The organism is Streptomyces sp. NPDC088252, from assembly GCF_044740965.1.
GTDB lineage: Bacteria > Actinomycetota > Actinomycetes > Streptomycetales > Streptomycetaceae > Streptomyces.
Window position 1 is genome coordinate 1 of sequence record NZ_JBIURS010000023.1, and the last position, 115343, is coordinate 115343.

General features: G+C 70.5%; 94 protein-coding genes, 1 tRNA gene and 5 pseudogenes (1 of these 100 running past the window's edge). 57 read left to right on the forward strand and 43 right to left on the reverse strand.

All coding sequences use genetic code 11. The features are described 5' to 3' along the window. Positions 1-131: 131 nt before the first annotated feature. Positions 132-3281: an isoleucine--tRNA ligase gene (gene ileS, locus ACIOHC_RS33800; protein WP_401845298.1), complete on the reverse strand. Its 3150-nt coding sequence runs from the start codon at positions 3279-3281 to the stop codon at positions 132-134. 540 nt (positions 3282-3821) lie between these two features. On the opposite strand from ileS, the gene ACIOHC_RS33805 reads away from it, so the two are divergent. Genes ACIOHC_RS33805 through ACIOHC_RS33820 form a run of 4 tightly spaced genes read left to right on the forward strand, consistent with a single transcriptional unit; the run spans position 3822 to position 6711 of the window. Further along, complete coding sequence (locus ACIOHC_RS33805) at positions 3822-4616, forward strand: TraR/DksA C4-type zinc finger protein (protein WP_365690236.1); 795 nt, start codon at positions 3822-3824, stop codon at positions 4614-4616. A gap of 59 nt (positions 4617-4675) precedes the next feature. Continuing rightward, positions 4676-5266: a signal peptidase II gene (gene lspA / locus ACIOHC_RS33810; RefSeq protein ID WP_351085392.1), complete on the forward strand. Its 591-nt coding sequence runs from the start codon at positions 4676-4678 to the stop codon at positions 5264-5266. A gap of 24 nt (positions 5267-5290) precedes the next feature. Continuing rightward, positions 5291-6232 (forward strand): RluA family pseudouridine synthase, encoded by a 942-nt coding sequence (locus tag ACIOHC_RS33815; protein WP_351085394.1) that lies wholly within the window; start codon positions 5291-5293, stop codon positions 6230-6232. Beyond that, positions 6229-6711: a GNAT family N-acetyltransferase gene (locus ACIOHC_RS33820; RefSeq protein ID WP_365690235.1), complete on the forward strand. Its 483-nt coding sequence runs from the start codon at positions 6229-6231 to the stop codon at positions 6709-6711. The genes ACIOHC_RS33815 and ACIOHC_RS33820 overlap by 4 nt, the downstream gene beginning before the upstream one ends. 344 nt (positions 6712-7055) lie before the next feature. On the opposite strand, the pseudogene ACIOHC_RS33825 reads toward ACIOHC_RS33820, so the two are convergent. The 3 genes and pseudogenes from ACIOHC_RS33825 to ACIOHC_RS33835 form a co-directional block, all read right to left on the reverse strand. Then, positions 7056-7911, reverse strand: a pseudogene (locus ACIOHC_RS33825) (IS5 family transposase). A 44-nt stretch (positions 7912-7955) separates the two neighbouring features. After that, positions 7956-8597 (reverse strand): hypothetical protein, encoded by a 642-nt coding sequence (locus tag ACIOHC_RS33830; RefSeq protein WP_365690233.1) that lies wholly within the window; start codon positions 8595-8597, stop codon positions 7956-7958. Positions 8598-8929: 332 nt separating this feature from the next. Next, entirely contained in the window at positions 8930-11251 is a 2322-nt protein-coding gene (locus tag ACIOHC_RS33835) for a glycosyl hydrolase family 95 catalytic domain-containing protein (RefSeq protein ID WP_401845301.1), read from the reverse strand. A 239-nt stretch (positions 11252-11490) separates the two neighbouring features. Between ACIOHC_RS33835 and ACIOHC_RS33840 the strand changes: the two genes are divergently transcribed. After that, positions 11491-13077 carry a Na+/H+ antiporter gene (locus ACIOHC_RS33840; RefSeq protein WP_351085402.1) on the forward strand — a complete coding sequence of 529 codons (1587 nt, stop codon included), beginning with the start codon at positions 11491-11493 and terminating at the stop codon, positions 13075-13077. Between the two features lie 48 nt (positions 13078-13125). Here the strand turns inward: ACIOHC_RS33840 and ACIOHC_RS33845 are convergent, their stop codons facing one another. Then, positions 13126-14250, reverse strand: a complete 1125-nt coding sequence (locus tag ACIOHC_RS33845) for a mechanosensitive ion channel domain-containing protein (protein ID WP_351085420.1) — start codon at positions 14248-14250, stop codon at positions 13126-13128. Between the two features lie 37 nt (positions 14251-14287). Here ACIOHC_RS33845 and ACIOHC_RS33850 point away from each other — a divergent pair, with 37 nt between their 5' ends. Next, positions 14288-14866, forward strand: a complete 579-nt coding sequence (locus ACIOHC_RS33850; RefSeq protein WP_401845359.1) for a dienelactone hydrolase family protein — start codon at positions 14288-14290, stop codon at positions 14864-14866. A gap of 49 nt (positions 14867-14915) precedes the next feature. Here ACIOHC_RS33850 and ACIOHC_RS33855 read toward each other — a convergent pair whose 3' ends face one another. The 5 genes and pseudogenes from ACIOHC_RS33855 to ACIOHC_RS33875 all read right to left on the reverse strand — a co-directional run bounded on the left by ACIOHC_RS33855 (position 14916) and on the right by ACIOHC_RS33875 (position 20985). Next, positions 14916-15884: a zinc metalloprotease gene (locus ACIOHC_RS33855; protein WP_351085405.1), complete on the reverse strand. Its 969-nt coding sequence runs from the start codon at positions 15882-15884 to the stop codon at positions 14916-14918. Between the two features lie 315 nt (positions 15885-16199). Beyond that, positions 16200-17871, reverse strand: a pseudogene (locus ACIOHC_RS33860) (alkaline phosphatase D family protein). A gap of 130 nt (positions 17872-18001) precedes the next feature. Continuing rightward, positions 18002-18817, reverse strand: a complete 816-nt coding sequence (locus ACIOHC_RS33865; RefSeq protein WP_351085409.1) for a DsbA family protein — start codon at positions 18815-18817, stop codon at positions 18002-18004. A gap of 49 nt (positions 18818-18866) precedes the next feature. Next, entirely contained in the window at positions 18867-19589 is a 723-nt protein-coding gene (locus ACIOHC_RS33870; protein WP_365690229.1) for a hypothetical protein, read from the reverse strand. 70 nt (positions 19590-19659) lie between these two features. Further along, positions 19660-20985, reverse strand: a complete 1326-nt coding sequence (locus ACIOHC_RS33875; protein WP_351085413.1) for a DUF2252 domain-containing protein — start codon at positions 20983-20985, stop codon at positions 19660-19662. 220 nt (positions 20986-21205) lie between these two features. Here ACIOHC_RS33875 and dnaE point away from each other — a divergent pair, with 220 nt between their 5' ends. Next, positions 21206-24745, forward strand: coding sequence for a DNA polymerase III subunit alpha (gene dnaE / locus ACIOHC_RS33880; protein ID WP_351085414.1), 3540 nt, complete (start codon positions 21206-21208; stop codon positions 24743-24745). 101 nt (positions 24746-24846) lie between these two features. On the opposite strand, the gene ACIOHC_RS33885 is transcribed toward dnaE, so the two are convergent. Then, complete coding sequence (locus ACIOHC_RS33885) at positions 24847-25026, reverse strand: hypothetical protein (protein WP_351085416.1); 180 nt, start codon at positions 25024-25026, stop codon at positions 24847-24849. 224 nt (positions 25027-25250) lie between these two features. On the opposite strand from ACIOHC_RS33885, the gene ACIOHC_RS33890 reads away from it, so the two are divergent. From ACIOHC_RS33890 to ACIOHC_RS33905, 4 genes are all read left to right on the forward strand, one after another. Continuing rightward, on the forward strand, positions 25251-26534 hold the full coding sequence (locus ACIOHC_RS33890; protein ID WP_401845302.1) for an NYN domain-containing protein: 1284 nt from the start codon (positions 25251-25253) through the stop codon (positions 26532-26534). Positions 26535-26691: 157 nt separating this feature from the next. Further along, positions 26692-27666, forward strand: a complete 975-nt coding sequence (locus ACIOHC_RS33895) for an ABC transporter ATP-binding protein (protein ID WP_351086623.1) — start codon at positions 26692-26694, stop codon at positions 27664-27666. Between the two features lie 250 nt (positions 27667-27916). Beyond that, on the forward strand, positions 27917-28645 hold the full coding sequence (locus ACIOHC_RS33900) for an ABC transporter permease (protein ID WP_351086625.1): 729 nt from the start codon (positions 27917-27919) through the stop codon (positions 28643-28645). A 34-nt stretch (positions 28646-28679) separates the two neighbouring features. Continuing rightward, complete coding sequence (locus ACIOHC_RS33905; RefSeq protein ID WP_401845303.1) at positions 28680-29408, forward strand: ABC transporter permease; 729 nt, start codon at positions 28680-28682, stop codon at positions 29406-29408. A gap of 43 nt (positions 29409-29451) precedes the next feature. Here the strand turns inward: ACIOHC_RS33905 and ybaK are convergent, their stop codons facing one another. The 4 genes from ybaK to ACIOHC_RS33925 all read right to left on the reverse strand — a co-directional run bounded on the left by ybaK (position 29452) and on the right by ACIOHC_RS33925 (position 33650). After that, entirely contained in the window at positions 29452-29955 is a 504-nt protein-coding gene (gene ybaK / locus ACIOHC_RS33910; RefSeq protein ID WP_351086601.1) for a Cys-tRNA(Pro) deacylase, read from the reverse strand. Positions 29956-29983: 28 nt separating this feature from the next. Beyond that, positions 29984-30727 (reverse strand): LON peptidase substrate-binding domain-containing protein, encoded by a 744-nt coding sequence (locus ACIOHC_RS33915; RefSeq protein WP_351086603.1) that lies wholly within the window; start codon positions 30725-30727, stop codon positions 29984-29986. Between the two features lie 5 nt (positions 30728-30732). Further along, entirely contained in the window at positions 30733-31770 is a 1038-nt protein-coding gene (locus ACIOHC_RS33920) for a hypothetical protein (protein WP_351086627.1), read from the reverse strand. A 278-nt stretch (positions 31771-32048) separates the two neighbouring features. Next, positions 32049-33650, reverse strand: coding sequence for an oxidoreductase (locus ACIOHC_RS33925; protein ID WP_351086605.1), 1602 nt, complete (start codon positions 33648-33650; stop codon positions 32049-32051). A gap of 150 nt (positions 33651-33800) precedes the next feature. Here ACIOHC_RS33925 and hisD point away from each other — a divergent pair, with 150 nt between their 5' ends. From hisD to ACIOHC_RS33975, 10 genes and pseudogenes are all read left to right on the forward strand, one after another. Beyond that, complete coding sequence (hisD, locus tag ACIOHC_RS33930) at positions 33801-35123, forward strand: histidinol dehydrogenase (RefSeq protein ID WP_365690217.1); 1323 nt, start codon at positions 33801-33803, stop codon at positions 35121-35123. Continuing rightward, a complete protein-coding gene (locus tag ACIOHC_RS33935; protein ID WP_376218527.1) occupies positions 35120-36268 on the forward strand; it encodes a histidinol-phosphate transaminase in 1149 nt (382 codons plus the stop codon). The genes hisD and ACIOHC_RS33935 overlap by 4 nt, the downstream gene beginning before the upstream one ends. After that, positions 36265-36867: an imidazoleglycerol-phosphate dehydratase HisB gene (gene hisB / locus ACIOHC_RS33940; RefSeq protein ID WP_351086611.1), complete on the forward strand. Its 603-nt coding sequence runs from the start codon at positions 36265-36267 to the stop codon at positions 36865-36867. Before ACIOHC_RS33935 ends, hisB begins: the two co-directional genes overlap by 4 nt. Further along, positions 36864-37031, forward strand: a complete 168-nt coding sequence (locus tag ACIOHC_RS33945) for a hypothetical protein (RefSeq protein WP_351086613.1) — start codon at positions 36864-36866, stop codon at positions 37029-37031. The genes hisB and ACIOHC_RS33945 overlap by 4 nt, the downstream gene beginning before the upstream one ends. 10 nt (positions 37032-37041) lie before the next feature. Then, on the forward strand, positions 37042-37683 hold the full coding sequence (gene hisH, locus ACIOHC_RS33950; RefSeq protein WP_401845307.1) for an imidazole glycerol phosphate synthase subunit HisH: 642 nt from the start codon (positions 37042-37044) through the stop codon (positions 37681-37683). Then, positions 37683-38408, forward strand: coding sequence for a bifunctional 1-(5-phosphoribosyl)-5-((5-phosphoribosylamino)methylideneamino)imidazole-4-carboxamide isomerase/phosphoribosylanthranilate isomerase PriA (gene priA, locus ACIOHC_RS33955; protein WP_351086617.1), 726 nt, complete (start codon positions 37683-37685; stop codon positions 38406-38408). The genes hisH and priA overlap by 1 nt, the downstream gene beginning before the upstream one ends. Beyond that, positions 38405-38803 (forward strand): RidA family protein, encoded by a 399-nt coding sequence (locus tag ACIOHC_RS33960; RefSeq protein ID WP_351086619.1) that lies wholly within the window; start codon positions 38405-38407, stop codon positions 38801-38803. The genes priA and ACIOHC_RS33960 overlap by 4 nt, the downstream gene beginning before the upstream one ends. Then, positions 38800-39555 (forward strand): imidazole glycerol phosphate synthase subunit HisF, encoded by a 756-nt coding sequence (gene hisF / locus ACIOHC_RS33965; RefSeq protein WP_351086621.1) that lies wholly within the window; start codon positions 38800-38802, stop codon positions 39553-39555. The genes ACIOHC_RS33960 and hisF overlap by 4 nt, the downstream gene beginning before the upstream one ends. A 176-nt stretch (positions 39556-39731) precedes the next feature. Beyond that, positions 39732-40319 (forward strand): ArsR/SmtB family transcription factor, encoded by a 588-nt coding sequence (locus ACIOHC_RS33970; RefSeq protein WP_389637263.1) that lies wholly within the window; start codon positions 39732-39734, stop codon positions 40317-40319. 26 nt (positions 40320-40345) lie between these two features. Further along, positions 40346-41584 (forward strand): annotated as a pseudogene (locus tag ACIOHC_RS33975) (MFS transporter); the annotation flags it as partial. A gap of 22 nt (positions 41585-41606) precedes the next feature. Here ACIOHC_RS33975 and ACIOHC_RS33980 read toward each other — a convergent pair. Further along, complete coding sequence (locus ACIOHC_RS33980) at positions 41607-42239, reverse strand: TIGR03085 family metal-binding protein (protein WP_351086859.1); 633 nt, start codon at positions 42237-42239, stop codon at positions 41607-41609. A gap of 84 nt (positions 42240-42323) precedes the next feature. Between ACIOHC_RS33980 and hisI the strand changes: the two genes are divergently transcribed. The 11 genes from hisI (at position 42324) to lgt (ending at position 51274) form a co-directional block, all read left to right on the forward strand. Beyond that, on the forward strand, positions 42324-42707 hold the full coding sequence (gene hisI, locus ACIOHC_RS33985; protein WP_342286399.1) for a phosphoribosyl-AMP cyclohydrolase: 384 nt from the start codon (positions 42324-42326) through the stop codon (positions 42705-42707). Positions 42708-42718: 11 nt separating this feature from the next. Further along, a complete protein-coding gene (locus ACIOHC_RS33990) occupies positions 42719-44209 on the forward strand; it encodes an anthranilate synthase component I (RefSeq protein WP_351086861.1) in 1491 nt (496 codons plus the stop codon). A gap of 17 nt (positions 44210-44226) precedes the next feature. Next, positions 44227-44883, forward strand: coding sequence for a TIGR02234 family membrane protein (locus ACIOHC_RS33995; RefSeq protein ID WP_351086863.1), 657 nt, complete (start codon positions 44227-44229; stop codon positions 44881-44883). A gap of 127 nt (positions 44884-45010) precedes the next feature. Further along, a complete protein-coding gene (locus ACIOHC_RS34000) occupies positions 45011-45259 on the forward strand; it encodes an HGxxPAAW family protein (RefSeq protein ID WP_351086865.1) in 249 nt (82 codons plus the stop codon). An 87-nt stretch (positions 45260-45346) separates the two neighbouring features. Beyond that, the gene (locus ACIOHC_RS34005; protein ID WP_389637258.1) at positions 45347-45883 is read left to right on the forward strand and encodes a DUF2752 domain-containing protein; all 537 of its coding nucleotides are present in this window, start codon (positions 45347-45349) and stop codon (positions 45881-45883) included. A 115-nt stretch (positions 45884-45998) separates the two neighbouring features. After that, positions 45999-46808: an indole-3-glycerol phosphate synthase TrpC gene (trpC, locus tag ACIOHC_RS34010; RefSeq protein ID WP_351086867.1), complete on the forward strand. Its 810-nt coding sequence runs from the start codon at positions 45999-46001 to the stop codon at positions 46806-46808. A gap of 8 nt (positions 46809-46816) precedes the next feature. After that, positions 46817-47035, forward strand: a complete 219-nt coding sequence (trpM, locus tag ACIOHC_RS34015; protein ID WP_351086869.1) for a tryptophan biosynthesis modulator TrpM — start codon at positions 46817-46819, stop codon at positions 47033-47035. A 136-nt stretch (positions 47036-47171) separates the two neighbouring features. Then, on the forward strand, positions 47172-48443 hold the full coding sequence (gene trpB / locus ACIOHC_RS34020) for a tryptophan synthase subunit beta (RefSeq protein WP_401845312.1): 1272 nt from the start codon (positions 47172-47174) through the stop codon (positions 48441-48443). After that, the gene (trpA, locus tag ACIOHC_RS34025) at positions 48440-49252 is read left to right on the forward strand and encodes a tryptophan synthase subunit alpha (RefSeq protein ID WP_351086873.1); all 813 of its coding nucleotides are present in this window, start codon (positions 48440-48442) and stop codon (positions 49250-49252) included. Before trpB ends, trpA begins: the two co-directional genes overlap by 4 nt. Positions 49253-49326: 74 nt before the next feature. After that, positions 49327-50148: a thioredoxin domain-containing protein gene (locus tag ACIOHC_RS34030; RefSeq protein WP_351086875.1), complete on the forward strand. Its 822-nt coding sequence runs from the start codon at positions 49327-49329 to the stop codon at positions 50146-50148. 100 nt (positions 50149-50248) lie between these two features. Beyond that, positions 50249-51274 (forward strand): prolipoprotein diacylglyceryl transferase, encoded by a 1026-nt coding sequence (lgt, locus tag ACIOHC_RS34035; protein ID WP_351086877.1) that lies wholly within the window; start codon positions 50249-50251, stop codon positions 51272-51274. Positions 51275-51376: 102 nt separating this feature from the next. Here lgt and ACIOHC_RS34040 read toward each other — a convergent pair whose 3' ends face one another. The 7 genes and pseudogenes from ACIOHC_RS34040 to ACIOHC_RS34070 all read right to left on the reverse strand — a co-directional run. Continuing rightward, positions 51377-52180, reverse strand: a complete 804-nt coding sequence (locus tag ACIOHC_RS34040; protein WP_365690298.1) for a CoA ester lyase — start codon at positions 52178-52180, stop codon at positions 51377-51379. A 5-nt stretch (positions 52181-52185) separates the two neighbouring features. After that, positions 52186-53385, reverse strand: coding sequence for a CoA transferase (locus ACIOHC_RS34045; RefSeq protein WP_351086414.1), 1200 nt, complete (start codon positions 53383-53385; stop codon positions 52186-52188). Continuing rightward, positions 53382-54266 carry a ribokinase gene (rbsK, locus tag ACIOHC_RS34050; RefSeq protein WP_351086416.1) on the reverse strand — a complete coding sequence of 295 codons (885 nt, stop codon included), beginning with the start codon at positions 54264-54266 and terminating at the stop codon, positions 53382-53384. Before rbsK ends, ACIOHC_RS34045 begins: the two co-directional genes overlap by 4 nt. Continuing rightward, the gene (locus tag ACIOHC_RS34055; protein ID WP_365690209.1) at positions 54263-55636 is read right to left on the reverse strand and encodes an ADP-ribosylglycohydrolase family protein; all 1374 of its coding nucleotides are present in this window, start codon (positions 55634-55636) and stop codon (positions 54263-54265) included. Before ACIOHC_RS34055 ends, rbsK begins: the two co-directional genes overlap by 4 nt. After that, positions 55633-56820 (reverse strand): ADP-ribosylglycohydrolase family protein, encoded by a 1188-nt coding sequence (locus ACIOHC_RS34060; RefSeq protein ID WP_351086420.1) that lies wholly within the window; start codon positions 56818-56820, stop codon positions 55633-55635. Before ACIOHC_RS34060 ends, ACIOHC_RS34055 begins: the two co-directional genes overlap by 4 nt. Next, positions 56762-57940, reverse strand: a complete 1179-nt coding sequence (locus ACIOHC_RS34065; RefSeq protein ID WP_351086430.1) for an ADP-ribosylglycohydrolase family protein — start codon at positions 57938-57940, stop codon at positions 56762-56764. The genes ACIOHC_RS34060 and ACIOHC_RS34065 overlap by 59 nt, the downstream gene beginning before the upstream one ends. A gap of 285 nt (positions 57941-58225) precedes the next feature. Next, a pseudogene (locus ACIOHC_RS34070) lies at positions 58226-59296 on the reverse strand (ADP-ribosylglycohydrolase family protein); the annotation flags it as partial. Between the two features lie 262 nt (positions 59297-59558). On the opposite strand from ACIOHC_RS34070, the gene ACIOHC_RS34075 reads away from it, so the two are divergent. The 3 genes from ACIOHC_RS34075 (at position 59559) to ACIOHC_RS34085 (ending at position 66762) form a co-directional block, all read left to right on the forward strand. Continuing rightward, positions 59559-60293, forward strand: a complete 735-nt coding sequence (locus tag ACIOHC_RS34075) for a VIT1/CCC1 transporter family protein (protein WP_351086422.1) — start codon at positions 59559-59561, stop codon at positions 60291-60293. 438 nt (positions 60294-60731) lie between these two features. Next, the gene (gltB, locus tag ACIOHC_RS34080; protein ID WP_351086424.1) at positions 60732-65309 is read left to right on the forward strand and encodes a glutamate synthase large subunit; all 4578 of its coding nucleotides are present in this window, start codon (positions 60732-60734) and stop codon (positions 65307-65309) included. After that, positions 65302-66762: a glutamate synthase subunit beta gene (locus ACIOHC_RS34085; protein WP_351086426.1), complete on the forward strand. Its 1461-nt coding sequence runs from the start codon at positions 65302-65304 to the stop codon at positions 66760-66762. Before gltB ends, ACIOHC_RS34085 begins: the two co-directional genes overlap by 8 nt. Positions 66763-66931: 169 nt before the next feature. On the opposite strand, the gene ACIOHC_RS34090 is transcribed toward ACIOHC_RS34085, so the two are convergent. Then, a complete protein-coding gene (locus ACIOHC_RS34090) occupies positions 66932-67855 on the reverse strand; it encodes a rhomboid family intramembrane serine protease (protein WP_401845319.1) in 924 nt (307 codons plus the stop codon). 249 nt (positions 67856-68104) lie between these two features. On the opposite strand from ACIOHC_RS34090, the gene ACIOHC_RS34095 reads away from it, so the two are divergent. From ACIOHC_RS34095 to ACIOHC_RS34105, 3 genes are all read left to right on the forward strand, one after another. Beyond that, positions 68105-68848, forward strand: coding sequence for a VWA domain-containing protein (locus ACIOHC_RS34095; RefSeq protein ID WP_351084880.1), 744 nt, complete (start codon positions 68105-68107; stop codon positions 68846-68848). Then, positions 68845-69408, forward strand: coding sequence for a HutD family protein (locus ACIOHC_RS34100; RefSeq protein ID WP_365692193.1), 564 nt, complete (start codon positions 68845-68847; stop codon positions 69406-69408). The genes ACIOHC_RS34095 and ACIOHC_RS34100 overlap by 4 nt, the downstream gene beginning before the upstream one ends. A gap of 61 nt (positions 69409-69469) precedes the next feature. Next, complete coding sequence (locus tag ACIOHC_RS34105) at positions 69470-69970, forward strand: pyridoxamine 5'-phosphate oxidase family protein (RefSeq protein WP_401845322.1); 501 nt, start codon at positions 69470-69472, stop codon at positions 69968-69970. Positions 69971-69982: 12 nt separating this feature from the next. Here the strand turns inward: ACIOHC_RS34105 and ACIOHC_RS34110 are convergent, their stop codons facing one another. Genes ACIOHC_RS34110 through ACIOHC_RS34120 form a run of 3 tightly spaced genes read right to left on the reverse strand, consistent with a single transcriptional unit; the run spans position 69983 to position 73004 of the window. Next, positions 69983-70987, reverse strand: a complete 1005-nt coding sequence (locus tag ACIOHC_RS34110; protein ID WP_351084886.1) for an acyl-CoA dehydrogenase family protein — start codon at positions 70985-70987, stop codon at positions 69983-69985. Beyond that, positions 70987-72132 (reverse strand): acyl-CoA dehydrogenase family protein, encoded by a 1146-nt coding sequence (locus ACIOHC_RS34115; protein WP_389637285.1) that lies wholly within the window; start codon positions 72130-72132, stop codon positions 70987-70989. Before ACIOHC_RS34115 ends, ACIOHC_RS34110 begins: the two co-directional genes overlap by 1 nt. Further along, entirely contained in the window at positions 72132-73004 is an 873-nt protein-coding gene (locus ACIOHC_RS34120; protein WP_351084888.1) for an enoyl-CoA hydratase, read from the reverse strand. Before ACIOHC_RS34120 ends, ACIOHC_RS34115 begins: the two co-directional genes overlap by 1 nt. A gap of 94 nt (positions 73005-73098) precedes the next feature. Here ACIOHC_RS34120 and ACIOHC_RS34125 point away from each other — a divergent pair, with 94 nt between their 5' ends. The 6 genes from ACIOHC_RS34125 (at position 73099) to ACIOHC_RS34150 (ending at position 79656) form a co-directional block, all read left to right on the forward strand. Then, entirely contained in the window at positions 73099-73881 is a 783-nt protein-coding gene (locus ACIOHC_RS34125) for an SDR family oxidoreductase (protein WP_351084890.1), read from the forward strand. A gap of 54 nt (positions 73882-73935) precedes the next feature. Continuing rightward, complete coding sequence (locus ACIOHC_RS34130) at positions 73936-74547, forward strand: TetR/AcrR family transcriptional regulator (RefSeq protein ID WP_351084892.1); 612 nt, start codon at positions 73936-73938, stop codon at positions 74545-74547. Between the two features lie 22 nt (positions 74548-74569). Continuing rightward, positions 74570-75727, forward strand: coding sequence for an acetyl-CoA C-acetyltransferase (locus tag ACIOHC_RS34135; RefSeq protein ID WP_351084894.1), 1158 nt, complete (start codon positions 74570-74572; stop codon positions 75725-75727). Positions 75728-76072: 345 nt separating this feature from the next. After that, complete coding sequence (locus ACIOHC_RS34140; protein WP_003969786.1) at positions 76073-76276, forward strand: cold-shock protein; 204 nt, start codon at positions 76073-76075, stop codon at positions 76274-76276. 199 nt (positions 76277-76475) lie between these two features. After that, a complete protein-coding gene (locus ACIOHC_RS34145) occupies positions 76476-78152 on the forward strand; it encodes a DEAD/DEAH box helicase (protein WP_351084896.1) in 1677 nt (558 codons plus the stop codon). A gap of 250 nt (positions 78153-78402) precedes the next feature. After that, complete coding sequence (locus ACIOHC_RS34150) at positions 78403-79656, forward strand: NADH:flavin oxidoreductase (protein WP_351084898.1); 1254 nt, start codon at positions 78403-78405, stop codon at positions 79654-79656. Positions 79657-79708: 52 nt separating this feature from the next. Here ACIOHC_RS34150 and ACIOHC_RS34155 read toward each other — a convergent pair whose 3' ends face one another. Next, the gene (locus ACIOHC_RS34155) at positions 79709-80635 is read right to left on the reverse strand and encodes a hypothetical protein (protein ID WP_351084900.1); all 927 of its coding nucleotides are present in this window, start codon (positions 80633-80635) and stop codon (positions 79709-79711) included. A 225-nt stretch (positions 80636-80860) separates the two neighbouring features. On the opposite strand from ACIOHC_RS34155, the gene ACIOHC_RS34160 reads away from it, so the two are divergent. Further along, positions 80861-81637 (forward strand): serine protease, encoded by a 777-nt coding sequence (locus ACIOHC_RS34160; protein WP_351084903.1) that lies wholly within the window; start codon positions 80861-80863, stop codon positions 81635-81637. 45 nt (positions 81638-81682) lie between these two features. On the opposite strand, the gene ACIOHC_RS34165 is transcribed toward ACIOHC_RS34160, so the two are convergent. Next, entirely contained in the window at positions 81683-83497 is a 1815-nt protein-coding gene (locus ACIOHC_RS34165) for a beta-galactosidase (RefSeq protein ID WP_351084905.1), read from the reverse strand. Positions 83498-83705: 208 nt separating this feature from the next. On the opposite strand from ACIOHC_RS34165, the gene ACIOHC_RS34170 reads away from it, so the two are divergent. Both ACIOHC_RS34170 and ACIOHC_RS34175 read left to right on the forward strand, forming a co-directional pair. Then, complete coding sequence (locus ACIOHC_RS34170) at positions 83706-84602, forward strand: AraC family transcriptional regulator (protein WP_351084907.1); 897 nt, start codon at positions 83706-83708, stop codon at positions 84600-84602. A gap of 76 nt (positions 84603-84678) precedes the next feature. Beyond that, positions 84679-85008 (forward strand): chorismate mutase, encoded by a 330-nt coding sequence (locus ACIOHC_RS34175; RefSeq protein WP_351084909.1) that lies wholly within the window; start codon positions 84679-84681, stop codon positions 85006-85008. A gap of 101 nt (positions 85009-85109) precedes the next feature. Here ACIOHC_RS34175 and ACIOHC_RS34180 read toward each other — a convergent pair whose 3' ends face one another. Then, a complete protein-coding gene (locus ACIOHC_RS34180) occupies positions 85110-85664 on the reverse strand; it encodes a WHG domain-containing protein (RefSeq protein ID WP_351084911.1) in 555 nt (184 codons plus the stop codon). Further along, positions 85657-86493 (reverse strand): alpha/beta hydrolase, encoded by an 837-nt coding sequence (locus ACIOHC_RS34185; RefSeq protein ID WP_351084913.1) that lies wholly within the window; start codon positions 86491-86493, stop codon positions 85657-85659. Before ACIOHC_RS34185 ends, ACIOHC_RS34180 begins: the two co-directional genes overlap by 8 nt. Before the next feature lie 178 nt (positions 86494-86671). Between ACIOHC_RS34185 and pepN the strand changes: the two genes are divergently transcribed. The 3 genes from pepN (at position 86672) to ACIOHC_RS34200 (ending at position 92263) form a co-directional block, all read left to right on the forward strand. Next, positions 86672-89176, forward strand: coding sequence for an aminopeptidase N (pepN, locus tag ACIOHC_RS34190; protein ID WP_351084915.1), 2505 nt, complete (start codon positions 86672-86674; stop codon positions 89174-89176). Positions 89177-89447: 271 nt separating this feature from the next. Then, positions 89448-90845, forward strand: a complete 1398-nt coding sequence (locus ACIOHC_RS34195) for an aminotransferase class V-fold PLP-dependent enzyme (RefSeq protein ID WP_351084916.1) — start codon at positions 89448-89450, stop codon at positions 90843-90845. Continuing rightward, on the forward strand, positions 90842-92263 hold the full coding sequence (locus ACIOHC_RS34200) for a SidA/IucD/PvdA family monooxygenase (protein WP_351084917.1): 1422 nt from the start codon (positions 90842-90844) through the stop codon (positions 92261-92263). Before ACIOHC_RS34195 ends, ACIOHC_RS34200 begins: the two co-directional genes overlap by 4 nt. A gap of 128 nt (positions 92264-92391) precedes the next feature. Here the strand turns inward: ACIOHC_RS34200 and ACIOHC_RS34205 are convergent, their stop codons facing one another. After that, positions 92392-94203, reverse strand: a complete 1812-nt coding sequence (locus ACIOHC_RS34205) for a 5'-nucleotidase C-terminal domain-containing protein (protein WP_351084919.1) — start codon at positions 94201-94203, stop codon at positions 92392-92394. Positions 94204-94338: 135 nt separating this feature from the next. Between ACIOHC_RS34205 and ACIOHC_RS34210 the strand changes: the two genes are divergently transcribed. Together ACIOHC_RS34210 and pyk are read left to right on the forward strand one after the other, a co-directional pair. Continuing rightward, positions 94339-95046: an SIMPL domain-containing protein gene (locus ACIOHC_RS34210; RefSeq protein WP_401845332.1), complete on the forward strand. Its 708-nt coding sequence runs from the start codon at positions 94339-94341 to the stop codon at positions 95044-95046. 125 nt (positions 95047-95171) lie between these two features. Further along, on the forward strand, positions 95172-96620 hold the full coding sequence (gene pyk, locus ACIOHC_RS34215; RefSeq protein WP_351084924.1) for a pyruvate kinase: 1449 nt from the start codon (positions 95172-95174) through the stop codon (positions 96618-96620). Position 96621: 1 nt separating this feature from the next. Here the strand turns inward: pyk and ACIOHC_RS34220 are convergent. Both ACIOHC_RS34220 and ACIOHC_RS34225 read right to left on the reverse strand, forming a co-directional pair. Next, positions 96622-97408 (reverse strand): annotated as a pseudogene (locus ACIOHC_RS34220) (helix-turn-helix domain-containing protein). 86 nt (positions 97409-97494) lie between these two features. Next, positions 97495-97577: transfer RNA gene (locus tag ACIOHC_RS34225), tRNA-Leu, on the reverse strand. Between the two features lie 95 nt (positions 97578-97672). On the opposite strand from ACIOHC_RS34225, the gene ACIOHC_RS34230 reads away from it, so the two are divergent. Continuing rightward, positions 97673-98335 carry an ANTAR domain-containing response regulator gene (locus ACIOHC_RS34230; protein WP_189277062.1) on the forward strand — a complete coding sequence of 221 codons (663 nt, stop codon included), beginning with the start codon at positions 97673-97675 and terminating at the stop codon, positions 98333-98335. 71 nt (positions 98336-98406) lie between these two features. Here ACIOHC_RS34230 and ACIOHC_RS34235 read toward each other — a convergent pair whose 3' ends face one another. The 7 genes from ACIOHC_RS34235 to ACIOHC_RS34265 form a co-directional block, all read right to left on the reverse strand. Next, positions 98407-99123, reverse strand: coding sequence for an ABC transporter ATP-binding protein (locus ACIOHC_RS34235; protein WP_351081537.1), 717 nt, complete (start codon positions 99121-99123; stop codon positions 98407-98409). After that, the gene (locus ACIOHC_RS34240; RefSeq protein WP_401845363.1) at positions 99120-100040 is read right to left on the reverse strand and encodes an ABC transporter ATP-binding protein; all 921 of its coding nucleotides are present in this window, start codon (positions 100038-100040) and stop codon (positions 99120-99122) included. Before ACIOHC_RS34240 ends, ACIOHC_RS34235 begins: the two co-directional genes overlap by 4 nt. A 5-nt stretch (positions 100041-100045) precedes the next feature. Continuing rightward, entirely contained in the window at positions 100046-101845 is a 1800-nt protein-coding gene (locus tag ACIOHC_RS34245; protein WP_365692206.1) for a branched-chain amino acid ABC transporter permease, read from the reverse strand. A gap of 5 nt (positions 101846-101850) precedes the next feature. After that, positions 101851-102780: a branched-chain amino acid ABC transporter permease gene (locus tag ACIOHC_RS34250; protein ID WP_351081541.1), complete on the reverse strand. Its 930-nt coding sequence runs from the start codon at positions 102778-102780 to the stop codon at positions 101851-101853. A 102-nt stretch (positions 102781-102882) separates the two neighbouring features. Beyond that, the gene (locus ACIOHC_RS34255; protein WP_351081618.1) at positions 102883-104091 is read right to left on the reverse strand and encodes a branched-chain amino acid ABC transporter substrate-binding protein; all 1209 of its coding nucleotides are present in this window, start codon (positions 104089-104091) and stop codon (positions 102883-102885) included. Positions 104092-104759: 668 nt separating this feature from the next. Further along, the gene (locus tag ACIOHC_RS34260) at positions 104760-105230 is read right to left on the reverse strand and encodes a PaaI family thioesterase (protein WP_401845335.1); all 471 of its coding nucleotides are present in this window, start codon (positions 105228-105230) and stop codon (positions 104760-104762) included. 124 nt (positions 105231-105354) lie between these two features. Further along, on the reverse strand, positions 105355-107676 hold the full coding sequence (locus ACIOHC_RS34265; protein WP_401845365.1) for an FdhF/YdeP family oxidoreductase: 2322 nt from the start codon (positions 107674-107676) through the stop codon (positions 105355-105357). A gap of 158 nt (positions 107677-107834) precedes the next feature. Here ACIOHC_RS34265 and polA point away from each other — a divergent pair, with 158 nt between their 5' ends. Then, a complete protein-coding gene (gene polA / locus ACIOHC_RS34270; protein ID WP_389637242.1) occupies positions 107835-110546 on the forward strand; it encodes a DNA polymerase I in 2712 nt (903 codons plus the stop codon). A gap of 37 nt (positions 110547-110583) precedes the next feature. Here polA and ACIOHC_RS34275 read toward each other — a convergent pair whose 3' ends face one another. Further along, a complete protein-coding gene (locus tag ACIOHC_RS34275; RefSeq protein WP_401845338.1) occupies positions 110584-111411 on the reverse strand; it encodes a DUF4184 family protein in 828 nt (275 codons plus the stop codon). Between the two features lie 186 nt (positions 111412-111597). Here ACIOHC_RS34275 and ACIOHC_RS34280 point away from each other — a divergent pair, with 186 nt between their 5' ends. From ACIOHC_RS34280 to ACIOHC_RS34290, 3 genes are all read left to right on the forward strand, one after another. Continuing rightward, a complete protein-coding gene (locus ACIOHC_RS34280) occupies positions 111598-113280 on the forward strand; it encodes a lytic transglycosylase domain-containing protein (protein WP_401845339.1) in 1683 nt (560 codons plus the stop codon). A gap of 141 nt (positions 113281-113421) precedes the next feature. Next, positions 113422-113559, forward strand: a complete 138-nt coding sequence (locus tag ACIOHC_RS34285) for an SPW_0924 family protein (RefSeq protein ID WP_351081551.1) — start codon at positions 113422-113424, stop codon at positions 113557-113559. A gap of 40 nt (positions 113560-113599) precedes the next feature. Beyond that, entirely contained in the window at positions 113600-114610 is a 1011-nt protein-coding gene (locus tag ACIOHC_RS34290; RefSeq protein ID WP_401845341.1) for a DUF3068 domain-containing protein, read from the forward strand. A 48-nt stretch (positions 114611-114658) separates the two neighbouring features. On the opposite strand, the gene hrpB is transcribed toward ACIOHC_RS34290, so the two are convergent. Then, positions 114659-115343, reverse strand: the 3' end of a protein-coding gene (gene hrpB / locus ACIOHC_RS34295) for an ATP-dependent helicase HrpB (protein WP_401845344.1). 1808 nt of this gene lie beyond the right edge of the window; only the last 685 of its 2493 coding nucleotides appear in the window; the start codon falls outside the window, past its right edge — the gene reads right to left on this strand; it ends in the stop codon at positions 114659-114661.

Sequence of the window (115343 nt, forward strand, 5' to 3'; positions counted from 1 at the left end):
CTCCCTCAACCCCGCAAGATCAACCCGCTCAACGCCCACGGTCCTCGCAACTCCCACAGATCGCGGGTGTTGCGAGGACCGTTAGAACCCAAGGGAACACCTGTTCCGGGCGGGCCCTCGATGCGTCCGGGCTACTGCTCCGTCTTGCGGAGACGGAACGTCAGGGACAGGCCCTCGTCCTCGAACGGCCGACCGTACTCCGGGTCCGCCTCGCCCTGTGCGTAGTCCAGGGCCAGGACCTCGTCCGCGATCAGGGCCGCGTGCTCGGTCAGGGCCTCCACGGTGGCGGGGGAGGCCGACGTCCAGCGGACGGCGATGCGGTCCGCGACGTCCAGACCGCTGTTCTTGCGGGCCTCCTGGATGAGGCGGATCGCGTCACGGGCCAGGCCCGCGCGGCGCAGCTCCGGGGTGATCTCCAGGTCCAGGGCGACCGTCGCGCCCGAGTCGGACGCCACCGACCAGCCCTCGCGCGGGGTCTCGGTGATGATCACCTCGTCGGGGGCGAGGCTCACCGTCTCGCCGTCCACCTCGACCGATGCCGTGCCCTCGCGCAGGGCCAGCGACAGGGCCGCCGCGTCGGCGTTCGCGACCGCCTTGGCCACCGCCTGGACGCCCTTGCCGAACCGCTTGCCGAGCGCGCGGAAGTTGGCCTTCGCGGTCGTGTCGACCAACGAGCCTCCGACTTCGGAGAGCGAGGCCAGCGAGGAGACGTTCAGCTCCTCCGTGATCTGCGCGTGCAGTTCGGGGGAGAGGGACTCGAAGCCCGAGGCCGCGACCAGGGCCCGGGACAGCGGCTGGCGGGTCTTGACGCCCGACTCGGCACGGGTGGCCCGGCCCAGCTCGACCAGGCGGCGCACCAGCGCCATCCGAGTGGAGAGGGTCGGGTCGATGGCCGCGAAGTCCGCCTTGGGCCAGGCGGAGAGATGGACCGACTCGGGGGCGTCCGGGGTGACCGGAACGACCAGGTCCTGCCAGACCCGCTCGGTGATGAACGGGGTGAGCGGGGCCATCAGCCGGGTCACCGTCTCGACGACCTCGTGCAGCGTGCGCAGCGCCGCCTTGTCGCCCTGCCAGAAGCGGCGGCGCGAGCGGCGTACGTACCAGTTGGACAGGTCGTCGACGAACGCGGACAGGAGCTTACCGGCGCGCTGGGTGTCGTAACCGTCCAGAGCCTGCGTGACCTGGTCCACCAGTGCGTTCAGCTCGCTCAGCAGCCAGCGGTCCAGGACCGTGCGGTCCGCCGGGGCCGGGTCGGCGGCGGAGGGCGCCCAGTCCGACGTACGGGCGTACAGGGCCTGGAAGGCGACCGTGTTCCAGTACGTCAGGAGGGTCTTGCGGACGACTTCCTGGATCGTGTTGTGGCCGACGCGGCGCGCCGCCCACGGGGAGCCGCCCGCCGCCATGAACCAGCGCACCGCGTCCGCGCCGTGCTGGTCCATGAGGGGGATCGGCTGAAGGATGTTCCCGAGGTGCTTGGACATCTTGCGGCCGTCCTCGGCGAGGATGTGGCCCAGACAGACCACGTTCTCGTAGGACGACTTGTCGAAGACCAGCGTGCCGACCGCCATCAGCGTGTAGAACCAGCCGCGGGTCTGGTCGATGGCCTCCGAGATGAACTGCGCCGGGTAGCGGCTCTCGAAGATCTCCTTGTTCTTGTACGGGTAGCCCCACTGCGCGAAGGGCATCGAGCCCGAGTCGTACCAGGCGTCGATGACCTCGGGGACGCGGTACGCCTCCAGCTGGCAGTTCTCGTGCGAGCAGGTGAACGTGATCTCGTCGATGAACGGGCGGTGCGGGTCGAGGCCGGAGAGGTCGGTGCCGGCCAGCTCGCTCAGCTCGGTGCGTGAACCGACGCAGGTGAGGTGACCGTCCTCGCAGCGCCAGATCGGCAGCGGGGTGCCCCAGTAGCGGTTGCGGGACAGCGCCCAGTCGACGTTGTTGTTCAGCCAGTCGCCGAAGCGGCCGTGCTTGACCGAGTCCGGGAACCAGTTGGTCTTCTCGTTCTCTTCGAGCAGCCGGTCCTTGAGGGCGGTCGTACGGATGTACCAGGACGGCTGCGCGTAGTAGAGCAGCGCGGTGTGGCAGCGCCAGCAGTGCGGGTAGCTGTGCTCGTACGGGACGTGCCGGAAGAGCTTGCCGCGGGCGTCCAGGTCCTCGGTGAGCGCCTCGTCGGCCTTCTTGAAGAAGATGCCGCCGACCAGCGGCAGGTCCTCTTCGAAGGTGCCGTCGGGGCGGACCGGGTTCACGACCGGGAGGCCGTACGCCTTGCAGACGACGAGGTCGTCGGCGCCGAACGCGGGGGACTGGTGGACCAGACCCGTGCCGTCCTCGGTCGTCACGTACTCGGCGTTGACGATGTAGTGGGCCTCGGCGGGGAAGTCGACCAGGGTGAAGGGGCGCTCGTACGTCCAGCGCTCCATCTCGCGGCCGGTGAAGGTCTGGCCGGTGGTCTCCCAGCCCTCGCCCAGCGCCTTCTCGACGAGCGGCTGCGCGACGACGAGCTTCTCCTCGCCGTCGGTCGCGACGACATAGGTGACATCGGGGTGCGCGGCGACGGCGGTGTTGGAGACCAGGGTCCAGGGAGTGGTCGTCCAGACGAGGAGGGAGGCGTCGCCGGCCAGGGGGCCGGAGGTGAGGGGGAAGCGTACGAAGACCGAAGGGTCGACGACCGTCTCGTACCCCTGGGCCAGCTCGTGGTCGGAGAGGCCCGTGCCGCAGCGGGGGCACCAGGGGGCGACGCGGTGGTCCTGGACCAGCAGGCCCTTGTTGAAGATCTCCTTCAGCGACCACCACACCGACTCGACGTACTCGGGGTCCATCGTGCGGTATGCGTCGTCGAGGTCGACCCAGTAGCCCATCCGGGTCGTGAGCTCGGTGAACGCGTCGGTGTGGCGGGTCACGGACTCGCGGCACCTGGCGTTGAACTCGGCGATGCCGTACGCCTCGATGTCCTTCTTGCCGTTGAAGCCCAGCTCCTTCTCGACCGCGAGCTCGACCGGCAGTCCGTGGCAGTCCCAGCCGGCCTTGCGGCCGACGTGGTAGCCCTGCATGGTGCGGAAGCGGGGGAAGACGTCCTTGAAGACGCGGGCCTCGATGTGATGGGCGCCGGGCATGCCGTTGGCGGTCGGCGGGCCCTCGTAGAAGACCCACTCGGGGCGGCCCTCGGACTGTTCGAGGCTCTTGGCGAAGATCTTGCTCTCGCGCCAGAAATCGAGCACGGCGTGCTCCAGCGCGGGCAGGTCGACCTGGGCGGGCACCTGGTGGTACTGCGGCGATGTCATGGGCGGACTTCCTCCGGCGGACGTTTTCCACTTCCGTCGGAGGGACGAGGGCCTCATCGGCTCCCGCGGTACCACCCTCCTTGGCCCCGGGCGTGTGCCCGTGGCCCCCTCATTGGGGTCGCGATGCCGGTTCTACTTGCCTCGCGGCGTTCTTCCGACGGCTCCGGGTGATCTTCACGACGCGCTCGCCCCCGGGCTCCCACCGTCCCCGGGTCGCTCCTGGCTGCGTACGACGCTACTCGTCCCATCCACGCCTCTCGCTGAGGCCAGTGTACGGGCCCGTCCGGGCGACGGCCGACCGGTTAACCCGTGGGTCGGGGCGTGACCCGAATGGGCAGACACGGGCTCATGGAGTCCCGGCGGGGGCCCGGGAGGCGGATTACCCGGCGGGGAGCTGGGCACAACGGATTCAGACGCGTCGGTATCCGGACACGGGGAGGGGCGATTCGGCGGCGTGCCCCGTTGCCGCAGGGCTGGGGTCGTTTTATCGTCCCAGCACGATTCGCGTGCAAGATCACAATATGTGAAGGGGCCGCGGCCATGGTGGCGAAGAAGACCGCCGCGAAGAAGCCGGCGTCAGCGAGATCCACGGGTGCGACGGCCGGGAGGACGAGCGGAGAGGCTGCCGAGAAGACCGCGACGAAGAAGGCCGCGGACAAGAAGACCGCCGCGAAGAAGACCGCGGCCCGGAAGAGGACGGCGCCCGCCCGGCACGCGGATGCCCAGCACGCGGCCTCGGCCGAGAAGGCGCCTGCGAAGAAGAGCGGGGCCAAGAAGGCTTCGAAGAAGGCCGCTGCGGCGGCCACGGTGGCGGCCGAGGCCGCCGAGCAGACGGGAGCCCACACGGTGGTAGCGAAGAAGAGCGCGGCCCGGACCCGCGCGCCCGGCAAGGGCTCCGCGCCCGTGCCCCCGGCCCGTGGAATCGCCACGGCAGACCCCGGCGAGCTGGCGGTCCGGCCGGGTGAGGACCCCTGGACGCCGGAAGAGGTCGAAGCGGCGCGGTCCGTGCTGAGCAGCGAGATCGATCGCCTGCGCAGTGAGCTGGAGGCGGCGAGCGCGGCGCTCGCCGGGCTGATGCGCGACTCCGGCGACGGGGCGGGTGACGACGAGGCGGACACCGGCACCAAGAACATCACCCGCGAGCACGAGATGTCGCTCGCCGCCAACGCCCAGGAGATGCTGGACCAGACCGAGCGGGCGCTGGCCCGGCTCGACGCCGGGACGTACGGGCTGTGCGAGGTCTGCGGCAATCCGATCGGCAAGGCACGGATGCAGGCGTTCCCCCGCGCCACGCTCTGCGTCGAGGACAAACAGAAACAGGAGCGACGCGGTTGATCCGTGGCGGTGTGTCGTACCCTCGTGCTCAGTCAGGAACCTAGGGTTGAGGGACTCACGTGGCAGAGGCGGAGCGCATCATCGGTACGCCGGACATCCCCGATGCTGAGGGGACTGAAGGGGATGAGGCCGGGGGCCGGGTCGAGGAGGCTGCCCCGAGCAGGGGCAAGCGGAAGATCGCGGTGCTCTTCGTCATGGCCGCCTTCGCCTTCCTGCTCGACCTGATCAGCAAGATGGTCGTGGTCGCCAAGCTGGAGCATCACCCTCCGGTCGAGGTCCTCGGCAACTGGCTGAGGTTCGAGGTGATCCGCAACTCGGGCGCCGCGTTCAGTTTCGGCGAGGCGTTCACGGTCATCTTCACCGTCATCGCTGCCACCGTGATCGTCGTGATCGCGCGGATCGCCCGCAAGCTCTACAGCCTGCCGTGGGCCATAGCGCTCGGTCTGCTGCTCGGCGGAGCGCTCGGCAACCTCACCGACCGCCTCTTCCGCGCTCCCGGCGTCTTCGAGGGCGCGGTGGTGGACTTCATCTCCGTCGAACACTTCGCCGTCTTCAACCTCGCGGACTCCGCGATCGTCTGCGGCGGCATCCTGATCGTGCTCCTCTCCTTCCGGGGCCTGGACCCCGACGGGACCGTGCACAAGGACTAGCGGGCGCAAGGCATACTCGATCAGGTGAGTACGTATCCCGAGGTCCGCACCCTGCCCGTACCCGACGGTCTGGAGGGCGAGCGCATCGACGCCGCCATTTCCCGGATGTTCGGTTTCTCCCGCACCAAGGCCGCCGAGCTGGCCGCTGCCGGGAAGGTGCAGGTGGACGGTTCGGTGGTCGGGAAGTCCGAGCGGGTGCGGGGCGGTGCCTGGCTGGAAGTGGAGATGCCGCAGGCACCCGCTCCGGTGCAGATCGTCGCCGAGCCCGTCGAGGGCATGGAGATCGTGCACGACGACGACGACATCGTCGTGATCGTGAAGCCGGTCGGGGTCGCCGCCCACCCGAGCCCCGGCTGGACCGGTACGACCGTCATCGGTGGTCTCGCCGCGGCCGGGTACCGGATCTCCACGTCCGGAGCGGCCGAGCGCCAGGGCATCGTCCACCGTCTCGACGTGGGCACCTCCGGCCTGATGGTCGTGGCCAAGTCCGAGCGCGCCTACACCCTGCTGAAGGCGCAGTTCCGCGACCGGGTCGTCGAGAAGAAGTACCACGCGCTGGTGCAGGGTCACCCGGACCCGATGAGCGGCACCATCGACGCCCCCATCGGGCGCCACCCCAGCCTCGACTACAAGTGGGCCGTCACCGCCGACGGCAAGCCCTCCGTGACGCACTACGACCTCATCGAGGCCTACCGCGCCGCCAGCCTTCTGGACATCAAGCTGGAGACGGGCCGCACCCATCAGATCCGGGTGCACATGTCCGCCCATCGCCACCCCTGCGTCGGCGACCTGACCTACGGCGCCGACCCGACGATGGCCAAGCGCCTCGGCCTGACGAGGCAGTGGCTGCACGCCGTCCGGCTGGGCTTCGAGCACCCCGCGGACGGCAGCTGGGTGGAGTTCTCCAGCAACTACCCCGACGACCTCCAGCATGCCCTGGACAAGATCACCGCGGAGAGCGAGTGAGCGGCACGCCTGCCCCGTACATCACCCGTACGGTCATCGACGAGCGGGACCGCGCCGCCTGTTTCCAGGTCCGCAAGGACGTCTTCGTCGGCGAGCAGAACGTGCCCGAGGAGATCGAGTACGACGCCTACGACGCGGACGCGGTGCATGTGATCGCCGTCGCGGCGGACGGTTCGGCGCTCGGTACCGGGCGGCTGCTGCACGGCCCGGCCGCGGTGGCCAGGACCGGCACGGACCTCGCCGTCGGCTCGCTCGGCCGGCTGGCGGTGATCAAGCGGGCGCGCGGCCTCGGCGTCGGCGTGGCGCTGGTGAGGGCCATCGAGGACGCGGCCCGTGAGCTGGGTCTGGCCGCCGTCGACCTGCATGCCCAGACCCATGCGCTCGGCTTCTACGAGCGGCTCGGGTACGCGGCGTACGGTCCCGAATTCCCGGACGCGGGGATCCCGCACCGGGCGATGCGACGCTCTCTGCAGGACTGAGGGCCGTCCCGATCACGCCGGGCTCGATCCGAACGAAAGACCCCGGCGCCGGGCGACCGCTGTTGACGGGCCGCTCCGTACGCCACCTGTACGACGAGAGGGTGTGCCGCTGGGCAACCGACAGCTCTAGGGGGTCGGCATCCCGAACAGGAGGACGGTCACCAGTATGAGCATCGGAATGGCCAGGGCCACGGCCAGCCCGGCAAGGCAGCCCCAGACAGTCAGTCGAGCACTGGTTCTCGTGCAGTCGTCGCTCTTCGCCACGCCCATATCCAACAGTGAGAAACGCCGACTCTCTACCTTCAGAGGCACCTAGCCCTAGGACTTCCATGTGAAAGTGCAGGTCACAGCCACTCATTGAGGGCTGCGATCAGCACGGTCGCTTCGTAGCGAACGGCGAGCTTGCCGTACCTGGTGGCCACGGCCCGGTGGCGCTTGAGGATTGATGCCGCACTCAACCGCGTGCCGCTGCTTGTGGTCGTCGTGGTCGAACTTCGGCGGACGGCCGCCGCGGGACCCGCGCTTCTGCCGGTTGCGGACGCGGTCTGCGGGTACCGGGATGGTTGCCTTGATCCCGCGTCTACGCAGGAAGGACCGGTTGCGGCGGGAGTCGTACGCGGCCCGCACCCGGTCCGGCCATTTGCGGGGCCGTCCACGTCCGGGCCGGGACACCCTGGTTGCTTCCGAGACCGGCTCGAACTGCGGGGAATCACCTCGCTGCCCTGCCGTAATCACGACGGTCAGGGGCTTCTGGCCCTGCTCGACCGCAAGGTGGATCTTGCCGGCCAGGCCGCCTCGGGAGCGTCCGAGTCCATGGTCGGTCGGCTCGGCAAAGATCCCACCGGGCGGCTCCTTCTGGAGGTCCCCCTTTTCGCCGCCCCGGCTGCATGCCGGTGAGCCCGGCAGACGGTGGAGTCGACGTTCACGTCCCAGGTGATCAGCCCTTTCGCGTCCGCCTCGGTCTGAAGCTGGATGAGAATCCTCGCCCAGGTCCCGTCCCGCTGCCAGCGCCGGAGTGATCGTAGACCCGGTCCCATGGCCCATACCGCTCGGGCACGTCTCGTCAGGGGCGCCCGTACGGGGTATGCCGTCTATCGGCTGCCGCCGGGGCCACACCTGCGGTCGACCCGGCTTGGTGCCCTTCGGCAGCAGCGGCTCCAGCCGGGCCCACTGGCCATTCGTCAGATCACCACGTCCCACGGCACGTGATCACCAACGAACAAGATCCACTTTCGCAACAGGACCTAGTCGGAAACCTCAGACCACACAGTCACCTGTGCCGTGTCACCGGTGTCGGAGTCATCGCTCGTCGACGTGACCGTCAGCACGGCGATCCGCCCGGCATCAGTCCGGACGCAGACCACCGTCCCCTTCTTCACCTCTACTCTTGTCCCCCCCTGGGTGGAGAGCAGGTCGGAACAGTCCTGCCTGTTGGGCATTGTCGAGCCTGTCCAGAGTGCCAATCGGGGCTCGTTCACCACGCTGTAAGCGTCTATATGTGACGGGTCAAACGGGGCGATGACAACGTCCGGGTCAGGGTCGACGATGGTGAATTTCGGAGGGACGACGTCGAGATCCGGCCCTGCGTTGGCGATACGCACAGGCCCTGTGTACTGGATCGCTTTCGAGTCGGAGCTCGAACTTACGCTCGGTGAAGGGGTGTCCGACGAACCAGACTCAGTGGGCTGATCGGTCGGCGAAGTAGCAGTCGCTGGTGGCACGGTTCTGCCTGGCGTCCTGGAGGCCTGCACCGATGGCTTGTCGTCCTTGTCGGCGCTGGTCAGGACAACAGGGGCGACAGCGGTGATCAAGCCGAAGATGCCACCGCCAAGAGTCGTGATCACAGCTCCGACGAGGGCGACCTTGCCGCCTTCGCTCAGCCCCACGAACCAATCCCGGGCGCGGCGCAGGACTGACCGTCGAGACGGTGGGGGTGGTGGCTGTGGGCCGGAGCCCGGGTCGGGCGTCGGGCTCGGATTGTTGTTGTGAGAAGGCGACGCCGAAGACACCCCAACTCCCTGACTAAGACTGTTGATTGAGATCCAAGAGAGTAAAGCATTCGAGCGTCCGTCCTCACCAAGATGGCGGTTACACGGGCGGTCCTCCGGAACCTCGACGCGAGGTGCCGTCGCCTCCGCCACGACCGTCCGGTTCCGTCGTTTGCGGCTGGCGACACGGTTCTTACCAGCACCCCGACACGGCGGTGCCCCGGCGGGCGTCAGGGGCGCTCCGGCAGGCCCCAGCACGTCCACGTCCCGTTCGACGGCACGTCGCGCGGTCCCGTCCCTGACGGGCGCGCGCCGTGCGGAGTCACCACCGCCGTGCCTCCGCGCGGCAGGCTCAGGGCGATCCGTCCCGGTCCGGTCTCCCGCCAGCGCAGCGGTCGCCCGTGTGCGTCGCGTACGTCGATCCGGCCCGGGATCGAGTGGTCCAGGGTCAGCGGGGCGGCCGCTTCGCTGTGCACCCGTACCCAGCGCGTGGCACCTCCGGAGCGGTCCGCGTCCACGAGGAACGCGCCCTGGGTGCGCAGTGAGGCGATCGACGCGTCCGCCCAGCGGTCCGAGACGGAGGGGAAGACCTTCACGACTCCCTCGTGGCCCTGCACCACCATGTCGAGCATCGACTGGGCTGCGGACAGCGGACTCTCCAGGGCGAGGTTCTTGCCCTCCCTGTACATGGTGTTGACCGTCATCTGACAGTCCGCGACCACCTTCAGATCGGTGAAGAAGGTCAGGAAGTCGAGAGCCTTCTCCGCCTCGTCCATCACCGAGTACATGGACGAGGCGGTGGCGTAGCTGTAACCGTGCCACAGTTGCTGCATGGAGACCCAGTGGTCCATGGAGCGCCGCATCACATCGCGGTCCCCGGCCCGGTCCCAGTTCCGCTCGCGCAGCGGGTGGAGCCAGAGCAGATGCGAGTGGTGGCGGTGCGAGTCGGCGAGCGGGACGTCCTTGCCGATCATGACGCCGGCCACCGGGTCCTCGGCGTACGGGGTGAGCCTGCGGTCGATGTCCTGCCAGCGCTTCAGCCGGGGGTCGTCGTTGCGCAGCAGCTTCGCGGAGGCGATGAGGGTGCGCACGCCCCAGCGGACGAGCGAGAGGTCGTAGGTGCAGTCCGCGGCGTTGGCGTACTCGGGGGAGCGGGTCTCCAGCAGATGCAGCCTGCCGTCGGGGCCCTCGTGCAGGAAGTGCGCGTAGAAGTTGATGGCCTTCGCCAGGATCGGGTACACCACGTCGCGCAGGACGGACAGGTCCATCGAGTGCCGGTAGGACTGCCAGACGTTGTGCAGGGCCCAGGTGAGGTTGCCGAAGTTGTCGGAGACGTGGTCCGAGCCCGGGGCGCCGACGTCGTACGTGTCCCCCGCGCGCAGCTGCCAGTCGGAGGGATGGCCCAGCGCATAGCTCTCGCCGTCGCGGTAGTCGACGGGGACGGAGGCCGGGAGGTTGTGCTCGAAGCGGCGGAAGGCGCCCGTCACCGAGTCGAGTTCGGGGTGGTTGGAGCCGTGGACGGGTGCCATGCCGATCTGGACGTTGAGGTTCCACCAGACCGCGGTCCAGTTGTTGCCGACCTCGGGGAACCACGGGCCCCATTCGGAGATCGTCGGGCCCTCGGCCCTGGTCGACGCGGCGAGCTTGTAGAGCTGGATGAGGTAGAAGCTCTGCAGCCGCTTGTCCGGCACGGACAGGAAGCTGCGCCGGTAGTACGCGTGCCACCAGCCGCGGTGTCGCTCCACCAGTCGGTCGAGGTCGGTGGCGAGGGTGCGGTCCACGGCCCGGAGCGCGGCGGTCGTCGCCTGCGACACCCGGCCGGGAAAGCGGTACACGAGGTGTGCGGCGAGCAGTCGGCCGGCGCCCTCGCGGCGTTCGCGCCAGGCGGTGGTCCAGCCGCCGCCCGCGAGCAGCGGCTGCTCGACGAAGCCGTCGCCGACGCGCGGGTCCGGGTTGGGCGTGTAGTCCTCCGGCTTGCCGCTGTTGCGGGTGGTGGCGGCCTGCAGCCACTGGAAGGACCAGGCGGCGGACTCCTCGCCGGGGGAGGGCCGGGTGGAGATCAGCAGGGCGCCGGTGTCGTTCTGGACGAGGGCGGAGAAGGCCAGCGAGCCGCGGCTGGTGGTGACCGTGCCGCGCAGCTCGGCGTCGTACGGATCCAGGGTCCAGTCGACGCCGGTGATCTCCCCGGCGAGGGTCAGGGTGAAGTACCCGATGGGGAGGCGGGAGAAGCCTATGCCGCCGCGCCACCGGCCGCGCTGGTCCTGCACCTGGCTGTGACCGAGCATCAGCTTCAGCGTGTCGGCGGTCTTTCCCGCGTACAGCTGGGCGCCGAGGTAGCCGTTGGCGAGGAACGGGGCCTGCTGCCAGCCGGTGGGGAGGGTGCGCCAGGTCATGGCGGCGTCGCGGACGGTCCGTTCGTGGACGTCCGCCCCCGGGCGGCCCGCCGGGGCGGGAGCGGATGCGGCCCATGCGGTAGGTGAGCCGGCGAGCCAGAGCGCGGATGTTCCGGCAGCGGCGGCGCCGACGAAATGCCTTCGGGAGAACGCGGTCACGTGGTTTCTCCTGCCAGTCATGTATGTGGTGAGGGTTCTTGTCCCTGAATCACGCACGCCGCATACTGCCCGCCCTGAAGGGGGAGCGGAAGAGGGGTGACCGTATAAACATCGGAGGAATGGTTGATCGATGGGGGCCGTGAAGGGGTGTTGTCCGGATTGCGGGCCTTGCGTGGCAGGCTTGAAGTCCATGTCGGCCGATCACGGTCGCCGGCTCACCGCGCTCCGGAAGGCACCCCGTGGACCAAATGGCACTGCTCCTCATGCTGTTGCTCGGAGCTGTGGTCACGGTGCCACTGGGGGAGCGTCTGGGGCTGCCCGCGCCGGTGCTGATGACGCTCGCCGGAGTCGGCATGGCGTTCCTCAGCTTCGTACCCAATGTGGACATCCCGCCCGAGATCATTCTTCCCGCGCTGCTGCCGCCGCTGCTCTACGCCTCCGTGCAGCGCACGTCCTGGCGGCAGTTCGCCGCCAATAAACGACCGATCTTTCTGCTGGCCGTGGCGCTGGTCTTCATCACGACGGCCGCCGTCGCCGCGGTGGCCAACGCGATCGTCCCGGGGCTGCCCATCGCCGCCGCAGTGGCGCTCGGAGCGCTCGTCGCCCCGCCCGACCCCGTCGCGGCGACGGCCGTCGCGGGCTCGGTCGGGCTGCCGCGCAGGCTCGTCTCCATCCTGGAGGGCGAGGGGCTGTTCAACGACGTGACCGCGATCGTGCTCTACCACGTGGCGATCGCCGCCGCGGTGAGCGGCACGTTCTCGCTGCCGGAGGCCTTCGGGCTGCTGATACTCTCCGCGGTCGTCGCCGTGGTCGTGGGCCTCGCGCTCGGCTGGATCACCATCAAGCTCATGGGCCTGCTCGGCGACGCCACGCTCCAGGTCGGCCTCACCCTGCTGGTGCCGTTCGTGAGCTACGTGCTCGCGGAGGAGCTGATGGGATCGGGTGTCCTCGCCGTCCTCACCACCGCGCTCTTCCTCGCCGAGCACACCGCCGACGCCGACGACGTCCTCGGGCGGCTCACCGGCCGCAGCTTCTGGGAGATCGTCGACACCCTCGTCACCGGAGTCGCCTTCGGACTGATCGGCCTCGAACTGCACAACGTCTTCGGGACGGCCGACGGCCGCGAGCTCCGGATGCTCGGCTGGGGTCTGGCCGTCGTCGCGGTCGTCGTCGGCGTACGGCTGCTGTATCTGTTGCCGGCGACCTGGCTCGCCAAGCGGCTGCACACCCGGCGCGACGTCAGCGAGGAGATCCCCACCAGTTGGCGGGAGACCGTCGTCATGTGGTGGTCCGGGATGCGCGGCGTCGCCTCGGTCGCGCTGGCGCTCGCGATCCCGCTGCAGACGGACGACGGGAAGCCGTTCCCGGGACGCGACGAGATCGTCTTCATCGCCTTCGCCGTGATCATGGCCACGCTCGTCGTCCAGGGACTCAGCCTGCCGTGGCTGGTGCGCAAGCTCCGGGTCCGGGCGGACACGGACGCCGAGGAGGCGCTGGAGAAGGACCTCGCGATCCGCGCCGCGAAGGCCGCGAAGCAACGGCTCAAGGAGATCCAGGAGGTCGAGGATTTCCCGGAAGAAGTCGCGGAGCGGCTGCAGCGGCTGGCGTACGACGTGGGGGCGCGGATCAGTCCCGACATGGTCGACGAGGAGCGCCGCGAGGCCTACGCGAAGCGTGCCGAGCGCTTCAAGGCGGTCAACCGCATCCAGCGCGAAATGATGTCGGCCGCCCGGCACGCGGTGCTGTCGGCCCGCAACGAGGCGGGTACGGATCCGGAGGTCGTCGACCGGGTGCTGCGACAGCTGGACGTACGCAGCCTGCGGTGAGGCGGCGGGCCGGCCCGCACGCCGGCGCCTGCGGGAACCCGGATCGGATCAGCCGCGTCCCGTGCGGGGCGACTTGTCGCGGTCGGCCGGTTTCTCGTCCGTCGGGTGGGACGGGTGCGGCCACGCGTCCTCGGGCGGAAGGGTGGCGGGCGTCGTCGCGATCCGTGGCAGCGCGTACGGATGGTGGTCGCGCAGCCAGCCGATGAGCTGCTCCCGGACGGCGCAGCGCACCGTCCAGATGTCGTCCGCGTCCTTCGCCGTGACCACCGCGCGGACCTGGATCGTCGACGGTGTGGTGTCCGTGACAGCCAGGGACCAGTTGCGTCCGTCCCAGGCGGCGCACTCGCCCAGGATGTCCCGCAGTTGCTCGCGCATCGCGGCGACCGGGGCCGAGTGGTCGAGGTGGAAGAAGACCGAGCCGGTCATCTGGGCACCGCCGCGCGACCAGTTCTCGAACGGTTTGCTGGTGAAGTACGAAACCGGCATCGTGATCCGCCGCTCGTCCCAGGTCCGTACCGCGAGAAAGGTCAGCGTGATCTCCTCGATCGTGCCCCACTCGCCGTCCACCACCACCGTGTCACCGATGCGCACCATGTCGCCGAAGGCGATCTGCAGCCCCGCGAAGAGGTTGCCGAGCGTCGACTGGGCCGCGATGCCCGCGACGATGCCGAGGACACCGGCCGAGGCCAGCATCGAGGTGCCGAACGTCCGCATCGCCGGGAACGTCAGCAGCATCGCGCCGACCGCGACGGTCGCCACGATCGCCGTGACCACCCGCTGGATCAGCGTCACCTGCGTGCGGACCCGCCGCACCCGCGCCGGGTCGCGGGTGCTCGCCGCGTACCGGGCGTAGACGGAATCGACCACGGCCACCGCGATCCGCACCACCAGCCAGGCCGAAGCGCCGATCAGCACCAGCGTCAGCACCTGGCCGGTCCCCGCCTGATGGTCGTCGACCGGTTCGAGCCGGGTGTGGGTGTACGTGCCCCTCAGCAGCGCCGTGCACAGGGTCAGCTGGAGCGGGATCCGGCAGCGCCGCAGCAGACCCCACAGCGGTGTCTCCCGGTGGCGGTCGTCGGACCGTCTGAGCAGCAGATCGACCAGCCAGCCGACCAGCAGCGTGATCACGACCGCGCCACCGATCACGATCAGCGGACGCAGCACGCTCTCCATCCCGTCGCTCCCCATGCTCTCGACCGTAGCTGGCACCATGGGCCTCATGAACATCATGCTTTTCCACTCGACGTACGGTCTGCGCCCCGCGGTGCACGCTGCCGCCGACCGGCTGCGCGCCGCCGGGCACGAAGTGCACGTGCCCGATCTCTTCGAGGGGCACACCTTCGAAACCGTCGAGGAGGGCCTGGCCTTCAAGGAAGAGGTGGGCAAGGACGAACTGCTCAGGAGGGCCGTGCTGGCCGCCGCGCCCTACTCCGACCGGGGCCTGGTGTACGCCGGGTTCTCCTTCGGCGCGTCCACCGCGCAGACCCTGGCGCTCGGCGACGAGAAGGCGCTTGGTCTGCTGCTGTTCCACGGCACCTCGGACATCGCCGAGAACGCCTCGGTGGACGAGCTGCCCGTACAGCTGCACGTCGCGGACCCCGACCCGTTCGAGACGCACGACTGGCTGAACTCCTGGTATCTGCAGATGCAGCGGACCGGTGCCGATGTCGAGATCTACCGCTACCCGGGGGCGGGGCATCTCTTCACGGACCCCGAACTGTCCGACTTCGACCGGGCGTCGGCCGAGCTGGCCTGGAAGGTCTCGCTCGGTTTCCTCGCCACGCTGTGACCGCGCGAAGGGCCCCGCACGCCGCGGGGCCCTTCGTACGAACGGTGGATCAGCCCCGGTAGGCGGTCCAGCTGTCGCTCATCCGCTGCACCTGGCCCGGTGTGAACTGGTACATGCACGAGTCGTACGTGTAGTCCATGAAGTTGTGGATCGGGTCGACACCGGCCTTGCTGGTGCAGGTGTCGCGTCCGGTCGGGCAGGCGTACGCCGCGCTCGCCTCGGCCGGGGTATCGGCGACGTAGTCGCCGTTGCCGTTACAACCGCCCTGGAAGGTGTGGTACAGCCCCATCCAGTGGCCGACCTCGTGGGTGGCGGTGTCGCCCTCGTTGTAGTTGGTGGCCGACCCGCCGGGCAGCGAGGCGTCCAGGATGACGACGCCGTCCATGCTCGGGCTGGACGTGTACGAGCTGGGGAAGGTGGCCCAGCCCAGCAGGCCGCCGCCGAGGTTGGCGGTGTAGATGTTGAGTGCGTTCTTGCCGCCCTTGCGCAGCGTCGACTTCATCGACTTCTCCGCGGCGGAGCCCGAGGAGAGGTTGTACCAGGAGGCGTTGTCCGTGTAGTCGGTGCCGGCCAGCGAGAACTGGAAGCCGGAGTTGGTGTTGCCGGTGCCCTGGCCGCTGTAGGCCGCGTTCAGCACGTTCATCTGGCCGCTGATGTCGCTCGCGGTGAGCTTGCCGGTGGTGCCGGAGTGGATGACGTGGAAGTAGACCGGGATGGTCGCTCCGGCGGCGAGCGTGGGGCCGCTCACCCGGCGGTCCGCGAGTCTCTCCTTCAGCTGCGTGTCGATGGCCTTGGCCTGGGCCGCGGTCAGCTCATTGGGGTCCGCGACGTGCTTGGTGCCCGAGGGGCGGGCCGCGCGTGCGGTGGCGTCGGCGCTCGTGCCGCTCGCGCACTTCTCTGCGGACGCGGCGGACGCGGAGGTCGACGTCTTCGCGGCGGCTGTGCCGACGGTGGCTGAGAGCGGTGCTATGGCCAGGGTTCCGGCCAGGACGGCGGTGCCGATCGCACGGTTACGCATACGCGGCGATATACGGGCAAGAGTGCGCACAGGGACTCCTCGTGGACGTGTGGGGGAGGGATTTCCTCACCCGCCGCCGGGAGATTACGTGCGCATGTCAGATCTTGAAGAGAATCGATCAAGCCCAATGAATCATGGGGCAAAATGGGAAAACTGGGAGAAATAATTCTGTGTGTTCCAGAGTTTGAGACGCCGACGTAACGTCCCGCGTCACCTCGGCGGGCGGTGTGTCCCCATTGGGGTCGGGAGTCACGCCACCCGCCGTAGTGATGTAATACGCCGTCAACATGGCGTGGAGTGGCCGAAAATGAACCCTCAGCGCACCGGCTGGTTCACCCGCTCGACCTTCTGGGTTCCGTTGAGCGTCCGGTAGGAACGTGTCCAGGCGGCGGTCGCGTCCCGCTTCGTCCTGTCGGAGACCATGTAGTAGTCCATCTGCGAGCGCTCGGCGGTGACGTCGAGGACGCCGTAGCCGTGCGAGTCCATGTCCACCCACTTCACATGGCGGTTGGCCGCCTTGACCGCCGCGCTCGCGACGACCGAGACGGTCCCCGGTGCGACATGCAGGATGTCGTCCAGATTGTCCGAGGTCACCGATGTCATCACGAACTCGGTGGCGGCCGAGGCCGAGAGCGGATATGTCGCCGCCTTCACCGGTACGTCATTGGCCCACGCCATGTGGATGTCGCCGGTCAGGAAGACCGTGTTGGTGATCGACCGGTCCCGCAGGTGCGTGATCAGTTCCTTGCGGTCGTCCGTGTAGCCGTCCCACTGGTCGACGTTGACGGCGAGCCCTTCCTCGGGCAGACCCAGCAACTCGGCCAGTGGCCCCAGCAGATGCGCGGGTACGGAACCGAACGCGACCGGCGAGATCATCACCGATGTGCCGACCAGCTTCCAGGTGGCGTCCGAGCCGGCCAGGCCCGACTTCAGCCAGTCCAGCTGGGCCCGGCCGGTGATCGTGCGATCCGGGTCGTCGACCGAGCCGTTGCCGATCGTCGACTGCTGGGAGCGGAAGCTGCGCAGGTCGAGGAGGTGGAGATCGGCCAGGTTGCCGAAGCGCAGCCGTCGGTAGACGGTGCCCTCGGTGGAGGCGCGGACCGGCATCCACTCGAAGTACGCCTGCTTGGCGCCCGCGACCCGGTCGGCCCAGGCGCCCTCCGTGCCCGGCGTGTGGTTCTCGGCCCCGCCCGACCAGGCGTCGTTGGCGAACTCGTGGTCGTCCCAGATCGCGATCACCGGGTGGGCGGCGTGCAGCGCCTGGAGGTCGGTGTCCGTCTTGTAGTTGCCGTGCCGGGTGCGGTAGTCGGCGAGAGTGAGGATCTCGTGCCTCGGCTCGTGCGGCCGTACGACGTACTTCGCGGCCGGGTAACTGCCCGAGGCGTACTCGTAGATGTAGTCGCCGAGGTGCAGCACCGCGTCGAGGTCGGCGCGGGCGGCGAGATGCCGGTACGGGGAGAAGAACCCGGCCTCCCAGTTGGCGCACGAGACCACCCCGAAGCGCACACCGGGCGTGGCCGCCCCGGCCGCGGGCGCGGTGCGGGTGCGGCCCGTCGGCGACCAGGTCCGCGTACCGTCGTCGCCCGCCCAGAAGCGGAACCAGTACGCGGTGGCCGGGACCAGCCCCCGTACATCGGCCTTGACGGTGTGGTCGGACGCGGCACTCGCGACGGTGGAACCCCGCGCGACGACCCGGGCGAACTCCTTGTCCTCGGCGACCTCCCAGCGCACCGCCGTATCGGCGCCACGGCCGGAGCCGGGCACGGCGTCGGGGGTCGGGGGTCGGGGTGATCCGGGTCCACAGGAGTATGCCGTCGGGCAGAGGGTCGCCGGAGGCGACACCGTGCAGGAAGGCGGGTCCGTCCGCGGCACGCGCGGTGGTGGCGGCACCCAGCACGGGGGCCATGACGGCGCCGGCGGCAGCGGCCTTGACGACCGTGCGGCGGCTGGGGGCGGAGAGCGGCGAAGAATCGTGTCGACTGGTCACGCAGCAGAACCCTACTGACCGGTATGGTGAACGGGCAGGCGAACGAAGGAAGTTCGCCTGCCCGCCGGAGAGCCGCAGCCGGAGGTTCGCCGCTCGGACGGGGCCCGTCCGGCCCTGTCCGTCGGGGGCCCTAGCCCTTCAGCGCCTTGTCGATCGCGGTGTTGAAGTCGGCCACCGTCATCGGTGCGTTCTCGCTCTTGCCGTCGGTGAGCGTCTTGCCGTCCATCTTCAGCGTCGGGGTGCCCCTCACACCGCTCTTGTCGAACGCCGCGGACATCTTCATCGCCCAGCTGTCGTACGTTCCGTCCTCGACGTCCTTCTGGAAGTCCTTGTTGCCCTTCAGCGCGTCCACCGTGTCGGCGATCTTGATCAGATAAGCGTCGTCCTTGAACTTGTCGTCGGTCTCCTCCGGGTGGTACTTCGCGGAGTAGAGCGCGTACTTGTAGTCGAGGAAGGCCTCCGGGCTGACGTTGAGCGCCGCGCCGAGCGCGCTCAGCGCGTTCTTCGAGCCCTCGCCGTTGGAGGCGTTGTCGATGAACGTGGCGCCGATGTACTTGACCTTGTACTTCCCGGCGTCGACGTCCTTGTGCACCGTCTCGCCGATGGTCTGCTCGAACGTGGCGCAGATCGGGCAGCGCGAGTCCTCGTACAGCTCCAGGGTCTTCTTGGCGGTCGACTTGCCGATGACGACGGTCGTGCCGTTCTCGCCCGAGGTGTTCTTGGGCGCCGTCACGTTCTTCGCGTCCTTGGCCGCCTCCCAGTGGGACGGCTTGTTCAGCTGCATGACACCCCAGGTGCCCGCGCCCACGATCGCCAGCACACCGACGACCGAGACGCCGACGATGATCTGCCTGCGGGCCTTGTCCTTCTTGGCCTGGCGCTCGCGCTCGGCGCGCAGACGCTCGCGGGCCGCCGCCTTGTTGGCCTGGCTGTTGCGCTTGCTCATGTTCGTTTCTCCATGGGTGTGGGTGGTACGTCGTCGGGGACGTGCGTGCTCAGGCGATGGCGCAGGCCGAGCGCGGCGGTCCCCTCCGTCCCACGGAGTGCACGAGCAGACGGGCGGGTGCGAGCGGGTGCGGGCCACGTCCGGCGGGGCGCGCCTCGCGTCGCGGGGAGCGGCGGGCCGTACCCACCACGGCGACCGCGATCAGCAGCGGCCGGAACGCCAGGACCGCCGCCGCGCGCAGCAGGCCGGCGAGCGCCGACTCGCCGCGCCGCAGCCAGGCCGCGGCGAGCAGCCCGACCGTCACATGGGCGGCGAGCAGCAGCCACGGCACCGCGGGACCTGGGGAGGCCAGCAGCGCGGCCGTCGTGTGTCCGGCGCCGGTCACCGAGGCGAGCGGGGTGCCGACGTCACCGACCCGGGTCGCACCGGCGCCGATGGCACCGCCGCCGCACAGCACATCGACGCCGACCGAGCGCAGCGGGCCCGCGATCGGGCCGCCCGCCGCGCCGTAACAGAGGTGCTGGCCGGTGGTGAAGACGGTGTCGGCGGCCAGCTCCAGCGGGATCAGCAGCCCGGCGATCGACCCGAAGCCGCGCTCCCGGCCGGCCAGCGCGTACGCCACGGCGAAGACCGCAACGGCCAGCAGCGCGACGACGTTCAGCGGCAGTGCGACCCGGGAGAGCAGCACATGGGACGCGGAGGAGAGCGTCACGACGAGCGCCGTGAAAAGCGCCGCGCGAACGACTCTGAGCTGCGTCCCGGATATGTCCATCGTCGAGGAGTGTCGCATGCGAACCTGTAGGCGTTCCCCGAAGGGGCGCGATCGGTTGCGCGCGAGGGTCCTACAGCCCCGGAATCCGGCCGTTGCGGAAGAGATCGACGAAGATCTGGTGGTCGGCGCGGGCCCTGGCGCCGTAGCCGTGGGCGAAGTCCACCAGCAGGTCGGCGAAGCCCTCCTCGTCCGCCGCGATCGCCGCGTCGATCGCCCGCTCCGTGGAGAACGGCACCAGCGAGTGGCCGCTCTCGTCGTCCGCCGCGGAGTGCATCGTCGCCGTCGCCCGGCCGAGGTCGGCGACGACCGCGGCGATCTCCTCCGGCTCGTCGATGTCGGACCAGTCCAGGTCGACCGCGTACGGGGACACCTCGGCGACCAGCTGTCCGGCCCCGTCCAGCTCGGTCCAGCCCAGCCACGGGTCGGCGTGCGCCTGCAGGGCGCGCTGCGAGATGACCGTGCGGTGACCCTCGTGCCGGAAGTAGTCGCGCACGGCCGCGTCGGTGATGTGCCGGGAGACGGCCGGGGTCTGCGCCTGCTTGAGATAGATCACCACATCGTTCTCCAGGGCGTCGCTGTTGCCCTCCAGGAGGATGTTGTAGGAGGGCAGCCCGGCCGAACCGATGCCGATGCCGCGACGGCCGACGACATCCTTCACCCGGTAGGAGTCGGGGCGGGTCAGGCTCGACTCCGGCAGCGTCTCCAGATAGCCGTCGAAGGCGGCCAGCACCTTGTAGCGCGCCGCCGCGTCCAGATCGATCGAGCCGCCGCCGGCCGCGAACCGGCGCTCGAAGTCCCGGATCTCCGTCATCGAGTCCAGCAGCGAGAACCGGGTCAGCGACCGGGCGTCGCGCAGCGCGTCCAGCAGCGGGCCCTCGGCCGTGTCCAGGGTGAAGGGGGGTACCTCGTCGTTCTTGGCGCCCGTCGCCAGTGCGTGGATCCGCTCGCGGTAGGCCGCCGCGTAGATCCGGACCAGCTCGCTGATCTGGTCGTCGCCCAGCGCCTTCGCGTACCCCATCAGCGCGACGGAGGCGGCGAACCGCTTGAGGTCCCAGGTGAACGGGCCGACGTACGCCTCGTCGAAGTCGTTCACATTGAAGATCAGCCGGCCGTTGGCGTCCATGTACGTGCCGAAGTTCTCCGCGTGGAGATCGCCGTGGATCCACACCCGGCCGGTCCGCTCGTCCAGATACGGGCCGCCGTGCCGCTCCCGCTCCAGGTCGTCGTAGAACAGGCACGCCGTGCCCCGGTAGAAGGCGAACGCCGAGCCCGCCATCTTGCGGAACTTGACCCGGAAGGCAGCCGGATCGGCGGCCAGCAGATCCCCGAACGCCGTGTCGAAGACCTCAAGAATCTGCTCCCCGCGCTGCGCCGCGCCGGTCTGCGCTTCCGACATCTGTAGGTGCCTCCTGCTGCCTGACGTGCATGAACAAAGGGGACGGGCTTCTCAGCCCCTCCAACGCGCGACCGCACCCGGGAGTGCCCCGTCGATCACCGGCTCGGAGACGTAGACTTCCACGCTGTCCCCCCAGTCAGTCCACGCCCCACCCGTCGCCCGACCACCACCCCTCGACGAGGCGCTTCGCGCCGCACTTGCCCATCGGAGGCCCGACGCCGTGACCAAGCCGCCCTTCACGCACCTTCACGTCCACACCCAGTACTCGCTGCTGGACGGTGCCGCGCGGCTCAAGGACATGTTCAACGCGTGCAATGAAATGGGCATGTCGCATATCGCGATGACGGACCACGGCAATCTGCACGGTGCGTACGACTTCTTCCATTCGGCGCAGAAGGCGGGGGTGACGCCGATCATCGGGATCGAGGCGTATGTCGCGCCGGAGTCGCGCAAGCACAAGAGGAAGATCCAGTGGGGGCAGCCGCACCAGAAGCGCGACGACGTCTCGGGTTCGGGCGGTTACACCCACAAGACGATCTGGGCGGCGAACTCGACGGGGCTGCACAACCTCTTCCGGCTGTCGTCGGACGCGTACGCGGAGGGCTGGCTGCAGAAGTGGCCGCGTATGGACAAGGAGACCATCGCCCAGTGGTCCGAGGGGCTGATCGCCTCGACCGGCTGTCCCTCGGGCGAGCTGCAGACACGGCTGCGGCTCGGTCAGTTCGACGAGGCGGTCCAGGCGGCCTCGGACTACAAGGACATCTTCGGAGAGGGCAAGTACTTCCTGGAGCTGATGGACCACGGCATCGAGATCGAGCGACGGGTCCGTGACGGGCTCCTCGAAATCGGCAAGAAGCTGAACATCCCGCCGCTGGTGACCAACGACTCGCACTACACCTACGCCCACGAGGCGGCCGCGCACGACGCGCTGCTCTGCATCCAGACCGGCAAGAACCTCTCCGACCCGGACCGCTTCCGCTTCGACGGCACCGGCTACTACCTCAAGACCACCGACGAGATGTACGCCGTCGACTCCTCCGACGCCTGGCAGGAGGGCTGCGCCAACACGCTGCTGGTCGCGCAGCAGATCGACACCGCCGGGATGTTCGAGAAGCGCGACCTGATGCCGAAGTTCGACATCCCGGACGGCTACACGGAGATCACCTGGTTCCAGGAGGAAGTCCGGGTCGGCATGAACCGGCGCTTCCCGGGCGGAGTCCCCGAGGACCGGCAGAAGCAGGCCGAGTACGAGATGGACGTCATCATCCAGATGGGGTTCCCGGGGTACTTCCTGGTGGTCGCGGACTTCATCATGTGGGCGAAGAACAACGGCATCGCGGTCGGCCCCGGCCGCGGCTCGGCGGCCGGTTCGATCGTCGCGTACGCGATGGGGATCACCGACCTCGATCCCATCGAGCACGGGCTGATCTTCGAGCGGTTCCTCAACCCCGAGCGCGTCTCCATGCCCGATGTCGACATCGACTTCGACGAGCGTCGGCGCGTCGAAGTGATCAGGTACGTGACGGAGAAGTACGGCGCCGACAAGGTCGCCATGATCGGCACGTACGGCAAGATCAAGGCCAAGAACGCCATCAAGGACTCCGCCCGCGTCCTCGGCTACCCGTACGCGATGGGGGACCGGCTCACCAAGGCCATGCCCGCCGACGTCCTCGGCAAGGGCATCGACCTCAACGGCATCACCGACCCCAAGCACCCGCGCTACAGCGAGGCGGGCGAGATCCGGGGGATGTACGAGAACGAGCCGGACGTGAAGAAGGTCATCGACACGGCGAAGGGTGTCGAGGGCCTGGTGAGGCAGATGGGTGTGCACGCCGCGGGCGTGATCATGTCCAGCGAGCCGATCGTCGACCATGCCCCGGTCTGGGTGCGGCACACCGACGGCGTCACCATCACGCAGTGGGACTACCCGCAGTGCGAGTCGCTCGGCCTGCTGAAGATGGACTTCCTCGGCCTGCGCAACCTCACCATCATGGACGACGCCGTCAAGATGGTGGAGTCCAACAAGGGCGTCAAGCTGGACCTGCTCAGCCTCCCGCTGGACGACCCGAAGACGTACGAACTGCTCTGCCGCGGCGACACGCTCGGCGTGTTCCAGTTCGACGGCGGCCCGATGCGTTCGCTGCTGCGCCAGATGCAGCCCGACAACTTCGAGGACATCTCCGCCGTCTCGGCCCTGTACCGGCCGGGCCCGATGGGCATGAACTCGCACACGAACTACGCCGAGCGCAAGAACGCCCGGCAGGAGATCACGCCGATCCACCCGGAGCTGGAGGAGCCGCTCAAGGAGACGCTCGGCCTGACCTACGGATTGATCGTCTACCAGGAGCAGGTGCAGAAGGCCGCCCAGATCATCGCGGGCTACTCGCTCGGCGAGGCCGACATCCTGCGCCGCGTGATGGGCAAGAAGAAGCCCGAGGAACTGGCGAAGAACTTCGTCCTCTTCCAGGAGGGCGCCAAGAAGAACGGCTACTCGGACGCGGCGATCCAGGCGCTCTGGGACGTCCTGGTGCCGTTCGCCGGATACGCGTTCAACAAGGCCCACTCCTCCGCGTACGGCCTGGTCACCTACTGGACCGCGTATCTGAAGGCGAACTACCCGGCCGAGTACATGGCGGCTCTGCTGACCTCGGTCAAGGACGACAAGGACAAGTCGGCGGTCTATCTCAACGAGTGCCGTCGCATGGGCATCAAGGTGCTGCCGCCCAATGTCAACGAGTCCCTGTCGAACTTCGCCGCACAGGGCGACGACGTGATCCTCTTCGGCCTCACGGCCGTCCGCAACGTGGGCCAGAACGTCGTCGACTCGATCATCAGGTGCCGCAAGGCGAAGGGGAAGTACAGCAGCTTCCCCGACTTCCTGGACAAGGTCGAGGCGGTCGTCTGCAACAAGCGCACCGTCGAATCACTGATCAAGGCCGGCGCCTTCGACGAGATGGGTCACACCCGCAAGGGGCTGGTCGCCCACCACGAGCCGATGATCGACAACGTGGTGCAGGTCAAGCGCAAGGAGGCCGAGGGGCAGTTCGACCTCTTCGGCGGGATGGGCGAGGAGGAGAGCGACGAGCCGGGCTTCGGGCTCGACGTGGAGTTCTCCGACATCGAGTGGGAGAAGTCCTACCTGCTGGCGCAGGAGCGCGAGATGCTCGGCCTGTACGTCTCCGACCATCCGCTCTTCGGCCTGGAGCACGTGCTGTCCGACAAGGCCGACTCCTCGATCTCCCAGCTGACCGGCGGGGAGCACGCCGACGGTGCGATCGTCACCGTGGGCGGCATCATCTCGGGTCTCCAGCGGAAGATGACCAAGCAGGGCAATGCCTGGGCCATCGCCACGGTCGAGGACCTGGCCGGTTCCATCGAGTGCATGTTCTTCCCCGCCACGTACCAACTGGTCTCCACCCAGCTCGTCGAGGACACCGTCGTCTTCGTCAAGGGACGCCTCGACAAGCGCGAGGACGTGCCCCGCCTCGTCGCCATGGAGATGCAGGTCCCCGACATCTCGTCGGCCGGCACCAACGCCCCCGTGGTCCTGACCATCCCCACGGTCAAGATCACCCCGCCCATGGTCAGCCGCCTCGGCGAGGTCCTCAGCAACCACCGGGGAGACACCGAGGTGCGGATCAAGCTCCAGGGCCCCCGCAAGACCACGGTGCTCCGGCTCGACCGGCACCGGGTGAAGCCCGATCCGGCGCTCTTCGGCGACCTGAAGGTGCTGCTCGGTCCGTCCTGCCTGGCCGGCTGAGCCGGTTCACCGCTGACATACGAGAGGGGCGCCTCGCGAAAGCGGGAGCGCCCCTCTCGGGCATCCGGCCGCTGTCCGGCCGGGGCCGGCGATGCCCCCGGTCAGTTGTGGCCGAAGCGCCGCTGGTGCTTACGGGCAACATCAGCAGGGCTGCCCTGGGCCTGCGACTGAGGCTGTATCTGCGACTCGTACGCGGTCGACTTGTTCTCTTCCGCACCGTGCTCCGGATTGGTCGCACGGTTCTGCCGGCTGCCCTGCTTGCGGTTCTTGTTCTTGGCCATGGTGTTCCTCCTGTGGGGACTCTCGGGGCCAGGACCGCGTTCAGATTCACATAAGGGTGTAAAGCATGCATGTTGGATCATTACCGTGCGTAGTGATCGGGTATCATGCGCCGTTTTCCGGATCCGCCACGCCGATGATCGAGTTCCGGCCGTCAACCTCTGCGTGGTCGGGCAGACTCGAAGGAAACCCTTGGCAAAGACCACACCCGAACTTCTGGAAGAGGGTGGAACGCGTGGACCGTTGCGTCGTCCTGGTGGACGCCGGCTACTTGCTGGGCGCGGCCGCGAGCCTGCTGGCCGGAGAGCCCGCCCGTTCCCGCATCACCGTCGACCACGCGGCCCTCATCCGGGGCCTGCGCGAGCTGGCCGAGGCCGACACGCAGCAGCCGCTGCTGCGGATCTACTGGTTCGACGGCGCCCCCGACCGGGTACCGCAGCCCGAGCATCGCAGGCTGCGTGTGATGCCCCGGGTGACCGTCCGGCTCGGCGCTCTCACCCGTAGCGACGGGCGCTGGGCGCAGAAGGGCGTCGACGCCGCGATGCACGCCGAACTCACCGAACTGGCCAGGAACCGGGCCTGCTCCGACGTGGTGCTGGTGACCGGGGACGGTGATCTGCTGCCCGGCCTGATGTCCGCCAAGGAACACGGCGTCGCCGTCCATCTGTGGGCCGTCCAGGCCGCCGACGGCGACTACAACCAGTCCGAGGACCTGGTCGCCGAGGCCGACGAACGCAGGGTGCTCGACCGGGCCTGGATCACCCAGGCCGTACAGGCCAAGGACATCGGCGGCGTCTGCGCCCCGCCGCCCGCGCCCCGCCCGGAGATCGCCGCGATCCTCTCCGCACCACTGCCCGAGGCGGCCCTCGCAGCCTCCGCCGAGCGGGCCTCGGAGGCCCGGGCGGCGGACGCCGCCGACAGCGCCGCCCCACCGCCCGAGGAGAGCCCCGCCGCCGACCGGCCGGGCCCCGGCGGAAGGGTTGTCCCCACCCCCAAGGACCTGGCAGGCACCCTGCGCGGCCCCGGCACCCAGCCGGCCCAGCAGTCCCCTCAGCCCTCGCCCGCCAACGCGACCCTGCGCTGGTCCTCCGACAAGGGCTGGACGGAGCGCGGCGGACCGCTGGGCGAACCCGCCGAGACCGCGTCCCTCCCGACGCTGGCTCAGGTCACCAGCGCCGAGCAGCGCTGGGCGGACCGCGAGGAGGACATCACCACCGTCGGCGGCGACCCCTTCGAGGTGGGTCAGGTCTTCGCCCGCCGCTGGATGGAGCGGCTGCCGGACAACACCCATCTGCAGAAGCTGTCGACCATGTATCCGCGCATCCCGCACCGCATCGACGGCGAACTGCTGCGGTACGCGGCACGGTTCGGCCTGCTCGCCCACAAGGACGACCAGATCGACGAGCACGACCGCTATGCGATCCGCGCGGGGTTCTGGCGGGAGATCGATGTACGGGCCGCGGCGGTACACGCTCCGTCGGCGGAGCGGACGAGTCCGTCCGGCGACTGACGGGGCGGCCGGCCCGCCGGTCGGGCATCCCCGTCCGGCGAAATGCGGCGTCGATGCCCGACCGGCACGGCCCCGAGCGCGATCCGGGGCATCCGACCCCGTACTCTCGTACCTCGTGAGTACGGGCACAGCACAGGCGCAGACGGCGACGGGGACCGTGTGCGTGGTGCGGGATCTGGTCAAGACCTATCCCGCCGCCCGCAGTCGCCGCGGGGCACCCGCCACCCCCGAGGTGCGCGCCACCGACGGGATCAGCCTGGAAGTGCGGCGCGGCGAGATCTTCGGGCTCCTCGGACCCAACGGCGCGGGGAAGTCCACCCTGGTACGACAGCTCACCGGGCTGATGCGGCCCGACTCCGGCAGCGTCGACGTGCTGGGCCACGATCTCGTCCGCCATCCCGAACGCGCCTCCCGGCTGATCGGGTACCTCGGGCAGGAGTCCACCGCCCTCGACGAACTGACCGTGTCGCTCGCCGCCGAGACCACCGGACGCCTGCGCGGCCTCGCGGCACGGGAGGCCCGCGCCGAACGCGACGCCGTACTCGACGAACTCGGCCTCGCCGAGATCGCGGGGCGCCCCCTGAAGAAGCTTTCCGGCGGGCAGCGGCGGCTGGCCTGCTTCGCCGCCGTGCTGGTCGGCGAGCGGTCGGTGCTGGTGCTGGACGAGCCGACGACCGGGATGGACCCCGTCGCGCGGCGCGCCGTCTGGGCCGCCGTGGACCGCCGCCGGGCCGAGCGCGGCACCACGGTGCTGCTCGTCACCCACAACGTCATCGAGGCCGAGACGGTCCTCGACCGGGTCGCCGTGATCGAACGCGGCAGGGTCATCGCCTGCGACACGCCGACCGGACTCAAGGAACGGGTCGCCGGCGACGTCCGGGTCGAGCTGGTGTGGCGCGAAGGCGCGCCCCTGGAGGTGCCCGAGGTGGCCGCGCTGCGTGGCTCGGCCCAGGAGTCCGGGCGGCGCTGGGTGCTGCGGCTCGGCCCCGACGAGGCAAGGGCGGCGGTCGCCGCGGTGACCGGCGGCGCGGCCTTCGCCGCACTCGACGACTTCACGCTGGCGACACCCAGTCTGGAGGACGTCTATCTCGCGCTCGGCGGGGACGCGACCATGGGGCTGGTGAAGTCATGAGCGGGACGCGCGGGGCGACCGGGACGCCTGGGAGGCGCGGGGCGGCCGGGTGCCTGGCCGGGACGGGAGCGGCGGCCGGGTGCGTGTGCGTGGCCGGGCAGGGAGCGAAGAGGAGCAGCGCCAGGTGACGAGCATCGTTCCCGCGCAGGCGGTGACCGGACCCGTCCGGACCGCCGAGGACGGCCGTGCCGTCGGCGACGGTCCCGGACACGACGGGGCGGCCCCCGCACCGCTCGCTCCGCGGGCCCGGCTGTTCCCGTCGCTCGCGGCCGTCTACCGTGCCCAGCTGTCCAGGGCCAGGGTCGCCCGTATCCCGCTGCTCTTCGTCGCGACCTTCCAGTCCGTGGGGATCATGGTGCTGATGCGCGGGGTCGTCGACGGCGGCTCCGAGGCGCGGGCCGTCGTCGCGGGATCCAGCGTCCTCGTGGTGGCCTTCGTCGCGCTCAACCTGCTAGCCCAGTACTTCGGGCAGCTCCGTGCGGGCGGTGGGCTCGACCACTACGCCACGCTGCCCGTGCCGCCCGCCGCGGTGGTGCTCGGTGCGGCCGGGGCGTACGCCTCCTTCACCGTGCCCGGCACGATCGTCACGGCCGTGGCGGGGAGCGTGCTGTTCGGGCTGCCGCTGACGCATCTGTGGGTGCTCGTCGCCGTCATCCCGCTCTCCGGGGCGGCGCTCTCCGGGCTCGGCGCGGCGTTGGGGCTGCTCGCGCCCCGACAGGAGCTGGCCACGCTGCTCGGGCAGCTGGGCATGTCGGCGGCGCTGCTGCTCGGCGTCCTGCCGGCCGACCGGCTGCCCGCGCCGATCGGCTGGGCCCGTGATCTGCTTCCCTCGACCTACGGTGTGGAGGCGCTCTCCCGGTCCTTCGACGTCCACCCGGACTGGGCGGTCGTCGCACTGGACCTCGCAGTCTGCGCCGTCGTCGGTGTCCTGTCGCTGGCCGCGGCCGCCTGGGCGTACCGCAGGGCAGCGGTCCGGTGAGGCGCGGCACAGGTACGCCTGGCACGATGGCACGGTGACCGCACCTCTGACACCGCCCCACCAGCCCTCGTCCAACGACCCCTGGCAGACCCCGCCGAAATGGGGTGGGTCCGGTGGTCCCGGCGGCCCCGGCGTCCTGGCGGAGTCCGAGGGGGAGAACGACCGCCGGTCGGATCTGCGGCGGGCCGCTGCCATCACCCTGCTCGTGACCGTCTCGGGTGTCGTGCTCGGACTCCTCTGGGCGTGGCTGGCTCCGAAGGTCCCGCTGATCTCCGACGGCACGGCCGTCTACCTGAGTGACAGCGAGGGCGAGGAGGCGATCGGTGCCGACGGCACGTTCGTGCTCCTCGCGCTGGCATGCGGTGCGGTCTCCGCGGCGCTGGTCTTCTGGTTCCAGCGGCGTGGCGGGATCGCCCTGGTGGTGGGGCTGGCGCTGGGCGGACTGCTCGGTTCGCTGGTCGCCTGGCGGCTGGGCGTATGGCTCGGGCCGAACCAGGACGTGGTCGCGCACGCGCGGGCGGTCGGCAAGGGCGTGGTCTTCGACGCACCGCTTCGGCTGCGGGCGAAGGGGGCCGCGTTGCTCGTGTGGTCGCTGGGGGCGATGGCGGTTCATCTCGGGTTGACGGCGCTGTTCGGGCCGCGGGATCCGGAACCGGAGTGGGGCGCGTTTCCGGGGTGGTCCGCGGGTGGGCCCGTGCCGGGCGCGGGGCCCGCTGCGGGCCCCGCCGCTCCGGGTGCGGGCGTGCCGCCGGACGGGTCCTAGCCGGTCCGGGGAGGGCGGCCGCGGAGGCCGTCCCACCCGCCCCCTACTCCCGGCCGATCTCCGCGAACAAAGCTCCCGTGAGCGCGGCCAGATCCGTGGGGGCCAGCTCGACCTCCAGGCCGCGGCGGCCCGCCGAGACGCAGATGGTCGGATGGGACCGCGCCGAGGCGTCCAGCACCGTACGCAGCCGCTTGCGCTGACCCAGGGGGGAGATGCCGCCCCGCACGTACCCGGTGGTGCGTTCCGCCGCTGCCGGGTCGGCCATCGTGGCCCGCTTGCCGCCGACCGCCGACGCCAGTGCCTTGAGATCCAGAGAACCGGCCACCGGGACGACCGCGACGGTGAGGGTGCCGTCGACATCCGCGACCAGGGTCTTGAAGACCCGGTCGGGGGAGACGCCCAGTGCCTCGGCGGCCTCCTCGCCGTAGGAGGCCGAGGCCGGGTCGTGCTCGTAGGCGTGGACGGTGAACGCCGTGCCGGCCGCGGTCAGTGCGACCGTCGCCGGGGTGCCGCCGGATTGTTGCTGCTTCTTCGGCTTCTTCGCCACGGGGAAGGATCCTCGGGTCGGTCGTCAGTCAGTTGGGGTGGGTCGGGGCACGGGTCAGGTCCACCGCCGGCAGGGACGGCAGATGCCGGATGACGGCGGTCTCGGAGCGCAGCAGCGTCAGTTCCTCGCGCAGCCGGGTCGCGGTGTCGGGTGCCTGGAGCAGCCGCTGCTTCGACGGAATGTCGAGCACGGCCGCCGCCGCGACCAGGTAGGAGACGACGGACGGGTCGTCGGGAAGGTCCGCTCCCGTCGTCAGCGACCGTTCGCTCGCCCCGGCCAGCCGCTTCTGGTAGGCGCGGAAGGCCCGCAGGACACCCTCCGCGAGCGCGCCGGCCTCCTCGCCGGGCTTCTCGTCCAGCTCTTCGAGCTCGGCCGTCAGATAGGGGCCGCTCGCGTCGACGGAGAGCAGCTTGACCCGGGTGGTGCCGGTCGCGAGGACCTCGAAGCTGCCGTCCGGCCGTTCCCGGATCTTCGCCGCGTCGGCGATGCAGCCGACCCGGTGGAAGGTCTGGACCGGATCCGGGCCGAAGCCGTCGGCGGGACCGCGCTCGGCGCGGGTGTGCGTCACGGCCGGCATCCCGGTGTCCGTCGGGGCGGTCTCACGGCCGTCGCGGATCGCGACCACGGCGAAGCGGCGGGGCTCGTCGTCGGCGGTCTTCAGCAGCTCGCGCATCATGGCGCGATAACGCTCCTCGAAGACGTTCAGCGGCAGCACGAGGCCAGGGAACAGCACCGCGTTCAGCGGAAACAGAGGCAGGCGAGCGGTGGTCACAACGGTCAAGCGTAATGGCCGTGTGGTCCGCTGTGGTCGGCCCGGCCCGACGAGGGCGTCGCACAGGCCGCCCGGCGCCGCGCGTCGTCCCTCGTGTCGAGGAACCGGCCGAGCGGGTCGTCGGAGACCGACGACCACGGGAACGAGGCCGCATGCGGTCCGATCTGCCGGAACTGTTCCAGCGCCTCGTCCCAGCGGCCCCTGGCGACCAGCACGAACGCCAGCAGGTTGCGGGTCTCGGCCGGCCAGGGATCGCCCGGTGCGAACGAGGCGGACAGGGTGATCGCCAGGTCCGCCGCGGCGTCGATCCGTTCCTCCTGCACCGAGCTGGTCCGTACGGCCGGTCCCTCGACCAGCACGGCGAATGCGGCCCGCAGTGGCAGCGCCTGGACCAGCGAGCCGGGCAACGAGTCCTCGGCGGCCCGCTCGGCGAAGTCGAAGCACTCGCGGTGCGAGCCGTACCAGGCGGCGGAGAGGTACCGCAGGGCCGCGACATGGCAGCCGTAGTGGTGCGAGGAGCGCTGGATCGCCTGCTCCCACAGCGCCTCGAAGGTGGTGTGCGTGGCGTGGGTGCCGCGCGCGTGGTCGAGCGCGAGCCGCCAGGGCACCGGATCGCGCGGATCGGCGTCGGCCGCCGCGGTGATCAGCGGTCCCAGCTCGCGCAGCTGCTCGGCCCGCACCGGTGACTCCCAGGCCCGGCGGACCGCCAGTTCGGCCTTGACGAGCAGCGCGTCCGGGTCGTGCGGCGCGGCGGCGAGCCAGTCGGTCAGCCAGGCGTCGCGGTTGCGGGCGAAGGTCACGAGCCGGCTGAGGTAGCGGTCCCGGTTCTCCCACTCGGCGCCGTCCCGGGTGGTGGCGAGGAGTTTCGCGGCCGGTTCGTACTCGCCGAGGGCGGCGGCGACGAGCGCCGGGGAGAGTCGCTCGTCGGGGGCGTCGAGCAGCACCGCGTCGTCCGGCGGCAGCCCGGCGAACCCCTGGGGGGAGCGCCGGATCGTGCGCGCGGTACGGAGCAGAACACGAAGGAAAGGCATGGTGCAGACCATTGAAAAGCGCTGGTCGGGGCGGCGCCAGAGGGGCACTGTGAAGAGTTGGTGCCGAGTGAATGGGTTGTACCGGGCCTGGTCAATAAAAAGTAAAGGAAAGTGCGGAATCTGGCTTGTTCTTGATGCTCCGGCGTGGGCTGCCCGCACATGGGACCGGGCTGATCCGAACGAGAGGCCCTGGGCACCCGGCCGTCGTGACGGTGCCCGCGCAAGGGCGACGGTCCGCTCGGACGGTCGCCCTGTGCTCGTCGGTCCGCCCCTTCGTGGCCGGATTCCGCTCAGCCGCGGCGCAGCAGCCGTGAAGCGCCGGCCGCGACCGTCGTGGCCAGTATCCAGCCCAGCACGACGAGCACCGCCGCCACCCACTGCCAGCCGCCCTCCATCCGCCAGTAACCGTCCTGGCCGAGGTTGATCACCGGCACCAGCAGGTCGAGGGCGTACAGCGCCGGGTTCCACTCCGGATGCTCATCCTGTTTGATCGCCGCCGGGACGTGCCGGGAGAAGGCCAGCGTGCCCGCCGCCCACAGCACCGCCATCCACACCGCGGCCCGCCCCGGCCGGTAGCCGTACGCCACCGTCCAGTCCTGCAGGAAGCCCCAGAGCTTCGCGGCGGGCGGCAGCGTCTCGCGCCGCCGCCGCTGCTTGGCCAGCAGCACCTCGCGGGCGTCCGCGTCCTCACCACAGCTGCGCAGCACCGTCGCGAGGCGTTCGTACGGCTCGGGTACGTACTCCGGGGTCGCCGCCGCCACCCACTCCAGGCGCCGGGAGAGCGGGAAGTGCCCGTACGGGACGAGGCTCTCGTACACGAAACCGCCCATCGCCAGCCCGCCGGGCCCCGGCCAGCTCGTCGACACGTCGATCAGCGTGACGACCCTCGCGCCGTTCAGGACGACCCGGCCCTCCTCCGGCCGCTCCGCGTTGAAGCGCAGCTCCGGAGTGACGATCCGGCGCAGCGACAGCTCCTCGTGCCGGGCCAGTACGAACCGTGCCTTGTGCAGATCGACCGCATCGCCGAACCGGCCGTCGTCCAGACGCACCCCGCCGCGGCACTCGAAGAACTGCGAACGCGTACCGCGCGCCGGGGTCGGGGCCATGACGATCCCGTACGGGGGAGTGGTGCCCTGGTTCCCGGTGTCGATGCTCACCCACGCCTCGCTCATGTACAGCGTGCGCTCCACCGTCAGCTGCGGGGCGTTCAGCGCGCGCCGCCCCTCCCTGCCGCGCAGCCGGCTGCCGCGCAGACTCAGCGAACCGCCGACCTTCGCCCCGCGCAGACTCAGCTCGCCGCGCGCCTCGACCAGTTCCGCCTGCAGGTCCTGGGCGACCGCCAGCCCGTCGGCGGCCAGGGCGCGCCCGTTGCGGTCGGGGCCGATCTCGATCTGGTTGATCAGCAGATCGGTGCCGATCTGGGCGTCGGTGAGCCGGATGCCGTGAGCGACGCGGCAGCGCGGCAGATGCAGATCTCCCTCGGTGCGCAGCCGCGCCGCCTCCAGCCGCGGCATCGCGCAGCCGACGATCCGCAACGTCGTGAAGTGGCATTCGGGCAGCACCACCTCGCTCTCGAAGCGGCAGCCGGTCAGCTCGACGTACGGCGCGACGCGCCCGCCCGCCAGATCCAGTGTTCCCGTGATCCGCACGCCCCGGAGCTTCAGCGCGGCGACCCGGCCGGGCCGCGGCGGAGGACCGGACAGCAGCAGCCGGGCGACGACGCGCCCGTCCACACTGCGTTCGGGTCCCCAGACACGCGGGGCGAACGGATCGTCCTGCGCCGGGTCGCGGGCGCGCAGATCGTAGGTGCTGCCGTTCCTGAAGGCCTGCCACATGCCCAGCTCGGCCGCGCTGAGACCGTCCGGAAAATCGCCGTCGTACGGTTCGGTCACGGGTGCCCCTTCCGCTCGGAGCCTTTCTTCCCTCTGGTGTTCCCTCTGGGTGACGAAGTGAACGCTATTGGTCAGGAGTGACGCCCGGGGCACGTATCAGCCAGTGATACGGGCGACCGGACGCCGTAGGCGGTCTGCGAGAATTGCGGTGTGATCTCTCGAATCGATCTGCGCGGCAACGCCCTCCCCGAGGGTGGAGCCCTGCGCGACCTGCTGCCCCGTGCCGAGTTCGACGTGGAAGCCGCCCTGGAGACGGTGCGGCCCATCTGCGAGGACGTACGCCATCGTGGCTCGGCGGCAGTGATCGAGTGGGGGGAGAAGCTCGACGGCGTACGGATCGAATCGGTCCGTGTTCCGGCCGCGGCGCTCACCGAGGCGCTGGAGCGGCTCGATCCCGCCGTGCGGGCCGCGCTGGAGGAGTCGATCCGCCGCGCCCGCCTCGTCCACGGCGAGCAGCGCCGCACCACGCACACCACCCAGGTCGTCCCCGGCGGCACCGTCACCGAGAAGTGGGTGCCGGTCGAGCGCGTCGGGCTGTACGTGCCGGGCGGGCGCTCCGTCTACCCGTCGTCCGTCGTCATGAACGTCGTTCCGGCCCAGGAGGCGGGCGTCGAGGGCATCGCCGTGGCCTCGCCGCCGCAGAAGGACTTCGGCGGTCTGCCGCACCCCACCATCCTCGCCGCCTGCGCCCTGCTCGGCGTCGACGAGGTGTACGCGGCCGGCGGCGCCCAGGCCGTCGCGATGTTCGCGTACGGAACGGCCGAATGTCTTCCGGTGAACCTCGTCACCGGCCCCGGCAACATCTATGTCGCCGCCGCCAAGCGTCTCCTCAAGGGCCGGATCGGCATCGACGCCGAGGCGGGCCCCACCGAGATCGCGATCCTCGCCGACTCCACCGCCGACCCGGTGCACGTCGCCGCCGACCTGATCAGCCAGGCCGAGCACGACCCGATGGCCGCCGCCGTCCTGGTCACCGACTCCGAGGAACTGGCCGCCGCCACCGAGGCCGAGCTGAAGCCCCAGGTCGCCGCGACCAAGCACGTCACCGACCGGATCGAGCCCGCACTGGCCGGCCGCCAGTCCGCGATCGTCCTGGTCAACGACCTGGAGGACGGCCTCAAGGTCGTCGACGCGTACGCCGCCGAGCACCTGGAGATCCAGACCGCCGACGCCGCCGCGCTCGCCGACCGGGTGCGCAACGCCGGGGCGGTCTTCGTCGGCCCGTGGGCCCCCGTCTCGCTCGGCGACTACTGCGCCGGCTCCAACCACGTCCTGCCCACCGGCGGCTGCGCCTGCCACTCCTCGGGCCTGTCGGTGCAGTCCTTCCTGCGCGGCATCCACATCGTCGACTACACGCGTGACGCGCTCGCCGAGGTCACCCACCATGTCGTGACCCTCGCCGAGGCGGAGGACCTCCCCGCCCACGGCGCCGCGCTCAAGGCCAGGTTCGGCGGAGAGGTTCCGCAGCAGTGACGCACAGCAACACCCCTCGCACGACCACGCGCATCGACGATCTCCCGATCCGCGACGAACTGCGCGGCAAGTCCCCGTACGGGGCGCCGCAGCTCGACGTACCCGTGCGACTGAACACCAACGAGAACCCGTACCCGCTGCCCGAGGCGCTCGTCGAGCGGATCGCCGAGCGCGTCCGCGAGGCCGCCCGTGACCTCAACCGCTACCCCGACCGGGACGCCGTCGAGCTCCGCACGGAACTGGCCCGCTACCTCAGCCGCACCGCCGGGTACGAGGTCGCTCTCGCCAACGTCTGGGCGGCCAACGGCTCCAACGAGGTGCTCCAGCAGCTGCTGCAGACCTTCGGCGGCCCCGGCCGCACCGCGATCGGCTTCGAGCCCTCGTACTCCATGCACGCCCTCATCGCCCGGGGCACCGGCACCGGCTGGATCTCCGGGCCGCGCAACGAGGACTTCACCATCGACGTCGACGCGGCCCGGAAGGTCATCGCCGAGCACCGGCCCGATGTCGTCTTCATCACCTCGCCCAACAACCCCACCGGCACCGCCGTCGACGCCGAGACCGTTCTCGCGCTGTACGACGCGGCCCAGGCGGCCGGACCGTCGATGGTCGTCGTCGACGAGGCGTACGGCGAGTTCAGCCACCACGCCTCGCTGCTCCCGCTGATCGAGGGCCGGCCGACCATGGTGCTCTCGCGGACCATGTCGAAGGCGTTCGGCGCCGCCGGACTGCGCCTCGGCTACCTCGCCGCCGACCCGGCCGTCGTCGACGCGGTCCAGCTGGTGCGGCTGCCGTACCACCTGTCCTCGGTCACCCAGGCCACCGCGCTCGCCGCCCTGGAGCACACCGATACGCTGCTCGGATACGTCGCCCAGCTGAAGCGCGAGCGCGACCGGATCGTCACGGAGCTGCGCGCGCTCGGGTACGACGTCACCGACTCGGACGCCAACTTCGTCCAGTTCGGCCGCTTCGCCGACAGCCACGCCGCCTGGCAGCGGATCCTCGACCAGGGCGTCCTGGTCCGGGACAACGGCGTACCGGGATGGCTGCGGGTCTCCGCGGGCACCCCGGCAGAGAACGACGCGTTCCTCGATGCGGCACGCACGCTTGTAAATGAGATCGCCAAGAAGGAGCACGACGCATGACTCGCGCGGCCCGCGTAGGAAGAGTCGAACGCACCACCAAGGAAACCTCGGTGCTCGTCGAGATGAACCTCGACGGCACCGGCAAGGTGGATGTGTCGACCGGGGTCGGTTTCTACGACCACATGCTCGACCAGCTCGGCCGGCACGGGCTCTTCGACCTCACGGTCAAGACCGACGGCGACCTGCACATCGACTCGCACCACACCATCGAGGACACCGCCCTCGCGCTCGGAGCCGCGTTCAAGCAGGCCCTCGGCGACAAGGTCGGCATCTACCGCTTCGGCAACTGCACCGTCCCGCTGGACGAGTCGCTCGCCCAGGTCACCGTCGACCTCTCCGGCCGCCCGTACCTGGTGCACACCGAGCCCGAGAACATGGCGCCCATGATCGGCGCGTACGACACGACGATGACCCGGCACATCCTGGAGTCCTTCGTCGCCCAGGCCCAGATCGCCCTGCACGTCCACGTGCCGTACGGGCGCAACGCCCACCACATCGTGGAGTGCCAGTTCAAGGCGCTCGCCCGCGCCCTGCGCTACGCCAGCGAGCACGATCCGCGCGCCGCCGGGATACTCCCCTCCACGAAGGGCGCGCTGTGACCGGCCTCAACACCATCCTGATCGTCGTCGGCCTCTTCCTGGCCGGCGGCGTCTACTCCTTCGCGAAGCAGGGCATGCCCAAGGGCGTCGTCGTCCTGCTCTCCATCGCCTCCGTGATGTGCCTGGTGGCAGGCATTCTGCGGATCCAGGGACTCTGGGACTGAGGAACGAGCTGTGAGCGACAACAAGAAGGTCGTCGTCTTCGACTACGGCTTCGGCAACGTCCGCTCCGCCGAGCGGGCCCTCGCCCACGTCGGCGCGGACGTCGAGATCACCCGCGACTACGAGAAGGCGATGAACGCCGACGGGCTGCTGGTGCCCGGCGTCGGCGCGTTCTCCGCCTGTATGGGCGGGCTGAAGAAGGCCCGCGGCGAATGGATCATCGGCCGCAGGCTCTCCGGCGGTCGCCCCGTCATGGGCATCTGTGTCGGTATGCAGATCCTCTTCGAGCGGGGCATCGAGCACGGCGTGGAGACGGCGGGGCTGGACGAATGGCCCGGCACCGTCGCCCCGCTGAAGGCCCCGATCGTCCCGCACATGGGCTGGAACACCGTGCGGTCCCCCGAGGACTCCCAGCTCTTCGCGGGTCTCGACCTCGAGGCCCGGTTCTACTTCGTGCACTCCTACGCCGTGCACGACTGGAGCCTGGAGGTCACCAACGCCAAGATCCGTGCGCCCCGGGTCACCTGGGCCACCCACGGCGAGCCGTTCGTCGCCGCCGTGGAGAACGGCGCCCTGTGGGCCACCCAGTTCCACCCCGAGAAGTCCGGCGATGCCGGCGCCCAGCTGCTGACCAACTGGATCGAGACGCTGTAATGCCGAAGCTTGAACTGCTCCCCGCCGTCGACGTCCGCGACGGCCAGGCCGTCCGCCTCGTCCACGGCGAGTCCGGCTCCGAGACCTCCTACGGTTCCCCGCTGGAGGCCGCCCTCGCCTGGCAGCGTGCCGGGGCCGAGTGGCTGCACCTCGTCGACCTGGACGCCGCCTTCGGCACCGGGGACAACCGTGCGCTGATCGCCGAGGTGGCCGGCGCCATGGACATCAAGGTCGAGCTCTCCGGCGGCATCCGCGACGACGCCTCGCTCGCCGCCGCCCTCGCCACCGGCTGCCGCCGGGTCAATCTCGGCACCGCCGCCCTGGAGGCCCCGGAGTGGGTCGCCGAGGTCATCGCCGAGCACGGTGACAAGATCGCCGTCGGCCTCGACGTCCGCGGCACGACGCTGCGCGGCCGCGGCTGGACCCGCGACGGCGGCGACCTCTACGAGACACTCGCCCGCCTCGACTCCGAGGGCTGCGCCCGCTACGTCGTCACCGACATCGCCAAGGACGGCACGCTCCAGGGGCCCAACCTGGAACTCCTGAAGAACGTCTGCGCCGCCACCGACAAGCCCGTCGTCGCCTCCGGCGGCGTCTCCTCGCTGGACGACCTGCGGGCCATCTCCTCGCTCGTCCCGGACGGCGTCGAGGGCGCGATCGTCGGCAAGGCGCTGTACGCCAAGGCGTTCACCCTCGAAGAAGCGCTGCAGGTGGTCTCCGGATGAGCGACTCCGTCAACCGCATCTCCTCCGGCGCCCCCTGGGAGGAGAGGTTCGGCTACTCCCGCGCGGTCGAGCTGCCGAACGGCCTCGTCCTGGTGGCCGGCTGCACGGCGGTGGAGAACGGGCAGATCTCCGCGGGCGGCCCGTACGAGCAGACCGTCACCTCCTTCAAGGTCGCCTTCGACGCGCTGAAGCAGCTCGGTCTGGGCCGGGAGGACGTCGTCCGCACCCGGATGTACGTCACGCACGCCCGGGACGTGGACGAGGTCGGCCGTGCCCACAAGGAGCTCTTCGACGACGTCCGCCCCGCCGCGTCGATGATCATCGTGTCCGGTCTGGTGGACCCGAGCCTGGTCGTCGAGGTCGAGGTCGAGGCGTACCGGGGAGGTGCGCGGTGAGCCTCGCGGTGCGCGTCATCCCGTGCCTGGACGTCGACAACGGCCGGGTCGTCAAGGGCGTCAACTTCCAGAACCTGCGCGACGCGGGCGATCCCGTCGAGATGGCGAAGCTGTACGACGCCGAGGGCGCCGACGAGCTGACCTTCCTCGACATCACCGCGTCCAGCGGTGACCGGGAGACCACCTACGACGTGGTGCGCCGCACCGCCGAGCAGGTCTTCATCCCGCTCACGGTCGGCGGCGGCGTCCGGACCGCCGACGACGTCGACACGTTGCTGCGGGCCGGTGCGGACAAGGTCGGTGTCAACACCGCGGCCATCGCCCGCCCGGACCTGATCCGGGAGATCGCCGAGCGCTTCGGCCGCCAGGTCCTGGTGCTCTCGGTGGACGCCCGGCGCACGCCGACGGGCACCTTCGAGGTCACCACGCACGGTGGCCGCAGGGGCACCGGCATCGACGCCGTCGAATGGGCGCACCGGGCCGCCGAGCTGGGCGCGGGCGAGATCCTGCTCAACTCGATGGACGCCGACGGCACCAAGGACGGCTACGACACCGAGATGATCGCGGCGGTCCGGGAGCACGTGACCGTCCCCGTCATCGCCTCCGGCGGCGCGGGCCGGCTCGCGGACTTCGCGCCGGCCATCGCGGCGGGGGCCGACGCGGTACTCGCCGCGTCCGTCTTCCACTTCGGCGATCTGCGGATCTCCGAGGTCAAGGGCGCGCTCAGGGAGGCCGGACACCCGGTCCGCTGACCGCCGCACCCGTCGATCGCCGGACGGAGCCGAGAAATCGGCTCCGTCCGGCGATCGTCGTTCCGGGACCGTCTGCTCGCCGATCGAGGCACCACCACCGCCACCCCCGGAATCCCACAACATTTATTGTGCAATAAAGATTGCGCAAGTTTTCTTTTCTATCTAGCGTGTGCGGCATGGCAAGCAATGAATCGCGCCGGATCTCGGATCTGGAGACCTTGAAGGCGTTCGGGCACCCCCTGCGGATGAAGCTGTACCGGGCGCTCTACATCTCCCGTAAGGCCACCGCCTCCCAGCTCGCCGAGCAGGTCGACGAGGCCGTCTCGCTGGTCAGCTACCACCTGCGCAAACTCGCCGACCACGGCCTGATCGAGGAGGCCGAGCAGCAGGGCAGGGACGGCCGGGAGCGCTGGTGGCAGCCCGCTTCCAAGGGACTGTCCTTCCACGAGGAGGACTTCAGCGACGCACCCGAGAAGGCCGCCACGCACGCCGCGGTCGGCCGGCTCTCCTTCGACCAGCGCAGCGAGCTGTACCGCCGCTACCTCGACTCGGCCCAGAGCTGGCCGCAGGAGTGGCGCGGCGCCGCCTCCGGCTCCGAGTACCTGGCCCGGCTCACCGCCGAGGAGCTCACCGCGCTCAGCCGCGAGGTGCACGAACTGATCGACCGGTACGAACAACTCGGCCGTGCCCGCGACGAGGCCGGAGACACGGAAGGCCGCGAGAACGTCGCCGTGCACCTGTACACCTTCCCGTTCCGCACCTGACCCGCCGTCCCGGGAGGACGACCTTCATGACCGTCACCGGCACGACCGCGCAAGCCCCCGAACGCCCCGCCCACCGCGACGGCAACGTCCTGCGCTGGCTCGGCGCCTACGCCGCCTCGATGATCGGCGACAGCGTCTACTACATGGCCCTCGCCTGGGCCGCCGCCCGCAGCGGCAGCGCCACCCAGGCCGGACTCGTCCTCGCCGTCGGCTCCATACCCAGGGCCCTGCTGATGCTCGGCGGGGGAGTGCTCGCCGACCGGATCGGCCCGCGCCGCGTCGTCATCGGCAGTGACGCCGCCCGCTGCCTGGTCGTGCTGGGTCTGGCGGGCACTCTGCTGCTCACCTCGCCCGCCGTGTGGATGCTGATCGCCGTCGCGCTCGTCTTCGGTGTGGTGGACGCCCTCTTCCTGCCCGCCGTCGGCGCCCTGCCACCCCGGATCACCGCCGCCGGACAGCTCGCCCGCGTCCAGGGGCTGCGCGGACTCGCCTCCCGGGCCGCCAACGTCGTCGGAGCCCCGCTCGGCGGGGTCGCGGTGGCCGGCGGCGGCCCGACCCTCGCGTTCGCCGCGGCCGGCATGCTCTTCGCGTTGTCCCTGCCGCTGCTCCTGTCCCTGCGGGTCGGCCCACTGCCCGCCCGGGAGACCGCCGAACCGTCCGGCACCGCCTGGCACGAACTGGTGGACGGGCTGCGCCACATCCGCCGTCACCCGGTGCTCGGACCGCTGATGCTCGCCGTCGCCCTCAGCGAACTGGGCTTCGCGGGGCCGCTCAACCTCGGGCTGATCCTGCTCGCCCGCGAGCGCGGCTGGGGCGCCTCCGGCATGGGCTGGATCGTCGCCGCGTTCGGGATCGGCGCCGGTGCGTCGGCCCTGGTGCTCGCGGTGCGCGGCCGGGTCCCGCGGGCCGGGCTCGTGATGTGCCTGATGGTGCTGATCGGCGCGGTCGCCATAGCGGCCCTGGCCTACACGCCCTCGCTGGGCCCCGCCGTCGCCGTCGCCGTCGGCATCGGGCTCTTCGCCGGCCTCGGGGGCTCCCTGTGCGGCGCCCTGATCCAGACGGTCACCGAACCCGCCTATCTGGGCCGGGTCACCTCGGTGTCGACGCTCTTCACCCACGCGATCGCACCGCTCGGCTACCCGGTCACGGGAGCCGCTGTCGCCGCCTGGGGGACGGGCCCGGTCTTCGTCGCCAGCGCCGCGGTGTGCGCGGCGGGGGCGGTGGCCGCTCTGACCTTCACCCGGTTGCGCCGCGCGGAACTCCCGGGCCGACCCGTCCCCGTACGCGCTACATGCCCAGTTCGGCCGTGTGCAGCCGGGCCACCGCCTCCGTGTCGCCCTCCAGCCCCACCGTCGCCGCGTCCTGCCGGCCGAACACGAAGAGCAGCAGCTCGCCCGGCTCGCCGGTGACCGTCACGACCGGGGTGCCCTTGTGCGCCACCGCCGTCTGGCCGTCCGGGCGGCGCAGCACCAGCCCCACCGGGGACTTGCGGCCCAGCAGCCGGGCCGTCCGCTCCGCGCGGGACCACAGCACATCGGCGAAGACCGGGTCCAGCTCCCGCCGCGACCAGTCCGGCTGTGCCCGGCGCACATCTTCCGCGTGGACGTAGAACTCGACGGTGTTGGCGGCCTCGTCGATCTGCTTCAGACCGAACGGGGACATCCGCGGCGGACCGGTACGGATCAGCTGGATCAGCTCCTCGTACGGCTTCGCCGTGTACTCCGCCTGCACCCGTTCGAGGCGGTTCTTCAGCACGCCCAGCAGCGCGCCTCCCGCCGCGTCCGGCCGGCGCTCGCGGACCACCACATGGGCGGCGAGGTCCCTGGTCGTCCAGCCCCGGCACAGAGTCGGGGCCTCCGGTCCCGCCGCCTCCAACAGGTCGGCGAGCAGAAGTCGTTCGCGCTTCGCATGGGTCGACATGCTCGCCAGCGTACGACCGTCGCACGCGGTCCGCCCAGTGGACGCCGCACGGAACCGCTCCCGCGACCACGGCACAATGGGCGCATGACCAGCGCGCCCACGCCCAGCACCCCGCCGCCGTCCGGCAACCTCGACCCGGCCATCGCCGCCCGCCTCAAGCGCGGCGCCGACGGGCTCGTCCCGGCCATCGCCCAGCAGTACGACACCGGCGAGGTGCTGATGCTCGGCTGGATGGACGACGAGGCGCTGCACCGCACCCTCACCACCGGCCGCTGCACCTACTGGTCCCGCAGCCGTCAGGAGTACTGGGTCAAGGGCGACACCTCGGGCCACGTCCAGCAGGTCAAGTCCGTCGCCCTCGACTGCGACGCCGACACCGTCCTCGTCAGGGTCGACCAGACGGGTGCCGCCTGCCACACCGGCGACCGCACCTGCTTCGACGCCGACGTCCTCCCGCTCGCCCAGTAGGGTCGGCCGCCATGGATCTCGATACCTTCCGCAAGCTGGCCGTCGAACGGCGCGTCATCCCTGTCAGCCGCCGGCTCCTCGCGGACGGCGACACCCCCGTCGGCCTCTACCGCAAACTCGCGGGCGAGCGCACCGGCACCTTCCTCCTGGAATCCGCGGAGAACGGCCGCAGCTGGTCGCGCTACTCCTTCATCGGGGTACGCAGCGCCGCGACCCTCACCGCGCGCGACGGGCAGGCCCACTGGCTGGGCACCCCGCCCGTCGGGGTCCCCGTCGACGGTGACCCGCTGCAGGCCCTGCGCGCCACCATCGAGACCCTGCACACCCCGCACGACCTGGTCGTCGACGACGGGCTGCCCCCGTTCACCGGCGGCATGGTCGGCTATCTGGGCTACGACATCGTGCGCCGCCTGGAGAAGATCGGCGACAGCGCGGAGGACGACCTGCACCTCCCCGAGCTGACGATGCTCCTCACCTCGGACCTGGCCGTGCTCGACCACTGGGACGGCAGCGTCCTCCTGATCGCCAACGCGATCAACCACAACGACCTCGCGACCGGCGTCGACGAGGCGTACGCGGACGCCGTCGCCCGTCTCGACGCCATGGAGCGGGACCTCTCGCGGCCTGTCGAGAACAGCCCCGCCGCCCTGCCGCCGTCCGAGCTCCCCCCGTACACCGCTCTGTGGGGCGGCACGGCGTACCAGGACGCCGTCGAGGACGTGAAGGAGCGCATCAGGGCCGGCGAGGCCTTCCAGGTCGTTCCCTCCCAGCGCTTCGAAACCCCCTGCACGGCAAGCGCGTTGGACGTCTACCGGGTGCTGCGCGCCACCAACCCGTCGCCGTACATGTACCTCTTCCGCTTCGACGGCTTCGACGTCGCGGGCTCCAGCCCGGAAGCCCTCGTCAAGGTCGAGGACGGACGTGCGATGGTCCACCCGATCGCCGGAACCAGGCACCGCGGCGCCACCCCGCAGGAGGACCAGGCCCTCGCCGACGAACTCCTCGCCGACCCGAAGGAGCGCGCCGAGCACCTGATGCTCGTCGACCTCGGCCGCAACGACCTCGGGCGGGTCTGCGAACCCGGCAGCGTCGAGGTGGTCGACTTCATGTCGATCGAGCGGTACTCGCACGTGATGCACATCGTCTCCACCGTCACCGGCCGGGTCGCCGAGGGCCGCACCGCCTTCGACGTCCTCACCGCCTGCTTCCCCGCGGGCACCCTCTCCGGCGCCCCCAAACCCCGTGCGATGCAGATCATCGAGGAGCTCGAACCGACCCGCCGCGGACTGTACGGAGGCTGCGTCGGCTACCTCGACTTCGCCGGGGACTCCGACACCGCCATCGCGATCAGGACCGCCCTGCTCCGCGACGGCACGGCGTACGTCCAGGCCGGAGCGGGGGTCGTCGCCGACTCCGACCCGGTCGCCGAGGACACCGAGTGCCGCAACAAGGCCGCCGCGGTGCTCCGCGCGGTGCATACGGCCAACCGGCTCCACGGCTGACGAGGCGGTAGGGGATAGTGGGGTATGTGAGTGCTGTTCCCGTACCCCAGCCCCGTGCCCGAGCGGCCACCGCCGACGCCACGGGAAGCCGCCGCAGCCTGGCCGCCGGACTGCTCCTCGGCGCGGCCGGTGCCACCGTCGTCCTGCTCGCCTCCGGCCAGACCTGGGCCGAGGGCCGGGCGGCCGTCGGCGGCGGCTCCCTGCCGCTGGCCGCCGACGGTCAGGACGTCACCGGTCTTCCGGCGGCCCTGGCCATCGTCGGCCTGGCCGCCCTCGTCGCCGTCTTCGCCGTCCGCAACAGCGGGCGGCTGATCGTCGCGGGGCTCCTCGCCCTCAGCGGCCTCGGTGCCGGACTGAGCGCCTGCCTCGGCGCCTCCGACAGCTCGGCGCTCGACGAGAAGGCCGCGCAGACCACCGGCGACACCGCGGCGACCATCGGTGCCCTCAGCTACACCGCGTGGCCCTACGTCACCGCGGCCGGCGGCCTGCTGATCCTCCTCGCCGGACTGCTCGCCCTGCGGTACGGGAAGCTCTGGCCCACCATGTCGGGACGGTACGAACGGGACGGCACCCCCCGCCCCCGCAAGGCCGCCCGCACCGCCCCGGACCCGGACCGGCCCGAGGACCTGTGGAAGGCCCTGGACCGCGGTGAGGACCCGACGCACGAGGCATGACCCCCGGCTCACGCCGTACCCGCGCGTACGGGACAATGAAGCCGAGCTTTCTGCACAGCGGCACCAACAGCGGCACCAGCTTTGCGTACAGCGATACCAACAGTGCATCACCAACAAGGAGCAACTCATGGCGGGCAGCAGCCACGGACACACCCCGGCCGCCTGGACCGGTGTCATCATCTCCTTCATCGGCTTCTGCGTCGCGGGCGTCTTCCTGGTCGCGGCCAACCCGATCGGCTTCTGGGCCGGTATCGCCGTCGTCTTCCTCGGCGGGATCGTCGGCATGGCGATGAAGGCGGCGGGCCTCGGCATGCCGAAGGAGTCCGAGGAGATGGCCCGGGCCAGGGCTCGCGCCGCGCAGGCCCAGATCTCCTGACGCACGCGGCAACGCGACACCCCCTGCGTGTGCGAGGCGCAGCCCGACCGGGCTGCGCCTCTACGCGTCAGCGGGGACAATCACCGAGTGGACGCATCGCCTACCCCAGCCGCAGCGCCGTCGGCGCCGGGCCCCCGGCCCGCCTCCGGCCCCCCGCCGATGTCCGGACAGCCGCCGACGTCCGGCCGGCCGTCCCCGCCCGTCTTCCCTCCGGCCCCGGTGCCCGCCTCACGGATCCGGCGGCTCGCCGTCCCGGCGGGGGTCATGGCCGCGGTCATCGGCGCCTTCGGGTACGTCGGCGCCGTCGACCCCAATCAGCCGGGCCACTACCCGGTCTGCCCGCTGCTGCGGTTCACCGGTCTGTACTGCCCGGGGTGCGGCGGGCTGCGCAGTGCCCACGCCGTCGCTCACGGCGACATCGCCGCCGCCCTCGGCTCCAACGCGCTCGCCGTCGTCGGCTACGGGGTCTTCGCCGTCCTCTGGGCGGTCTGGACGGCCCGCGCCGCCCGGGGAAGGCCCATGACCATCGCCGCGAAACCCGTCGTCTGGTGGGGGATCGGGGCCGTGCTGCTGATCTTCTCAGTCGTCCGGAATCTTCCGTTCGGATCGGCGCTGGCGCCTTGAATGCCCAGGTAGTGGGACATTCGCCGACTGGATTCGAGCCCTTCGCCCTCCTGCGGATAGCATTGACATGGCTGATCCTGTTCCCTCATCACCGTCCCGGAAGGGGGCCGCTCGCGTGAGTGTGCTCGACGAGATCATCGACGGCGTACGCGCCGACCTCGCAGAGCGGCAGGCGCGTGTCAGCCTCGACGAGCTGAAGGAACGCGCGGCGCGCGCTCCCGCGGCCAAGGACGGAGCCGCCGCCCTGCGTGGCGAGGGCGTGACCGTCATCTGCGAGGTCAAGCGCTCCAGCCCCTCCAAGGGGGCTCTCGCCGCCATCGCCGACCCGGCCGCGCTCGCCGCGGACTACGAGGCGGGCGGCGCGTCCGTCATTTCGGTGCTCACGGAGGGGCGCCGCTTCGGCGGTTCGCTCGCCGACCTGGAGGCCGTCCGCGCCAAGGTCGACATCCCGGTCCTGCGCAAGGACTTCATCGTCACCTCCTACCAGCTCTGGGAGGCCCGCGCCCACGGTGCCGACCTCGCCCTGCTGATCGTCGCCGCCCTCGACCAGGAGGCCCTGGTCTCCCTGATCGAGCGCGCCGAGTCCATCGGTCTGACGCCGCTGGTCGAGGTGCACGACGAGGAGGAGGCGGAGCGCGCCGTGGACGCCGGGGCGAAGGTCATCGGTGTCAACGCCCGCAATCTGAAGGACCTCAAGGTCGACCGCTCCACCTTCGAGCGCGTCGCCCCCGAGATCCCCGACCACATCGTCAAGGTCGCGGAGTCCGGCGTCCGCGGTCCGCACGACCTGATCGCGTACGCCAACGCGGGCGCCGACGCGGTGCTCGTGGGCGAGTCCCTGGTCACCGGCCGCGACCCGAGGGCCGCCGTCGCCGACCTGGTCGCCGCGGGCGCCCACCCGGCGCTCCGCCACGGGCGGGGCTGACCCGCACCATGTCCGCCGATCGTCCCGTGCTCCGCACCCCGCCGCGCCTGCGCCTGGCCGTGGTGACGGCTGCCCGGGACCCGCACGCGCCGCTGGCGCGCGGCTGCCGCCCCCGCGGCTGCCGCGCCCCCGCGCGCCGGGTGCACGGCCGGCGCGTGCGGTACGTGATCGGCGACGAGCCCGGCCAGGTCAACGGCATGCGATGGCGCACGGGGTCCGCGCTGTAGCGAGCCCCGGCCGACGTACCCGCACCACTCCTGTCGTACGTACGACCGCACCGCCCGACCGTTTCCGGTCGCGGTGGCGCTTCGCTCACGGCGCATACGGTGAACCCACCCATTGCGATGTCGAGGAGCACGTCGGATGTCATCTGACTTCTTCATCCCGGACCCGGAGGGTCTGATCCCCAGCGCCGAAGGCTACTTCGGAGCGTTCGGCGGCAAGTTCATCCCGGAGGCGCTCGTCGCCGCCGTGGACGAGGTCGCCGTCGAGTACGACAAGGCGAAGGCCGACCCGGCCTTCGCCGCCGAGCTCAACGAGCTCATGATCAACTACACCGGCCGCCCCAGCGCGCTGACCGAGGTCCCGCGCTTCGCCGAGCACGCGGGCGGTGCCCGGATCTTCCTCAAGCGCGAGGACCTGAACCACACCGGCTCGCACAAGATCAACAACGTGCTGGGCCAGGCGCTGCTCACCAGGCGCATGGGCAAGACCCGGGTCATCGCCGAGACCGGTGCCGGACAGCACGGTGTCGCCACCGCGACCGCCTGTGCGCTCTTCGGCCTCGAATGCACCATCTACATGGGTGAGATCGACACGGAGCGGCAGGCGCTGAACGTGGCGCGCATGCGGATGCTGGGCGCCGAGGTCATCGCCGTGAAGTCCGGCTCCAGGACGCTGAAGGACGCCATCAACGAGGCGTTCCGCGACTGGGTCGCCAATGTGGACCACACGCACTACCTCTTCGGCACCGTCGCGGGACCGCACCCCTTCCCCGCCATGGTCCGCGACTTCCACCGCGTCATCGGAGTCGAGGCCCGCCGCCAGATCCTGGAGCGGACCGGTCGGCTGCCGGACGCCGCCATCGCCTGCGTCGGCGGCGGCTCCAACGCCATCGGACTCTTCCACGCCTTCATCCCGGACGCCCATGTCCGGCTGATCGGCTGCGAGCCCGCCGGGCACGGGGTGGAGACCGGCGAGCACGCGGCCACCCTGACGGCGGGCGAGCCCGGCATCCTGCACGGCTCGCGCAGCTACGTCCTCCAGGACGACGAGGGCCAGATCACCGAGCCGTACTCCATCTCGGCCGGTCTCGACTACCCGGGCATCGGCCCGGAGCACGCGTACCTCAAGGACATCGGCCGCGGCGAGTACCGTGCGGTCACCGACGACGCCGCCATGCAGTCGCTGCGCCTCCTCTCCCGTACCGAGGGGATCATCCCGGCCATCGAGAGCGCCCACGCGCTGGCCGGGGCCCTGGAGGTCGGGAAGGAGCTCGGCAAGGACGGACTGCTCGTGGTCAATCTGTCCGGCCGCGGCGACAAGGACATGGACACGGCGGCCCGCTACTTCGGGCTGTACGACGGGGTCGTCGAGGCCGATGTGGCCGATGGGGAAGAGGAGGTCACCAAGTGAGCGGCAATGTGGAACTGCTGAGTTCCTCCCTGGCGCGGGCCAAGGCGGAGAACAGGGCCGCGCTCATCGCGTACCTGCCGGCCGGCTTCCCGACCGTCGACGGCGCGATCGCCGCCGTGAAGGCGGTCGTGGCGGGCGGCGCGGACGTCGTCGAGGTGGGGCTGCCGCACAGCGACCCGGTGCTCGACGGACCGGTCATCCAGACCGCCGACGACATCGCCCTGCGGGGCGGCGTGAAGATCGCCGACGTGATGCGCACGGTCCGCGAGGCGTACGAGGCGACGGGCGTCCCGATCCTCGTCATGACGTACTGGAACCCGATCGACCGGTACGGCGTCGAGCGCTTCACCGCCGAACTCGCCGAGGCGGGTGGTGCCGGATGCATCCTGCCCGACCTGCCGGTCCAGGAGTCCGAGCTGTGGCGCGAGCACGCCGACAAGCACGGTCTCGCGACCGTCTTCGTCGTCGCGCCGAGCAGCAGGGACGAGCGCCTCGCCACCATCACCGCGGCCGGCTCCGGCTTCGTCTACGCGGCCTCGCTGATGGGGGTCACCGGCACCCGTGAGTCGGTCGGCGAGCAGGCCCAGGAGCTGGTCGGGCGCACCCGGGCCACCACGTCCCTCCCGGTCTGCGTCGGCCTCGGCGTCTCCAATGCCCGGCAGGCCGCCGAGGTCGCCGGTTTCGCCGACGGGGTGATCGTCGGCTCCGCCTTCGTCAAGAGCATGCTGGACGCTCCCGACGAGGAGAGCGGCCTGGCCGCGGTCCGCTCCCTGGCGGGCGAACTCGCCGAAGGCGTTCGAAAGCGCTGAATCGGGTGTAATCCAAACGGGTGGACCTGGACCGGGGAGGCACGCGCGTGCCTCCCCGGTTCGTTGCTGCGGGTGTGAGCGAGAAGAACGAACAGGGAAAAAGGGCCGCGCGAGACCGGCTCGTCCAGAAGCGTGAGCGCGAGAAGGCGCACGAGCGCCGCAGGCGCGCGCTGATCGTCGGCGGCGCCGTGGTGGGTGTGCTGGCGCTGGCCGCCGTCGTCGGCGTGATCGCCGCGAACACGGGCGGCAAAAAGAGCAGCACGGCGGGCCCCGTCGTCGCACCGTCCGGTGCGACCGGCAAGGACGGCCTGGCCATCCAGGTCGGCTCGGACGACGCCCCGTCCACGCTCACCGTCTGGGAGGACTTCCGCTGTCCGGTCTGCGCCCAGTTCGAGAACGTGTTCCGGGACACCATCCATCAGCTGGAGAGCACCGGACAGATCAAGGTCGAGTACCACCTCGCCACGCTCATCGACGGCAATCTCGGCGGCAGCGGCTCGCTGCGGGCGGCCAACGCGGCGGCCTGCGCGCAGGGCGCGGGCAAGTTCTCCGCCTACCACGACGTCCTCTACCGCAACCAGCCGCAGGAGACCGACGACGCCTTCGGCGACAACGCCAAGCTGATCGAGCTCTCCGGGAAGGTCCCCGGACTCGACACCCCCGCCTTCCGCAGCTGCGTGGACGACGGCAAGCACGACGGCTGGGTCCGGAAATCCAACACGGCGTTCCAGAACGGCGGATTCCAGGGCACGCCGGCCGCGCTGCTCAACGGTGAATCGATCTTCCCGAAGAAGGGGAACGAACCGCTCACCGCGGCGAACCTGAAGAAGTGGGTCGCCGAGGCCAACAAGGGCAAGAAGCCGGGCGCGGTCACACCGGCGCCGTCGCACTCCTGAGCGTTGGTCCGGCAGGGTGAATCCATGACCGGCCTGTTACCCATACGTTGTCGGGTGGGTTGCCGTGGGCCCCACCCGGCAAGGTAGCGTCGACCCTGCCATGGACCTTGCCTACATTCCCAGTCCGTCGACCGGCGTGATCGATCTCGGCCCGATCCCGCTCCGCGGCTACGCGTTCTGCATCATCATCGGCGTCTTCGTCGCCGTCTGGTTCGGCAACAAGCGCTGGATCGCCCGGGGCGGCAGAGCCGGCACCGTCGCCGACATCGCCGTCTGGGCGGTGCCCTTCGGCCTCGTCGGCGGACGGCTCTACCACGTCATCACCGACTACCAGCTGTACTTCAGCGACGGTGAGAACTGGGTCGACGCCTTCAAGATCTGGCAGGGCGGCCTCGGCATCTGGGGCGCGATCGCGCTCGGCGCCGTCGGTGCCTGGATCGGCTGCCGCCGCCGCGGGATCCCGCTGCCGGCCTGGGCCGACGCGCTCGCCCCCGGTATCGCGCTGGCCCAGGCCTGCGGCCGCTGGGGCAACTGGTTCAACCAGGAGCTGTACGGCAAGCCGACCGATGTGCCGTGGGCGCTGAAGATCAGCGAGGGCCCCAACAGGGTCGCGGGTACGTACCACCCGACGTTCCTGTACGAGTCGCTGTGGTGCATCGGCGTCGCCCTGCTGGTGATCTGGGCGGACCGCCGCTTCAAGCTCGGTCACGGCCGGGCGTTCGCGCTGTACGTCGCCGCGTACTGCGCGGGACGCGGCTGGATCGAGTACATGCGGGTCGACGAGGCCCACCACATCCTGGGCGTACGCCTCAATGTGTGGACCGCGGGGATCGTGTTCCTGCTGGCGGTCGTGTACATGGTGATCTCGGCGAAGGTGCGTCCGGGGCGCGAGGAGGTCGTGGAGCCGGACGCGGTGGACGCCGAGGACGGCGAAGCCACGAAGGACGGCGAGGGCGCCGATGCCATGAAGGACGGCGACGCCCCGGGTCACGCGGACGGAGCGGTCGCGTCCGACACGGACACGGGTCCTGGGACGAACACTGCCGAGCGTGCCGACGATCCCGATGACAGTGCCGCGAAGGCGCCGGAGAAGAACGGCGCCGCGGAGGCGGCGAAGAACGGCTGAGCCGTACGTTCGTCACGTGTGGGGCCCCGAACCGCCTGGTTCGGGGCCCCACACGTGTCCTCGCCGCCGGACGGGCGGGCCCGCAGCGGATCCCCCGGCCCGTCACCCCGGCCGCACGGCCAGCGCCAGCGTGCGGCGGGCCGAGGCCACCACCGCCGCGTCGACGAACCGGCCGTCCGGCAGGGCCAGCGCGCCCTCGTCCGTCACGGCCGCCTCCACGATCTCGACCGCCGCCTCGACCTCCCGCGCCGTCGGGCGGAACGCGCGCTCGATGACCGGGAGCTGGCGGGGATGGATCGCCGCCCGGCCCAGGAAGCCCAGCGCCCGGCCGCGCGTGCAGGACGCCCACAGGCCGTCCAGGTCCCGCACGTCCGTGAACACCGACTGGGCGGGTGGCACGAGTCCGGCCGCGCGGGCGGCGACGACGACCCGGCTGCGCGACCAGTCGAGCCCGGCATCGTCCCGTACCCCCAGATCGGCCCGGAGGTCGGCCTCGCCCAGGGCGATGGAGCGCACCTGGGGATGGGCGGAGGCGACCGTGTAGGCGTGCTCGATGCCGAGCGCCGATTCCAGCAGCGGACAGAGCGCGACCCCCGGCGCCACGGCCGCGATGTGGTGGACTGTGGCCGCGTGCGTGATCTTCGGCAGCCGGAATTCGGCGAGCCCCGGCAATCCGGTCAGGGCGACGACATCCGCCTCGGTGTGGACCCGGACATGGATCGGCACGGCGGTGTCCGACACCGGCTCGGACAGCAGCTCGGCGGTGGCCGACCGCGCGTACTCCTTGCGGTCCGGTGCGACCGCGTCCTCCAGATCGACGATCACCACGTCCGCGCCCGCGTCGCGTGCCTTGCGCACCACTTCGGGCCGGTCCCCGGGCACGTACAGGAAGGTGAGGGGGACCATCGCCGTCACAGGACGCGCTCCGCCCGCAGCGCCGCGATCTCCTGGCCCGACAGACCCAGGGCGGTGAGGATCTCGTCGGTGTCCGCACCGTGAGGCCGGCCCGCCCAGCGGATCGCGCCCGGTGTCGCCGAGAGGCGGAACAGTACGTTCTGCATCCGCAGCGGTCCCAGCTCCGGGTCGTCCACCTCGGTGACGGAGTCCAGGGCCCGGTACTGCGGGTCCTCCATCACGTCCTGGATGCCGTGGACGGGTGCGATGGCCGCCTCCGCCTTCTCGAACGCGCAGACGGCCTCCTCGCGGGTGTGCCGGGCGACCCAGTCGCCGACCGCCTCGTCGAGTTCGTCGGAGTGCTCGGCGCGGGTGGTGCCGGAGCCGAACCAGGGCTCGTCGATCAGTTCGGGCCGGCCGACCAGACGCATGACCCGTTCGGCGATCGACTGCGCGGAGGTGGAGACGGCGACCCAGTGCCCGTCCGAGGTGCGGTAGGTGTTGCGCGGGGCATTGTTCCGGGAGCGGTTGCCGGTGCGCGGCTGTACGTATCCGAGCTGGTCGTACCAGACCGGCTGCGGGCCGAGCACGGTCAGGATCGGCTCGATGATCGCCATGTCGACGACCTGTCCCTCCCCGGTCCTGTCGCGTCCGGCGAGCGCGGCCATCACGGCGTACGCGGTGGCCAGCGCCGCGATCGAGTCGGCGAGCCCGAACGGCGGCAGCGTGGGCGGTCCGTCCGGTTCCCCGGTGATCGCGGCGAACCCGCTCATCGCCTCGGCCAGGGTGCCGAAGCCGGGACGGTGCGCGTACGGACCGAACTGACCGAAGCCGGTGACCCTGGCCAGCACCAGCCGCGGATTGACGGCGTGCAGCTCCGCCCAGCCGAGGCCCCAGCGCTCCAGGGTTCCGGGCCGGAAGTTCTCGATGATCACATCGGTTCCGGCGGCCAGCCGGAGCAGGATGTCGCGCCCGCCGGGGCTGGACAGGTCGAGGGTCAGATTGCGCTTGTTGCGGCCGAGGAGTTTCCACCACAGGCCGACGCCGTCCTTCGCGGGCCCGTGCCCACGCGACGGATCGGGCTTGCGCGGATGCTCGACCTTGATCACCTCGGCACCGAAGTCACCGAGCATGGTGGCGGAGAGAGGGCCCGCGAAGAGCGTGGCGAGGTCGATGACCCGCAGCCCGGTCAGCGGCGCCTGCGCGGTCGTGTTCATGCGGCGTCGATCTCACTGCGGTACGGCATGGAGGTCGAGGCGCCCGGCCGCTGTACGCACAGCGCGGCGGCGGACGACGCCCAGGCCAGCGACTCGGGTACGGGCCGTCGCTCGCCGAGCGCCACGGCGAGCGTCCCGACGAAGGTGTCCCCGGCCCCGGTGGAGTCGACCGCGGTGACCTCTGGGGCGGGGAAGAGGACGGGCTCGCCGCCCCGGGCCGCGTACAGGCAGCCCTTCGAGCCGAGTGTGACCACCACCGCGGGGACCTGGCCGAGCAGCAGCTGTGCCGCCGCACGGGGGTCGGCGGCGCCGGTGAGCGCGGCCGCCTCGTGCTCGTTGGGGATCAGCAGGTCGACACAGTCGAGGAGTTCGGCGGGCAGGGACTGTACGGGGGAGGGGGTGAGGATGGTCCGTACGCCCTGGGCGTGGGCCACGCGCGCACCCTCCAGCACGGCGGACAGCGGCAGCTCCAGCTGGAGCAGCAGCAGATCGGCCCCGGCGATGGCGGCCATCTCGCCAGGGCCGAGAGCGGTGACGGTGCCGTTGGCGCCGGGGATCACCACGATGGAGTTGGAGCCCAGGTCGTCGACGACGATGTGCGCGGTGCCGCTGGGGCCCTCGGCCGTCTGCAGCAGATCGGTGCCGACGCCCGCGTGCTCCAGGTTGGAGCGCAGCACGGCGCCGTACTCGTCGTCGCCGACCGCGCCGATCATCGTCACGTCGCCGCCCGCGCGGGCGGCGGCGACGGCCTGGTTGGCGCCCTTGCCGCCGGGAACGGTACGGAACTCCCGTCCGGTGACGGTCTCTCCTCGCTCCGGAGCCCGTGCGACGTACGCGACGAGATCCATATTGGTGCTGCCGAGCACCGCGATGCCGGTCATGGGCGGAGTGCCTCCTTGAGGGTGAGCCGGTGGGTCTGTTCGGCGAGGGCGTCGAAGCCGATGGAGTCGAATCCGGCGACCGACGTGGCGAGACGGTTCTTCAGCGGGGCGGTCCAGCGGTCGGGCAGCGCGCCGGGGCTCCCGGCCAGCAGTCCGGCCAGTGAACCGGCGGTCGCGCCGTTGGAGTCGGTGTCCCAGCCGCCCGACACCGCACGGCAGATGGAGTCGGAGTAGTCGCCGTCGGCGTGGGTGAGGGCCGCGGCCAGCAGGGCGGCGTTGGGCAGCACATGGACCCAGTGGTACGCGCCGTACTCGGCGTGCAGCCGGTCGGCCACCGCGTCGAAGCCGCTTTCGCCGCGGGCCGCCGCGATGCCGAAACGCACCGCGTGCGCGAACCGCGAACGAGGCGGCACGACGCGTAGCCCGGCGGCCAGACAGCCGTGCACATCGTGCGCGCCGCCGGCCGCTTCGGCGAGTGCGGCGGCGGCGAACATCGCCCCGTACACCCCGTTGGCGGTGTGGGTGAGGACCGCGTCCCGGTGGGCCTGCTCCGCCGCGGCCGACGGGTCGCCCGGATGCGTCCAGCCGTGCACATCGGCCCGGATCTGCGCACCGATCCACTCCCGGAACGGATTGCGGAACCGGGCGGTGCGCGGGGGCTCGATCCCGTCCAGCAGATTGCGGTACGCGACCCGCTCGGCGGTGAACGTGCGGCCGGCCGGGAGTTCGTCGAGCCAGAGCCGGGCGAGATCACAGGTGGTGAAGGACGGACCGTACCGCTGGAGCAGCAGCAGGCTGAGCAGGGGGTGGTCGAGGTCGTCGTCCTCCGGCATGCCGTCGATGTTCTCGGCCAGGGAGGTGGACGCGGAGCGGCGGTTCCAGGGGTAGGTGGCGGCCAGCTCGGCGGGCAGCCCCTTGGCGGTGAACCACGTGGTCAGCGGCCAGTTGCCGGTGGCGCGGGCCAGTGCGCGGATACCGGCGAGCGGCAGCTTCTCGACGGGTTTGCCGAGCAGACAGCCGGCGGCCCGGCCCAGCCAGGCGGCGTGCAGCCGCTCGTGGCTCACCGGTGTCGGGTCCGTGCGGGGGGCCGGCCAGTCCGGACAGGCGGCCCGGACCGCGGCCAGGTCTGTCGGTTCGTCCGTCTCCAACGGCGATTCCAGCAGGGCGAGTTCGTCGAGCAGCCGCTCGGCGAGCGCGCGCAGCTCCGGTGCCGGAGGGGTCGACGCGCCGGCCCGTTCCGGCGCGGGGGCGCCGCCCGCCTCGTACCACCGGCGGGCGACGGCCCTTGCGTCCCGCCCGTCCTCGGCGGCCTGGCGCAGCTCGTGCCCGACCAGGTCCTCGGGCTGCACCCACGTCACCCGGAGGGTCATGGCGTACCCGCCAGCGCGGCGAACGCCGACTCGTGGGCGCGGCGCCGGGCCGTGTCCCGTACGAACACCTCGCGGGCGACGCCCGCCAGGGCCCCTGCGGGGGCGTGCAGATCGAGCCGGCTGGCCTCGGCGACCGTTCTCACCCAGTCGGCGGGGATCGCCGGTTCGCCGTGGAGCGCGCCCGCGACGGCACCGCTCATGGTGGCGATCGAGTCGCAGTCCCGGCCGTAGTTCACCGAGCCGAGGACCGCGTGCCGGTAGTCGCCGTCCGCGACGAGCAGCATGCCGAGCGCGATGGGGAGTTCCTCGATGGCGTGCAGCCGGGACGGCCGACGGGCGCCGAGGGAGGGGGCGCGGTAGTCGGGGCCCACGGTGTCGAAGGGCGCGACGGCGGCGCGCAGGGGAGCGAGGGCGGTCTCGAAGTCGCGGTGACGGACGGCCGCTTCGCACACCGCCTCGATGGCGGACCGGGTGCCGTCCTTGGCGAGCGACAGACAGGTCTCGACGACGCCGGCGGGCGTCGCGTCCGGGGCGCACGCGGCCGCGACGGCCGCGGCGAAGACTCCGGCCGCTTCCCTGCCGTAGGAGGACTGATGGGCGCCGGCGACATCCAGCGCCTCGGCGTACGCGGCCTCCGGGTGGGCGGCGTTGACCAGGCCGACCGGTGCCATGTACATCGCCGCACCGCAGTTGACGATGTTTCCGGAACCCGCCTCGCGCGGATCGACATGGCCGTAGTGCAGCCGCGCGACGATCCACTTCTCGGCGAGGAAGATCCGCTGGAGCGGCAGTGCGTCGGCCTCCAGCTCCGGAATCCAGCGGGGGGTCGAGATCAGCTCCGGTACGAGGTGGTCGGCGACCGCGTACGCGTCGAGGTGGTCGCGCACGGCGTCGTACACCCGTACCAGCGCATGGGTCATCAAGGTGTCGTCGGTGACGTGTCCGTCGCCCTTGTGGTACGGGGCGATGGGGCGGGCCGTACGCCAGTCGTCGCCGTCCCACGGGCCGACGATGCCGCTGATCCGCCCGCCGTGGCGGGCCACGATCTGCTCGGGGGGCCGGCCCTCGACGGGACCGCCGAGCGCGTCGCCGACCGCGGCGCCGACGAGCGCTCCCGTGATCCGCTCATCGAGTGTGAGTACCGTGGTTCTCGCCCCGGACCGCACGGGCGTCATGGATGTCATGTCCGAATTGTCCACCCGTGGGCTTCGGTTCCGTGGCTGCCAGCAGCCCGGCGAGTTCGATCAGATCGGTCCCCGCGAGACGGGGCAGCGCACACCCCGCCAAGGTGCGGCAGGCGTCGCGCCAGCCGTCCGGGACGGCGTCGATGCCGCAGAGCGCGCCGGTCAGCGCGCCGGCCAGTGCGGGCGCGGAGTCGGCCACCCGTGACAGGCACGCCGCCGCGGGAACGGCCTGGGCGATCCGGCCGCGGGCCGCGGTGGCCAGGGCGAGCGCGACCGGGACGGTCTCGGCGGCGGCGATCCCGTAGCTGTAGACGTGGTCGACGATCTGATGCTCCAGCACCGGTACCAGGGCGAACGCACCCGCCGCCTCGCCGACGAAGTCACGGGCGATCCGGACGGCATGGGCGGCGTTGCGGGCGATCTCCGTGCCGTCGGGGAGCTGCGCGAGCGCGGCGTTCACCGCCGTGTCCACATCCGCGCCGCCCAGTGCCTCGGCGATCGCTGCCGCCATCGCGCGGGCGCCGTGCACCCCGTCGCCGTCCTGGGTGTAGCGGGCGTCGAACTCGGCGAGGTCGGCGGCGGCCGCCGGGTCGCCGGGGTGGGCGACGGCGAGCACGGCGGCCCGTACGCAGGCCGCGTCGTCGAAGTAGTGCGGGTTGTCGTGACCGGTGGCGGGCGGGCGCAACCCGGCGGCGAGATTCCCGAGTCCGGCCCGTACCGAGATCCGGGCGCGCAGCGGGAGCACCGCGGACTCGACCTCGGGGGCGCGGGCGGCAGCCGCGGCGACCTCGGCCGCCAGCGCGTTCCAGGCGACGTCGACGGCGGCCCGCATCCGGTGTTCGGGGGACAACCCGTGCAGCGGACCGGCTGTCGAGGCGAGCACGGTCCCGGCGGCGAACGCCGCCCATTCGGCGTCGTCGGACGGCCCGAGCCGCAGGGGTTCGGGCGGCTGGTTGAGGGCGATGGGGACGGGCAGCGTGGTCGTGGCGTTCTGCTCGGCGAAGGTGTCGAGCTCCCGGGTGAGGCGCCGGGTCCATTCGGGCATCCGGGCGGCCCGGTGCCGCGCGGCGGGCCACCCGGCGGCGTCCCCGGCGGCGAGCCCGAGCAGCAGCCCCTCGATCCGGGCCCGATGACCGGGGGAGGGGCGGGTGCGGAACCGGGCGGGCGCGGAAGCAGGGGCGCGGGGGGTGTCGCGGTGGATGTCGTGCGGGGCGTCCCGGTCCGCTTCGTCCGCGGTGGCGGGTGCGACGGGGACGTTGTGCGCTGGTCCGGCCGCGGACGTGCGAGGCGTGCCGCCCGCGTCCGCACGCGGGCGGTCCCGTGCCAGGCCCTCCTGGCTGGTGGCGGACGGGGTGTGCTCGGCGGCGTGCGCCCGTCCGCCCTCGGGCGTACGGGCTTCACCCCGCCCGTCCCCGTACGCCTCGTCCGTGTCGTCCGGGGTGAGCAACTCCGCGATGTCCAGGACGTGATAGCCACGCATCGACGGCAGACAGCTGCCCCGGACCGGGCCGATCGCCTCCCCCCAGTGCCGCGGGATCGCCGACGCCCCGTGCAGGGCGCCGGCCAGGGCCCCCGCCACCGCGGCCGTCGTGTCCGCGTCGCGGCCCATGTTGACCGCGGTCAGCACCGCCGTGCGGAAGTCGCCGCGCGCCGCCGCGAACGCTCCGAAGGCCAGTCCGACCGCCTCGGGGGCCAGGTCCGTCCACGGATAGCCGCCGACGACCACCGCGGAGCGCACCGCGCGTTCCCCGGTGAGCCGGTCGGGGTACGTGCGCTGCGCGGCGGCCACGGCGCGCCGCAGCGAACGCGCCGTCCAGGAGTCCATGGGGACGACGGACAGCGCGGCGGCGATCACCGAGGCGACCGAGGCCCCCGCCATCGCGGCGGCCACCCCGGCCGCCACCGCCTGGCCGCCGTAGATGCCCTCCCCGTCATGACTGACCCGCCCGTCGACCGCGACCAGGCGTGCCGCCTCGTCCGGCCGGCCCGCCGCGAAGACACCGAACGGCGCCGCCCGCATCGCCAGGCCGTCGCTCCAGGCGTGCCGGTGCTGGGCGGAGATCGGCGCGGCCAGACCCCGGCGCAGATTCTCCAGCGTGCCCCGCTCGCTGAATCCGGCACCGCGGAAGGGCCCTTCGTCCAGGTCGGCGATCCACAGGTGCCACGCCCGCTCCACATGGGTGACCGTCAGCGCCGAACCGTGCCGCGCGAGGAGCAGCCCGGAGAAGATCGCGTACTCCGTGTCGTCCGTGCCCGCGGGGTCGTCGCTCACGAAGCCCTCGATCCGGCCCCAGCGACGGCGGATCTCGGACGGCCGCAGGTTCTCCGCCGGTGCGCCCAGCGCATCACCGACCGCGAGGCCGAGCAGCGCGCCCCGGGCCCGGTCGCCCAGGTCCTCCCGGGGCGCGCAGCCCCGTACCGCCGCCCGGGCGCCGTGCGTCCGAGGTTCCGCCGGATTTCCTGCAATCGACTCCATCGTGTCGACCCTTCGCTCGCACCGGGCCCGTTCTCGTGCCTCCTCGATATGTGCCACGCGGAGCCTCGGCGGAGGCCGAAATCGCAACAAAAGGGCCAGTCGGATGATGGCCCGGAAGTGGCAAGGCAGGCCGTACTTACCTGGTCAGAGGGCAGGTAAGTACGGCCTGCCTTGCTGGCGGGAGCTCATTTTCGTGCGTACTTTCGATGGTGTTGAGCGGGGGCGGAGCGCGTGGAACCCGCTGCCGGAGAAGGGGAGAGCCGTGTCCATCATCGAGACCGACGCCGTACTGCACGAGGCGCACCGGGACAACCACACCCACCGTGATGTGAACGGCGGCTGGCTGCGCCCGGCGGTGTTCGGTGCCATGGACGGGCTCGTCTCCAACCTCGCGCTGATGACCGGCGTCGCGGGCGGCGCCGTCTCGCAGCAGACGATCGTGATCACCGGTCTGGCGGGCCTGGCCGCCGGTGCCTTCTCCATGGCGGCCGGCGAATACACCTCCGTCGCCTCGCAGCGTGAGCTCGTCGAGGCCGAACTCGACGTCGAGCGGCGCGAGTTGCGCAAGCATCCCAAGGACGAGGAGCGGGAGCTCGCCGCGCTCTACGAGTCCCGCGGCGTCGAGCCCCGTCTCGCCCGCGAGGTCGCGCGCCAGCTGTCGCGCGATCCGGAGCAGGCCCTGGAGATCCACGCCCGCGAGGAGCTCGGCATCGATCCGGGTGATCTGCCCTCGCCGCTCGTCGCCGCGGTGTCGTCGTTCGGCGCGTTCGCGCTGGGGGCCCTGTTGCCCGTGCTGCCGTATCTGCTCGGCGCGAGCGCGTTGTGGCCGGCCGTGCTGCTGGCCCTGGTCGGACTGTTCGCCTGCGGGGCGGTGGTGGCCAGGGTGACGGCGCGCAGCTGGCTGTACAGCGGGCTGCGGCAGCTGGCGCTCGGCGGGGCCGCCGCGGCGATCACCTACGGTCTGGGCACGCTGTTCGGTGTGGCCGTCGGAGGCTGACCGTGGGGCATGACATGGAGCCCGTCCGGCCGGAGGCGTCGTCCTCGCGTGCCGGGCGGGCTCCGTTCCGTGACGTGTCCGCCATCGGTGTGACGTACGTCTTGGGGTCCACCTCTGGGCGGACCGGTTGCGCCCGACGTAAAATGAGTCTCTATGCGGCGCTACACATAAGTAGCCGTTACCCGGCGGTTTCATTTCCTCTGCCGCCGGGCATGAGCCGTAGACACCGCGGGCAACGACGCCTGCTCTCTGCGGTCCCCCCGGGCGCCGATCCTCCGACTGCGGCCCACCCCCACCGCCTCAGGCGGTGTCCGGATGTTGGAACGGACTATCCGCTTCTTGAGAAGCGCCCCATCATGTAGAACCTGCACGAAATTTCGCAGAGGGCCAACGTCGTCCCTCGGCACTGCACATGCCACGACGACGACGGGAGAGCCCATGCGTACCGACGCCTGGTCGCCCATGGACGGTCGCCCCGCCCAGCAGGGGCTGTACGACCCCCGTGACGAGCACGACGCCTGCGGTGTCGGGTTCGTGGCCACCCTGACCGGTGTGGCCAGCCATGAGCTGGTCGAGCAGGCGCTGACCGTACTGCGCAACCTCGAACACCGCGGAGCCACCGGATCCGAGCCCGACTCCGGCGACGGAGCCGGAATCCTCCTCCAGGTGCCGGACGCCTTCCTCCGCGACGAGGTCGCCTTCGACCTCCCCGAGGCCGGTGCCTACGGTGTCGGAATCGCCTTCCTGCCCGCGGACGACTCCACCGAGGCCGTCCGGAAGCTGGAGAAGATCTCCGCCGAGGAGGGCCTCAGGGTCCTCGGCTGGCGTCAGGTCCCGGTCACCCCGGACATCCTCGGCAAGGGCGCCCGCGCCACCATGCCGGAATTCCGTCAGCTCTTCGTCACGGACGGCGAGAGCACCGGCATCGCGCTCGACCGCAAGGCCTTCGTGCTGCGCAAGCGCGCCGAGCGGGAGGCCGGGGTGTACTTCCCCTCGCTCTCCGCCCGCACGATCGTCTACAAGGGCATGCTCACCACCGGGCAGCTGGAACCGTTCTTCCCGGACCTCTCCGACCGCCGCTTCGCCACCGCCGTGGCGCTGGTGCACTCGCGGTTCTCCACGAACACCTTCCCGAGCTGGCCGCTCGCCCACCCGTACCGCTTCGTCGCGCACAACGGCGAGATCAACACGGTCAAGGGCAACCGCAACTGGATGAAGGCCCGCGAGTCCCAGCTCGCCACCAGCCTCTTCGGGGCTGCGCAGCTGGACCGGATCTTTCCGGTCTGCACCCCGGACGCCTCCGACTCCGCCTCCTTCGACGAGGTCCTGGAGCTGCTCCACCTCGGCGGCCGGTCGCTGCCGCACTCGGTGCTGATGATGGTCCCCGAGGCGTGGGAGAGCCCCGAATCCCAGAAGGCCATGGATCCGGCCCGCCGCGCCTTCTACCAGTACCACTCCACGATGATGGAGCCCTGGGACGGCCCGGCCTGCGTCACCTTCACGGACGGTACCCAGGTCGGTGCGGTGCTGGACCGCAACGGTCTGCGCCCCGGCCGCTACTGGGTCACCGACGACGGCCTCGTCGTGCTCTCCTCCGAGGTCGGTGTCCTGGACATCGACCCCGCGAAGGTGGTCCGCAAGGGACGCCTCCAGCCCGGCAGGATGTTCCTCGTGGACACGGCCGAGGGCCGCATCATCGAGGACGACGAGATCAAGGCGGCCCTCGCCGCCGAGCAGCCGTACCAGGACTGGCTGGAGGCCGGCGAGATCGAGCTGGAGGACCTCCCCGAGCGGGAGCACATCGTGCACACGCACGCCTCCGTCACCCGCCGCCAGCAGACCTTCGGCTACACCGAGGAGGAGCTGCGCGTCATCCTCGCGCCGATGGCCCGCACCGCCGGCGAACCGCTCGGCTCCATGGGTACGGACTCGCCGATCGCCGCCCTGTCCGAGCGCCCCCGGCTGCTCTTCGACTACTTCACCCAGCTGTTCGCGCAGGTCACCAACCCCCCGCTGGACGCCATCCGCGAGGAGCTCGTCACCTCCCTGCGCTCCACGCTCGGCCCGCAGGGCAACCTGCTGGAGCCGATCGCCGCGTCCTGCCGCAGCGTCACGCTGCCGTTCCCGGTGATCGACAACGACGAGCTGGCCAAGCTGATACACATCAACGCCGACGGCGACATGCCGGGGATGAAGGCCGCCACGCTCTCCGGTCTCTACCGGGTCGGCGGCGGCGGCGAGGCCCTCGCCGCGCGGATCGAGCAGATCTGCGCCGAGGTCGACGCCGCCATAGAGGACGGCGCCCGCCTGATCGTCCTGTCCGACCGGCACTCCGACGCCGAGCACGCGCCGATCCCCTCGCTGCTGCTCACCTCCGCCGTCCACCACCACCTCATCCGCACCAAGCAGCGCACCCAGGTCGGTCTGCTGGTCGAGGCCGGGGACGTCCGCGAGGTCCACCACGTCGCGCTGCTCATCGGTTACGGTGCCGCCGCGGTCAACCCGTACCTGGCGATGGAGTCCGTCGAGGACCTGGTCCGCGCCGGTACGTTCATCGAGGGCATCGAGCCCGAGAAGGCCATCCGGAACCTGATCCACGCGCTCGGCAAGGGCGTCCTGAAGGTCATGTCCAAGATGGGCATCTCGACGGTCGCCTCCTACCGCGGCGCCCAGGTCTTCGAGGCCGTCGGCCTGAACGAGGACTTCGTCGCGAAGTACTTCAACGGCACCGCAACCAAGATCGGCGGCGCCGGACTCGATGTCATCGCCAAGGAGGTCGCCGCCCGCCACGCCAAGGCGTACCCGGCCTCCGGCATCTCCGCCTCGCACCGTGCGCTGGAGATCGGTGGCGAGTACCAGTGGCGCCGCGAGGGCGAGCCGCACCTGTTCGACCCGGAGACGGTCTTCCGCCTCCAGCACGCCACGCGCACCAAGCGTTACGACATCTTCAAGAAGTACACGGACCGGGTGAACGAGCAGTCCGAGCGCCTGATGACGCTGCGCGGTCTGTTCCGCTTCAAGAGCGACCGCGAGGCGATCCCGGTCGACGAGGTCGAGTCCGTCTCCGACATCGTCAAGCGCTTCTCCACCGGCGCCATGTCGTACGGCTCGATCTCCCGCGAGGCGCACGAGACCCTCGCCATCGCCATGAACCAGCTGGGCGGCAAGTCCAACACCGGTGAGGGCGGCGAGGACGCCGACCGGCTCCACGACCCGGCGCGCCGCTCGTCGATCAAGCAGGTCGCCTCCGGCCGCTTCGGTGTGACCAGCGAGTACCTGGTCAACGCGGACGACATCCAGATCAAGATGGCGCAGGGTGCCAAGCCCGGCGAGGGCGGCCAGCTGCCCGGCCACAAGGTCTACCCGTGGGTCGCGAAGACCCGGCACTCCACCCCGGGTGTCGGCCTGATCTCCCCGCCGCCGCACCACGACATCTACTCCATCGAGGACCTGGCCCAGCTGATCCACGACCTCAAGAACGCCAACCCGGCGGCCCGCATCCACGTGAAGCTGGTCTCCGAGGTCGGCGTCGGCACGGTCGCCGCGGGTGTCTCCAAGGCGCACGCGGACGTCGTCCTGATCTCCGGCCACGACGGCGGAACGGGCGCCTCCCCGCTCACCTCGCTGAAGCACGCGGGCGGTCCCTGGGAGCTGGGCCTCGCCGAGACCCAGCAGACCCTGCTGCTCAACGGCCTGCGCGACCGCATCGTCGTGCAGACCGACGGCCAGCTCAAGACCGGCCGCGACGTCGTGATCGCCGCGCTGCTGGGCGCCGAGGAGTTCGGTTTCGCGACCGCGCCGCTCGTCGTCTCCGGCTGCGTCATGATGCGCGTCTGTCACCTGGACACCTGCCCGGTCGGCATCGCCACCCAGAACCCGGTCCTGCGGAGCCGGTTCTCCGGCAAGGCCGAGCACGTCGTCAACTTCTTCGAGTTCATCGCCCAGGAGGTCCGTGAGCTCCTCGCCGAGCTGGGCTTCCGCGCCATCGAAGAGGCCGTCGGCCACGCCGAGCTGCTCGACACCGACCGTGCGATCACGCACTGGAAGGCGCAGGGCCTCGACCTGGAGCCCCTGTTCCACGTTCCCGAGCTGCCCGAAGGTGCCGTCCGGCACCAGCTGGTCGAGCAGGACCACGGTCTCGCCAAGGCCCTCGACAACGAGCTGATCAGGCTCGCCGCCGACGCCCTGAACGCGGAGAGCGCCGAGGCCGCCCAGCCGGTCCGGGCCCAGATCGCGATCCGGAACATCAACCGGACCGTCGGCACCATGCTCGGCCACGAGGTGACGAAGAAGTTCGGCGGTGCCGGCCTGCCGCAGGACACCATCGACATCACGTTCACCGGCTCCGCCGGCCAGTCCTTCGGCGCCTTCCTGCCGAGCGGAGTGACCCTGCGCCTGGAGGGCGACGCCAACGACTACGTCGGCAAGGGCCTCTCCGGTGGCCGCGTCGTCGTCCGCCCGGACCGCGGCGCCGACCACCTCGCCGAGTACTCCACCATCGCGGGCAACACGATCGCCTACGGCGCCACCGGCGGCGAGCTGTTCCTGCGCGGCCGGACCGGTGAGCGCTTCTGCGTCCGCAACTCCGGCGCGACGGTCGTCTCGGAAGGCGTGGGCGACCACGGCTGCGAGTACATGACCGGCGGCCGCGCCGTCGTGCTCGGGGAGACCGGACGCAACTTCGCCGCGGGCATGTCGGGCGGCATCGCGTACGTCATCGACCTGGACCGCGACAACGTCAACTCCGGCAACCTCGGCGCGATCGAGGCCCTCTCCGACACCGACGAGCAGTGGCTGCACGACGTGGTGCGCCGCCACCAGGAGGAGACCGGGTCCACGGTCGCCGAGAAGCTGCTCGCCGAGTGGGACGGCGCCGAGGGCGGCGCCTCCCGCTTCAGCAAGATCATCCCGTCCACGTACAAGGCAGTGCTCGCCGCCAAGGACGCCGCTGAGCTCGCCGGTCTCTCCGAACAGGAGACCACCGAGAAGATGATGGAGGCGGCGACCAATGGCTGACCCCAAGGGCTTCCTGACCACCGGGCGCGCGGTCGCCGAGACCCGCCCCGTGGGCGAGCGTGTCAAGGACTGGAACGAGGTCTACGTTCCGGGCTCGCTGCTCCCGATCATCAGCAAGCAGGCCGGCCGCTGCATGGACTGCGGCATCCCGTTCTGCCACAACGGCTGTCCGCTCGGAAACCTCGTCCCCGAGTGGAACGACTACGCCTACCGCGAGGACTGGACGGCCGCGTCCGAGCGCCTGCACGCCACGAACAACTTCCCGGAGTTCACCGGGCGGCTCTGCCCGGCCCCGTGCGAGTCGGCGTGTGTGCTCGGCATCAACCAGCCGGCCGTCACCATCAAGAACGTCGAAGTCTCCATCATCGACAAGGCGTGGGACAGCGGCGACGTCACCCCGCAGCCGCCCGAGCGGCTCTCCGGCAAGACCGTCGCCGTCATCGGCTCGGGCCCGGCGGGCCTCGCCGCCGCCCAGCAGCTGACCCGGGCCGGCCACACGGTCGCCGTCTACGAGCGCGCGGACCGCATCGGCGGCCTTCTCCGTTACGGCATCCCCGAGTTCAAGATGGAGAAGTCGCACATCAACCGCCGCATCGAGCAGATGCGCGCGGAAGGCACCAAGTTCCGCACGGAGACGGAGATCGGCAGGGACATCGACGCCGCCAAGCTCCGCCGCCGGTACGACGCGGTCGTCATCGCCGCCGGTGCCACCGTCTCCCGCGACCTGCCCGTCCCGGGCCGTGAGCTGAACGGCGTGCACTTCGCCATGGAGTACCTGCCGCTCGCCAACAAGGTGCGGGAGGGCGACCTGACGGTCTCCCCGATCACCGCCGAGGGCAAGCACGTCGTCGTCATCGGCGGCGGCGACACCGGTGCCGACTGCGTCGGCACCGCCCACCGCCAGGGCGCGCTCTCCGTCACCCAGTTGGAGATCATGCCCCGGCCGGGCGAGGACCGTAACGCCAACCAGCCCTGGCCGACCTTCCCGATGCTCTACAAGGTCACCTCCGCGCACGAGGAGGGCGGCGAGCGCGTGTACTCCGTCTCCACCACCCACTTCGAGGGCGACGAGGACGGCAACGTCCAGGCCCTGCACCTGGTCGAGGTGGAGTTCAAGGACGGCAGGCTGGAACAGAAGCCCGGCACCGAGCGGAAGATCCCCGCACAGCTGGTCACCCTGGCCATGGGCTTCACCGGCACCGACCAGTCCAACGGCCTGGTCCAGCAGTTCGGCCTGGAGCTCGACGAGCGCGGCAATGTCGCGCGAGACGAGGACTACGCCACCAACGTCGGCGGCGTGTTCGTCGCCGGTGACGCCGGCCGCGGCCAGTCCCTCATCGTGTGGGCCATCGCCGAGGGCCGCTCCGCGGCGCGCGGCGTGGACCGCTTCCTGACCGGAGCCAGCGCCCTGCCGGCCCCGATCCGCCCCACGGACCGTGCCCTGACGGTCTGAATCACGGCACACAAGGACGTCCCGTACAAAGGCGTACGGAACTGAACGCGGCGCCTGCCCGTCCCCGACCGGACGATCTCGGCAGGCGCCGTGGCGCGTTCCGGGACGGGCGGACCGCTCAGAGCCTGTCGGGCGACCTCTGATCGGGCGGACGTCACGCGACAGGCTCTCAGCCCGTCAGCGCGGAGGTCTTCAGGACCACCAGCAGCACCAGCACGGCGAGGAGCACCACCCCCGAGGCCGCCTGGATCGTCGTCCGCCGCTTCGCCGGGGCGTACGCGTACGCGAGCGTGACGATGCCGCCCGTCAGGAGCCCGCCCAAGTGGCCCTGCCACGACGTGAATCCGGCCGAGATCAGCATCCAGATCAGGAAGCCGGCCATGAACCGGTTCACCGCCTGCATGTCGCGGCCCAGGCGCCGGTTGACGACGTAGAACGCCGCACCGAGACCGAAGACCGCACCCGAGGCACCCACGGTGGCATCGAACGGGGCGATCAGATACACCAGGACCGAACCGCCCAGCGCGGACAGCAGATACAGCGTGAGGTAGCGGGCCCGGCCCAACTGCTCCTCGACGACCCGGCCCAGATTCCACAGCGCGTACATGTTGAAGAGGATGTGCAGCACCCCGAACGGCAGCGAGCCGAAGGACGATCCGTCCGGCGGGAGATGCAGGAAGGCCCCGGTCAGCAGCCGGTACCACTCGCCGTCCACCACACCGGTCACGTCGAAGCCGGGGAAGTGCCCGGCCTCGTAGACGTACCGGCCTCCGTCCGGGCCGTTCAGTCCGGCACCGAGCATCGAGAACCGGTCGACGATCCCCGGACGGACCAGCTCGCCCAGATACGCCAGGATGTTGAGGCCCATCAGTACGTACGTGACGAGCGGCACCGCGGCCCGGGACACCACGCCGCCGAACACCGTGCGTGCCTGCCGGACCGAACGCTGCCCCTCCTTCACGCACTCCACGCAGTGGTGGCCGACGGCGGCCTCCCGCATGCAGTCGGGACAGATGAAGCGTTCGCAGCGGGTGCAGCTCACATACGTCTCGTACGACGGATGGCGATAACAGGTGGTGACCGCGGCCTCCACGGCAGGCTCCTTCACGGTGGGCGGACACGAGCGGCCGGTGGGGACGGCGGCGATCAAGATAGCGAACACCGTGGCCCCCGGCATATCCGGGTGCCTTACGGCCTCGCCCACGATGGGCAGCGGCGTCGCGGTGTCCGGGGCCTCCGCCTTGGATTCGAAGGCCCCGGACGCCGCTCCTTCTCCCCCTGCCCATCGTGGGCGAGGCCGTTACGCTCGGGGTCCCGAGACGTCGAGGAACGGAGCATCCGCATGGTCGGCTCGTCCGCCGCAACAGGTCCGGCCATCAGCCTCCGCAAGATCGAGGAGACCGCTCCCGCGCTGGTCGACCTCTACAAGAGCGCGTCGGTGTCGCTGACGAAGAGCGGCATGAGCGGCGAGCGGGCCGCGGTCTACCTGGTGCTCGACCACTCCGGCTCCATGAGGGAGTACTACAAGGACGGCAGCGTCCAGGCCCTGGCGGACCGGGTGCTGGGCCTCTCGGCCCATCTGGACGACGACGGCCGCGTACCCGTCGTCTTCTTCTCCACGGACATCGACGCCGTCACCGACGTGGCCCTGGACAACCACCACGGCCGGATCGACGCGATCGTGGCGGGCCTCGGACACATGGGGAAGACCAGCTACCACCTGGCCATGGACGCCGTCATCGACCACTACCTCGACAGCGGCTCGACCGCCCCCGCGCTCGTCGTCTTCCAGACCGACGGCGGCCCGATCAGCAAGCACGCGGCGGAGCGTTACCTCTGCAAGGCGGCCAAGCTGCCGCTGTTCTGGCAGTTCATCGGCTTCGGCAACAAGCGCAGTACGCAGTTCGACTTCCTGCGCAGGCTCGACGATCTGGCCGTGCCCGCCAAGCGCCCCGTCGACAACGCCGGATTCTTCCACGCCGGCTCCGACCCGCGCCGGGTCCCGGACGCCGAGCTGTACGACCGGCTGGTCGCCGAGTTCCCGCAGTGGCTGGCCGCGGCCCGCGCCCAGGGGATCGTCGGATGACGGCCCGGGTACTGCGGGCGGCCGACCGTACGGCCACGCCCTGGAAGAACGGCGGGGGAGTCACCCGGGAGATCGCGGCGTCCCCCGAGGGCGCGCCGCTGGACGCCTTCGACTGGCGGGTCAGCCTCGCCGATGTGTCCAGGGACGGACCGTTCTCCTCCTTCCCCGGCGTCGACCGCACGCTGACCGTGGTCGAGGGCGCCGGGATGGACCTCGTGGTGGGCGGTGAGCACCACATCGTCGACGAGCCGTACTGGCCGCACGACTTCCCCGGTGATCCCGAGACGGACGGCCGGCTGCTCGGCGGCCCGGTCGTGAACGTCAATGTCATGTACCGCCGGGGGCGTACGGCGGCGGAGGTCGCGGTGGTACGCGGCACCCTGAGGCTGTCGGCGCCGGCGGGCGGGGCGGTTCTGGCCCTCGCGCTGGAGGACGGTGCGGTGCTCGACGGCCAGGGCATCGAGCTCGGCCGTTACGACGCGTTGTTGGTACAGGGCGACTCGTCGGGGGTGCTCCGGACCCAGGGGTGGGCACTGCTGGTGACCCTGTCGCACGGATGAGCCGGTGCGCGCCGGGAAATACAGGACAGGAGATGTCGGGTTTCCAGGTTTTCATGGCCGCATGACATCGAGTTCCTGGCAAGCGTTCCACTCGACGGAACCGGCCTTCGCCGACACCGTCCGGGCCCGTTTCGGGCAGTACAAGCACCACGTCCTGGCGACCCTGCGGAGGGACGGGTCGCCGCGGGTGACCGGCCTGGAGGTGGATTTCGGTTTCGGTGAGCTGTGGCTCGGCATGATGCCGAACTCGCGCAAGGCGCTCGACCTGCTGCGCGACCCACGGTTCGCGGTGCAGGCCAATCCCGGACCGGACGCCGAGATGGCGGACGGCGACGTCCGGGTCTCCGGACGGGCCGTGGAGGTGACCGACCCCGCGTTCCTGGCCCGTTTCGTCGAGGAGATGAAGCCGCCGGAGCCGTTCCACCTCTTCCGTGCGGAACTCCAGGAGGTGGTCCGAACGTCCCTGGATTCCGGGGAGTTGGTGGTGCAGGTGTGGCGGCCCGGCAAGCCGTTGCGCACGATCCGCCGGGCCGCGGACGACAGCGCCCCGTACGAGACCTGACCCCTCTCCTCCTCACCCGCCGGACGGGTCTGTCCGCGCCAGCACCCGCGCGCGGCAGGCCCCCGGTGTCCCCCACGCGTCCCGCAGCGGTCGTGCCCTGCGCAGCCACAGCGACAGATCCAGCTCCTCGGTGTACCCCACCGCACCGTGCAACTGCAGCGCCGTCCGCGCCGCCGCGTATCCCGCCTCGCCCGCCGTCACCTTGGCCGCCGCCACCTCCGCACCGGCGTTCGGCGCCCCCTCGGCGAGCGCGAGCGCCGCCCCGTACAGCAGCGGACGGGCGAACTCCAGCCCGATCAGTGTGTCGGCGAGCCGGTGCTTGACCGCCTGGAAGGACCCGATGGCCGTGCCGAACTGGGTGCGCTGCTTCACGTGTCCGACCGTGGCCCGCAGCAGCGCCTCGCCGGTGCCGAGCGCCTGGGCGGCCGTCGCGAACGCCGCCCATCGGGCGGCCCTCGCCGCCGCCTTCGCCACCCGGGGGCCGGATGCCAGCAACTCCCCACCCGCCTCGGGACGCCACAGCCGACGGGCCGGGTCGGACGACACGCCGAGCGCCCCGGACCCGGGCGCGAGCCGCAGCTCGTCGTCGGTCACCGTGAACACGGCGTCCACGGCATCCGCGTCCAGCGCGTACGGCCCGTGGCCGTCCATCCGTAGCGTCGCCGATGCGGCACCGGACGCCAGCCGCGGCAGCCACTCCTTGGCCACCGCGCCGCCCACACCTTCCAGCAGCACCCCGGCCGCGACGGTCTCCACGACCGGCCCCGGTACCGCATGCCGCCCCAACTCGGTGAAGGCGACGGCGAGTTCGACCGGCAACGGCCCGACCCCCTCGTACGCCTCCGGAATCGCCAGGGCGAACACCCCCGCCTGCGCCAGTCGCTCCCACAGGGCCCGGCCCGGCCCGTGCTCCCCGGCGGCCCAGGCGCGTATCGCCGCGGGGGTGTCCGAGGCGGTCAGCATCGCGTCCAGCGAACGGGCGAACCCCCGCTGCTCGTCGTCGAGGAGGAATCGCATCAGCGCCGTCCCTTCGGCAGGCCGAGCAGCCGCTCGGCGATGATGTCGCGCTGGATCTCGTTCGTACCGGCGTAGATGGGGCCGGCGAGGGAGAAGACGTACCCCTCGGCCCACTCCCCTTCGGCGAGTTCGCCGTCCGTGCCCAGCAGGTCGAGCGCGGTCTCGTGCAGCGCGATGTCGTACTCGGACCAGAACACCTTGTTCAGGCTGGACTCCGCGCCGATGGTCGCACCGGCCGCGAAGCGCGACGCGTTCGCGCCGGTGAAGAGCTGATACGCGCGTGCCCCGATCACCGCGTCCGCCACCCGGTTCCGCAGCGCCGTGTCCGACGGGTCGCCGTGGCTGCGCCACAACGCGGCCAGCCGGTCGGCCGAGGCCAGGAAGCGGCCGGGGGAGCGGAGCGTCAGCCCGCGCTCGTTGCCCGTTGTCGACATGGCGATGCGCCAGCCCTGCCCGGGTTCCCCGATGACGTCCGCGTCCGGTACGAACACCTCGTCCAGGAACAGCTCGGCGAAGGCGGGCTTGCCGTCGAGCCGCCCGATCGGCCGGACGGACACCCCCGGCGCCGACAGGTCGAACATCAGATACGTCAGCCCGTGATGCGGCTTCGCGGCCTGTGGATCCGTACGGAAGATGCCGAACGCCCGGTCCGCGAACGCGGCCCGCGAGGACCAGGTCTTCTGCCCCGAGAGGAGCCAGCCGCCCTCCGTGCGCACCGCCCGTGAGCGCAGCGACGCCAGGTCCGAGCCCGACTCGGGCTCGGACCAGGCCTGGGCCCAGATCACCTCGCCGCTCGCCATCGACGGCAGGACCCGGGCCCGTTGCTCGTCCGTGGCGTGGTCGAAGAGCGTCGGAGCGAGGAGGTTGATGCCGTTCTGCGAGACCCGGCCGGGTCCGCCCGCCGCGTAGTACTCCTCCTCGAAGACCAGCCACCGGAAGATGTCGGCACCCCGCCCGCCGTACTCGGGCGGCCAGGAGACGACCGACCAGCGGTCCGCGTGGAGCCGTGCCTCCCACTCCCGGTGCGCGGCGAAGCCCTCGGCGGTCTCCAGGGACGGCAGCGGCTCCACGGGGACGTTGGCCCGCAGCCACTGACGCGCCTCGGCCCGGAACTCCTCCTCCTCGGCCGTGTACGACAGGTCCATCACGTGTCCGCCTTCTTCATCGAGGCGATGTCCATGCCGCCCAGCGGGTCCGCCGCCGTCTCCGCGTTGTGCGCGTGGGCGAGGTGGTGCAGTCCGAAGACCGAGTCCAGGCCGGTGTGCAGCCCCTGAAGGTCCTCGGCCTGGTTGACCGCGCGCTTGGTCAGGGCCAGTCCCAGCCGTGGCATCTGCGCTATCCGCAGCGCCAGTTCACGGGTGCGGTCGGCGAGTTCGCCGCGCTCCACCACCTTGTTCACCATGCCGACCTCGTACGCCCTGCGGGCGCTCATCCGGTCGCCGGTGTACAGGAACTCCTTCGCTATCCGGGGCGGCATCACCCATGGGTGTGCGAAGTACTCGACACCGGGGATGCCCATCCGGACCACCGGATCGGCGAAGAAGGCGTCCTCGCTCGCCACGATCAGGTCGCAGATCCAGGCGAGCATCAGCCCGCCGGCCACACACGCCCCCTGCACCGAGGCGACGACCGGCTTCGGCAGCTCGCGCCAGCGCCTGCACATGCCGAGATAGACCTCCGACTCACGGGCGAAACGGCTCTCCGCCCCGGTCTTGTCGGAGTGGTCCCACCACAGACCGGCCCTGCGCTCGAAGGGCAGATGCGCGTCGCGGCCGGGCGTGCCGATGTCGTGGCCCGCCGAGAAGTGCTCCCCGGCGCCGGCCAGCACGACCACCTTGACCTCGGAGTCCTCGGTGGCCCGGTAGAACGCGGCGTCCAGGGCGTAGGTCATCGCCGAGTTCTGCGCGTTGCGGTAGCGCGGGCGGTTCAGCGTGATGTACGCGACCGGACCCCGGCGCTCGTACAGCACGGGATCGGCCTGGGACCGGTCGGCGGGTGTGTCGTGGGCAGCGGGCATCGGCTCCATCCTTCCCTAACAAGTGTTTGGTAGGTTAACGTACCGGCACGACCACCGTCGAGGATCCGTGGGCCGGGATCGAGGAGGCACAGGCATGAGCGCACCGCAGTACGTACCCGGACACGGGCTGCTGGCCGGCCGCGGCGCCGTCGTCACCGCGGCCGCGGGCGCCGGGATCGGCGGCGCCACCGCCCGCAAGTTCCTCGAGGAGGGCGCGCGCGTCGTCATCGGCGACGCGCACGCCCGGCGGCTGAAGGAGACCGAGCAGGCGTTCGCCGAGGAGTTCGGCGCCGACCGCGTCGCCGCACTGCCCTGTGACGTCACCGACGAGACCCAGGTCCAGGCGCTCTTCGCGCTCGCCGAAGAGACCCACGGCGGCCTCGACATCGTCGTCAACAACGCGGGCCTGGGCGGCACCGCCGAGCTGACCGAGATGACCGACGAACAGTGGACCAAGGTCCTCGACGTCACCCTGAACGGCACCTTCCGCTGCACCCGGGCCGCCCTGCGCTCGCTCAAGGCGGCCGGCCGCGGCGGCATCGTCGTCAACAACGCCTCCGTCGTCGGCTGGCGCGCCCAGAGCGGCCAGGCCCATTACGCCGCCGCCAAGGCGGGTGTCATGGCCCTCACCCGGTGCGCCGCCGTCGAGGCCGCCGAGTACGGGGTGCGCGTCAACGCCGTCGCCCCCAGCCTCGCCATGCACCCGCACCTGGTGAAGGTCACCTCCGCGGAACTCCTCGACGAACTGATCGCGAAGGAAGCCTTCGGCCGCTACGCCGAGCCGTGGGAGATCGCCAACGTCATCGTCTTCCTCGCCAGCGGCTACTCCTCGTACATGACGGGCGAAGTCGTCTCCGTCAGCAGCCGGCATGCCTGAGCGGGCGCTCCCCGCGGCGTCCGCGGGGCCGTCCGGCGGGCGGAGAATGGTCGGGTGCCTACCAAGAAGAAGCCCCAGGTGACCCCCTCGCCCGAGCGCCGCCGCGAACTGCTCGACACCGCCGCCGAAGTGTTCGCCGCGCAGGGATACAACGCCACCACCGTCCGCAGGATCGCGGACGCGGCCGGGATGCTCGCGGGCAGTCTCTACTACCACTTCGATTCCAAGGAGTCGATGATCGACGAGATCCTCTCGACCTTCCTCACCGAACTCTGGGAGGGGTACGACGCGGTGCTCGCCGCCGGACTCGGACCCCGGGAGACCATCGAGGCCCTCGTCACCGAGTCCTTCCGGGAGATCGACCGGCACCGCGCCGCCGTCGCCATCTACCAGAAGGAGTCCAAGCACCTGGCCACCCAGCCGCGCTTCCAGTACCTCGTCGACTCCCAGCAGAAGTTCGAGGAGGCCTGGCTCGGCACGCTGGAACGCGGCGTCACCGACAAGACCTTCCGCGCCGACCTCGACATCCGCCTCACCTACCGCTTCGTCCGCGACACCGTCTGGGTCGCGGCGTCCTGGTACCGGCCCGGCGGACAGCACAGCCCCGAGGAGATCGCCCGCCAGTACCTCTCGATGGTCCTGGACGGCATCGCCCTGGACACCTGAACCCACTCAAGGAGCAGCAGTCATGGCCGAGGCATACATAGTCGAAGCGGTACGCACCCCGGTCGGCCGGCGCAAAGGGGGACTCGGCGCGGTCCACCCCGCCGACCTCGGCGCCCACGTCATCAAGGCCCTCGTCGAGCGGACGGGGATCGACCCGGCGGCCGTCGAGGACGTGGTCTTCGGCTGCCTCGACACCGTCGGACCGCAGGCCGGTGACATCGCCCGCACCTGCTGGCTGGCGGCCGGACTGCCCGAGGAGGTCCCCGGCGTCACCGTCGACCGCCAGTGCGGCTCCTCCCAGCAGGCCGTGCACTTCGCCGCCCAGGGCGTCCTCTCCGGCACGCAGGACCTGGTCGTCGCGGGCGGGACCCAGAACATGACGCAGATCCCGATCGCCTTCGCCTCCCGTCAGGCCGCTGAGCCCCTCGGTCTGACGGACGGCCCGTACGCCGGCAGCGAGGGCTGGCGCGCCCGGTACGGCGACGCGCCGGTCAATCAGTTCCACGGTGCCCAGCTGATCGCCGAGAAATGGGGCATCGGCCGTCGGGACATGGAGGAGTTCGCCCTGCGCTCCCATCGGCGCGCCATCCGCGCCATCGACGAGGGCCGCTTCGCGCGCGAGACCGTCGCCTACGGTGACGTCACCACCGACGAGGGGCCGCGCCGCGACACCACCCTGGAGAAGATGGCGGGGCTGAAACCGGTCCTTGAGGGCGGCACGATCACCGCCGCCTGTTCCTCGCAGGTCTCCGACGGGGCCGCCGCCATGCTCATCGCCTCCGAGCGCGCCGTGGCCGAGCACGGCCTCACCCCGCGCGCCCGGATCCATCACCTCTCGGTGCGCGCCGAGGACCCGATCCGCATGCTGTCGGCGCCGATCCCGGCCACCGCGTACGCGCTCAAAAAGGCCGGAATGACCATCGAAGACATCGACCTGGTCGAAATCAACGAGGCATTCGCGCCGGTCGTCCTGGCCTGGCTGAAAGAAACCGGAGCCGACCCGGACAAGGTCAATGTCAACGGCGGCGCCATCGCCCTGGGTCACCCGCTCGGTGCAACCGGTACGAAATTGATGACGACATTGCTGCACGAACTTGAGCGCACCGGAGGCCGCTACGGCCTGCAGACCATGTGCGAGGGCGGCGGTCAGGCGAACGTGACGATCATCGAACGGCTCTGAACTCCTCCTCGGCCGCGACGCGGCCCGGTACCGGCGACGAGCGGCCACGACACGGCTCGCAGAACGATTTCGACGGCGTTTTGAGTGCGCTCCGGGCCAGTCACCCCAAGGGCCCGGCAGGGAATCCGCCGACCGGCGCGCGGCGTGTTCCCACCGAGGGACGGCAGGACGTGCTACGGTTGCCGTGTTGCAGTTTTGGTACCCATGAACTTTATGTGCGCCTGACGGGAATGCTTCCTCAGGCGCATTATTGTTTTCCGGCTTTCTCCGGATGGGGCTCAATGCGGCGACTTGAAATTCGTAAAGTGCGGATTTCCGGCACTGCACCTCTTTTAGGAGAATGACATGGCTACTGGAACCGTGAAGTGGTTCAACTCGGAAAAGGGCTTCGGCTTCATCGAGCAGGACGGCGGCGGCGCCGACGTCTTCGCCCACTACTCCAACATCGCCACCTCGGGCTTCCGTGAGCTCCAGGAGGGCCAGAAGGTCTCCTTCGACGTCACGCAGGGCCAGAAGGGCCCGCAGGCGGAGAACATCGTCCCGGCCTAATCGCCAGGACGCGTACCTCGCAGCCGGGGCCCGCACCGTGAAGGTGCGGGTCCCGGCTTGTGCTGTCCCCGGGACATGGCGCAGAAGAGCGCCGTCCCGCAGAGGTCCCCAAGCAGTTCCCAAGCAGTCCCAAGCAGTCCCAAGCAGTTCCCAGGAATCCCCAGGACTCCTCAGGAATCCCCCAGGAGGGCAATTCCGTATGACCCGCTCCGAACGCCAGGACCGACCCGCCCGCAACCGCCCGTCGAGGGGGCGCGGCACGGCCCCGGCAAAGGCAAACGCCAAGGGTTCCGGCAAGGGATCCGGCAAGGCGTCGCCCCGTCGCAGGGCCACGCCGCCGCAGGGTGAATTCGCCCTGCCGGAAACCATGACCCCCGCACTGCCCGCCGTCGAGGCGTTCGCCGAGCTGGACATGCCCGCAGCCCTGCTGAAGACCCTTGCCGCGCAGGGCGTCACCGACCCGTTCCCGATCCAGGGCGCCACCCTGCCGAACTCGCTCGCCGGCCGGGACATCCTCGGCCGCGGCCGTACCGGCTCCGGCAAGACCCTCGCCTTCGGCCTCGCGCTGCTGGCCCGAACCGGCGGACGGCGCGCCGAGCCGCGCGCCCCGCTCGCGCTGGTCCTCGTCCCGACCCGCGAGCTCGCCCAGCAGGTCACCGACGCGCTGACGCCGTACGCGACGGCGGTGAACCTGCGCCTGGCCACCGTCGTCGGCGGCATGTCGATCAGCAAGCAGTCCGGCACGCTGCGCCGAGGCGCCGAGGTGCTCGTCGCCACGCCGGGCCGGCTGAAGGACCTCATCGAGCGCGGCGACTGCCGCCTCGACCAGGTCGCCGTCACCGTCCTCGACGAGGCCGACCAGATGGCGGACATGGGCTTCATGCCGCAGGTCGTCGCCCTGCTCAAGCAGGTCGAGCCGGACGGCCAGCGGATGCTGTTCTCCGCGACGCTCGACAAGAACATCGACCGGCTGGTCAAGATGTTCCTGACCGACCCCGTCGTGCATTCGGTCGACCCGTCCGCGGGCGCCGTCACGACCATGGAGCACCATGTGCTGCATGTGGCCGACGAGACCGACAAGAAGGCCGTCGCCACCCGGATCGCGGCCCGTGACGGCCGGGTCATCATGTTCGTGGACACCAAGCGTGCCGCCGACCGCTTCGCCAAGCGGCTGCTGGCCAGCGGTGTACGGGCCGCCGCCCTGCACGGCGGGCGCTCGCAGCCGCAGCGCAACCGGACGCTGGACCAGTTCAAGACCGGCCAGGTCACCGCGCTCGTCGCGACGAACGTGGCGGCACGCGGCATCCATGTGGACGACCTCGACCTGGTCGTGAACGTGGACCCGCCGACGGACCACAAGGACTACCTCCACCGCGGCGGGCGCACGGCGCGTGCCGGGGAGTCCGGCAGCGTCGTCACTCTGGTGCTGCCCGAGGAGAAGCGGGAGATGACCCGGCTGATGGCCGACGCGGGCATCGCCCCGCGGACCACCCGGATCACGTCCAGCGACGAGGAACTCACCCGGATCACCGGGGCCCGTGAGCCCTCCGGCGTCGCGGTCGTCATCGAGGTCCCGCAGCCGACCCCGCCGAAGCAGCGCACGAGGCCGGGCGGGGCCGCGGCGGGTGGCCCCGGCCTCCGCTCGGGCAGCCGCGGCCGTGGTCGCCGCGGTGGTGCCGGACAGGGCGGTGGCGAGGGCCGCGGGGCGGGTGGTTCCGCGCGGGGCGCGGCTGCCGGAGCGGGCAGGGGCGGTTCCGTGCGAGGCGCCGGTACGGGCGCTTCGGGTGGTTCGGCGCGCGGTGCGGCCGCCGGTGGCGGCCGTGGCAGCGGTGCCGGGCGCGGTGGTGCGGCGGGGCGTGGCCGCAGGGCCGCCTGACAGCAGGGACGACGCGTGGTGACGTGGTGACCGGATCCGTTCGGTCACCACTGCGCCCTCTCGCCCGACCGTGCGGCAGGGGGCGCCGTTCGGGGCGATGACCTCGCGGATCGGGCCCGATCCATGGGTGTGCGGTCGGCGGTGGTGCGCGAGGGGGAGACACTCATGGGTGAATCGGCTACCTTTCCGCCAAACATTTGTTAGGTGGGAGGCTGCGGCCTGCCCCGCATCGCCGACAGGGAGATGTGTGATGACCGTCCCCGGCTCCGCCCCCACCCCACCCGACCCCTTCGCTCCCGCACGGCTGGGCCCCCTCACCCTCCGCAACCGCGTCATCAAGTCCGCCACCTTCGAAGGCGTGACCCCCGAGGGCCTGGTCACCGACGAGCTGATCGCCTACCACCGCCGACCCGCTGCTGGCGGCGTGGGCATGACCACCGTCGCGTACTGCGCCGTCTCGCCCGAGGGGCGCACCGGGCGCCACCAGATCTGGATGCGCCCCGAAGCCGTGCCGGGACTGCGCAGGCTGACCGATGCCGTGCACCGTGAGGGAGCCGCCGTCAGCGCTCAGATCGGTCACGCGGGCCCGGTCGCCGACGCCCGTTCCAACCGGCTCCCGGCCCTGGCCCCCGGCCGGTTCCTGAGCCCGCTCGGCATGCGGATGACCCGGGCGGCCACCGTCGAGGACATCGCCCGCGTCACCCGTGCCCATGCCACCGCTGCCCGGATCGCCGTCGAGTCCGGATTCGACGCGGTCGAGATGCACTTCGGCCACAACTACCTGGCCAGTTCGTTCCTCAGTCGCCGCCTCAACCACCGCGACGACGCCTACGGGGGCAGCCTCGCCAACCGTGCCAGGGTCGCCCTCGGTATCGCCCGAGCCGTTCGCGACGAGGTCGGCGACACGATCGCCGTCACCGCCAAACTCAACATGGACGACGGGGTGCCCGGCGGCTTCTGGCTCGACGAGAGCCTCCGGGTCGCCCGCCGGCTCCAGGAGGAAGGAACGGTCGACGCCCTCGAACTGACCGCCGGCAGTTCCCTGCTCAACCCGATGTATCTGTTCCGTGGCGAGGCGCCGCTCTCCGAGTTCGCCGCTGTCTTCCCCCGGCCGATACGTCTGGGAATACGCCTCGCCGGCGGCCGATTCCTGCACGCGTACCCCTACGAGGAGGCGTTCCTGCTGCCTTCGGCCCGTCAGTTCAGGGCCGCGCTGAGCCTTCCGTTGATCCTGCTCGGCGGCATCACCCGCCGGGCGACCGTCGAACAGGCCATGGCGGAGGGCTTCGAGTACGTGGCCATGGCCCGCGCGCTCCTGCGCGAACCGGACCTGGTGAACCGCATGGTCGAGGACCGTGACGTACGGTCCCTGTGCATCCACTGCAACAAGTGCATGCCGACCATCTACACCGGCACCCACTGCCCACTGGTCGGGCCCCTTGCCGGACCGTCCGCGCCACCCCTCACGGGGGACGGAGCGCGGTCTCTTCCGGACGCTTCCTGAGCACCGCGTCCGCCCCGTGCCGCACCGGCCCTGCCGCCCGCGCGGTGGTGGTTCAGGTGTCGCAGTCCAGGACCGTCCGGCACAGCCCGCACCGGGCCCGCACCCGGCCGCGTACCGGAACGCGGATGCGCTGGTGGCAGCTCGGGCAGCCGAACGAGACCCGCAGTCCCTGCGGGCCGTGCTCGAAGGCGTACGGGGTGCCGGAGCCCCGGGCCGCCTCCGCGCCGGGGTGGTCCCGGGCGTACCGCCGGTCCTTGGCGTAACGGTGACGGCCCGCCCAGCCGGCGGCGGTGAGGGGCGGCTGCCGGCTGTCGCGGAGGGCCTGGGCGCGGCCCTCCGTGTAGGCCGTGTACGCCTGCGGGCTCGTGAACCACGGAGAGGGGTCCTCGTCGAAGGCGAACGCCCGCTTGGCGAGGACGTATCCGAACTCCTCCGGGGTGAGGTAGCCGAGCTTCTGGCTGGAGACCGCGTCCTCGCGGAAGGCGTCCAGCAGCAGCCAGCCCGCGCCCAGGTAGGTCGTCACGGTGTCGGTGAGGATCTCGTTGGCGGGCGTTCCGGGGAACTCCAGGCCGAGGCGGTGCAGCAGCACGTGCGTGACCTCGTGCGAGAGCGCGGCGCCGATGTCCCTGCGATGGGTGCGGAAGCGGTCGTTGAGCTCGATGAAGTACTCGGGACCCGCGGCGAGTTCGATGCCGGCGGCGTGCTCCATCGTGCGGAAGCCGACGATCATCCGGGCGTCCGGCAGATGCAGATGCCGGACCACGGCCCGCGCCACCCGCTGGGCGCCGAGGTACAGATCGTCCTGGTCGCAGAAGGCGACATCGGCAGGGGCGAGGCTCGTGGCGTAACCGCGTACGCCGTCGTACGACAACCTCCGGTACAGGGCCGTGATCGCCGACCGGACGGTGTCGAGATGCGGGAATCCATGGACCACCGGACTCGCGCCGCCCCGGCCGCGGTCCCGGCTGTTGTCCGTCACGCTCCCACCCCCGTCCGTGACGCTCGGCCGGTCCCCACTGTAGCCGCATCGGAATAGGTGATCTTGGCTGAAAAGGGAACCTTGTGGGAGCCGTGATCATTTCCCGATAATCCGAATCATGTCTTTGTCGGGAGCATGACCAACGGATGTCTGTGTCCGTGGCCGGGCGCCGTGCGAGGACATATGCACCCCCCACAAGAACCCCCCACGAAAGAAGGCAGTCCGTTGAAGCAGCTTCTGCGCGCCGTGAAGAGATGCTCCGTCATAGCCGCCGTGGTCCTGGCAGCCGTCAGTCTCCAGCCCGCCGGAGCCTCCGCGGCCCCCGCCCCGGTCGTCGGCGGAACCCGCGCCGCCCAGGGTGAGTTCCCGTTCATGGTCCGGCTCTCGATGGGCTGTGGCGGCGCTCTCTACGCCAAGGACATCGTCCTCACCGCCGCGCACTGCGTGGACGGCTCGGGCAGCAACACGTCCATCACCGCCACCGCCGGGGTCGTCGACCTGCAGTCGTCCAGCGCCATCAAGGTCAAGTCCACCAAGGTCCTCCAGGCCCCCGGCTACAACGGTGCGGGCAAGGACTGGGCGCTGATCAAGCTCGCCAAGACCATCGACCTGCCCACCCTGAAGATCGCCACCAACACCACGTACAACAACGGCACCTTCACCATCGCGGGCTGGGGCGCGGCCTCCGAGGGCGGCGCCCAGCAGCGCTATCTCCTCAAGGCCACCGTGCCGTTCGTCTCCGACGCCCAATGCCAGGCCGCGTACGGCAGTGACCTCATCCCCGGCGAGGAGATCTGCGCCGGCCTGATCGACACGGGCGGCGTGGACACCTGCCAGGGCGACTCCGGCGGCCCCATGTTCCGCAAGGACGACGCCGGAGCCTGGATCCAGGTGGGCATCGTCAGCTGGGGCCAGGGCTGCGCGGAGCCCGGCTACCCCGGCGTGTACAGCGAGGTCTCGACGTTCGCCGCCGACATCGCGTCCGCGGCGGCCACGCTCTGACCCCGGTCCCGGGCCGGGCGCCCGCCGCCGAGGCCGGTACCTGACTCACACCCGGACATCCCCGGGGGTGCCCGTCCGGACGGGCACCCCCGGGCCCAGCTCGGCATACGGCGCACCCGCGCCCTCCAGCTCCAGCACCCACACCTCGTTGGCGCCCTCCCGCAGCACCGGACCCGGGACGTACAGCGTCCGCTGCGGGCCGGCGGACCAGTAGCGCCCCAGGCAGAAGCCGTTCACCCAGACGAACCCGCGGGTCCAGTCCGGCAGTTCGAGCCCCGCGTGGCCGATGCCGCCCACCGCCGTGACCTCGAACGTCCCCCGGAAGAGCCCGGTACGCCCGCCTTCCCCGCCGTCGTCGACGCTCCCGAAAGCAAGTCCGGCCAGCGCGTCCGGCTCCTCGAACGCCTCCAGCCGCAGCGCCCGTGCCCGTACACCGTGCAGGAACTGCCGTTCATGCAGCACCCCGCCCGTGATCCCCTTGGGCTCACCGAGCCGCGGCCCGTAGTTGACGCGCCCCAGCGACTCCACCCACAGTTCGACCTCGGCAGGCCCGGCCACCGGCTCGTCCAGGGTGCCGTCCTCATCGCTCAGCACCCCCTCCCGGACACCGTTCACGTACACCACGGCCCGGTCCCGGAGCCCCGTGACGCCCAGGGTGTACGGACGGCGCGGACCGGGCACCGCGACCTGGTAGCGCACCAGGCCCCGGTCGACACCCAACTCCTCGAAGGTCGGCGGAACACCGGACGGCGCCGACTCCTCGTCGCCCAGCGCCTCCAGCACGGCGGCCAGCGTCGCGTGGTCCGTCAGCCGCGCCCGCACCGGGACGGCCGGCGGGGCGGGCTCGGGCGGAAGCTCCGGAAGCGGCCCGTCCACGTACTCGGCGAGCACCTTGCGGAACAGCCAGAACTTCTCCGTGGGGCGGCCGTACTCGTCGATCGGCGCGTCGTAGTCGTACGACGTCACCGTCGGCAGGAACTCCTGGTCCTGCAGCGGACCGGACCGATTGGCCCCCGCCCATCCGGCGAAGTTCGTCCCGCCGTGCGCCATGTAGATGTTCACCGAGGCCCCGCACTCCAGGATCTCCCGCAGCGCGTCGGCGGCCCGTGCCGGATCCCGTACGACCGGCTCGGCGCCCCAGTGCTCGAACCACCCGCACCAGAACTCCATGCACATCAACGGGCCCTTGGGCTGATGGCGGCGCAGCACCTCGAACGCCTCCCGCGCGCCCGATCCGAAGTTCGCCGTGGCGAGCAGACCCGGCACGGAGCCGCCCGTGAGCATGTGGTCCTCCGGCCCGTCGGAGGTGAACAGCGGCACGGTCACCCCGCGCTCCCGCAGCATCCCGGCCACCTGCCGCAGATAGACCCGGTCGGTGCCGTAACTCCCGTACTCGTTCTCCGCCTGGACCATGATCACGGGGCCGCCGCGCCCGATCTGCCGCTGCACCACCTGCGGCAGCAGCGCGGTGAACCACCGCTCCACGGCACCCAGATACGCCTCGTCACGGGTCCGCACCCGTCGGCCGAAGCGACCCGTCACCCAGGCCGGCAGACCGCCGTTCTCCCACTCGGCACAGATGTACGGTCCCGGGCGCACGATCGCCCACAGCCCGGCCCGCTGCGCCGCGTCCAGGAACCGGCCCAGCGCCGCCACGTCCCGGAACCGGCCGGGCCGCGGCTCATGGAGATTCCACGGCACGTACGTCTCGACACAGTTGAGTCCCATGGCGCGCAGCATCGACAGCCGGTGGTCCCACTGTGCCTCGTGGACCCGGAAATAGTGCAGGGCGCCCGACAGCAGCCGTACGGGCTTCCCGTCGAGCCGGAAGTGGTCGTCCCCCACGGTGAAATCAGCCATCGTGCTCGTACTCTCCTGTGCGTGCGGTCCGCCGGGCCGCGCGCCCCCGGCGGACCGCACGACGGCGCGCACCACGGAGCGGGCGGACCCGGGAGGAATGTTGCAACCCAGCTTCGCCCCCTGGCGTGCGGCCGGTCCATGGACAAAGATCACTGCTGTTTGGACACAATTGTTCGGACCAATGGATGAAAGGGAGGAAGGAAGGCCGATGTACCACACCTGGATGCGCTTCTTCACTCCCAGCCCGCTCCACCACCGGCTGGGCCTCGTCTGTCTGGGCGTGGGACTGCAGCACGGCGCTCTGCCGACGGTCGGCCCGCGCACCCTGGACCACCATGTGGCCGTCGTCATCAACTCCGGCAGCGGCTGGTTCAGCGGCTCCGACGGCCGCCGGGTGCCCGTCGTCGCGCCCAGCCTGATCTGGCTGACCCCCGGCACCCCGCACCACTACGGAGCCGACCCCGGCACCGGTTGGGACGAGAGCTTCGTGGACTTCACCGGCCCCGCCACCGCCACGTACACCGAACTCGGCTACATCGAGCCCGACCGGCCACTCGTCCCGCTCGCCGACACGGCGGGCCCGCGTGCCGCGGTGGGGCGGATGGTACGGGCGGCGCGGCGCGGCAATCCGCTGCTGGAGGTCGAGACCGGCGCCGCCGTCCATGAACTCCTCGTCGCCCTGCGCCGGGCCCGCGCCGATGTCAGCCACGACGGCGACCCGGTCCTGCAGGCCCTCGCCCGCGACGCGTTCCAGCCGCTGTCGGTCGCCGAGCACGCGGCCCGGCACGGCATGACCCCCGCCGAGCTGCGCACGGCGGTGCGCAGGAGCGCGGGCTGCAGCCCCAAGGACTACCTCCTGGGCATCCGGCTCGGCCGAGCCAAGGAACTCCTCGCCGCCACTGACCTGCCGGTCGCCGCGGTCGCCCGGCGTGTGGGGTACGACGATCCGGCGTACTTCTCCCGCCTGTTCGCCCGCCGGGTCGGCGCCGCCCCGGTCCGCTTCCGCGAACAGCAGGGCCGCAGCGTCCCGGGCGGCTGGAGCGACCAGGTCCCGGACCCGGAGCATCCACCGACGATCGCCCCCGCGGGGGGCCCGGCCGTCTGAGCCCGGCCGGGCTCGCGCCCCCCGCGGGACCGGGAGCCCGCCCTCCATCGTGCACCAGGCCGTAAGCTCGCTGACCATGACCACGAGGGACATCGACGAGTCCGTGCGCGCGGAACTGAACCGGCTGCGCGAGAGCATCGACAACATTGACGCCGCTGTTGTCCACATGCTCGCCGAGCGCTTCAAGTGCACCCAGCAGGTCGGCCACCTCAAGGCCGCCCACCAGCTGCCGCCGGCCGATCCGGCCCGCGAGAGCCGGCAGATCGCCCGGCTGAGGCAGCTGGCGGAGAGCGCGCATCTGGATCCGGCCTTCGCGGAGAAGCTGCTGAACTTCATCGTGGCGGAAGTCATCCGCCATCACGAGCGGATCGCGGAGGAGTCGGCGACGAACGGGGAGACGTCGTGAGCGCCGTGGGCCGGCTGCGGAGCATCCTCCGCCGGCCTCGGTCGCCGCGGACGACGCGGCCCCGCGAGGTCTTCGGCCGGTGGTCCCTCGGCGCCGGCCGATCAGCGAGGTGAACGCAGGCCCGTGATCATCATGTGGATCAGCAGGTCGTAGCTCTCGTCCAGTTTCTCCGGCAGTCCGAAGGCGTCCTCGGTCTCCAGAACCGCGAAGCCGTGGACGGCCGCTCGCAGGCAGCGGGCCGCGTGGATCGCCGCGGAGTCGGCCATTCCATAGGCACGGAAGGTGGCGAGCATGATGTTGATCAGTCGCGCCCCGGCCTCGGCCGTGTGCGGCTCGGGTGTCTGGACGAGTGCCGAGTAGCGGTGCGGGTGGTGCAGCGCGTAGTGCCGCCAGGCCACCATGAGCGCGCGGATCGCCTCGTCGGCCGAACGCCCCAGCACGGCCTCGCCCACCTGGTCCGCGATCTCGTTCATGATGCGCGCCGACATGAGGTCGCGCAGCTCGGCCAGGTTGCGCACGTGCTTGTAGAGGGACGGGGTGGCGACGCCCGCCCGGTCGGCCACCGCCGACAGGGTCAGCGCGGCGCAGCCCTTCTCGTCGATGGCCACCAGCGCGACATCGACGACGGCATCCGTGGTGAGCGCTGCCCTAGCCACGCGCGCCCACCTCGACGAAGGCCAGGACGGCCGCGACGACCTCGTCCGGGAACTGGACGTGCGCGTAGTGACCGGCGCCCTCGATCATCACGAGCCGGCCGAGCCCCGCGGGGATCTCGGCCACGATGCCCTCGCCCTCGGCCCGGGGGTCGGCCCAGTCGGGGTCGAGCGTGCCCTCGATGACCAGAACGGGGCACCGGACGGCGCCGAGGAACGCACCGGCGTCCGTGGGCGCGGACATGCCCATCCTGCTGACGACGGCCATCCGGCCCGGCCTGCGCAGGTCGGTCTCCAGAGCGGCGACATGGTCGGCGTAGCCGGTGGGCTTGACGCCCGGATAGGCGTGTTCGAGGTAGCGCTTCCACAGCCCGACGCTGCGCAGCAGGCCGGCGCCCATCAGCAGGATCATGCCCTTGCGGTAGCGGGCGTGGGACAGCAGGGCGCGCGGGCTGATCTTCTGCGCGCGGGTGAACGGGCTGATCTCCACGACGGCGCTGACCAGTTCGGGCTCCTGGGCCGCCGCGATGGTGGCGGCGCCGCCGGCGAAGGAGTGGCCCACGATCACGGCGGGGCCGCCCAGGTGCCGGATCACCGCGAGGAGGTCGGCCGCCGCGTCGGTGCGCGTGTAGGAAGCCCAGCCGGCGCTGGACTCACCGTGACCGCGCTGGTCCACGCAGGCGACCCGCCAGCCGGCCGCCACGAACCGGGCGGCCGTGTCCCGGTAGGCCGCTCTGTTGTCGCCCATGCCGTGGGCGAGCACGATCAGCGGGCCCTCGCCGGTCACGTCGTACGCCAGCTGTCCGCCGTCGATCGTCAAGAACTCGGTCATGTCCACCCTCCGGGCTAATTAATGTAGCCCTCAAGCTAATGACATTAGCCGCTCGCGTCAACCGGCGCCGCGATACCGCCCGGAGCCCCGAGCGGACCCCGCAGGACCCCGACCGTCGCCGATCCGACTTCGGAGAACCCGCCTGCGCCCGGTCCACCCCGTACGGCAGCATGGACGCATGTCCGTACTGACGCGCGACGAAGCGCAGACCCGAGCCCAGTTCCTCGACGTACACCGGTACACGATCGATCTCGATCTGACCTGTGGGGAGGAGACCTTCGACTCCCGCACCGTGATCCGGTTCACCGCGACCGCGGCAGGGGACACGTTCGTAGAACTCAAGCCGGCCACCCTGCGCTCGATCAGCCTCGACGGACAGCCTCTCGACCCCGCCGACCTCGTCGAGAACCGCTTCCCGCTCACCGCACTCACCGCCGGTGCGCACGAGCTGCGCATCGACGCCGCCATGCGCTACTCCCGCACCGGCGAAGGCATGCACCGCTTCACCGACCCGACCGACAGCGAAACGTACGTCTACACCCAGCTGTTCATGGAGGACGTCCAGCGCGTCTTCGCCGCGTTCGACCAGCCCGACCTCAAATCCGTCTTCGAACTCACCGTCACCGCACCCGAAAGCTGGACCGTCCTCGGCAACGGCATCTCCGAGCACCGGGGCGACGGCCGCTGGACCCTGGCCGCCACCCCGCCGATCTCCACCTATCTCGTCGCCGTCGCCGCAGGCCCCTGGCACTCCGTGACAACCGAACACGCCGGACTGCCCTTCGGCATCCACTGCCGCCGCTCACTGGCCCCGTACCTCGACGCGGACGCCGACGAGATCCTCGACATCACCCGCGCCTGCTTCGACCGCTTCCACGAGAAATTCGACGAGCCCTACCCCTTCGACTCCTACGACCAGGCCTTCGTCCCCGAATTCAACGCGGGCGCCATGGAGAACCCCGGACTCGTCACCTTCCGCGACGAGTTCGTCTACCGCTCCGCCGTCACCGACACCGAGCGCCAGACCCGCGGCATGGTCATCGCCCACGAAATGGCCCACATGTGGTTCGGCGACCTCGTCACCCTCGCCTGGTGGGACGACATCTGGCTCAACGAGTCCTTCGCCGAGTACATGGGCTACCAGACCCTCGCCGAAGCCACCCGCTACACCGACACCTGGGTCGACTTCGGCGTCGCCCGCAAGGGCTGGGGCTACGACGCCGACCAGCGTCCCTCCACCCACCCCGTCGCCCCCGACCCGGCCGCCGTCCCCGACACCGCGTCCGCGATGCTCAACTTCGACGGCATCTCCTACGCCAAGGGCGCCTCCGCACTGCGCCAACTCGTGGCCTGGCTCGGGGAGAAGGACTTCCTGGCCGGCATCAACACCCACTTCGCCCGCCACAGGTTCGCCAACGCCACCCTCGCCGACTTCATCGACAACCTCGCATCGGCGACCGACCGCGACGTCCACGCCTGGGCCGAAGCCTGGCTGCGCACCACCGGAGTCGACACCCTCACCCCCCAGGTCGAGGAGTCCGCCGGCACCTGGTCCCTCACCATCGACCACGCCGGCAGCCGCCCCCACCGCATCGCCGTCGGCGCGTACGACCACGCCCCCGACGCCCACTCCGGCCCCGACCGCCTCGTCCTGCGCGACCGGTTCGAGATCGACGTCCCGCAGAACGGCACGGCCAAGGATCTGCCCGGCCGCCGCCCCGCCCTCGTCGTCCTCAACGACGGCGACCTCAGCTACGCCAAGGTCCGCCTCGACGCCGCTTCCTGGGACACCGCCGTACGCGACCTGTCCGGCATCCCCGACGCGCTGACCCGCGCCGTCGTCTGGAACGCCGCCCGCGACATGGTCCGCGACGGCGAACTCGCCCCCACCGCCTACCTCGACGCCGCCCGTGCACACCTCCCGCACGAGACCGACCTCGCCCTCGCCCAAGGCGTACTCGCCTTCGCCGGCGCCCACATCGCCGACCGCTACCTCAGCCCCGAAAAGCGCCCCGCCGCCCTCGCCACCCTCACCGCCCTGTGCCGCGACCTCGTCCGCCGCACCGAGGACGGCCACAACCCCGGCCTGCGCCTCATCGCCGTACGCCACCTCATCGACGCCGCCACCCAGCCCGACACCATCCAGGACTGGCTCGGCAACGGCACCGTACCCGGCGGACCCGAACTCGACCCCGAACTGCGCTGGCGCATCCTCACCCGCCTCGCCGTCCTCGGCGCCACCGACGAAACCGCCATCGCCGCGGAACTCGAACAGGACCCCAGCGCCACCGGACAGGAAGGCGCCGCCCGCTGCCGGGCCGCCCTCCCCACCCCCGAGGCCAAGGCCGCCGCCTGGGACGCCCTGTTCAACGACGACACCCTCTCCAACTACCTCTTCACCGCCACCGCCCAGGGCTTCTGGCAGCCCGAACAGGCCCACCTCGTACAGGACTACGTGCCCCGCTACTACCCCGAGGCCACCCGGCTCGCCGCCCGCCGCGGCCCCGCCATCGCCGACGCCGCGGGCCGCTACGCCTTCCCCGCGTACGCCGTCGACGCCGACAGCCTCCACCTCGGCGAACAGGCGCTGAACGACAAGACCCCCATCCCGGCACTGCGCCGCAAGCTCATCGACCAGATCGACGACCTGCGCCGCGCCCTCGCCGTACGCGACGCCCACTGACCCCCTCCCGCAGACCCGCACCACCCCGGGGCCCGCACCACACCGACCCCAGGGCACACCACCCGTGCCCGGCGCCACACCCACCACACAGGAGGCGCCGGGCACACCCGTACCCGGCGCCACACCCATACCACCGGAACCCCCGACAACAGCCCCCCGCTCCCTCCACATCCCCCTTTCGAGTTCAGATCACCGAGCTCCGCGGCCGCGCACCCGAAAACCCGGACAAGCTGACACGTCCACCCATGCGCATCCGAAGGGCCCCGCCGCCATGCCCACCCCACCCCTCGCCGGCTCCACCACCGGCCCCGCCGCCCTGCGCCCCCTCATCGACACCGTCCTCACCGCACTCCACGACGGCGCCCACCGACGCGACGGCCCCCTCCCCGCAGGCGGACCCGACGCCGTCACCCCCAGGATGCGCACCGCCACCCACCCCGCCATCCCCGACCACGGCACCGGCGCCCACGACGCCCTGCGCACCCTCATCAGCGCCCTCGCCGAAGGCGCCGCAGACCCCGCACACCCCCTCTGCGCAGCCCACCTCCACACCCCGCCGCTCGCCCTCGCCGCCGCCGCGGACCTCGCAGCCTCCGCCCTCAACCCCTCCATGGACTCCTGGGACCAGGCCCCCGCCGCCTCCGCACTCGAAGCCGACATCACCGCCGCACTCGCCACCGAGATCTACCCCCACCACCCCACACCCGACGCACTCATCACCACCGGCGGCACCGAAGCCAACCAACTCGCCCTGCTCCTCGCCCGCGAACGCAACGGCCCCGTGCAAACCATCCGCGCCGCCAACGCCCACCACAGCATCACCCGCGCCGCCTGGCTCCTCGGACTCCCCGAACCCGTCGTCATCCCCGCCCCCGCCGGCGTCATGGACCTCGCCGCACTCGACGAAGCCCTCACCGAACACCAACGCCCCCTGCTCGTCACCGCCACCGCGGGCACCACCGACACCGGCCGGATCGACCCCCTCGCCGACATCGCCGACCTCTGCGCCACCCACGGCGCCGAACTCCACATCGACGCCGCGTACGGCGGCCCCCTCCTCTTCAGCCCCACACACCGCAGCAAGGTCCATGGCCTCGACCGCGCCCACAGCGTCACCCTCGACCTGCACAAACTCGGCTGGCAACCCGCATCCGCAGGCATCCTCGCCGTCCCCGACCGCACCCACCTCGACACACTCCACCACCACGCCCCCTACCTCAACGCCGACGACGACACCGAAGCCGGCCTCCCCGACCTCCTCGGCCGCTCCCTGCGCACCACCCGCCGCCCCGACGCCCTGAAGATCGCCGTCACCCTCCAAGCCCTCGGCCGCACCGGACTCGCCGACCTCATCGACCGCACCATCACCGCCGCCCACCACCTCGCCGACCTCATCGCCGAAACCCCCACCCTCGACCTCTACGAGCGCCCCACCATCAGCACCGTCCTCTTCCGCCCCACCGACGCCGACGACCGCACCGTCGCCACCATCCGCCGCACCCTCCTCACCCGAGGCCACGCCGTCCTCGGCCGCGCCCGCACCGACGACCGCCTCTGGCTCAAAGCCACCCTCCTCAACCCGCACACCACCCCCGACGACCTCCGCACACTCCTCGACCTCGTCGACCGACTCACCCACGACCTCGCGGAAGGCAACACCCCCCGATGACCGACCTGCCCACCCCCGAGAACGGCCGCCCCCACGACCTCGTCGGCATCGGCATCGGCCCCTTCAACCTCTCCCTCGCCGCCCTCGCCCACGGCATCCCCGGCACCCCCCACCCCCTCACCACAGCCTTCTACGAACAACGCCCCGCCTTCCACTGGCACCCCGGCCTCCTCATCGACGGAGCCAGCCTCCAAGTCCCCTTCCTCGCCGACCTCGTCACCCTCGCCGACCCCGCGAGCCCCTGGACCTTCCTCAACTACCTGCGCAGCCGCGACCGGCTCTTCCCCTTCTACTTCGCCGAGCGCTTCCACATCCAACGCGCCGAATACGACGCCTACTGCCGCTGGGTCACCGACCAGCTCCCCGGACTCCACTTCAGCCACCAGGTCGACGCCGTCCGCTGGAACAACGAACGCGGCCTCTTCGAAATCGACTTCACCCAACTCGACCACGACGGCGAAGCCGAAGCACTCGGCCGCGCCCACACCCGCCACATCGCGCTCGGAATCGGCACCGAGCCCTACGTCCCCGAACCCCTCAGACCCCTCACCGAAGCCGAATCCGTCCCCGTCATCCACTCCGCCGACTACCTCCGACACCGCGACCGACTCCTCGACGCCGAACACATCACCGTCATCGGATCAGGACAGTCCGGCGCCGAGATCTTCCTCGACCTGCTGCGCGCCCGCCCCACAGGGCACGAAAAGCTCCACTGGCTCGCCCGCACCCAGGCCTTCGCCCCCATGGAGTACTCCAAACTCGGCCTGGAACACTTCACCCCCGACTACAGCCGCTACTTCCACGCGCTCCCCGAATCCGTACGCGACGAACTCGTCCCCCACCAATGGCAGCTCCACAAAGGCATCGACGCCGACACCATCGCCGCCATCCACGACGAGCTCTACCGCCGCACCCTCCACGGCGGCTGGCCCGACACCACCCTCACCCCCGGAGTCTCCGTCCGCACCGCAGGACGCGTCGCCAACACCCGCATCGAACTCCACCTCGAACACACCCAGCAGAACACCCGCTCCCGCCTCACCACCGACGCCGTCGTCCTCGCCACCGGCTACCGCGAACGCCCACTCGACCGCATCCTCAGCGGCCTCGACCCCTACATGCGCCGCGACGCCTCCGCACGCCCCCGCATCGACGACAGCTTCCGCCTCGTCCTCGACCCCACCGTCACCGGCAACGTCTACGTACAGAACGCCGAACGCCACACCCACGGCGTCGGAGCCCCCGACCTCGGACTCGCCGCCTGGCGCAGCGCCACCATCCTCAACAACCTCACCGGCACCAACGCCTACCCCCTCCCCGAACGCACCGCCTTCACCACCTTCGGTCTCACACCCCGGGGCTCACACATCCCCACACCCCACAACCCCGACCTCATCCCCCTCGCCCAGGGGAACTGAAACCGGCCACACCCACGCAGACAGCAAGCGGCCGCCCCCTCCCGAAGGAGAGGACGGCCACCGACCACAGAGCGAGTGCCCACGGCCACTCGTTCGGATCACGCCGGGCGCGATCCGAACGAAAAGCCCTAGAACACCGGCTTACCCTCCCGCGTCAACCGCCAGTCCACCGAAGCGAACTGCGCCACGTCCACCGAACCCTTCGCCTGCACCCAGGCGATGATCGTGTTACGGATCTCCTCCGAATTCGCCCACAACTGCTTGGCACCCGCCACATGCGGGAAGTTGCCACCGCCACTCGCCCGATAGTTGTTCACCGCCAGCACGAACTGAGCCGCCGGATCGATCGGCTTCCCCTCGAACGACAGATTCACGATCCGAGAACCGTTCGGCTTCGCGATGTCGATGTCATACGTCAGCCCCGACACCGCGTCGTAGTTGTAGTCCGGAGTGTTGTCCGCGTTCGTCAGCTTCGCCGTGTCCACCGGAGCACCGGCCGCCGTCTGCACGTAGTACCGGGCCGAGAACTCCAGATAGTCCTTGATCTGCGCCCCGGTCAGCAGCCGCGCCTCAAGGGTGTTCTCGAACGGATACAGCCCCGCCGCGTCCTTGATCGTCACATTCCCGGCCGGGATCTGCGCCGTACGCGAGAAACAGGACGCCTGCGAGAGAACAGGAAGCGCCGCGTACGCACCGCCGGCCAGCGCCGCCTTCACCGTCTCCGCCTGGACGACATTGATCAGATCGATGATCGGCTCGTCCTTCCAGGCCGCCTCCGCCGTCGTCATCGCCGCCGTGGACGTGCCGATGACCTGATTGACGTACGCCACGACCTTCCTGTGCTCGTCCATGAGCAGCTTCGTGATCTTCGGGTCCTCCGCCACGGTGTTGGAGTTCAGCACCTGCGAACCCGCCTTCTCCACCACCCAACGACCCTTCTCCCACACCAGATCGAAGTCGAACAGCGTCAGCCGCTGCCCCCACTTCAACGGCTCGGAGAGCACCACCTTCTTACCGGTCTGCTTGTTCTCCACGAAGTACTCGGGGATCTCCAGATGCGCGTGCCCGACCAGAATCGCGTCGATACCCGGCACCTGCTCCGCCACCAGACCGGCCGCGTTCTCGACGTACGGGACCTGATCACCGTACGACGACGTACCGCTGGTGCCCGAGTGCGCCGAGACGATCACGACATCCGCACCCATGGAACGCAGCCGCGGCACGAACTTCGCCGCCTGCTCCTCCAGGCCGGGGAACACCATCTTCCCGCTGACGTTCGCCTTGTCCCAGATGGCGATACCCGGGTTGGTCAGACCCAGAATCGCGACCTTCACATCCGGACCGTGCGGAGTACGCATCTTCTTGATCACATAAGGGGCGAACGCCGGCCGCAGCGTCTTCGCGTCCAGCGCGTTCGCACCCAGCAGCGGGAAGTCGCACTGCTCCTCGAACTTCCGCAGCACCGGGATGCCGTAGTTGAACTCGTGATTGCCGAGCGCCGCGGCGTCATATCCGATCGCGTTCATCGCCTGCGCCATCGGATGCACCGGACCGCGCTTGGCCGTGATCGGGTCGATCTTGGCGTAGTAGTACGACAACTGGGTGCCCTGGATCGTGTCACCCGCATCGATCATCAGGGTGTTGTGGCGGCCCTTCTCACGACGCACCTGGTCCACCAGAGTGGAGATCTTCGCCAGGCCGACGTCATTGTGCGCTTTGTCGTCGAACTCCTGGTCGGTGAAGTAGTCCCAATTGAAGACATTCCCGTGCAAATCGGTCGTACCCATCACGGTGAACGAGTACCGCTTCGACGGACGCCCATGCCCATGACCCTGATCACGATCGAGGGCCGCGGCAGGCACGGCGGAGCCTCCGGCGATCGCAACACCGGCACCGGCGACCGCCGATGTGCCCAGGAACGTCCTACGGTTCAGCGGCATTTCTACTCCCACATCTCAGTTCTCGCAGTACACAACGCGCGTAGATAATGACCCAGGAGCCACACTCGGCAACACCCCCTGCGGGTTTCGATCTGATGACCACCCGCTGTCCTACCCGGATGCAACAGTGGACACATGACCGACACCCCGCCGCCCTACGGCACCCCCCAACACCCCCGCGTCGCCGTCCGCGGGGAGGCCCGAATCGAAGTCGAGCCCGAGACCGCCCACATCAGCATCACCGTCACCGCCCGCGGAAAGGACCGCCGCACCGCCCTCGAAGACCTCACCCGCCGCAACGCCCACGTCCTCGAACTCGCCCGGTCCTACGGGCCCGCCGTCGAAAAACTCGAAACCGGCGCACTCTCCATCACCCCCGAACTCACCAAACACGGCCGCGACGAAAAAGTCCGCGCCCACCACGGACGCGTCCACGTCACCGTCGTCCTCAACGACTTCACCGCACTGGGCGAATTCACCACCCGCATCGCCGACCTCGACATGACCCGCATCAACGGCCCCTGGTGGGGCCTGCGCCCCGACTCACCCGCCCACGCGAACGCCCGCCGCCAAGCCGTGCACGAAGCCGTCCAACGCGCCCGCGAATACGCCGACGCCCTCGGCGCCCGGCTCACCGCCCTGGTCGAACTCGCCGACCTCGGCGCGGAGAACACCGCCCCGGCGATCCCCATGCCCGCCGCACCCGGCGGCACCCGTGGACGCGCCGCCTACGGCGGAGCGACAACCGAACCGACCGCCCTCGACCTCGACCTCGAACCACAACGCCAAACCGTCCACGCCCAGGTGAACGCCCGCTTCACCATGTCACCTCCACGACTATGAGACGAATGCTCATCCGAGCACCCCGGCGCACAATTCAACACTTGTCAATAACCCTTCATCCAAAGGTCGTTGGGTAGTCACGCGCGGCCAAATCGCTACCCGTAGGTAAAGTCTAGGGTCGAACCATGCGCCGAGCAAAAATCGTTTGCACCCTGGGACCCGCCACCGACACATACGAGCAGATCAAGGCACTGGTCGAAGCGGGAATGGACATCGCCCGCCTCAACCTCAGCCACGGCACCTACGCCGAACACGAAGAGCGATACCGCCACGTGCGCAAGGCCTCCGACGAAACCGGACGCAGCGTCGGCATCCTCGCCGACCTTCAAGGCCCGAAGATCCGCCTCGGACGCTTCCGTGAAGGACCCGTACTCCTTGAACGCGGCGACACCTTCACCATCACCGTCGAACCCATGGAAGGCGACCGCCACACCTGCGGCACCACCTACGACGGCCTCGCCACCGACGTCACCACCGGCGAACGCATCCTCGTCGACGACGGCCGCGTCACCCTCGAAGTCACCGAAGTCGACGGCCCCCGGGTCCACACCACCGTCATCGAAGGCGGCATGGTCTCCGACCACAAGGGCCTCAACCTCCCCGGCGTCGCCGTCTCCGTCCCCGCCCTCTCCGAGAAGGACGTCGAAGACCTCCGCTGGGCCCTGCGCACCGGCGCCGACGTCATCGCCCTGTCCTTCGTGCGCAGCGGCCGCGACATCGAGGACGTCCACCGCATCATGGACGAGGAGGGCCGCCGCCTCCCCGTCATCGCCAAGGTCGAGAAACCCCAGGCCGTCGAGAACATCGACGGCATCGTCGCCGCCTTCGACGGCATCATGGTCGCCCGCGGCGACCTCGGCGTCGAAATGCCCCTGGAACAGGTGCCGATCGTCCAGAAGCGCGCGATCAAACTCGCCAAGCGCAACGCCAAGCCGGTCATCGTCGCCACCCAGATGCTCGACTCGATGATCGACAACTCCCGTCCCACCCGCGCCGAGGCCTCCGACGTCGCCAACGCGGTCATCGACGGCACGGACGCGGTGATGCTCTCCGGCGAGACCAGCGTGGGCAAGTACCCCGTCGAGACGGTCCGCACGATGTCCCGCATCGTCGAGGCCGCCGAGGAGGACATCCTCGCCAAGGGCCTCCCGCCCCTGAACGACCGCAACAAGCCCCGCACCCAGGGCGGCGCGGTGGCCCGCGCGGCGGCCGAGATGGGCGACTTCCTGGGCGCCAAGTTCCTGGTCGCCTTCACTCAGAGCGGCGACACGGTCAGGCGCCTCTCCCGCTACCGCTCACCCATCCCGCTCCTGGCCTTCACCCCGGCCCCGGCCACCCGCTCCCAGTTGAACCTCACCTGGGGCGTCGAGACCTTCCTCGGCCCGCACGTGGAATCGACGGATGCGATGGTGGCCCAGGTCGACGAGGAACTGCTGAAGATCGGCCGCTGCCAGAAGGGCGACACCGTGGTCATCACGGCCGGCTCCCCGCCGGGTGTCCCGGGCTCGACGAACCTGGTCCGGGTGCACCACATCGGCGAGGACGACAGCCTGAAGCAGGTCGGCCCTCAGTAGCTCAGTACTTCGGCCCGACGTGGGCGTCCATGAGCGCGACGGACGCCCGTCGGGCGACGGAGACGTTGTATTTTCTGCCCGCGCGCGTGCAGTGCTTCCACTCGACGCCCAGCTTGTCGAGAGTGTCGGTGTAGAGCTGCCGGATGTCGTCCGAGACGTTGGTGAACCAGTACCTCGGGTACTCGTAGCGCTTCCGTTCGCCCCCGACCGTCCGGGTCGTCCAGTTCACGTTCCGGCAGTCGTCGGAGTGGATGAGTCCCCGGATGAAGTCCCAGGGGTGTGCGCCGACGATTTCCTGCTGCCAAGGTTCGAGAACGATGGGGCGTTCGTGCTTCTTGCCGGGGCCGTGTTGCGGGAAGAGACACCAAAGGTGTTTCGAGCTCATCTTCACTTCGTGGCAGCCTTTCCGGCGGACTCCGCATACGGAGTTCTCAAAAAAGACTGCGCGCATGGCTTCTTCGCACAGATTCATGAGGCCAGGCCACGAGTCGGCGCAGGTGACGGACAGGCTGGGCGTCCGCATGGCCCGGTTCTGGATTATGCGTCCGTCGCCGAGGTAGAGGCCGAGCAGGTATGTATACGCCGACTGATCCAGCTCTCCGTCGCATCGCGGGCAGAAGGAACGATGTGCTCCCGGGACACTCATCGCGTTTGGCGCGGTCCACGTGCTTCCAGTAGCCGATGGTGCCTGCCGGCACGTTCAGCTTCCGCGCCACGTCCGCGTTTCTTGCGCCGCCCCGGAGAAGGACGAGCCCCCTCTGCCGTAGTTCTGGTCCGTGGAAGTTCATACGAACACCATGAGCGACCATTCGCTACTGGGTGCAGCAAAAAGCGGATGTTCACGAGAACGTGAACATCCGCTTTGTCTCACATGTGCCGAGTGCGGGATTCGAACCCGCAAGCCCTTTCGGGCAGATGTGTTTGAGACATCCGTGTATGCCATTCCACCAACCCGGCGAGGCTGCTGCCGGAAAGTCTACCGGGTGACACGCCCGGTCCGCTGCTAGGTAGGCTCGTAGGAGCTGTACCTGCCCTTGGAACGAGGAGTCCCCGTGACCGCCCCCGAGTCGCCCCAGCCCGCCGCCGACGACGACAAGTCGCACGTTCCGCCGCTGACGACCCGCGTCGTCATCGCCGAGGACGAGGCGCTGATCCGTCTCGATCTCAAAGAGATGCTGGAGGAAGAGGGCTACGCGGTCGTCGGCGAGGCGGGCGACGGGCAGAAGGCCGTGGAGCTCGCCCGGGAGCACCGGCCGGACCTGGTCATCCTCGACGTGAAGATGCCGATCCTGGACGGGATCTCCGCGGCGGAGAAGATCGCCGAGGAGTCCATCGCGCCGGTCCTGATGCTCACCGCGTTCTCGCAGCGCGATCTTGTCGAGCGGGCGCGGGACGCCGGGGCGATGGCGTACCTCGTGAAGCCGTTCAGCAAGAGCGACGTGGTGCCGGCCATCGAGATGGCGGTGTCGCGGTTCGCGGAGCTGAAGGCGCTGGAGACGGAGGTCGCCGATCTGGCGCAGCGGCTGGAGACGCGGAAGCTGGTGGATCGGGCGAAGAGCATTCTGCAGACGGATTACGGGCTGTCGGAGCCTGCCGCGTTCCGGTGGATCCAGAAGACGTCGATGGACCGTCGGCTGTCGATGCAGCAGCTTGCCGAGGCGTTGATCGAGGATGCCGAGGAGAAGAAGAGGGCGGCGAAGGACGGCGACCAGTAGGCGCGCACATGGGAGAGGCCCGCACCCCGGATCGATCGGGGTGCGGGCCTTACTCGTATGGTCGGGCGGGTTCAGTCCTCGCCGAGGTAGGCCTTGCGGACGGACTCGTCGTGGAGGAGGTCCGGTCCGGTGCCGGAGAGGACGATCTTGCCGACCTCCATGACGTGGCCCTGGTCCGCGAGGGAGAGCGCGGCCTGGGCGTTCTGCTCGACCAGCAGGATGGTGGTGCCCTGGGCCTTGAGTTCGACGATGGTCTCCATGATCTTCTGCATCATGATCGGGGAGAGGCCCATGGAGGGCTCGTCGAGCATCAGGAGCTTGGGCCGGCACATGAGGGCCCTGCCCATGGCGAGCATCTGCTGTTCGCCGCCCGAGAGGGTTCCGGCGGCCTGTTTGCGGCGTTCCCCGAGGATGGGGAAGAGGTCGTAGGCGCGCTGGATGTCCTTCTCGATGCCGGCCTTGTCGTTGCGGAGGTAGGCGCCGAGCTGGAGGTTCTCGGTGATCGTCAGCCGGGGGAAGATGTGGCGTCCCTCGGGGGAGTGGGCGAGGCCCAGGGAGACGATCTTGTGGGCGGGGATGTTGTTGAGGGGTCTGCCGTCGAAGACGATGCTGCCGCCGACGGGCTTGAGGAGCCCGGAGAGGGTGCGCAGGGTGGTGGTCTTGCCCGCACCGTTGGTGCCGATGAGGGTGACGACCTGGCCGGCTTCGACGGTGAAGGAGATGCCCTTGACGGCTTCGATCTTGCCGTAGGCGACGCGGAGATCCTTGACCTCCAGCAGTGCGGTCATCGGGCGTCCTCCTCCTCGGTGCCGGTGGTGCCGGTGGTGCCGGTGGTGCCGGTGGTGCCGGTGTTGTCGGCCGTCTTCGTGGCGCCCGCTTCGGCGGCTTCGACCTCGGCGACCTCTTCGGCGCCGGGGGCGCCTTCGAAGGGGGTGCCGAGGTAGGCGGCGACGACGCGTTCGTCGCTCTGGACGACGTCGGAGGTGCCCTCGACGAGCTTCTCGCCCTGGACGAGGACGGCGACGCGGTCGCAGAGGTTGAAGATGAAGCGCATGTCGTGCTCGATGACGAGGACGGCGATGCCCTGGTCGCGGATGGCGAAGATGAGTTCTTCGGTGACGCGGGTTTCCTGGGGGTTCATGCCGGCGGTGGGCTCGTCCAGGAGGAGGAGTCCGGGGTCGCTGGCCAGTGCGCGGGCGATTTCCAGCTTGCGCTGGTCTCCGTAGGGGAGGTTGCGCGCGAGGTGGTCGGCCTTGTCCTGAAGGCCGATGAACTCCAGGAGTTCCATGGCGCGTTCGCGGCTGGCCTGTTCGGCCCTGGTGAATCCGGGCAGTCGCAGGAGGGCGGACCAGAGGCCTTCCTTGGTCCTGGTGTGGCGTCCGACGAGGACGTTCTCCAGGACGGTCATGTTGGCGAAGAGCCGGATGTTCTGGAAGGTGCGGGCGATGCCTGCCTGGGTGACGAGGTGGGGCTTGGGCGGCAGGACGGTGCCCTTGTAGCTGACCTGGCCCTCGGTGGGGACGTACAGGCCGGTGAGGCAGTTGAAGAAGGTGGTCTTGCCGGCGCCGTTGGGGCCGATCAGGCCGACGATCTCGCCCGCGTTGACGGTGAGGTCGACGTTGCGTACGGCGGTGAGACCGCCGAAGCGCATGGTGACCCCGCCGGCATCGAGGACGGTGGTGGCGGTTTTCGTGGTGGTGGTCATGGTGGTCACGCCCCCGCCTTGGCGATGCCGGCGCCGGTCTCTTCGGACTGCCGTGGTTCCGGTACGTCGGGCTGGTCGGACTCGTGGAATTCGAGTTGCTTCCTGCGGTCGGCGACCAGGCCTTCGGGGCGCAGGCGCATCAGGAGGATGAGTGCGACGCCGAAGAGGAAGAGCTGGTAGTCCTGCATGAACTGCAGCTTGGCCGGGATGAGGTAGAGGAGTGCGGCGCCGACGAGGGGGCCGCTGAGGGTTCCCATGCCGCCGAGGATGACCGCGGCGAGCAGGAACGCGGAGTTCGGCGGTACGGAGCCGGCGAACTGGTACTGCTCGGGTGTCACCGTGTAGTTGACGTGGGCCTGGACGGTTCCGGCGAGTCCGGCGAGGGTGGCGCCGAGGGCGAAGGCGAGCAGCTTGAGCCGGAAGGCGTTGATGCCCATGGCGGTGGCGGCGGTCTCGTCCTCGCGGATGGCGACCCAGGCGCGGCCGATGCGGGATTCTCCGGAGCGGCGGAAGACGAGGACGACGACGGCGGTGAAGACGAGCATCAGCAGGTAGTAGTTGGCGGACCTGCCGAGGGTGAAGCCGAGGATGTCGTGCTTGAGTCCGAAGTCGAATCCGAAGAATTTGAGGTCGGGGATGCTGGGGATGCCCTGGGAGCCGTTGGTGAGGTCGGGTCCGCTGTTGCCGTTGAGGTTGTTCACGGTGAGGCGGAAGATTTCACCGAAGCCGAGGGTGACGATGGCCAGGTAGTCGCCGCGCAGGCGCAGGGTGGGGGCGCCGATGAGGACGCCGAAGACGAGCGAGGCTCCGGCGCCGGTGAGTACGGCGGCCCAGAAGGGGAATTCGACGCCGATGGCCGACATGGTGGAGCCGGAGACCAGGGCGGCGGCGTAGGCGCCGACGCCGAGGAAGGCGACGTATCCGAGGTCGAGGAGTCCGGCGAGGCCGACGACGACGTTGAGGCCGAGTGCCACGGTCGCGAAGATGAGGATGTTGGCGCCGATCAGCGCGTATTCCTCCTTCTGCTGGGTGAACGGGAAGCAGACGGCTGCGACGAGGGCGGCGGCGAGGGTGACGTTGCGGTGTTTCGTCGTCAGTGCGGTGATGCGGGAGACGAGTCCGGCGCGGTGGAGCGCGGTGAACGCGAAGCCGACGGTGATGAGGAAGCCGATGAAGAGTTCGGCGTACCTGGTGTCGACGCCGTAGCTGAAGACGTAGAGCAGCGCGCCGAAGGCGACGGCGATGATGAGGATCTCGGCCCAGGCGGGGAGCGGTTCGGCGCGGCCGGCTGCCGGGGCGCGGAGGCTGTTGCGGAAGCGCTGCCAGGCGGTGGAACTCGTTGCGGTGGTGGGGTGGGGCTGGTCGTCGGGGAGTCCGAGTGCGGCGACGGCGGCGATGAGTGCGCCGATGCCGCTGACCCAGGCGCCGGGTTCCAGGTTGACGATGCCACCGAGGTCGTAGGCGATGGCGCCCATGGTGTAGCCGGTGGTGCCGAAGGTGCCGAGTGCGAGGAGGCGGACGGGGCTGTTGGTGCCGCCGGGGGTGAGCCAGCCGAGGCCTCGGATGCCGTATCCGGAGAGCGCGAAGAGCAGGGTGAGTGCGGCGCTGATGAGGGTGAGGACCTGGAGGCCGCCGGGGTAGCCGGTGACGGTGAGGTCGCCGGGGAATTCGCTGGTCCAGGTCCAGGCGAGGAAGGTGCCGGCGAGCGCGAGAGCGGCGCCTGCGAGGGTGCCGATGCGGGCCGCGGCTGCGGGGACCGGGAGAAGGGGGGCGGGTTCGGGCGTGGTGGTCTGGTTGGTGGTCATCCGTATCACGCCCGATCCGCGACGCGTTCGCCGAGCAGGCCCTGGGGGCGGAGCAGCAGGACGATGATGAGGAGGACGAAGGCCCATACGTCCTTCCAGGCGCCGCCGCCGAAGAGTTCCATGCCGGGGACGTTGCTCATGTAGCCGGTGGCGAGGGATTCGGCGACGCCGAGTACGACTCCGCCGAGCATGGCGCCGTAGATGTTGCCGATGCCGCCGAGGACGGCTGCGGTGAAGGCTTTGAGGCCCATGATGAAGCCCATTTTGAAGCCGATCTGGCCGTTCTTGAGCCCGTAGGCGACGGCGGCGACGGCGGCGAACGCGGCACCGATGGCGAAGGCCATGACGATGATGCGGTCGGTGTTGATGCCCATGAGCTTGGCGGTGTCGGGGTCCTGGCTGGTGGCTTGCATGCCGCGGCCGGAGCGGGTCTTGGAGACGAAGAGGCCGAGGGCGAGCATGCAGATGGGTGCGGTGATGAGGACGAAGAGGTCACCGCGTTGGATGTGGGCGCCGAAGATGTCGATCGCTTCGCCCTTGAACTGGGGGAAGGAGCGGTCCTTCTTGGCGTCGGGGTACCACTTCCAGATGGCCTGCTGGAGTGCGAGGGAGAGTCCGATCGCGGTGATCAGTGGGGCCAGTCTGGGTGCGTTGCGCAGGGGCCGGTAGGCGAAGCGTTCGGCGGCGGCGCTGACGGCGACGGAGCATATGACGCCGCCGATGATCATGAGTGGGATGATCGCGAGGAGGGAGACACCGGCCGGCATCCAGAGGTACACGGTGAGAGCTCCGAAGCCTCCGATCATGAAGATCTCGCCGTGGGCGAAGTTGATGAGCTGGATGATTCCGTAGACCATCGTGTAGCCGATCGCGATGAGACCGTACATCGCGCCGAGGATGAGTCCATTGGCCAGCTGTTGCGGCAGTTCGTTCACCGCAGGGCCTCCGTGGAGTGGTTCGGATATGGCACCGCGCGGGAGCGCTGGTGGCGCTCCCGCGCGGTCTGGTGTGTCAGCGAGGTGTGACCGGGAGCTTGGTCACGGCTTGTAGGCCTCGCTGAGCTTGGACGTCCACTTGCCGCCGTCGACCTGGTAGGCGGTCATCATGGTGTTGGTGGTGTCGCCGAATTCGTCGAAGGAGACGGGGCCGGTGACGCCGTCGAACTTGACCTTGCTCATGGCGTCGAGGACCTTGGCGCGGAGGTCGTCGGGGACCTTGCCGTTGTTGTCGGCGACGGCGAGCTTGACGGCCTCGATGATCGACCAGGTGGCGTCGTAGGTGCCGCCGCCGTAGGCCTCGTAGGCGTCCTTGTATCCGGCCGTCTTGTAGTCCGCGATGAACTTCTTGGCGGAGTCGAGTTCTTCGACGGGCTTGCCGACGGAGGTGGCGATGTCGCCCTGGGCCTTCTTGTTGAGCTTGATGAAGTCGGCGCTGTACATGCCGTCGCCGCCCATGAGGGGGATCTGGACGCTGTCCTTGAGCTGCTGGCTCAGGGGTGCGCCGGCGGGGTACTCGCCGCCGTAGTAGACGGCCTTGGCGCCGGACTTCTTGACCTTGGTGACGACGGCGTTGAAGTCGCGGTCGTCGGGGTTGACGTGGTCGGTGCCGACGATCTTGCCGCCGAGGGTGGTGAAGGTGTTCTTGAAGGAGGCGGCGAGACCGGCGCCGTAGGGCTTCTGGTCGTCGATGAGGTAGACCTGCTTGATCTTCGCGTTGTTGAAGAGGTACTTCGCGGCGAAGGCGCCCTGGATCTGGTCCGTGGTGGCGGTGCGGAAGTAGGTCTTGAAGGGGCGCTTCTTGTCGCCGGTCTTCCAGTTCTCGCCCTGGGTGAGCTCGGTGCCGGTGTTGGCGGGGGAGACCTGGGTGAGGCCGGCGTCGTTGAGCGGCTTCTGCATCGACTGGGAGACGCCGGAGTTCAGCGGGCCGACGACGCCGACGACGGTGTCGTCGTCGATGAACTTCTGGGCGTTCTGCTGGCCGACGGAGGGCTGTGCCTGGTCGTCGAGCGGCTTGACCTCGAACTTGATGCCGGGGACGGTCTTGTCCTTGTTGGCCGTCTTGGCGGCGAGGTCCGCGGAGTTCTTGATGCCGAGACCGAGGGCGGACAGGTCGCCGGTGATGGGCGCGTCGACGCCGATGACGACGGTCCGGGTGTCGCCGCTGCTGCTGTTGTTGCTGTCGTCGCGCGACCCGCAGGCGGTGAGTGTCAGTGCTCCGGTGGTGAGCACTGTGGTGAGGATGAGCAACGAACGGTGTCGCACGAAAGGTCCTTTCCCTGGCGCGGCCTCCTCTGCTTGAGGTGCCGTGTCGTTCGCCGGGCCGTACTGGTTGGTACAGGGCCGTGCTGCAGACGCGCCCGGCGGCGCGGTGACTGGCGGTGACTCTAGGCGCAGGTGTGGTGGTCCGGGATGGGTCCGCCGCAGGATGTGACTGTCTTGTTATGCCCTTGAGGAAGGCTTGAGGTGGCTGTGCGGACATGTACGGCTTTTTACCGGTCGGCGAAGTGACCGCATTCTGAGAACGCGCAGCTCTGCTAAGGGGCTTGAGCCGATCTTGCTGCTGTCGCGCAATGGGGGCCGGAGGGGGGCCCGTGAGGGCGCGGCGAGGCGCCCGGCGGCGGGAGGCCGGGGTCGGGGTGCTGCGTGAAAGCGTGTGCACATTGCACGCTTGTTACGCAGTGTTACATCTGGCGTGGTGTGGTCGACGCGGTGTTGTCTGTGCGGAATGCGGTGAGGCGTGGCTGGAGTGCCGAGTGGGCCACACAACGATCAGCGTGGTCAAGGAAGTTGAATGGTTCGGTTGCTCAACTGTGCGCCCCGTGGCGGTGGTTGGGGTGGCAAATGCCACTGCCCGGCCGGATTGTGTTCCGGCCGGGCAGCGGTGTCGGTGTCGGGGTGCGGCGTGTTTCGGCGGGTCAGACGGCCTCGGCCCGCGGTGCGTCGCGGAGCATGCAGGTGAGGCGGGCGGTGCAGACCCGCTTGTCGTGCTCGTCGGTGATGACGATCTCGTAGGTGGCGGTGGAGCGGCCGCGGTGTACGGGGGTGGCGACGCCCGTGACGAGGCCGCTGCGTACCCCTCGGTGATGGGTGCAGTTCAGGTCGACGCCGACGGCGAGCTTGGTGGCGCCGCCGTGGAGCATGGAGCCGATCGAGCCGAGGGTCTCGGCGAGGACGGCGGAGGCGCCGCCGTGGAGCAGTCCGTACGGCTGGGTGTTGCCCTCGACGGGCATCGTCCCGACGACGCGGTCCGCGGAGGCCTCGACGATCGTGACTCCCATGCGCTCGCCGAGGTGGCCGGCGGAGAAGAGGGCGGGCAGATCGACGCCGAGTGCGGCGTACTCGTCGATGATCTCCTGGGGGAACTTGGGTGCGGTGTGCTCGCCCATGGGTCCGGCTCCGATCGTCCGATTCATAGCTTTATCGCTGTGTGCATCGTTCTTATCAGACGACTGAGCGAACGCTTAGTGGGTTCTGGGTACGGATTCCCCCGGCCGTTCTGCCCCGGCCGTTCTACCGTCGGCCGTGCTGCTCCTGGACGTTCTCCCCGTGGGCGTTCCGACCCTGGACGTTCTCGAAGCGGACGACCACGGACTTGCTGGCAGGGGTGTTGCTGGTGTCGGCCGTCGAGCCGAGGGGGACCAGCACGTTGGTCTCCGGGTAGTAGGCGGCCGCGCAGCCCCGGGCGGTCGGGTAGTGCACGATGCGGAAGCCGGGGGCGCGGCGTTCCACGCCGTCCTTCCATTCGCTGACGAGGTCGGTGTACGCGCCGTCGGCGAGGCCGAGGGCGCGGGCGTCGTCGGGGTTGACCAGGACGACGCGGCGACCGCCTTTGATGCCGCGGTAGCGGTCGTCGAGGCCGTAGATCGTGGTGTTGTACTGGTCGTGCGAGCGCAGGGTCTGCAACAGCAGCCTGCCTTCGGGGAGTTCGGGGTATTCCACGGGGGCGGCGGTGAAGTTGGCCCTGCCGGTCGCGGTGGGGAAGCGGCGCTCGTCGCGGGGGGCGTGCGGGAGGGTGAAGCCGCCGGGTGCGGCGACGCGGGCGTTGAAGTTCTCGAAGCCGGGGACGACGCGGGAGATGCGGTCGCGGATCGTCGCGTAGTCCTTCTCGAACTCCTCCCAGGGGGTGGCCGATCCGGGGCCGAGGACGGCGCGCGCGAGGCGGGCGACGATGGCGGGCTCGGAGAGCAGGTGGGGGCTCGCCGGGGCGAGGTTGCCGCGCGAGGCGTGGACCATGCTCATGGAGTCCTCGACCGTGACGAACTGCTTGCCGCTCGCCTGGACGTCCTTGTCGGTACGGCCCAGCGTGGGCAGGATCAGCGCGCGGATGCCGGTCACGGCGTGCGAGCGGTTGAGCTTGGTGGAGACATGGACGGTGAGGCGGGCGCGGCGCATCGCGGCCTCGGTGACCTCCGTGTCGGGGGTGGCTGCGACGAAGTTGCCGCCCATGGCGAAGAAGACCTTGGCGTCGCCGTCGCGCAGTGCCTGGATGGAGCGTACGACGTCGTAGCCGTGGTGGCGCGGTGAGGTGATCGAGAATTCCTTGTCGAGTGCGTCGAGGAATTCGGGCGAGGGCCGTTCGAAGATGCCCATGGTGCGGTCGCCCTGGACGTTGGAGTGGCCGCGGACGGGGCAGACCCCGGCGCCGGGGCGGCCGATGTTGCCGCGCAGCAGCAGGAAGTTGACGACTTCTCGGATGGTCGGCACGGAGTGCTTGTGCTGGGTGAGGCCCATGGCCCAGCACACGATGGTGCGCTTCGACGCCAGGATCATGGCGAGCGCCTCCTCGACGGCGCCGCGGTCGAGGCCGGTGGCGGCGAGGGTCTGTTCCCAGTCGGCTTCGCGGGCCGCGGCGGCGAACTCCTCGTAGCCGTGGGTGTGTTCCCGCACGAAAGCTTCGTCGACGGCGCCCTCGGTCCGAAGGATCAGTTTGTTGAGGAGCCGGAAGAGGGCCTGGTCGCCGCCGATGCGGATCTGCAGGAAGAGGTCGTTGAGTGCGGCGCCCCTGATCATGCCGAGCGGGGTCTGCGGGTTCTTGAACCGCTCCAGACCGGCCTCGGGCAGCGGATTCACCGAAATGATCTTCGCGCCCGCGGACTTGGCCTTCTCCAGGGCGGAGAGCATCCGGGGATGGTTGGTACCGGGATTCTGTCCGGCGACGATGATCAGGTCCGCCTGGTGGAGGTCCTCCAGTGAGACGCTGCCCTTGCCGATGCCGATGGTCTCCGTCAGCGCCGAGCCGGAGGACTCGTGGCACATGTTGGAGCAGTCGGGGAGGTTGTTGGTGCCGAATTCGCGGGCGAACAGCTGGAGCAGGAACGCGGCCTCGTTGCTGGTGCGCCCCGAGGTGTAGAAGAGGGCCTCGTCGGGGGAGCCGAGCGCGCCCAGCTCCTCGGCGATGATGCCGAAGGCGCGCTCCCAGGTCACCGCCTCGTACCGTTCGGCGCCCTCGGGGAGGTACATCGGCTGGGTGATCCGGCCCTGCTGACCCAGCCAGTACCCGCTGCGCGAGGCGAGGTCGGTGACGGGGTGCGCGGCGAAGAAGTCGGGGGTGACCCGGCGCAGCGTCGCCTCCTCGGCGACGGCCTTGGCGCCGTTCTCGCAGAATTCCGCGGTGTGCCGCTCGTCGCCCTCGGGCCAGGCGCAGCCGGGGCAGTCGAAGCCGTTCTTCTGGTTGACCTTGAGGAGGGTCTGTGCGGTGCGCCGCACGCCCATCTGCTGCTGGGCGATCAGCAGGCTGTGGGCCACGGCCGGCAGTCCGGCGGCGGCGTGCTGCGCCGGCTCGATCCGCGGCGCGTCCTGGACCGGGTCACCTGCGGGCGGCTTCGTGGCCATGGTGAGCTCCCCTTCGAGCCGACTGCGGACCTGCGCGGTGCGCGTACGCATCGACGCGGTATGTGTTCGTCCTGCGATTTTGTCACGCGGCACCGTCAGAGGCGGCGGGGTGTCACGTCCGGTCGGGATTGTCAGTGGTCCGTGGCAGGATCGGGGGCGTGGCTGAGACGGCATCGAAGAAGACGGCAGACAACCGACCGCGCCTGCTCCTGATGGACGGGCACTCCCTGGCGTACCGGGCGTTCTTTGCGCTGCCTGCGGAGAATTTCACGACAGGGTCGGGGCAGCCGACGAACGCGGTGTACGGCTTCGCGTCGATGCTGGCGAACACGCTGCGTGATGAGGCGCCGACGCATTTCGCGGTGGCGTTCGACGTCTCCCGCAAGACCTGGCGCTCCGAGGAGTTCCCCGAGTACAAGGCGAACCGCTCGAAGACCCCGGACGAGTTCAAGGGGCAGGTGGAGCTGATCGGCGAGCTGCTCGACGCGATGCACGCCGACCGTTTCGCGGTCGAGGGTTTCGAGGCGGACGATGTCATCGCGACGCTGGCGACCCAGGCCGAGGCGGCCGGTTTCGAGGTGCTGATCGTCACCGGTGACCGCGATTCGTTCCAGCTGATCACGGAGAACGTGACGGTGCTGTACCCGACGAAGGGGGTCTCGGAGCTGACGCGCTTCACCCCGGCGAAGGTCGAGGAGAAGTACGGGCTCACGCCGCAGCAGTACCCGGACTTCGCGGCGCTGCGCGGTGACCCGTCGGACAACCTTCCCGGCATCCCCGGCGTCGGCGAGAAGACCGCGGCGAAGTGGATCAACCAGTTCGGTTCGTTCGACGAACTGGTGGAGCGCGCCGAGGAGGTCAAGGGCAAGGCGGGCCAGAATTTCCGGGACCACCTGGACGCGGTGCGGATGAACCGCAGGCTGACCGAGATGGTCCGCGACGTGGAGCTGCAGAAGACCCCGCAGGACCTGGAGCGCGCGCCGTACGACCGCACCGCGGTGACGGGTGTGCTGGACGTCCTGGAGATCCGTAACCCGAGCCTGCGCGAGCGGCTGCTGGCCGTCGACCCGGGCGCGGCCGAGGACGAGGCCCCGCAGCCCGCCGCGGGCATCGAGCTGGACGGCGCGGTGCTGGGCGCGGGCGAGCTGGCGCCCTGGCTCGCCGAGCACGGCGGGCAGCCGCTCGGCGTGGCCACCGTCGACACATGGGCGGTGGGCGCCGGCACGGTCACCGAGGTCGCGCTCGCCGCGGCCGACGGCGCGGCGGCCTGGTTCGACCCGGCGGAGCTCGACGAGGGCGACGAGCAGGCGTTCGCCGCCTGGATCGCCGACGCGCGTCGGCCGAAGGTCATGCACAACGCGAAGAGCGCCATGCGGGTCTTCCCGGAGCACGGCTGGCAGGTCGACGGCGTCACGATGGACACCGCCCTGGCCGCCTATCTGGTCAAGCCCGGTCGTCGCTCCTTCGCGCTGGACGCGTTGGCGGTGGAGTATCTCGGCCGGGAGCTGGCCCCCGCGGCGGCGGCCGACGGGCAGCTGGCCTTCGGCGCCGACGACCGGGCCGAGGCCGACGCCCTGATGACGCAGGCCCGCGCGGTCCTGGATCTGGGCGAGGCGTTCACCACCCGGCTGGCAGAGGTCGGCGCGACGGACCTGCTGCACGGCATGGAGCTGCCGACGTCCGCTCTGCTGGCCCGTCTGGAACGGCACGGCATCGCCGCCGACCGGGCCCACCTGGAAGGCATGGAGCAGCAGTTCGCCGGTGCGGTGCAGCAGGCGGTGAAGGAGGCGCACGCCGCGGTCGGCCGCGAGTTCAACCTCGGCTCGCCCAAGCAGCTCCAGGAAGTGCTCTTCGGTGAGCTGGCCCTGCCCCGGACGAAGAAGACGAAGACCGGGTACACGACGGACGCCGACGCCCTGGCCTGGCTCGCCGCGCAGACCGAGCACGAGCTGCCGGTCATCATGCTGCGCCACCGCGAGCAGGCGAAGCTGCGGGTCACCGTCGAGGGCCTGATCAAGACGATCGCGGCCGACGGCCGTATCCACACCACGTTCAACCAGACGGTGGCGGCGACCGGCCGGCTCTCCTCCACCGACCCCAACCTGCAGAACATCCCGGTCCGTACGGACGAGGGCCGGGCCATTCGCCGGGGCTTCGTGGTCGGCGAGGGCTTCGAGACGCTGATGACGGCCGACTACAGCCAGATCGAGCTGCGGGTGATGGCCCACCTCTCCGAGGACGAGGGCCTGATCGAGGCGTTCACCTCCGGCGAGGACCTGCACACGACGGTCGCCTCGCAGGTCTTCGGTGTCGACAAGTCCGCCGTCGACCCGGAGATGCGCCGCAAGATCAAGGCCATGAGCTACGGACTCGCGTACGGGCTCTCCGCGTTCGGCCTGTCCCAGCAGCTGAACATCGAGGCGGGCGAGGCACGCGGGCTGATGGACACCTACTTCGAGCGGTTCGGCGGAGTGCGTGACTACCTGCGCCGCGTGGTGGAGGAGGCCAGGGCCACCGGCTACACGGAGACGGTCTTCGGCCGCCGCCGCTACCTCCCCGACCTCAACAGCGACAACCGCCAGCGCCGCGAGATGGCGGAGCGGATGGCGCTCAACGCCCCGATCCAGGGCACGGCGGCGGACATCGTCAAGGTCGCCATGCTCCAGGTCGACCGGGCGCTGACCGAGCGGAAGCTGAAGTCCCGCATGCTGCTCCAGGTCCATGACGAAATCGTCCTGGAGATCGCCGAGGGCGAGCGGGCGCAGGTGGAGGAGATCCTCCGCCACGAGATGTCCACGGCCGTGCAGTTGCGTGCCCCGCTGGACGTCTCGGTCGGCGTCGGTACGGACTGGGAGTCCGCCGCGCACTGACGCGGCGGTTCGCCGGACGGGCCGGTCCCCGGAGGGATCAGGCCCGTCCGGCGACGACCGGGGGAGCGGACGCGCGCGTACGCTGCAGCCGCATCCACACCCCGTACAGCACCAGGCCCACCGCCAATCCCGCCCCCGCGCCGAAGCAGGCGGTCGGGACGATGTCCAGCGGGGTGTCGATGTGCTTGAAATGCGTATACCAGCGTGCGCACCGGTGCACGACGCCGAGCAGTACGCAGACGCCGAGCAGCACGCCCACCGCCCACCGCTCGCGACGGCCCAGCGCCGGCACGGACGGCGGGACGGGGCGCGCCCCCGCCCGCCGCAGCCCCGAAGCCGTGAACCACGCGAGCACAGCCAGTGCCGCCGCCGAACTGCCGTACTGCACCAGCTGGAACACCGGAAATCCGCCGAGGTTCCCGCCGAGCACCGGGATCAGCCGCACACCCCACCGGTCGTGATGCGTGAAGGCGTCCCAGACGACATGGGTGGCGGCCCCGACGACCGCCGACAGCACGAACCGCCCGCCGTCCCGGACGCGCCATGTCCTTCGCCGCCCCCGCACGAAGGCATGCACCCGTCCCTGCCAGGCCTGCGGCAGCAATGCCACCAGCGGTTCTCGCAGCAGCAGCCACAGCGCCACCACCGCCGCCGTGATCAGCACATCGACCGTGCACACGCCTCCTGCCGAGTGGGTTTCCCTGCCGAACTCCATGGCGCCCGGGATCGCGGTGTCCGCGTAGTACGTCATGTCGGGGGCGAACGAACCGGCGACGAGGGCGGAGGCGAGCAGCGGGCCCCGCGCCGTTCCGTTCCGCCGCATCCCCGGCAGCACTGCGGCGGCATGGCTGAGTGTGAACGGCATGGCGGCCAGTATGCGCGAGCCTCCGGCCTCCGCCCGGCCACGGCCGTACAACTTGCTGTGGGGAACGTGAAAAAGAGGTAAGAACCGGTCAGGGCGCAGTGTCCCGGCGGCACAAGTTGCCGTAGGGTCGCCTGAGTCCTGGCGCTGGGGAGCGCGGACAGCCGTCGACGGGGAGGGACCAGGGGTATGGCAGCGCAATTCGGTCGCCGACTTCGCAAGGGGGCGACCACCACCGCTGTGGCCGCCGTAGCCGTGGCGGCGCTCTCCGCCTCAGGAGCCCCCGGCACACCGCTGGTCGGCGACAGCGGCGACCCGCAGCCCACCGGAACAGCGCCTTCGCCCGACAGCGGCGCGGCGACCGGCAATTCGCCGTACTACACGGACCTGCCCCCGCTGAACACGCCCGACAAACCGGGGACCAGCACGAACCTCCCCGTCACCGGCAGAGCGGAATCGGGCATACCGGCTTCGATCCTGGCTGCGTACAAGAAGGCCGAGCAGAACATCGCCGACAGCGACGCCGCCTGCCGGCTGCCGTGGCAACTGCTCGCCGCGATCGGCAAGGTCGAGTCCGGTCATGCCCGCGGCGGCCGGGTCGACGCGAACGGCACCACGTTCTCCCCGATCCTCGGCCCGGTCCTCGACGGCCGGGGCTTCGCCATGATCAAGGACACCGACAACGGGGCGTACGACGGGGACTCGACCCACGACCGTGCCGTCGGCCCGATGCAGTTCATCCCGTCCACCTGGGCGACCTGGGGCCAGGACGGCAACGGCGACGGCCGCAAGGACCCCAACAACATCTACGACGCGGCCCTCGCCGCCGGACGCTATCTCTGCGCCGGCTCCCGTGATCTGTCCGTCGCCGCGGATCTCGACCGGGCGGTCCTGAGCTACAACCACTCGGACGCCTACCTCCGTACGGTCCGCTCCTGGTTCGAGTACTACAAGCGCGGCACCCACGAGATCCCCGACGGCACCGGAGCGGTCCCGCCCGGCCTCGGCGGCGGTACGGACCCGAGTCCCGGCAGCCCGACCCCGTCCCCTTCGCCGTCCGGAACGACCAAGCCGAAGCCGAAGCCGAGCCCGAACCCCTCGAAGCCGGGCGGCGGCACGACCACCCCGACCCCGAAGCCCACTCCCAAGCCGTCGCAGACCCTCGCGGGTGTGGAGGACGCCGGCACCGGCCCGCTGACCGCCACCGCGGGCGACGCGTTCGCCGAGCGGATCAAGGTGCGGGCCAGGAACAGCCTCGGCGACCCGCTCGCCAAGGTGTCCGTGACCTTCACCGTCGCCGGTGACACGGACGCCGCCTTCACCGGCGGGAAGACCGCCGTCACCCTTCTCACCGGAGCCGACGGCACGGTCACCGCGCCGGTGCTGAAGGCGGGCGAGACGACGGGTGGGTTCACGGTGCGGGCCGTCGCCACCGGCCGTTCGCTGCCCGCCGTCACCTACTCCGCGACCGTCACCGCCCGACAGGCCGACGCGATCGCCAGGACCGACGACAAGGAACTGACCGCCGCGCCCGGCACCGAGTTCGCCGACACCGTCGAGGTCAAGGCCACCTACAAGGACGCGATCGCCGCCGGGGTCGCCGTCACCGCCACCATGATCACCGACGCCGAGCAGCCGGCCGAGAACGACAAGGGCCCGTACTTCAAGGACGCGGACGGCAAGACCGTCCGTACCCTCACGGACCTCACGACCGACGCCGACGGCATCCTGAAGCTCCCGAAGATCTACGCGGACGACGCCGAGGGCACGTACAAGCTGCGCCTCACCACCGAGGGCGGTGCCACGATCGTCATCGAGCTCGGCATCGAGGCCCCGACGGCATCTCAGGCCCCGGAGCCCCCCGCCGTCTGACCCGCCCGGCCGCATGCCACGACAGCCCCTCCGCCACCACGGCAGAGGGGCTGTCCTACGTGTTCTCATCTCGCGCCCGCATTGCTACGGTGCCTCAACCCTGACGACCCATCAGATCCGTGCTCCCCGGGAGGATCCGGCATGCGTGCCTTCGTCGCCGCCGCCATCGGGCTGGCCGCAGCCCTCGCGCTCGTCCTCACCATCAGCGCGATCGGCGCCCCGCCCGGAGAAACCTCGCCCAAACCTCTGCTGACCACCGTCCCGGGCCCCAAGAACTAGCCACCGGAAGAAGCAACAGAAGCTGAGGGAGGGCACCACCATGCGCCGCCGAGCCAGCCTCGTACTCCTGGCCTTCGCCGTCTTCTTCGCCGCCATGTCGCCCCTGCTGCGCTGGTACGCCTTCCCGAGGCTGGCGAAGATCCCGCCCAGTCAGTACCAGGAAACGGTGCTGGAGGCGAAACCCGCCACCCTCCTCGACTACAACGACAACATGAAGGTCAAACGGGTCCCCAAGGTCACCATCGTGCAGACCCTCAAGGGCAATGTGGAGGAGTCCGAGAAGATCGAACGCAGCGCCGGACGCGACGTCGTCGTCTGGGACGCCCTCAGTTATGTGGTCGGTCCGGACGGCAAGATGGTCTCCGAGATCCCCGAGCGCTACATCTTCGACGCGCACAGCCAGGCCCCCGTCCACGCCACCGGGGAATCGGTCGACGGTGATGCGGTCAGGCGCGAGGGCATCGAGTTCAAGTGGCCCTTCCTCACCCAGAAACGCGACTACGAGTACTTCGACGCCCAGGCCCGCACCAGCTCGCCGATCCATTACAAGGGCACCCGCACCTTCCACGGCATGGACGTCTACTACTTCGAGCAGACCATTGCGTGGACCAAGGTCCCGATGCCGAAGAAGATGCCCATCAAGGGCGTCACCCCGGAACAGATCGCGAAGACGGGCATGACCCGCTGGTACACGACCAAGCGCATGTTCTGGGTGGACCCGGTCACCGGAGCGCCCGTCAACGGCGAGGAGATCCACAAGGAGGAGCTGCGCAACGCCAAGGCGATGGGCCTGCCGCAGGACACCGTCACCGTGTTCGCCGGGCACGTGAAGATGCGCGAGGACTACGTCGATTCGATCGTCGCCCTGGTCAAGTCCCAGCGTGTGCTGGTCCTGCTGCTCACCTCGTACCTGCCCTGGGGCTTCCTCGCCCTCGGTGCCGGACTGCTCGCACTCGCCCTGTGGCTGGAGGCCCGCTCCCGGCGCCCGGACGGCGAACTGCCCGACGGGGCACCGACGCCCGCCCCGGACCCGCAACCTGCTCCCGCCTGAGCCGCGCCCCAGCGGCCCCGGCGGTAGGCGGCGAGGCGTCCGCGCCGCCTACCGCCGGGCCCTCTTCGTGAACCGGGTCGCCTCCACCGTCGTGGGGTCCTGTGGCCACGGATGCTTCGGATAGCGGCCGCGCAGCTCCGCCCGCACGGCCCGGTAGCCGTCCCGCCAGAACGACGCCAGATCCGCGGTGACGGCCGCGGGGCGGCCGGCGGGGGACAGCAGATGGACCAGCACCGGCACCCCGGCCACCCTCGGGGTCTCCTGCAGGCCGAACAGCTCCTGGAGCTTCACCGCGAGTACGGGCTGCGCCCCGCCGTACTCGACCCTGATACGGGAGCCGCTCGGCACCTCGATCCGCTCCGGAGCCAGCTCGTCCAGCCGCGCCGCCTCACCGGTGGCCCACGGCAGCAGCCGCCGCAAGGCCTGCCCCGCGTCGATCCGCGCGAGATCGGAGCGCCGCCGCGCCCGAGACAACTCGGGCTCCAGCCACTCCTCGGTGCTGTCCAGCAGCGCACCGTCCGACACGTCCGGCCAGGGCGCGCCCAACGTCCGGTGCAGAAAGGCGAGCCGCTCCCGCAACTGCTCGGTCTCACGCGTCCGGCGCAGCAGCCCGAGTCCTTCGCGCCGCAGACCCTCGACCAGCGCCTCGCGTATCAGTTCGGGCGCCGGCTCCTTCAGCGGGCGCACCGACAGCTCGACGGCACCCAGCCGCTCCACCTTGCGGGCGACCACA

Bases quoted from the DNA above. Each gene is read 5' to 3' on its own strand.
- ileS (WP_401845298.1), bottom strand. From the start codon at position 3,281: ATGACATCGCCGCAGTACCACCAGGTGCCCGCCCAGGTCGACCTGCCC.
- ACIOHC_RS33805 (WP_365690236.1), top strand. From the start codon at position 3,822: ATGGTGGCGAAGAAGACCGCCGCGAAGAAGCCGGCGTCAGCGAGATCC.
- ACIOHC_RS33845 (WP_351085420.1), bottom strand. From the start codon at position 14,250: ATGGAGAGCGTGCTGCGTCCGCTGATCGTGATCGGTGGCGCGGTCGTG.
- ACIOHC_RS33850 (WP_401845359.1), top strand. From the start codon at position 14,288: ATGGGCCTCATGAACATCATGCTTTTCCACTCGACGTACGGTCTGCGC.
- ACIOHC_RS33855 (WP_351085405.1), bottom strand. From the start codon at position 15,884: ATGCGTAACCGTGCGATCGGCACCGCCGTCCTGGCCGGAACCCTGGCC.
- ACIOHC_RS33865 (WP_351085409.1), bottom strand. From the start codon at position 18,817: ATGAGCAAGCGCAACAGCCAGGCCAACAAGGCGGCGGCCCGCGAGCGT.
- ACIOHC_RS33870 (WP_365690229.1), bottom strand. From the start codon at position 19,589: ATGGACATATCCGGGACGCAGCTCAGAGTCGTTCGCGCGGCGCTTTTC.
- ACIOHC_RS33875 (WP_351085413.1), bottom strand. From the start codon at position 20,985: ATGTCGGAAGCGCAGACCGGCGCGGCGCAGCGCGGGGAGCAGATTCTT.
- ACIOHC_RS33885 (WP_351085416.1), bottom strand. From the start codon at position 25,026: ATGGCCAAGAACAAGAACCGCAAGCAGGGCAGCCGGCAGAACCGTGCG.
- ACIOHC_RS33920 (WP_351086627.1), bottom strand. From the start codon at position 31,770: ATGGTCTGCACCATGCCTTTCCTTCGTGTTCTGCTCCGTACCGCGCGC.
- hisB (WP_351086611.1), top strand. From the start codon at position 36,265: ATGACTCGCGCGGCCCGCGTAGGAAGAGTCGAACGCACCACCAAGGAA.
- priA (WP_351086617.1), top strand. From the start codon at position 37,683: ATGCCGAAGCTTGAACTGCTCCCCGCCGTCGACGTCCGCGACGGCCAG.
- ACIOHC_RS33960 (WP_351086619.1), top strand. From the start codon at position 38,405: ATGAGCGACTCCGTCAACCGCATCTCCTCCGGCGCCCCCTGGGAGGAG.
- ACIOHC_RS33970 (WP_389637263.1), top strand. From the start codon at position 39,732: ATGGCAAGCAATGAATCGCGCCGGATCTCGGATCTGGAGACCTTGAAG.
- ACIOHC_RS33980 (WP_351086859.1), bottom strand. From the start codon at position 42,239: ATGTCGACCCATGCGAAGCGCGAACGACTTCTGCTCGCCGACCTGTTG.
- hisI (WP_342286399.1), top strand. From the start codon at position 42,324: ATGACCAGCGCGCCCACGCCCAGCACCCCGCCGCCGTCCGGCAACCTC.
- ACIOHC_RS33990 (WP_351086861.1), top strand. From the start codon at position 42,719: ATGGATCTCGATACCTTCCGCAAGCTGGCCGTCGAACGGCGCGTCATC.
- ACIOHC_RS34000 (WP_351086865.1), top strand. From the start codon at position 45,011: ATGGCGGGCAGCAGCCACGGACACACCCCGGCCGCCTGGACCGGTGTC.
- trpM (WP_351086869.1), top strand. From the start codon at position 46,817: ATGTCCGCCGATCGTCCCGTGCTCCGCACCCCGCCGCGCCTGCGCCTG.
- trpB (WP_401845312.1), top strand. From the start codon at position 47,172: ATGTCATCTGACTTCTTCATCCCGGACCCGGAGGGTCTGATCCCCAGC.
- lgt (WP_351086877.1), top strand. From the start codon at position 50,249: ATGGACCTTGCCTACATTCCCAGTCCGTCGACCGGCGTGATCGATCTC.
- ACIOHC_RS34040 (WP_365690298.1), bottom strand. From the start codon at position 52,180: ATGGTCCCCCTCACCTTCCTGTACGTGCCCGGGGACCGGCCCGAAGTG.
- ACIOHC_RS34045 (WP_351086414.1), bottom strand. From the start codon at position 53,385: ATGAACACGACCGCGCAGGCGCCGCTGACCGGGCTGCGGGTCATCGAC.
- rbsK (WP_351086416.1), bottom strand. From the start codon at position 54,266: ATGACCGGCATCGCGGTGCTCGGCAGCACCAATATGGATCTCGTCGCG.
- ACIOHC_RS34055 (WP_365690209.1), bottom strand. From the start codon at position 55,636: ATGACCCTCCGGGTGACGTGGGTGCAGCCCGAGGACCTGGTCGGGCAC.
- ACIOHC_RS34060 (WP_351086420.1), bottom strand. From the start codon at position 56,820: ATGACATCCATGACGCCCGTGCGGTCCGGGGCGAGAACCACGGTACTC.
- gltB (WP_351086424.1), top strand. From the start codon at position 60,732: ATGCGTACCGACGCCTGGTCGCCCATGGACGGTCGCCCCGCCCAGCAG.
- ACIOHC_RS34085 (WP_351086426.1), top strand. From the start codon at position 65,302: ATGGCTGACCCCAAGGGCTTCCTGACCACCGGGCGCGCGGTCGCCGAG.
- ACIOHC_RS34095 (WP_351084880.1), top strand. From the start codon at position 68,105: ATGGTCGGCTCGTCCGCCGCAACAGGTCCGGCCATCAGCCTCCGCAAG.
- ACIOHC_RS34100 (WP_365692193.1), top strand. From the start codon at position 68,845: ATGACGGCCCGGGTACTGCGGGCGGCCGACCGTACGGCCACGCCCTGG.
- ACIOHC_RS34105 (WP_401845322.1), top strand. From the start codon at position 69,470: ATGACATCGAGTTCCTGGCAAGCGTTCCACTCGACGGAACCGGCCTTC.
- ACIOHC_RS34110 (WP_351084886.1), bottom strand. From the start codon at position 70,987: ATGCGATTCCTCCTCGACGACGAGCAGCGGGGGTTCGCCCGTTCGCTG.
- ACIOHC_RS34115 (WP_389637285.1), bottom strand. From the start codon at position 72,132: ATGGACCTGTCGTACACGGCCGAGGAGGAGGAGTTCCGGGCCGAGGCG.
- ACIOHC_RS34120 (WP_351084888.1), bottom strand. From the start codon at position 73,004: ATGCCCGCTGCCCACGACACACCCGCCGACCGGTCCCAGGCCGATCCC.
- ACIOHC_RS34125 (WP_351084890.1), top strand. From the start codon at position 73,099: ATGAGCGCACCGCAGTACGTACCCGGACACGGGCTGCTGGCCGGCCGC.
- ACIOHC_RS34135 (WP_351084894.1), top strand. From the start codon at position 74,570: ATGGCCGAGGCATACATAGTCGAAGCGGTACGCACCCCGGTCGGCCGG.
- ACIOHC_RS34140 (WP_003969786.1), top strand. From the start codon at position 76,073: ATGGCTACTGGAACCGTGAAGTGGTTCAACTCGGAAAAGGGCTTCGGC.
- ACIOHC_RS34145 (WP_351084896.1), top strand. From the start codon at position 76,476: ATGACCCGCTCCGAACGCCAGGACCGACCCGCCCGCAACCGCCCGTCG.
- ACIOHC_RS34150 (WP_351084898.1), top strand. From the start codon at position 78,403: ATGACCGTCCCCGGCTCCGCCCCCACCCCACCCGACCCCTTCGCTCCC.
- ACIOHC_RS34165 (WP_351084905.1), bottom strand. From the start codon at position 83,497: ATGGCTGATTTCACCGTGGGGGACGACCACTTCCGGCTCGACGGGAAG.
- ACIOHC_RS34170 (WP_351084907.1), top strand. From the start codon at position 83,706: ATGTACCACACCTGGATGCGCTTCTTCACTCCCAGCCCGCTCCACCAC.
- ACIOHC_RS34175 (WP_351084909.1), top strand. From the start codon at position 84,679: ATGACCACGAGGGACATCGACGAGTCCGTGCGCGCGGAACTGAACCGG.
- ACIOHC_RS34185 (WP_351084913.1), bottom strand. From the start codon at position 86,493: ATGACCGAGTTCTTGACGATCGACGGCGGACAGCTGGCGTACGACGTG.
- pepN (WP_351084915.1), top strand. From the start codon at position 86,672: ATGTCCGTACTGACGCGCGACGAAGCGCAGACCCGAGCCCAGTTCCTC.
- ACIOHC_RS34195 (WP_351084916.1), top strand. From the start codon at position 89,448: ATGCCCACCCCACCCCTCGCCGGCTCCACCACCGGCCCCGCCGCCCTG.
- ACIOHC_RS34200 (WP_351084917.1), top strand. From the start codon at position 90,842: ATGACCGACCTGCCCACCCCCGAGAACGGCCGCCCCCACGACCTCGTC.
- ACIOHC_RS34205 (WP_351084919.1), bottom strand. From the start codon at position 94,203: ATGCCGCTGAACCGTAGGACGTTCCTGGGCACATCGGCGGTCGCCGGT.
- ACIOHC_RS34210 (WP_401845332.1), top strand. From the start codon at position 94,339: ATGACCGACACCCCGCCGCCCTACGGCACCCCCCAACACCCCCGCGTC.
- pyk (WP_351084924.1), top strand. From the start codon at position 95,172: ATGCGCCGAGCAAAAATCGTTTGCACCCTGGGACCCGCCACCGACACA.
- ACIOHC_RS34235 (WP_351081537.1), bottom strand. From the start codon at position 99,123: ATGACCGCACTGCTGGAGGTCAAGGATCTCCGCGTCGCCTACGGCAAG.
- ACIOHC_RS34240 (WP_401845363.1), bottom strand. From the start codon at position 100,040: ATGACCACCACCACGAAAACCGCCACCACCGTCCTCGATGCCGGCGGG.
- ACIOHC_RS34245 (WP_365692206.1), bottom strand. From the start codon at position 101,845: ATGACCACCAACCAGACCACCACGCCCGAACCCGCCCCCCTTCTCCCG.
- ACIOHC_RS34260 (WP_401845335.1), bottom strand. From the start codon at position 105,230: ATGGGCGAGCACACCGCACCCAAGTTCCCCCAGGAGATCATCGACGAG.
- ACIOHC_RS34265 (WP_401845365.1), bottom strand. From the start codon at position 107,676: ATGGCCACGAAGCCGCCCGCAGGTGACCCGGTCCAGGACGCGCCGCGG.
- ACIOHC_RS34275 (WP_401845338.1), bottom strand. From the start codon at position 111,411: ATGCCGTTCACACTCAGCCATGCCGCCGCAGTGCTGCCGGGGATGCGG.
- ACIOHC_RS34280 (WP_401845339.1), top strand. From the start codon at position 111,598: ATGGCAGCGCAATTCGGTCGCCGACTTCGCAAGGGGGCGACCACCACC.
- ACIOHC_RS34285 (WP_351081551.1), top strand. From the start codon at position 113,422: ATGCGTGCCTTCGTCGCCGCCGCCATCGGGCTGGCCGCAGCCCTCGCG.
- ACIOHC_RS34290 (WP_401845341.1), top strand. From the start codon at position 113,600: ATGCGCCGCCGAGCCAGCCTCGTACTCCTGGCCTTCGCCGTCTTCTTC.